Source organism: Xylanimonas ulmi, from assembly GCF_004216535.1.
Taxonomy (GTDB): Bacteria; Actinomycetota; Actinomycetes; order Actinomycetales; family Cellulomonadaceae; genus Xylanimonas; species Xylanimonas ulmi.
On the sequence record NZ_SGWX01000001.1, the window covers coordinates 2689506 to 2803387 of the forward strand.

Sequence of the window (113882 nt, forward strand, 5' to 3'; positions counted from 1 at the left end):
CCCGAGCACGACCAGCTCATCGGCACGGTGCGCAACGTCGGCTACCGCTTCGACCCGCCCAAGGAGCGCCCCAGCCACGAGGAGGGCGGCGTCGCGACCGCCGACGAGACGCCCGCCCCGACCCGAGCGGTCGGCTGATGTCGGAGGCGCGGGAGGTCGCGGACTACTCGTCCGCCCTGGTCGAGGGGCCTTGGCGGCACGAGTTCGTGCCCGCCAACGGGTCGCGGTTCCACGTCGCGCTGGCCGGGCCGGAGCGCACCGCGTCGGCGACCGCGCCGCTGGTCGTGCTGCTGCACAGCTTCGGGCAGTTCTGGTGGACCTGGCGCCACCAGATCACCGCGCTCGCCGAGGCCGGGTACTGCGTCGCCGCGATGGACCTGCGCGGGGTGGCGGCCTCCGACAAGCCTCCGTCCGGCTACGACACCCCGACGCGCACACGCGACGTCGCGGGCGTGGTGCGCTCGCTCGGGCACGACCGCGCGATCGTCGTCGGGCACGGCACGGGCGGATCGGTCGCCTGGTCGATGGCGGCGCTGCAGCCCGCCATGACCGCCGGCGTCGCCGCGCTCTCGTGCCCCCACCCCGCGCACGTGCACCTGTCGCTGGCGCAGCAGATCACGCCGCGCGCGCTGCGGCTGCTCGCGCTCGCGCAGGTGCCCACCCTGCCGGAGCGGCGCCTGCGCGACTCGGACGTGCTGGAGCGCTACTTCGCGCTGGGCGCCGCGCGGCCGCTCGACCCCGAGGCGGTCGAGTTGTACCGCACGGTGCTGCGCATCCCCTTCGCCGCACACTGCGCGGCCGAGTCGCTGCGCTGGATCGTGCGCTCGACGCCGCGCCTGGACGGGCGCCGGTTCACGGCCGCGGTGCGGCGCGTGCTGGGGGTGCCGACGCTCCAGGCCCACGGCGAGCTCGACCGCATCGTGCGCCGCGAGCGCGCCGACGCCGACGGCGCCGCATTCGCGCGCGACTTCCGCTTCGAGGTGGTCGACGGCGCCGGGCACTTCCTGGCGGAGGAGGCCCCCACGCAGGTCACCGACCTGCTGCTCGACTGGCTGCCCCGCGCCGCACGCTGACGGCCCCGCAGGGCTGCGGCGAGTCGCCTGCGCCGTCGTCAGCGCGGCGGCCCCTGCTTGACGAGTTTGGCCGCGGCGTCCGGCGCCGTCTCGCCCACGCCGTACGACGGGCACCACGCCGCGACCGGGCAGGCGCCGCACGCGGGCCGCTTGGCGTGGCAGACGCGCCGCCCGTGCCACACCACGTGGTGGCTGAGCATCGTCCAATCCCGCTTCGGGATCAGCTCGCCCACCTCGTGCTCGACCTTGACCGGGTCGTCCGACGTCGTCCAGCCGAAGCGGCGCGCGAGCCGCCCGAAGTGCGTGTCCACGGTGATGCCCGGCACGCCGAACGCGTTGCCGAGCACCACGTTGGCCGTCTTGCGTCCGACACCCGGCAACGTCACCAGATCATCGAGCCGCGGCGGCACCTCGCCGTCGAACCGCTCGACCAACGCCTGGCCGAGCCCGATCACGGCGCGCGTCTTGGCGCGGAAGAAGCCCAGCGGCTTGAGGATCTCCTCCAGCGCGGCGGGCTCGGCGCCGGCGTAGGCGGCCGCCGTCGGGTAGCGCGCGAACAGCACGGGCGTGGTCGCATTGACGCGCACATCGGTCGTCTGCGCGCTGAGCACCGTGGCGACGAGCAGTTCCAGCGGCGTCGCGAAGTCCAGCTCCGCGCGGGCGTCGGGGTAGGTGACCGCCAGCTCGCGGTCGATCCGGCGCGCGCGGCGCACCAGCGCCAGCCGCGACTCCCCCGTCGGCGTCGGCCCCGGCTCGGAGCCCTGCCCGCTCGCCCGCCGCGTCGTGGGCGGGTGCGCTGCGGGCTGCGTCGTGCGTTGCGTCATCGGCACGTCGGGCAGCGTACCCACACCCTCTGACACCGACCTGCACGGCACCGTCGGTCGCGCCCCGGACGCCACCTGGACCAGCAAAACCGCCGGTGTGAGGCAAACTTGATAACTGGAACACATTTCACCTGCGGGCGGGCTGTGCCACACCCCGCCCCCAAGAACGTGAGGAACCCCACGTGGACGACACCGTCGTGCTCTCCGCCCCCCTCTTCGCCGACATGGACGACGCGGAGTCGCGGACCCTGCTCGAGACCATGGTCCCGGTCGAGCTGTCGCGCAGCGACGTGCTCTTCCGTGAGGGTGAGCCGGGCGACCGGCTGTACGTGATCGCGCAGGGCAAGATCAAGCTGGGGCGCCGCTCCAGCGACGGGCGCGAGAACCTGCTGTCGGTGCTGGGCCCCGGTGAGATGTTCGGCGAGCTGTCCCTGTTCGACCCGGGCCCCCGCACGGCGACGGCGTCCTCGGTCGCCGACTCCGTGGTCTACGAGCTGCGCCACCAGGCGCTGGTCGCCTGGGTCAACCAGCACCCGCAGGTCGCCACGCACCTGCTCGGCGCGTTGGCCCGCCGCCTGCGCCGCACCAACGAGACCCTGGCCGACCTCGTGTTCTCCGACGTGCCCGGCCGCGTCGCCAAGGCGCTGCTCGACCTGTCGACGCGGTTCGGCGAGCCGTCCGAGGAGGGCGTGCGCGTCGCCCACGACCTCACGCAGGAGGAGCTCGCGCAACTCGTCGGCGCCTCGCGCGAGACCGTCAACAAGGCGCTCGCCGACTTCGCGGGGCGCGGGTGGGTGCGCCGCGAGGGCCGCGCCGTCGTCCTGCTCGACATCGACCGCTTGGAGCGGCGGGCGCGCTGAGGTCGGTTGCTCGGCCTCGCTCTGGCCTCTTGGCTGGGGCGCAGACGACAGGGGCCTTCGAGGCCCGGCCGCGTTCACGCGCCCCAGGGGGCGCTCCACTTCGGGAGTGCTACGGCCGGGCCTCGAAGGCCCCTGTCGTCAGCTTCGTTCCGGGCTCACGCGCCCCAAGGGGCGCTCCACGTCGGGAGTGCTACGGCCGGGCCTCGAAGGCCCCTGTCGTCTGCTTCGTTGTTCGGCGCGCCGTGGTCTGGGCGGCGCGGTGGCGCGGTGTCGGTTACTGCTTGAGCTCGATGAGGAGTTCGACCTCGACCGGGGAGTCCAGGGGCAGTACGGCGACGCCGACGGCGCTGCGGGCGTGCACGCCGGCGTCACCGAAGATCTCACCGAGCACCGTCGAGGCGCCGTTGATGACCCCCGGCTGCCCGGCGAACCCCGGGTCGGAGGCGACGAAGCCGACGACCTTGACGACGCGCGCGACGTCGTCGAGCGAGCCCACCAGCGACTTGACCGCGGCGAGGGCGTTGAGCGCGCACTGGCGGGCGTAGCCCGCCGCGTCCTCGGGGCTGACAAGGCCCTCGCCGACGCCGACCTTGCCCGTGGCGGGCAGGACGCCGTCGACGAACGGGAGCTGGCCCGAGGTGTAGACGTAGGCGCCGCTGCGCACGGCCGGGACGTACGCCGCGACGGGCGCGGCGACGTCGGGCAGCGTGACGCCCAACTCGGCGAGCCGGTCCTCGACGCTCATCAGCGCTCACCCGCCGGGCGCTTGAGGTAGGCCACCAGGCCCGTCCCATCCGGTCCAGGAACCACCTGCACCAGCTCCCAACCGTCGGCGCCCCATTGGTCGAGGATCGCCTTGGTGTTGTGGATCAGCAGGGGGATCGTCGCGTATTCCCACGTCGTGGCCATGCGCCCCAAGATAGTCGCGCGGCGGCGTCCCGAGCGCGGCGGGCACGCCGTCCGGCCACCCACCACGCCTTTCCACAGGACCTGCACACGTGATCGAGCGCCTGCGCGACGCCGTCCGGACCCCACCACGTACCCTGGCACGCATGGCAGGTGGAAGAGTCGCGAGCCCGCACGAGCCCCGAAGAATCACCCGGACGGTCCCCGCGACCCAACTGGTCGCGCTCCTGCTGGCCTTCGTGCTCCTGGCCACCGCGGGCGGCGTGCTCGCCGCCGGCCTCACCCTGCCGTTCGCGGCCGCAGCGAACACCGCGACCGACCAGACGATCACCCTGTTCGACGAGGTTCCCGACGAGCTCAAGCCCGGGCCGCTGTCCCAGGCCTCGACCGTCTACTCCGCCAACGGCGCCACGCTGGCCACCTTCTACGCGCAGAACCGCATCGTCGTGCCGCTGGCCGACGTCTCCGAGGTGATGCGCAACGCCGTCGTCGCGATCGAGGACCAGCGCTTCTACGAGCACGGCGGCGTCGACCCCCAGGGCATCCTGCGCGCCGCCGTCAACAACCTGCAGCGCGGCGCCAAGCAGGGCGCCTCGACACTCACGCAGCAGTACGTCAAGAACGTGCTCATCGACCAGGCCGAACAGTCGGGTGACCCGTTCGGCGTCATCGACGCCAACGAGGACACCAACGCGCGCAAGGTGCGCGAGATGAAGTACGCCATCGCGCTCGAGAAGTCGATGACCAAGGACGAGATCCTTCAGGGGTACCTCAACGTCGCGCAGTTCGGCGCCAACAGCATCTACGGCGTCGAGACCGCCGCGCGGTACTTCTTCAACAAGTCGGCCAAGGACCTCACGCTCGTCGAGGCGGCGACCATCGCCGGCATCACCAAGGCGCCGAGCAAGTTCGACCCGACCCGCAACCCCGACCTGGCCGAGGAGCGCCGCAACCTCGTGCTCAACAAGATGTGGCAGCTCGGCTACATCGAGACGCGCGACGAGTGGCAGGACGCCCGCAACACCCCCATCGCCGACACCCTGCACGTCACCCCGGTGCCCGTGGGATGCCAGGCCGCCGAGGGCTCCGCGTTCTTCTGCTCCTACGTGATCGCGACCATCATGAACAGCCCCGAGTTCGGTGAGACGCAGGACGACCGCCGCGAACTGCTCTACCGCGGCGGCCTCAAGATCACCACGACGCTCGACCCCGACAAGCAGGCCGCGGCCGCGCAGCAGGTCAGCGCCCACGTGCCCAACGGCAACACCGCCGGACTGGAGGCCGCGATCGTCTCGGTCGAGCCGGGCACCGGCAAGATCCTCGCGATGGCGCAGAACGTGCCGTACGACCCGAGCACCGACCCCGAGCCCGGCACCACGGCGGTCAACTACGCCGCCGACCCCGCCCATGGCGCGTCCAAGGGGTTCCAGCCCGGATCGAACTTCAAGCCGTTCGTGCTGGCCGAGTGGCTCAAGGAGGGCCACACCCTCAACGAGGTGGTCAGCGCGAACAAGGTCAAGCGCCTGCAGACCACGTGGCACGCGTCGTGCCGCGGCCCGTTCTCCAGCCGCCAGGCGGACGCGTGGGGGCCGGCGAACTCCGACGGCTCCGGCAGCGGCAGCATGTCGGTGCTCAAGGCCACCTACAACTCGGTCAACACCGCTTACGCGACCATGTCGACCCAGCTCGACCTGTGCAGCCTGCGCGACACCGCCTGGAGCATGGGCTTTAGGCCCACGACCAAGCCCGGGTCCGCCCCGGGCGAGGGCGCCAGCACGCTGTACAACCCCACCAAGGACGACATCTTCGTCACGCCGTCGATGATCATCGGCACGCAGACGACGTCGCCGCTCCAGCTCGCCTCCGCGTTCGCGACGCTCGCGAGCAACGGCACCTACTGCTCGCCGATCGCCATCACCGAGGTGGTCTCGCCCGACGGCACGCAACTGCCGGTGCCGTCGGCGAACTGCGACCCCAACGCCCTGCCGAGCAACATCGCCTCGACCGTCGTGTACGCCATGAAGAACGTCCTGACGATGGGCACCGCGCGCGGCAACGGCCTCGCGAACGGCCACATCGCCGCGGGCAAGACCGGCACCAACAACGAGTCCTCGCAGACGTGGTTCACCGGGTTCACGCCTCAGCTCGTCACCTCCGTGTGGGTCGGCGAGGCGACCGGCGAGGTCTCGCACCTCAACATCGACTTCAACGGCCGGCGCATCCGACCGCTGTACGGCAGCACGCTCGCCGCGCCGCTGTGGAAGGACTACATGGACCAGGCGCTCGCGAACGCGCCCGTCGTCGACTTCCCGGCCGCGGACCCCGCGCTGATCGGCACGCCGCCCGCGCCGCCCAAGCCCACCGAGCCGCCCGCCGAACCACAGGACGGCGCCGGTGACGGCGACGGGGCGGGCGCGAGCGCCGAGAGCAACTCGCTGACGAACTGGCTCGACGGGATCGGCGGCGCGAGCCACGGCGCCGGGCACGGCAACGGCAACGGAGGCGGACGCTGAACGCCCCAGCGGCGCGCCGGGCACTGGGCGTCGTCGCAGGAGTCCTCGCCACCGGCGCGGCCGGGCTGACCTACGCGTACGCCGAGACCAAGTTGTTCACGGTGCGGCACGTGAGCGTTCCCGTGCTGCCCGAGGGGCAACCCGACGTGCGTGTGCTGCACATCAGCGACCTGCATGTGACGCCGCGCCAACACCGCAAACTCGACTGGATCCGGTCGCTCGCCGACCTGCGCCCCGACCTCGTCATCGACACCGGCGACAACCTGGCCCACGTCGACGCCGTCGAGCCGCTGCTCGACGCGCTCGGCCCGCTGCTCGCGTCGGCGCCGGGCGCGTTCGTCATGGGCTCCAACGACTACTGGGCGCCCTCCCCCAAGAACCCCGCCCGCTATCTGCGACCCGACTCGCGCGGCCACCGCGGACAGCTCACGCCCCTGCCGTGGAACCGCCTCACCGCCGCCTTCACCGCCGCGGGGTGGAAAGACCTCGACAACCGGCGCGACGCCGTCGAGCTCGCCGACGGGCGCACGCTGACGTTCGTGGGCACCGACGACCCGCACATGGACCTCGACGTCATGCCGCCGCGACCGGCGGGCACCGGGCTGTCGGGCGTGACCGACGGTGTCGCTGTCGGCGCCGACGGCGCCGTGCTGCACGTGGGGGTGACGCACGCCCCCTACAAGCGGGTGCTCGACGACCTCCGCGCCGACGGAGCCGAACTCATCCTGGCCGGCCACACCCACGGCGGGCAGTTGCGCGTGCCCGGCTTCGGCGCGCTCGTGACCAACTGCGACCTCGACCGCCGTCGGGCCTCGGGACTGCACGGCTGGCCCGGGGCGCGCCCCGACTCCCCCGCCGGAGCCGGGTCCGTGTGGCTCCACGTCTCCGCCGGAGCAGGCACCTCGCCGTACACGCCCGTGCGCTTCGCCTGCCGCCCCGAGGCGACACTGCTCACGCTCACGGCCCACTGAGCGAACCGGTTTTCGTCCACGGCCCATGCTCGGCTATGCTGTGCAGGCTCCACCGCGCGGCTCGACCGTGCGGACCATGGAGTAGTCCATCGGGGTGTGGCGCAGCTTGGTAGCGCGCTTCGTTCGGGACGAAGAGGTCGCAGGTTCAAATCCTGTCACCCCGACCAGCCGAAAGGCCCTCTGACCAGCGGAAACGCTGGGTGATGAGGGCCTTTCGCGTTGCCGGGGAAGGTTCCCGGTGGGGGTGCTTCACGAACTGCTTCATTACGGATCCGAACCGACTCCTTCGTTGGGCGCTCCGCCGCCCGGCATGCGGAACAGCGGTTCCATGTGCCAGCCGGGGCCGACCTCGGCGACCGGGGCGAAATCGTTCATGAAGGTTGCTCCGGTCTGGAGTACGGGCCGCAGGTCGTGCCGGTAGATCAGTTCAGTCGTTGACGTGTCGGAGTGGCCCACGAGGTGCGAGATCTGCTCGACCGCTGCGCCGCCGGCGGACATCAGGGACACGAAGGAGTGTCGCAGCTCGCGCGGTGTCCACTCGGCCGGGCTGACGGACGGGACCAGCTTGAGCGCCGAGCGAAACCCTCTCCGGACGTTGGCGGCGTCGAGCGGGGTTCCGAGAGTCGTCGTGAACACGAACCCCGTCTCCTGCCATGCTGCGCCGGCCTTGACGCGGGCTGCCGACTGCTCTATGTGCCGTCGGTGCAGTGCCTCGGCCGCGAGGTCCGGCATCGCGAGGGTGCGACGGGATTTCTTGGTCTTGGTGTCCCCGGACTTGCGGACGGACCGCCAGACTTCGACGGTGACCGGGTTGGCGTCGAGGTTGACTCGGTCCCACGTCAGGGCGCGGATCTCCTCGGTGCGGACGCCCGAGAGCATCGAGACCACGATGTAGGCGTACATCCAGTGGCCCTTGGTGAGTCGCAGGACGTCGAGCGCCTGCTTCTCGGTGAGGGACTTGGACTTGCGCCCCGTTCTGCCGCGCGGCGGCTTCACGAGCTCGACGACATTGCGGTCCACCTGGTCGCGTGCCATCGCCCTCTTCACCGCGTTGTTCAGCGCGCCCTTCACCTCCGCGATGGTCCGCGTCGAATGCGTATCGACGAGCGACGCAAGGAGCTTCTCGACGTGCTTGACCGTCATCTTGCGCAGCAGAACCTGGCCGATGCCTGCCTCAATGTGGGCACTGACGTACTCGAGCTTCTTGACCGTGCTCTCGTCCACCTGGCCCTGGCCGTAGTGCAGCCAGTCCTTGACCGCGTCACCAACGGTGACCTTGTCCGCCCCGGGCGCGAGGCCACGCTCGTACTCACGCGCGAGCCGGCGCACCGCATCGATCGCCGCGGAGCGCGACTTCCCGTAGCCCGTCTTGCGGATCTCCTTGCCGCGATCGTCGTAGCCGACGACCCGGGTTGCGACGAACCGCTGACGCTTCTCGTTCCAGTAGACGCCTCCCTCCCCACGGGATCGGCGAGGAGTGCTCTTCTGGGCGGCGTTCTCCTTCACGCCGCACCGCCGAGCTTCGCGACGTACTCGCGCACCGCCTCGACCGGTACGAGCCGGCGGGTGCCGACCTTGACGGTGCGCAGCGCCCCGCAGCGGATCAGCTCGTAAACGACGGTTCGCCCGATGCGCAGGGCCTGGGCGGCTTCCTCGACCCGGTAGAGCACCGGGGTGATCTCACTCACGGTGAGCGACTCGTGCTTGGTCATTGCTCCTCCACGCTTCACGGCGATGCCCGAGGGAAGGTCCCTCGCCGTGGGAAAGCCCTCGGGGCGGGGGCGGAGTAACAGACCGAGGAACGGAGGCGGACGCGGGCGGCTCCGGGCGCGTCCACGCGGTGTTACTCCGAACCCCCGTCACGGGCTTTCCCCTCGCGAGGGGTCCTCCCTCACGTGCGGCGCAGAAGCGCCCACAGGAACGTCGCGCCGGCTGCGACGCGACCCCGAGAAGGGAAACCGGCCATGCACAAGGCGAACCGGCACACTCGCGCGGTCCCCGATCACCGTTGCGCGTCGTGCGACGACGTCGCCGTCGGCGTCATCACGTTCTTCACCGACGACGGCCCGGTCGCGTTCGTGGCGTGCCACGCCTGCGGCACCGACGCGCTGATCCACTCCCGCACCCGCGTGCGCTTCCGCTCGCACGCCACCCGGGCTGAGGTGTTCCGCGGTCTTCCTGGGAGCGCGGCGTGAACGGGCCAGGGCGGGAGACGGTCCACCGTCGTGACATCGACGGCGTCGAGTACGACGCCCCACTCGACGTTACGTGCCTTGACTGCGGCGACAGAGCCGCGGCCGACTTCGAGCACCACTACTACGGGTTGCCGTCCGGCTGGGAGGCCTACTCGCCCGAGCGCGGGTACCGCGGCGGTGTCGTCTGCGGGCCCTGCGTCGGGCGGGCGATCGACGACGTCCTCGACGCGCTCCGCACCGTGCCTGAGGACTTCATCTGGCAGCCGGGCGCGGGCATGGACGAAGGGATCGGACCGTGACCACCCCTGACGAGAGCATCGGCACCGAGCTGCTCGAGCGCGTCCAGGGGGTGCTCGCCCGCTACTGCGTCCTGCCCAGCCAGCACGCCTACGTCGCCGTGACCCTGTTCGCCGCCTACACGCACGCCGCCAACGCGTTCGACTTCGCCCCACGCCTCGTGCTGACCAGCCCGGAGAAACGGTCGGGCAAGACGCGGTGCATGGAGGTCGTCGCCCTCATGTCCCACAGACCGATGAAGACGGCGAACGCCTCGACCGCGGCCATCTACCGCTCGCTCGACACCCCGATCACGCTCCTGCTCGACGAGGCCGACACGGTGTTCGGCACGAAGATCAAGGCCGAGCAGAACGAGGACCTGCGCGGCATCCTCAACGCCGGCTTCCAGCGTGGCACGCCCGTCATCCGGTACGACGCCGGTCGTCGCGCCGTCGAACACCTGCCGACGTTCTCGCCTGTCGTGCTCGCCGCGATCGGTCGACTGCCGGACACGATCACCGACCGGGCGGTCAATATCCGGCTGCGACGACGCAAGCCCTCCGAGAACGTCGAGCCGTTCCGGCTCTCACGCGACGCCGACCCACTCAAGGCCCTCGGCTACGACGTCGGCACCTGGATCAGCGAGAACATCGACACCCTCAAGCTCGCCCAGCCCGACCTGCCCGTCGAGGATCGCGCCGCAGACCTGTGGGAGCCCCTCGTCGCCATCGCCGACCTCGCTGGCGGCCCGTGGCCCAGGCGGGCTCGCGCGGCCGCCGTCGCGCTGACGAAAGATGCCGCGGTCGTCGACGCCGATCACTCGGTCGGCCACGAACTGCTCACCGACATCCAGGCACTCCTCGACCGGCTGCCATCGGAGTGGATCACCACCGAGTCCCTGCGGACCAGCCTCATGGCCGTTCCGGACTCGCGCTGGCATGACGAGGGCCTCAGCGGTCGCAAGCTCGCCATCCTCCTGCGCAGGTACGGCATCGCCGTCGGGCGCAACCCCTCAACCCAGATGCGCGAGCGCGGCTACCGACGCTCGGACTTCACCGACGCGTTCGACCGCTACCTCCAACCCCCGCAGGAGTAGACCGCCGCCGCGACAGGGGACGACCACCCCCGAGGGTCCTTTCCGTCCGAGCCATCGGGCCTGGCCTGCGCGAACAGCGCCTGGACGCTTCCAGGACTTCGGACGCATTGAACCGTCCGACGAAAGAGCCAGGTCCGGCATCATCGCAGGCCACCCCACCCTCGGACGGTTCGGACACTTCCCCGCGCGACGGAGGCGCGCGGCAGAGACGTGCGACCGCGGGCCGCGCATTGCGGCGTCACGAGCCCATCGCCTCGCCACTTCGCCCGGTGGGGGCGATGTACCTGTCGAGGCACCCCTGAGGTTTCGGGCGAGGGAGGTGAACGATGGCGGCGAGGGCAGGGGCCAGGACAGGGCGCGGTAGGACGGGGCGCCGGGTCATCACGGCTGCCGTCGTCGGCGTCGCGCTCGCCATCGTCGCTCCGATCGCTGGCCTCATCCTCCTGGTCGCGGCTGTGGTGACGAACATCGTGGGTGTCGACTCCGGTGGGATGCAGACGGGCGGCACGGTCGTCTACGCCAACGAGGGGTCGACCTTCGTCGACACCAACCCACTCAGGAACGCCTGGGGCGGCTACCAGAACGGTCAGATCCTCGCCGCGAGCCTGTGCCCGATCGCGACGGCGACGGGCCAGCAGGCCACGTGTGACGCTGTCGCCGCGTTCGCGAACCTGAACGCCGCGTACAGGCAGACCTTCGGCCGCGACATCACGGTCACCGACTCCTACCGCTCCTACGCCGACCAGGTCGCCATCAAGGTGGCCAAGGGCAACCTCGCCGCCACTCCCGGGTACTCGAACCACGGCTGGGGCCTCGCCTTCGACCTCGGCGGCGGCATCGACGACTACGACTCCGAGCAGTACGCGTGGATGAAGGCGAACGGTTCCCGCTTCGCGTTCTTCCACCCGACCTGGGCAGAGCCAGAGTCCCCGGACTTCACGAAGGCCGAGCCCTGGCACTGGCAGTTCGTCCCCGCCGCCGCCCAGCTCGGCCCACCGACGAACAGCGCCGGAACCCCCGACAGCAACCGCGCTTTCGGACGCACGCTCGCCGACCAGAACAAGGGATGGACGGGCGACGAGTGGGCCTGCCTGGAGCAGCTCTGGACCGCCGAGTCCGGTTGGAACCACTACGCCGACAACCCGACGTCATCCGCCTACGGCATCCCGCAGGCCCTGCCCGGCTCGAAGATGGCCACCGCCGGCACCGACTGGGAGACCAACCCGCGCACCCAGATCATCTGGGGCCTCGACTACATCGCCGACCGCTACGGCACACCGTGCGAGGCGTGGGCCTTCTGGAACCGCCACAGCCCGCACTGGTACTGAGGAAGGAACCCAACGATGCACACCCGACGCCGATCCGCGAGGGCCTACGGGGTCGCCGCACTCCTCACGGTGAGCGCCATCCTCGCGGGGGCATTGTGGCTCGCCGCCCGGCCCGACGACGGCCCTGCCATCGCGCGTGCCCGACCGACGACGGGGTCCGCGCCGACGGCGACCACCCCGCCATCGTCGACCCCGGCGCCGTCGGGCATCCACCAGGCGGCGCGGGCTCGTCGGGAGGAGGCCGAGCGCCTCGCGTCCAACGCCGCCGATGCGGGGCGCGCTGACGGCAACGTCGCCACCGCGGCGCCGACGTCGGCGGCCCAGCCCGTCGACGACGCTGAAGTTGCCGCGGCACGCGGCTGGCTCGAGACCGCGCTGACGTGGCGTGAGGACGAGGCGCCGCTGGGGCCATGGGGGCGCGCCGTCGAGCGGGCCCACGCGCAGTGGGCCGCCGACCACGTCGAGCAGACGATCGTGCCGACAACGGCGCTGGAGCACATCGCCTCGAACGCATCCATCCACGCCGCGCTACCGCGCGTCGTGGCGATCACCGACAAGACCAACGCTGAGTGGGACGCACCGAACGTTGTCACGCTCGCCGCGGACGTCGTGTTCGGGACCGGCGTGGGCTGGACCCGCCCCGGCCTGCGGCTGCTCGCGACGTTCGAGGTCGCGGACGGCGAGGTCACCAGCGTGTTCATCGACGACGGGTACGTCATCTCGGACCCAGAGCTCCTGCCATGAGCGGGCGGGTCCTGCGAGGCGAAGACGTCACCGTGCCAGACCTGGACTTCGGGTGGCTCGACGGCGTCGGCACCCCGACCGCGGGCACCGCGCTGCGCGACATCGCCGGGACGGTGCTCGGGGTCGGGATCCTTCTCTGCGCGATCGCGTTCATCATCGGTGTCGCCGGGTGGGTCGCGGCTCACGCCTCGGGCGGGACGTTCGGCGGCAAACGGACATCGCTCTTCGCGGGCGGAGCCGGTGCCGCGCTTCTCGCGATGGTGCTCCTCGGTTCCCTTGCGGGCGCGACGGGCTGGGGCGCCGGTACCGTCGGCGAGTGGACGACGACGTTCCTGCCGCTGGGCGGATGAGCACCACCGCGGCGGCGCGCCGAGCGCGGCAGATCCGAGACGAGGTGCGCCCCCACGTCGTGCCGATCGCGTCGATCGCGGGCGTGACTGTCGCTTGGGCCGTGTGGGTCACCGGGTCGACCTGGGTCACGCCCGCGTTCGCCATCGCGGCCCTCGCTGGCGCCACGCTGGGTGTGATCGACGCGCGAACCCAGCGACTGCCGAACGCCATCGTGCACCCGGCCTTCGCCGCGGTCCTGGTGCTGCTCGGCATCGCGGCCGCCGGGACCGCCAAGTGGGAGAGCCTGGCCCGCGCGGCCCTGAGCGGCCTCGCCCTGAGCCTGGTCTACCTCACGATCAACCTCATCGACCCGTCGGGCCGAGGCCTCGGCCTGGGCGACGTGAAGCTCGCCGCGATCCTCGGACTCCTCGCCGGCTGGGTCTCATGGCAGGCCACGGCGTGGACGGGCGTGCTGCCATTCCTCCTCGGTGCGGTCGCGGCCGTCGCGATGATCGCGACCGGCCGAGGTGGTCGAGGCCGCACGCTCGCGTTCGGGCCGTACATGCTGATCGGCGCCGTCGTCGCGCTGACCTTGGCGATCAGGTAGTCCAGGCCTCAGACAAGTCCGACCCGCGAGTTATTTGCGTTCGGCGTACGCGGCTCCGACGCTACGACGTTCCCGTTCCGGTGAACCGGGTCGGCACGACACACGCCCCTCGCCCGAGGTGTCCGTCAAGCACCGCTCCGTCAAGCGCAGCCGTGTCCGGCGTGGCGAGCGGTGGCGTCGCGGCGTCGCTCTCGTTGCGGGACTCGCGACCGGGGTGACTGTGGCTCTGGTGGGTGTCTCGGGCGTCGCGGCGGCTGCGCAACCGCCGTCTTTGGGTCAGGACGGTGAGGTCGTCCTGGTCGACGAGTGGCACACCTCGTATCTGAATGCCGAAGAGTGGCAGATGCCGATCTCGCCTTATGTCCTGGCGGTCGCCGAGGACGGATCTGTGCTCGCGCACGGCATCGCCTCCGCAGGGGCGCCGGAGTACAGGGTCGTGCGTCTCGACGCGCGGACGGGCGAGACGTTGGCCACGTACGACACCGCAGACGCTGGCGGCGTTGACGCAGAAGGCGTCGTCGGTGGCGCCGTGGCTCTGGGTGGCCCGGTGGATGGTCAGGTGTGGGTGAGCTCGCCCCAGGGGCTGGATCGGTTCGCGTTCGACGGCGCCTTCGTGGAGCGTGTGACACCCCCCGACGGGCTACGGTTCGGCCCCCACTCGCCGGGGCTGGTGGCCGACTCCGGCGGGCGGATCTACGGACGCGGCTTCGGACCTGGGTCGCAGGGTGATGGCGCCATGGGCTTCATTGTCTTCGACCCGCCCACGGGCCAGTTCTCGTTCTTCGAGGATGACGGTTGCTTCGACGACTTACTCAGCCACAACATGATCATGACGCACGACGACACGCTCGCGACGGTCACCCGCTCGTGCGAGGACGGCGCGAGCATAGTGCTGGCGACGATACGGACGGACGGGACCGGGTACTCCGAGTTGCCGTTGGGCGAGCTCCACGACCCGTACGGCACTTTTGATCCCTTCTCGGTGGCGCAGGATGCGGACGGATCCCTGTACACAGTGGGCCGGTGGGACGGCGCCGTGCACCGGATCGAGGATGACGGCGAGCTGACCGAGGTGATCTCGCCCTCTGACTACGGCGTGCCGATCGACGAGGTTGGCAACGTCTTGGGCCTGTACGTGGACTCGGCCGCGGGGCGGATCTACGTCGGCTCACCCGCCCACTGGACGTCCGGGAATGCCGGCCTGGTGAGCGTCTTCCAGCGACTGGCCTCGCCAGACGTCCAGTGGTCGGCGCCGGTGTCGGCCAACACCTGTCAGGAGGTCTCGGTAGGCCCCGAGCGCGTCACGGGCACGCCCGACGTGACGTGGTACCAGCTCACGTCGGGTGTGCTGCCCGCCGGGCTCACGCTGGACCCCCGCACCGGCGTGATCTCTGGGGCGGCGACGCAGACCGGGACGTTCGAGGTGGGGGTGACGGCCTACAACGGGGTGAGCCCAGCGACGGCGACGACGACTTCGGACACCGTGACGGTCACAATCACAGTGACCCAGGCCCAGTTCGAGACGACTGGTGTCGCGCTCGTGGGCGTGCCTGAGGTCGGGCAGAGCCTGAGTGCGGACATCGGCGCCTGGGACCCGGCCCCGCAAGTGGGGGCCTACCAGTGGCTGCGCGACGACGAGCCGATCGAGGGCGCGACAGGCGTGCAGCACATGCTCACTGCCGAGGACCTCGACCATGCGGTGAGCGTGCGGGTGACGGGGACCACGGGCTGCTTGGCCCCGGCCACCGTGACAGCCGACTCGGTCATGGTCACGAGCCCGCCCGTCGAGCCGTCAGACCCGCCCGTCGAGCCGTCAGACCCGCCCGTCGAGCCGTCAGACCCGCCCGTCGAGCCCTCAGACCCGCCCGTCGAGCCGTCAGACCCGCCCGTCGAGCCCTCAGACCCGCCCGTCGAGCCGTCAGACCCGCCCGTCGAGCCGTCAGACCCGCCCGTCGAGCCCTCAGACCCGCCCGTCGAGCCGTCAGACCCGCCCGTCGAGCCCTCAGACCCGCCCGTCGAGCCGTCAGACCCGCCCGTCGAGCCGTCAGACCCGCCTGTCGAGCCGTCCACAGCCACTGCGCCGGTGGTCAGCTCTCTGCCGCTGACCGGGGCGCACACGGCCGCCGTCGGCGGTGCGGCGCTGGCGCTCCTGCTCGTGGGGTCGGGCGTCATCGCCGCCACGCGGGTTCAGCGACGTCACCGATGAGCCCAGCCGTGAGGCGGATGACCGCGCTCGGCAGGTCAGCGGCCGCCCTGGGCGCGCTCACGGCGGCCATCGTGGCCGTCGGCGCAGGCCCGCGCTGGTGGAGGCTGGACGATGGGCGACCTCTCAGGACGCCCATCGTCCAGCCGCGACGGCGCCGGGGCAGGGTCCGCCATCCGCGGACGTGAGCCTTGACCAGCAGATCGTGCGGTCCACCTGCAGAACACCGACGCGGCGCTCGTGCACGGCAATCTCGACAAGCCCGCCAACATGCACGCGGTCTACGCCGTGCACACGACCGAGTCCCCGTCGAACATGCGGGTGGGGTAGGCCTGTTCGTTGAACAGGTATGAAGCCGCAAGCACCCGTGAGGGAGACGACATGAGGCCGAGCCTGCCGCTGCGCCTGCGGATCACGCTGCGCGTGGTGGCCGCAGCCCATCGAACCGGAGAGCTGTTGATCGCCGCCTCCGAGGCCTGGCTGCTGCGGATCAAGGACCGCTACGAGGCGACCCGCGCCCGACAGGTCGTCAGGGCCCGCATCCGCGTCGAGCGGATCCTGCGAGACGCGCACAGACCCCACCCCGCCGCGCCGACGCGGCCAGGACGCTCCTCGCAGACGCACGCCCATCAGGCTGCGCGGCCAGCCGCGACTCGATGACCCCACACCGATCACCCACACCAACGACTGCCGGTAAGGACGTAGACCCCATGAACAGTGTCCTCGCGGAGTTCGACCGCATCGCCCGCGACACCGAGCACACCCGCTACCAGGACGCGGCGTCGCTGTGCGTGTACGCCCACACCTCGCTGACCCTGGCGCGCGAGGCCAGCCGCGCGGCCCGACGCGGCGACCCCGCCGGCCAACGCGTGCGCGTCGAGGGCATGCGCCGCGTGGACACCCAACTCGACATCACGGCACACCAGGCCCACCAGATGGACCCGGCCGCAGCCGCCGGCGTGCGGGCGGCGATCGCCAAGGCCGAGCGCGCCGCAGCCGCCGACAACCTCACCCAGTACGCGGCGTGCGCGCTCGAGGCCGCCGAGGAGATCTGGCGGTACTACGCCCGACGCATCAGCGAGACCCTCGCCACCGAGAACCTCGCGGCCAAACGCCCGACGCACACCGCGCTGGTGGGCGCATGAGCGCCGCCGCCACAGCCGAGCCAGACGTCCAGCTGCGGGTGCGCGTCCCGGCCCGCCTCGACATGCAGCTGCGCCTGTGGGCCGGACGCGAGGACGTGTCGGTGAACCAGTTCGCGCTCGACGCGCTCTACGCCCACATCGCCGACCTCACCTCCGGCGTCAGAGTCCGCGACGACGCCGTCGCGCTCACCCTCGACCGACTCGTCACCGCCGTGGAGAGGCTAGCCAGCCTGATGGCCGACGAAGTCGAGAGCCTCAGTGACGAACGATGAGAAAGACAGACGAATCGCCCACGACGAAGCCGTGACGCGACGTGACAAGGCGTTCGCGGCCGCCGATCGGGCGTGGGACGTGTACATGGCGCTCGGCCGGGACTGTGTGGCAGCAACCGACGCCGCTCATGCGGCGTCAGGCGGCCGCGAGGGGTGGTTGGAGTCCTGGCGAGCCACCGCGCAGTGGGCGCGACAGCTTGAGCAATCGCGCGCCGCACTCTCGACCTACCAAGCAGCGGTCCCCCGCGCCATCACGACCGCTGTCGGCACGCGTGAGGACCGACGAGGCCGCCAGGCTGTGGGGGCGCGGGGGACCTGCTCAGCTCCGTCGGTGACTGCCACAGAACACAGAACGACATTGATGCGCCGGGTCGCGCACGATCCGTATAGCGTCCAGAACCACACACGGTTAAGGGGCGGGTTCATGCGAGGAAGATGGACGGTCGGCGCGTCGGCTTTGGCTCTGGCGGCTCTGTTGGCGGCTGGTTGCGACGGCGTCAGTACGAGCGCCGGGCCCGAGTCCGTGGAAGAGGTGCCCCAGGCCGAGACAACCCAGGACGACGTGGCGCTGGACGCGGCGGCGTGCGGGGCCGTCTCCGACATCCAGACGATCGTGGCGAACGCAGACGTCGCCCTGAGCGAGGGCCGATTCACGGTCCAGGAGCAGCAGGGCTGGTACCAGCTCGCGACACGCGCACTCCACCGCATCCCGACAGGTGGCGACGGTGTCGTCAGCCAGGGGGTCGCCGCACTGCAGGAGGCCGTGCCAGAGATCGCCGCTGGTACCCAGGCCGAGACATTCGACATCACCACAGATGACTGGAACGCCGCCCTCGCCGAGCCCTGCGCAGCCGCAGGATCGGAGTTGTCCATCTCCATGTTCACGGGCGGCTGAGGCTCACGGCGTAAATGAGGCGGTGCCTCCGTATATGCGGGCGAACCGCTCATCGTCTCGAAGCAGTAATCACCACGGGCCCGCCGCCGTCAGGACTGGCGTTGTCACGTGCGGCCAGGTGGGTCTCCTCGCGAAAGCCAACCGTCAGAAGACCTCGGAGACTGTGAGTCTTGACGTGGCTGGTCCGGGACCAGCCACGTCAAGATGGCGCTGGCCGCATCCTCTGCCGTGACTCACATTCAGCGGCGCCCTTGGTCCGAATCACTCGGTGGTTCAGACTTGAGCGGCGCCAGATCGACGTCCTCAAAGGGCACGACCTCTTTGGGGCGCGTCCGTGCGATGAGGACCTCGTCGCACGTGACGCCTGAAATCTCCTTCGGTTGGCGCGGCCCGTCGTCGACCACGATGCGCCAACACGTCCCCAACGAGACGCGTGCTGAGTTGATGCCCGCCTCTGCGTACCCGTTTCCCTGGGAGTAGAAGGTCAGCTCGAGTGCGTTCCCCGTGGCGACCCCTGTGAGGGCGAGTGAGCTGTTGTGGTAGCTCAACCCACGGTCCGCATCCGCCTCACGAATGGCCTCACTGAGGTCCTTGTTCAGGAACATCGTGCTAGCACAGTCGGAGAGCTGCTCGGTCAAGGGTGCAGTGTCCGTGTCGGCTAGCAGCTCGCGGGCAGACTGCGTCACGCACTCAGCCACCGTCGTGATCTTCCTGGGCAGGCTCTTCCTAGCGAAGGCTTCAGCTCGTGGCCCCACTTCATCTAAGCCACAGCCCGCCATCGCGCCACCGAGCGTCACAGCAAGCACGGCTGCCGCGCATCGGCGGCTAGTGGTGAGCGAGAGCATTCTCAAGGGCCTGAGAGTAGAGGTCTGTGCCGATGCCGTTCGGGTGCACGGAGGTGCGCGAGACGAACTGACCGCTGACAAGGAACCCGAAGAATGACAGCAGGGGGTCTTCGCCAGGAGTGACCTTGAACTCGAGACCGTTGATGCCCGACACCCCGTCACCCGTGCAGAGGTTGTGCCCCGTGAATGACTCCTGGGTGTCGACGAAGAGTACCTCGGGTTCGTCCGCTCGGTTCGCTGCCTCGACCGTCTGACGGATCGTCTCGTTCATGGCGTCGGCGAAGTCGTTTAACCAACCTTGGTTCGACGTGTCGATGAGGATGCAGTTGGTGCCGCTCTCGAACAGTTTCGGGTAGCCGGTTACTGCGATGCGAGCGTTCGGAGCTCGTTCACGGACGAACTGGAGGACTGTTGTTAGCCGGTCCGGAAACTCATGCTCCAGGCGATGGTGGCCGGCGTCGATGGATGGCTCGGTATCGCCCGAAAGCACAGCTGTGGAGCAGTCCACGGCGAGTACTGTGAGGTATGCCTTGACGCACGAGCTGACGATGTCCGAGAAGCGCATGTCATTACCCCCGATCGACATCGTGACAAGCGTCGTGTTCTCGTCGAGGTACCCGGCGTCGAGTTGAGACACCATCCCGGCCTGACCGTAGGCACCGGACTGTTCCTCGTCGCTAGATGGGTTGTTGCCCTCGATACTGTGATGTGGGAGCAGGTTCTCGGACACTGCGCCAGAGCAGGCAAGGAAATGGAAATCCATGCCTACGTCGGCACGGTCACTCCTACTACCGATGGTTGCATCGTCCCCTGGCAACGTCGTCTTGCGAATCCAGGCGTTGGCCGATTGGTGGCACGCGTTTTTGCTCACGATGACGCTGCCGTTGTTGTCGCTCCACGGCTCGTATTCGCCTGCGCCTTCGCCGGAGCCGAACGAGTCTCCCAGTGCGACGACGAACTCGTCGGGTTTGCCCGGTAGGGCCTGGAAGCCCACGGCGTCCCAGGCGATGTTGTCCACCCCGTCGATGTCGAAAACTCCAGACTCCTCGTAGCGCTTGGTGGTGTCGTCGTCGACGAGACTGTTGGACAGTGAGACCGAAGGTTCGCCCTTCATCTGGAAGACGCCGAGGCTCACCCATTCGTTTGAGTACCGCCGCTGCGGGAGGTAGCGCGTCTGCGTCGTTCCGTCGCCCAGGTTCACGGTATAACCGGCCTGCTGCGTCCAGCCCGCGTAGTCGGGTAGGTGCACCCAGACACGAGTCCAGGTACCGGTCATGTCGGCTCCTCGGGTCCAGGTACCGGTGACGTGGGTATTGGGTTCCGTCTTGTCCCGCATGTGAGCGAACCAGAAATGACCGTTGAACCCTCCACCCTGCTGATGAAGGTCGACCTTTGCGGGATATCGCCCGTTCGCGTCTGCCTGCGCGAAGCTGAACTCGAACGAGCCCGCGGTTGTGCGGTGAGCGCACTCACCGCTCGTGCGCGCGTTGCGCTGCGTGGTGTCGTCAACCACGACAACACCAGTTGGGGGCGGACTGCAGTTGGCCAGGAAACTAGACCTCAAGGTTAGAGCCGGGAGCGAGTAGGCCATGCTGCTGGCCTCGGTGTCGTAACTGGAGGGGAAGCGTTCGAAGCCATGGCCGCACATATAGTCGCAGTCCACGCCGTCTCGCCACACGACCGGTGCGTTCCACCAGCACTCGTAGTAATGGTCTGTGCTGGTGCTCAACTGGCACGGCTCCGGCACGCCGGGGTCGCAGTCGTTGACCGCGGGGTCGCAGAATATGTGTGCGGGCGGAGTGGCGAGCGAACGGAGATCGTTGCCGTTCCACCAGGCAGTGCGAAAGGAGGACACGCGCTGCGAGACGTAACTGCGGCTTGTTGGGTCGGCGTATTGAGTCTCGACAAGCGAGGTGCCATACGCGGCCCACCCGATGATCTTCTCGGGGTATGGCCAGTATTGCGGGTTTGAAGCATCATTCTGCGTGCCTTCGAGGAACGGCGTCCGCGACACAGGATAGATGGTGTTGATGGGGTTGTTGAACCAACCGACGCCCCACGGCGTTCCGTCCTCGGTTGGCGGGTGGAACCCTGAATTGTAGGCCCAAGTGGTGAAGAACCAGTTCTCGATATAAGCCGAGCGGCCGTCGTTGATCAACATGCCCGCGTTGGCGAGCTCGTTCCACTTCTGTCCGAGCATTCGAACAGCCTTTGCAATGTTCGCCGTGTAGTCCAGGGCGATTGCGCGCTGTTGAGCGTATGGCAACGCCGTCTCGATAGGGCGCCCGGAGTCATCTGTCCGCTCGTACCCGGGCAGACGCATGCCGTCGGTGATCTGTCCGATCCCATACCCGCAGTCGGCCTGGCCGTAGTCGATCTCCCAGATCGACGCGGCATTGCGGTTGCCGTAGTACGAGCCAATCAGAGGATTTCCCGTGTTCCCGGGAGCGGTATATCGCGACGCCTGCCAGAGGTTCGACTCCTGCATCAGGACCCCGAGGACGATCTGCGGCGGGATGGTTCCGCCGCCCACGAGCGGCACCGGCGGGAACATCGCTTGCGGCGAGTACGACGCCATCCCGAGGTTCCGCCAGTTCGCCGGCCTAGTCTCCGTGAGCTCCCCCTTGACAGCACGGTCCACGGCCCACTCCACCTGGCGCGGCTTGGGCTGGTAGGCCTGGTTTACCGGGTCGTTACGCGGGATGGAGCACGAGCGCTCGTCCTCGACAGGATTGTGTGGGTCGCCGACTACCCCACGGCTGAGAGCACCGCTTCCCGGACCGGCTTGGACCTCAACCAGGCCCGCGGCCCGGCTGGATTGGCGAACCTCCCCGAGGTTCGCCTCATCCAGGGAGAAGGTGATCGACTCATCTGTCACTACGGCGGTTGCCACGATCTCTGGCTGAGTGTTGACGCCCACGACTGCGGAGCTCGTGGGATCGCCTGCGGGCTCAACCTCGGTCACTCCGGACGGCTTGATCGAGTCAACGACCAGGGCGCCGGTGGACGAGATCACCGCGTGCGGACCAGCCTGGGGGATCTGGTCGACACCCTCGACTCCGGTGAGGTCAGCGTCCACGTTCCCGCCGGTGAGGTGGAACCCTCCCTCCTGGGCCGACTGCACACGCCGAATACCTGCGCGTCGACGCCGGGCAGTTCGCCCCCCAACTCCTGGGCGTGTTCGACGACGGCGAGCCCAGCCTTGACGCCGTCGCCGAGGAGGCTCACGCCCTCGCGGAGCGCCTACGCGACGCGGCCATGCGCGACGGCGTCAACCTCGTTATCGACACTACCTTCACCGACGCAGACCAGGCTGTCGCCGTCGGCCGCCAGCTTGCCGACGCCGGCTACGTGATCGACGTCGTCGACATCCAGGCAGTAGAGACGACCGCGGCACTAGCCTATGCGCGCGACGCCGCGCAGCGCCTGGCTGCCGATGTCGATGCCGTTACGGGTTACCGGCGCTACGTGGTCAACCCAGAAGGCAATTCGGCGCTCAAGTCCGACCTCGCGCGCGCGACCGTCGGTGGGCCACTCGTCGACGCCGGCGCCGCACGCGCGCTGGCCACGGCACGCACCAACTCGTCTGGCCTCGCCGCGCGGCACGGTAATCGCGGCCTCGGTGACTGACCGCTCGCTTCGTCGATCCCCGGAGTATGCCCGCCTGGCAGATGATGCCCAGCAGTCCGGGTGTCGCGGCTGACGAGGTGGCTGCGCGCACGGTGTGCGCGACGGTTCGGTGCGGTTGATGCTCGGGGCGATTATCACCCGCGACCAGGGACGATTCACCCGCAATCCGGTCAGGTCGGTGCCAGGTCCAACTCTAGTGTCAACGCCCGGGTGCCGGCTTTGTCGCACCTGCGAGACCGACTGAAGTTCGACGACTGGAGCATGAGTGAGCGAGAACGACGCGCCGTCCCCCGGCTGGTATCCGGACCCGGTTGGCGGTGGAAACCAGCGCTGGTGGGATGGTTCGCAGTGGGGACCCGTCGGGCCCAGTGGGGCACCTGCGTCATCGCCCGTTCTGACGGACGCCCCGTCTGCCCCGACGATGGCCCCGCCGCCCTTCGCGCCGACCCCCGGTAGCGGGCCGGAAGGTCAGCCGCAGAAGACCAAAGACTCCGGGACGGCGTACCTGGTCCTTGCGATCCTCGCGCTCCTCCTCGCGCGGGTCCCCTTCATCGGCGTGTTGCTGACCGTGATGATGGTCGTCTTCGGCGTCGTCCTGTTTGTGCGCGGTGAGCGCGGCAAGAAGCTCATGATCGGCTTCGTGTGCGCGCTGCTCGGCGCTGCTCTCGCGTTCGGCGGCGGCAATGACAACCCCAAGGATGAGAGCGCCTCCAAGGCGCCGGCGGCGGCACCTGCCGCGCAGCCTGACACCTCGGCCGCTGCCGCAGAACCGGCCCCTTCCCCGACGCCGACGCCCGCTGCTGAGGCTCCCGCACCCGTCGCCGAAGCGCCCACACCGGCCGAGGACCCCTCCCCGTACGGCACGTACCCGCAGGCGGAAGCCGATTTTGTCGCGACCGTCACCGGGGCCAGCGACCAGTACGGGGCGGTCGAAACCGACCTTCAGCGGTCCGAGGTCGTCCGCAACCGCAACGCGACCGTCTGCTCGGCAACCGGTGGCAACGCCACGGACTGGGTCGGGGTCGTCTCCGACATCGGCGCCAACCGTGAGGGCAAGGCATGGGTGGAGATCGAACTCGCTCCCAACGTGCGCGTCCACACATGGAACAACGCCCTGTCTGACATCTCCGACGAGACGCTGATCGACCCGAGCGAGCCCATGTTCGGTGGCCTCGTCGCGATGACAAAGGATCAGAAGGTCGTGTTCTCCGGCAGCTTCGTGGCAGACGACTCCTCGTGCGTGAAGACGTCGAACATGACCGAGACGTTCGGCGCGCTGGACCCGCAGTTCGTCTTCAAGTTCAGCGACGTGCACGCCCAGTAGTCACTGCGCTCCGAAGACCAGCGCCCCGTACCTCGCGCCGAGGTGCGGGGCGTCCTGCGTCGTCGCGCCAGTGGCGCACACGTGCGGGGCATGAGGACTCAGCCCGACGATGCCGCACGCGCGGCTGCCCACGCCCGCGACGACCAGCGTTCGCCGCGAGCAGCCTTGTAGTCAGCGACACTGAGCGCGCGGAGTGCGGCGGGTCCGACGACCTGCTCATCCCGGAGCTGGGGAGCCGGGCGAACCGGAACGCCGTCGCGTCTACGGACACGGGCGCGGCGCTGGCTACGTCGCGCGTCCCGTGCCGCCTCCCTCGCACGGCTGGTGGGCGGCTGTCGGGGACGCGTTCCGGGCCACAGGCTCCGGCACGACGCGCGAGAGCGCCGCATTGCGCGACTGGGACTCACTCCCGCCCGAGGAGCTCAACCCCGGGAGCGTCCTTGTAGATCCCGTCTCCTGCGAGAACCGGGGCTCCGATCGCAATCGCTGTGGCTGCGATCCATCGATCACCGGTGTTGATCTTCTGACCGAGTGCGTGACCCATTCGTCGACAGTTCGCGGATAGGTCGGCGTACGCGACGATCACGTCCTCGGTCACCGGGACCGTTGTCGTGGCGTTGAGCTGAGCAACGATTCTCGCTCGTCTGGCTGCTCCAACGTCCTTGATCGCGAGTCCCATCAAGACCTCGGCGCGGGTCTGGGTGGCAACAACGATAGAGCGGCCCTGCAACAGGTGTCTCCAGCGTTCGTCGCGCGCGTCTGTTCGACGCGCTCGCGCGTACAGCACACTCCAGACGTCAGTGTCAAGCAGTACCCATCGCGCCTCGACCAAAAGTCACGCTTCCTTAACCGCGGTCAGGAACGACTCCCATTCGTTGTCGTCGAAGTGCGCCCCACCCTCCGGGTCGGGACCACGCTCGTCAGATGGAAGCTCCCACGTCGCGGCGTACGCTGGCAGCCATTCGGTCGGTACGGGGACGAGTTGCAGGCTCGGCGCCTCGATGGAAACGATCCTCCCCGACTTGTCACGGGTGGGTAGGCCCGTGGCAGACGTGCGCTGACCAACCATCTCGCGCGAAACGGCCTCAGCCTCGACGACGTGCTCCAGCGTGACACGGTTCCCCACGTCGTCGGCGATCCGGAGCCTGCTGGCGCGAAGGTCCACCATCTCAAGTCGACCAACGATCGTCGTCTCCTCGGAAGCGGTGGTCCGCGTGGGAACTCGCCAGATGCTCCGGTCGCACTCGGCGGGACGGAACTCGACACGAGCGCCGTCTCCCCGGGTGATCTGTACGAGTGGCGCCGCGCGCTGCAACGCGTCAAGTAGGCCGACGGCGCTCTCGCGTACGGGATCGGGTGAGTCCGCCGGGGGCGCATCGGTGCCCAGCGCCGCGACGATGTCCCAGAACTGGTTGCTGACCTGCTCCTCGAACGGCGTATCGAAGTCCAGGCGGTCGTGCACGCCATGGGTGATAGCGAGGACCGTACTCCCGCTCTTCACGCCCGACAGACGCAGCGCAGCGGCATCCTCCACGACTCTGGGGCCGCGCCCCGCTCCGTCGATGTCGGCGACCCACCGGCTGACCCTCGTTGAGAGGTCTTGCAGTCTTGCCGCGATTGCTGCCACGTCGGCGAGAGTGATCTCGCCCGAAGGCAGCGTCATCTCCCGCAACCTCAGCTCGTACTCCGCTGCCATCGGACCCACCTCCCTCAACGCCGAGAACCCTGAACGAGCGAGCATTCTTCCGCAGTCCTACGACGCAACCGAAACCTGCTGGACGCGATTGAACTCCGATCGCGACCTTCGCGCCCCTCGGAGCATGGGACTGGACACAGACGGGATCTAGGCTCAGCGTTCCATGCATGGCGGGTTCCAGAGCCGGTCTGGCACTTCGCGCATCCGCTCAGTCGCCGGGTGCGCGCCCGTCGGGCCGCCCTTGGGGAACGCCGACGACGACAGCGTGGCCTTCCATCGCAGGTCGGCCTCGTCGAGCGCCGGTTTCGTCTGTGTAGCCAACTCGGCGCGCAGAGCGTGCGGGTTGAGACCGGAGCGCTTGGCGATCGCCACGAGCGCGGTCAGGCGCGCGTTGTCCCCCGCGCGGTCGGCGTGCACGAGGATCGCTTCGGTCTCGACCGACCCTCCCCCGGACAGGAACAGCGCGGTGCCGGCTGCGGTGGCCAGCGCCGGCCGCATCGTCTCGGGCGCGCCCCGGTACACGCGCACGAGCGCGGCAGCGTGCTCAGCGTCGGCGGCCGCCGCGAGCATGACCGCGTCGCGCACCGCCTTGGGCCCTGAGATGGTCAGGTGAGCGAGCACAGCCATCTGGTTCGGGTCGTCGAGAGCGGGGCGGGTCAGTCTGTCGAGCGTGGCGGTGGCGACCTCGGCTCGGAACGACGGCGGGGAGGCCGAGAACAGTGCCCGGTCACGCTCTTTGATGTCCCCGAACGCGGGCGTGGGCGAGGGCTGGTAGCGGGCGACGAGTTCGTCACGGCTTGCGACCGGGGACGGTAGTCCCGCGAGCACGGTTTCGGCGCTCACGTCGGGCAGGTCCTGCGGAGTCGTCCACGCGTCAGCGCGGACCTGGACGCGCCAGGTGTTGTCGACCACGTGGGCGACGAGGGGGTCGGGGAGGGCGGAAGTGGCAAGCAGGGCGTCGCGCAGGAGCGCGGCGCGGTGCGCACCGTCGCGGCCGTACCCGACGAGCAGGAAGACCTTGTGCTCCGGGCTGGCCTTGGCCAGCCGGGCGACGTGCGCAGCGATGTGCTCGGCGAGGTCCTGATCACTGGCCACGGCTTGGTCCCATTCGGCGACGATGCGCGGTCCGGTGCGCCCGTCGCGGGCCATCCCGACGGCGACGACGTGGCGGTCGTTCATGACGTAGCCGAACTGCGCGGGGATCGAAGAGAGGAACTCTCCGATCGGCGAACCTGGCATCTCACTGCCCGGCCTCGACGTCGCCGCGCAGGGTGTCGACGGCATCCATGTCCAAACGAGCAGCGGGTCCGGCGCGCTCGACGTCGATCGGTACCAGGGTGTCCGCTTCGACGTCGGGGGTGACAGATGCGGACCGGAGTGCGGCAACCAAGACCGCTTCGATGGGCGAGGTGTTCGGGTCACTCATGGTGCGCTCCGACCAGGTCGAGTGCGGGCAGGGTCGCGGGCTCGGGCTCAGGTGCCACAGTGGCGACGGCCCTCTCCTGCGGCGGTGGGGCGGGAGTTGGTGGCGGCGTCGCCGCGCCACTGGCGCGTCGACGCCGCACCCGGGCCTTCTTCTCCGCTTCGGCGAAGCCGATGCGGCGCAGTTCGGCGACCTGCCATCCGGCGCGCAACGCCGCCTCCCACGCCTTGACGTCGGCGAGTTCGGCGGCGCTGATGTCCGCGGTGGCTTTCGCCTTGGCTGCCTCGACGTCGTGTGCGGACGACTCGCGCACGTCGGCCACGTTCTGCCTGGCCTCGGCCAGCACGCGCACCGCGTCCAGGCGCGCGTCGTGGGCGCGGCGCGCCGCTTCGAGTGCCTGCTTGGGTGTCGGGTTCTTCGCCATACCGGCCACGCTAGGAGCGCAGACCCGCGCAGCGCCGCGCAGCGCCGCATAGCCCCGGCTATGACCCCGCAGGGCACGTCGCCTGCGGAAACGCGCGGAGCAAGCTAGACGATCAGGTGACCTGATCGAGGCTTGCCCGCCGACGACGTCGGCGGTGGCGGCCACACTGGCCGCAGATCCCCGCACGAGGCGGGGTCGCTGCGCTGGCTTGAGGGGGTGCGACGTGGTCGATGAGGTCAACCTGTGGGCTCCGCCCGAGACCACGTCGTCGTGCAGCGAGCCAGCCTTGGTGAAGGCGGTAAGGGGCGCGCGTCGATAGCGCCTCCTGGGCGGACGACGTAAGCGCTACATCGTGCGCGTCTCCGACGCCGAAGAGGGTTACCTGCGCCGCCTCGCCCTGGCCCACCGGGTCTCGGTTCAACGTCTCCTGGTCGAGTCGACCATGGTCGCCGGGGCCGGGGAGTCACTGGCCGACCGGCGCGCCGTCATCGCGAACCTGTTCGGCCTGTACCGGCTGGCGGCGAACATCGCGAACAACGTCAACCAGATCGCCAAGGCCACCAACGCCACCGGCGAGGTCCAGGCCGAACTGGCCGCGACTCTCGATGCCGTGCGCCGAGTCGCGGTACGCATCGACGCCCAGATCGACGAGCTGAGCCTGTCGCAGCGGGGCGGTGGTTCCCGGTGATGCCCAACGTCACCCGCGGGACGCGCATGGCCGGACTGCTCGCCTACCTCGTGGGCCCGGGGCGAGCCAACGAGCACACCGAACCGCACCTGGTCGCCGGCGACGCGCCGATGCTGTCGTGGCACGACGACAACGAGCTCGACCACGACTCCGCGATGGCGATCGCCGCCTACCTCGACCGCCCCCGCACTGCGTACGACGTCGAGGTCACCGGCGGGCACGTGTGGCACTGCTCGCTGTCGCTACGCGCTGAGGAAGGACTACTGCCTGACGAACAGTGGGCCGCCATCGCGAGCGACTTCACCACCGCGATGGGCTTCGACGACAACGACGGGACCAAGGCGCCGTGCCGGTGGGTCGCGGTGCGGCACGGGGTGTCCAAGGCGGGCAACGACCACATCCACCTCGTGGTCAACCTCGTACGCGAAGACGGCACGAGAGCGTCCGTGCACCGCGACTTCGTGCGCGCCCAGCGTGCCGCCCGGGACCTGGAACAGCGCTACGGACTCGAGGAACTGGAGTCGGTCGTCGCCCAGCGTTCCACCCGCGGGTACAAGCCCGCCGAGCGCGAGGCCCACGTTCGACGCAGCGACGCGGCCGGACGCGGCAGCGCCTCCACCCTCGGGCCGCGCGAACGCCTCGCCCTCAAGGTCCGCGCCGCGGCGACCGCGAGCCTGGACGAGGCAGAGTTCGTCCGCCGCCTACGCCGCGAAGGAGTGCTCGTGCGCGCCCGCTACGCCGACCACGGCACCGACGTCGTAACCGGCTTTTCCGTCGCCCAACGCCCAAGGCGCGGCGAACGGCCCATCTGGTACGGCGGGCTCTCTCTGGCCCGCGACCTCACCCTGCCCCGGCTGCGCGCCGCGCACGGATGGCCCGACACCCCGAGCGCGGCCGACGCCGCCGTGGCCGAGTGGACCGCCGCCCGCCGCGGCAGACGCGTGGTCGCTCCAGGACGCGAGACCGCCACGCCGAGCGCCGCCGAGTGGCAGCGTCGCAGTGCCGACCTGGGCGACGTCGTCGACCAACTCTCCGCCGTCGACGTCGCCGACGCCGACAAGTGGGCGACCGTCGCCCGGTCGACCGCGGGGATGCTGGCGGCATGGTCGAACGCCACCGAGGCCGAGCCCGGCGACCTCGCCGCAGCCGCCGAAGCACTCTCCCGCGCCGCTCAGACGCACCGACCAACCCCGCCTATGCCGAAGGCTGGACGCGTGGGTATCGCCGGTGCCGCGATGGTCTTGGCCGCGGCCGCCCACAGCGGCCAAGGGCGCGTGGCGCAGGCGGTCATGATCCGCCAACTCATCCGCCTCGCCGAGGCGCTCACCCGTGCCGCAGCCGCGCAACAGCAGATGCGGCTGGCCCAGCAGCTGGCCGATGACACACGCGCACGGCTTGCCCGCGTCCACGCCGGACTGCCGACACCGGTCGACGTCGTCGCGACGCGTCGGCTCGACTTCGTCGGGCGCAACGGGACTGGCTGGGCAGCACCGCAGACCTCCCCGATCCCGCGCACGCTCCAACCACACCGCGCGCGCCCACGCGCAAGCGCCGTTCGCGCCGGGGCCGAACGCTGAGAAGGAGACGAAGATGACCGAGTCCGACGGCATGAACGAGGCCCTTGAAGGGCAGTTGCGGATCGCTATCACCGTCGCCGGGCAGATCGGCGAGTACATCGCCCGCGCCCGCGAGAGCGCACTACGCCGAGCACAAGCCGCAGGCGAGCACAACGCCCAGGAGCTCGCCACACGCCTGCACGCCGAACGCGCCGCGGCACGAGCAGAGTTGACCGCTATCGCCCAGGACGGGTGGTGGGAGCACGCCGCCACAGAGCAGGTCGTGCACGCGTGGCAGGTCGCGCGAGCATGGGCCGACGAAGACCCATCCACGCGCATGGCCGCGGAACGAGTCCGGGCCGAGATCTGGTCGCGCTACGGCATCGACGTCGATAGCACCGGGGCCAACCCCGCCGACGTGCGAGCCGCCCTCGAGCAGGCGGAAGCCGACCGCCAGAACGCAGAGGCGGAGCGCGGGCGAGCCGCCGCGGAGGAAACAGAGGCCGCGCTCCTGATGCGGCAGGCAGACGCGGAGGAACGCCGCGCACATGAGGCTGGGCCCGACTTCGAGCAGGCACTCGCCGCGGCTTCTGGGACACGTAATGATGCACACCTCGTCTACGACAGCGCGGAGCGTCGACAGCGCCTCGCCCGCGACCTTGAGGCAAAGGGCGTGGCACCCGACGTCGTCGACACGCACGTGCGCGCCGACATCAGCCAAGCCACCCTGTCTGAAGCCGCCGTGCCGTCTACCAAAGCTGTCAAGGCCAAGCGCTCGCACCGACGCGGACCCCTCGCAGCGCGCCCACCGGAACTCACACGCTAGGAAACTCGGGGCTCGCGGGTTCTGGCTGCGACGGGAACCCGGCCACGTCTGGCCCAGAGCGCCAATGGTTCATCCTCTCCGACAGGCGCGCGCACGCTTCTTGCGGCAGGTGTGTTGATACGTTTGGGGCCGTCTGAATAGATCGTCCAATGAACGGAGCCCCAGGATGACGCGGCCGAAGTCCGTCACCTTCTGGCGCCTCTGGGTGCTCTCGCAGGCGCAGCGACGCCCCCCGGGCGATACCAACTGGACGGCTCGGCTCGAGGCAATCGCGGCCCATACCCTCGACGAGCGCACCGTCGACGGGAAGATCTACGACCCCCGCGTCAGCGACGGCAAGGCGCTCCTCGGTATCCACGCTCCGCTCAAGCCGGACTTCATGACGACGATCGACCTCAAGACCAAGACGGTCTCGGATCTCATGAGCGATGACGATGACAGCGCCCCGTTCGCCAACTCCACTGCAGCGATGTTCCTACCGCCGGGCAACGTCGTTGCGGTGATCACAGGTAATCAGAGCTCGCCCAAGGCCCAGTCGGTCGAGAAGTTCCTGGAAGAACTCGTGCCGCTGCCCACCGGAGATCGATGGAAGATCGAACCTCTGATGGACCATGGCCAGCTCGTCAAGCTGCAGAAGGAGGCACAGGGCGCCGTGGCCTTCTCGTCGCGATTCAGCACGGCAGTGGATCTGCTGTCCCCTGAGTCGGAGGCGCCCGAGGGCATGGTCTCGTTCGCCGACAGGATTGCTTCTCGCGTCGGTGGGGACATCGAGGTAACCATCGAGATCAAGCTCACGCCCGAGAGTCGGAACAGGTCCACCTCGAAGCGCATGCTCGACCTCATCAAGGGTGACGTGCCACGTCTCGTGAGGGACCGTGGCAGCAAGACCAAGGCGACCGCCGTGCTGCCAGGTGGCGTCGAAGAGGAGCTTGAGCTTGTGGCACACCGCCTTGCCGCAACTGTCGACATCGATGAGACGGCGTCGGAGAGTCGAAGGTTCTCCGCCCTACTCGACTACCTCACGCGTGTCGGTGGCGAGATGGAAGGTAAGGTCCGAGAGCTACTCGAGGGGTGAGTCTGGTGCGTAGCCGTCGTCGCGTCGCTAATTTGCTTGCCGCCCACCCGAGCCCGGACCACCTGTTGCCGTCCGGCATCATGGTTGCGTGGTGGTTCGGCACGGGTCAGTACGTGCCCGTGAACCCAGACGCGCGCCTCGCGTTCTTCGCCGGCGTGGCAGTCGTGTCTGGCCTAGTGCTGGCGGCGGCAACGTTCGTCTGCGCGCTGACCTACCAGTCAGCGAACATCCTCATGGCAGGTGTTCGCCGTCGGTACTCGCGGGAGCTCAAGCGGAACTGGTCCTCAATCATCGTCTCAGCGTTCCTGACGGCGGTCGGCCCGATTGGCGCAATGCTCGTGGACGACGTTAGGCCTGCCATCGGCATCGGTGTCGCGCTGTACTGCATCGGATTGCTCGTTGCGCGGGCGGTTCGGTCGGTCTGGTGGCTCAACTACACGCTGTTCATGCAGGACATCGCCGAGAGCACTCCCGAGAAGTACGCGTTGCCGCCTGTCCGGACTGCTCACACGAGGCCGGAAGCGCACTGAAGCGTTCAGCGGGGGTCAACGCGGTGACGTCGGTTGGCACCGACGGATCGAGCACCGTCACGAAATCGAGATTCTCCCCAACGGGATGAGGACGGTCGCGAGTTTGTCCAACAGGGCAGGTTCGGCGGCCTCGAACCCGGGCCGTTGGTGGAGGCCGGCAACGTCCCACCTCAGTGAACCGCCAGTCTCGCGCTCGGTACCGGGCATCGTCGAGCGGATGAACGCAGGTGGCAGGGACGCCGGTCGAGTGCCGAGGCCCTCGACCCGAGCCCGCCGCATTCCCGGACCTGCGAGGTGCTGGGCCGCAAACTCAGGCGCGGCACTGCCTTGTACGCTCCATCGCCCATCACACCACGATCCCGGAGACCCCGACGAGGTGCCCCCAGCGTGCGACCCTCTCGGCGTCGGCCGCTGTGACAAGCGGCTGGTTCCCAACGGTCACGAGAACAAGGACCTCGCCGGTCCTGTGCGCGACTTCGCTCCACGCACCGTCGTCGTTCAACGGCGTCGTACCCGGCAATCGACGACGCGATCTGGCCGGACCGCTCCACCGAGGACAACCTCAACACCCGCAACACCGCGACGTCGAAGCTGCGGCGCTGGCTCGGCCAGGACGACGCCGGCGAGGACTACCTGTCCCGACATCACGCGGGAGCCGGCTACGGCTTAAGCCTCGCAGTGACGTCCGACGTTGATGACTGGCGTCGTCTGCTCGGAGGCGAGCCGCTCAAGGCGCCCACCGAGAACCTCGAAGCGGCCCTCACGCTGGTGCGCGGGACTCCGTTCGAGGGCACCCATCGGCGCCGATACGCGTGGGCGGAACCGATCCGGCAGCGCCTCACGTCCGAGATCGTCGACGCCTCCCATGCGCTCGCCAAGCGTCGCCTCATGGAGGGGCGCTGGCGGACGGCCGAGGGCGCCGTCGTCGTCGGGCTCCGCGTGGACCCGGCGCAGGAGGCGCTGTGGCGCCTCCGCATCCTCGCGTCCTACGAGTCGCGCAACCCTCAGGCAGTCGCCGAGGCCATTGACCGACTCCTCGCCATCACCGAGCGGCTCGAAGTCGACCTCGAGCCCGAGACCGAAGAGCTCTTGGCCGCGATCAAGCGGCCCGACACTGACACAGGCCGAGCGCTTGACCTGCACGCCCTCTAGGAGGAGGCCCCATGACCCGAACGGCACGCGTCAACGCTCTGGTCAGCGTCGTCGCGCTCACGGTGTCGCTCGCGCTGACCGGCTGCCAGTCGGACCTCGAGGGCCCACTCCGTCGCCGACTGCGACGACGCCGACGTGGACTCCCACGCCGAGTCCGACGCCGTCGCCGACCGAGACGGAGGAGACGCCTGAGGACGCGGCCGCAGCAGCGGCCGAGGAGGCCGTGCGCGCCTACTACGCGATGCTCGACGCGTCCCTCCAGAACCCCGAGACGTTCAACCCGGACGACCTCAAGCACGTCGCCATCACGACAGCGCTTGCCAGCGCGCAGAACCGGTTCAACGCCATCTGGGGTCAGCAGGGCCTCCGCCAGACCGGATCGACAGTTCTCACGGAGGTCGCTCTCACGAGCGTCGACTTGGCCCCCGCCGACGACATCCCGATCGTGGAGTTCCGGGTCTGCTGGAACACGAGCGGGCTCGACGTCCTCGACGCCGACGGGAACTCGGCCATCCCCGCCGACCACAACCCGCTGGGCGTCGAACGAGTCGGTGTCGCCAACTACGAGTACCCGACCGGCCCATGGCTGGTCGCGTTCACGGAGTTCAAGGAGGGCGAGACATGCTAAGACGCAGCGCGAGCGCCGTCGTTGTTGGTGGAGTCGTCGTCCTCGCCACCGCGGCACCCGCTTGGGCGGACCCACCGACCTGCGTCGAGGTCGACAACCTCACCGGCATCTGCACGCTCTTCACGAGCGGCGGCGCCCAGAGCGGCGGCGACACCGCGACGCCAGTCAGCGACGACACGCCCAACGGCGGGAGCATTCCAAGTCCCGTCATCGTCATCGACGGCCAGGACTGCATTCCCAGCGGCCTTGCCGACCCGCAGCCGAGCCAGGGCGATCCGGTGTGGAAAGGGCACACCGATGGGGCGATCTACTCCTGCACGACCAGCCCCGGGAGCCTGCTCGGGACTCAGTCGACCGTTCTCTTCTGGGCGGCGTCCCCGCCCGTAGCGCCGCCGCCGCCAGATCCCGAGGTGCTCGCCCAGCAGGCCGTCGCGTCGATGGGCCTCTCCGCGATCGACATCGGCATCGTGCCTGAGCCCGGGGCCGGAAGCGTCGGCGTCATCGGCCTGCCGACATGGATGTGGGCGCAGAACCCCGGGGAGTCGACCACGGGTCCGATCACGCGGACCGCGTCCGCCGGCGGCTTCACCGTCACAGCGACGGCGCGGCTGGACCAGATCGTCTGGACGATGGGCGACGGCGCGATCGTCACCTGCGTCGGCGGCGGCACGCCGTACGCGGACTCCTACGGGAAGTCGTCGTCACCGGACTGCGGCCACACGTACACCAGGCAAGGGCGCTACGCGGTGAGCGCGACCTCGTACTGGACGGTCGCCTGGTCCGGCGTCGGCGAGACGGGCACGATCCCGCTCGACTTCGTCAACACCACGCAGATCGCGATGGGTGAGGCGCAGGTCATCACGCAGTAGTACCGGGATGCCTTCGGGCTCGACGACGGTGGGCCCCGGCTCGGTGGTCTGGCACTGCGAGTGGCGGAGTTCGGCCGCCAGCGCGGTGACGCGCCCCTCAGCGGTGGGCGCAGAGGTCCGAGCCAGCGGCTGGGCACGCAACCCTACGGCGCCCGGTGACCGACAGCGGTTCAAGGGAGGCAGGGAACCCTGGACTGTGAGCACAGTCCCGATGGTTGGTCGCGACGGAGAAACCGTGGCTGGTGCCCAGGCGAGAGAGACACCGCGGCCACGAGGTGTGGCGGCAAGTTCTCGTCCTTGTGTGACCGTGACGGCGCGGCGACGTCCGTCTGCTCTCAGTACGAGATGCTGCACATGGCGAGCAGGATCATGGCGATGCTGGCGAAGCCGAGCACGATCCCCGCTGTCGCCATCCCGTCGCCGCGGTCTCCGGTCCGTCGGATCTCGGACTTCGCGATGAAGCCGAAGACGATGCCGAGGATGCCGCCGAGGATGCCGAAGACAAGCGCCAGGATCGCCCAGACATTCGTGCGGTCTGACTGGGGCGGCACGCGAGTCAACGGGGACTGAGATGGGGAAGGCGAGGCCGCGACTTCGTGCCGTGTCCCGACGTGGACATCGCGGTTGATGGTCCCGCACCGTGGGCACGCGATGTTGCGGCCATGGGGCATCGCGAGGCCAGCCGGGTCCTTGCCCAAGAAGGCTCTGCCTCTGGCAAGCGTTTCACTGCACTTTCCGCAGCGAGCACCGGCGGCGTTGACCCAGGAGTTGGCGAGCGGTTGGGCGAACGCGCGCGTGCCGGCGCCGCAGGCTCCGCACGTCATGCTCCGCCACGTCCCGTGGCCTTGCGGGCACTCGCGGGGCTCGCCGCTCGCGCCCTGCTCCGAGGCGGCGGGCGCCGACGCGCGCGCTTCGGTGACGGTGGTCGACGAGCCGCATTGCGAGCAGAACCGCGCTTCGGCCGCGACTTGGTGTCCGTTGGGGCATGAGCGCGCTCCGACGGCAATACCGCAGCGCGAGCAGAAACCGCCACCTTCGACTGTGAGATGCCCGTCTGTACACGTCATGCCAGCCTCCATGGGCTCAACTCTCACAGGCCGGGCCGATCACCGCGGCGCGCGCGGCGCTCATGGACTGGCGACCGCGCGTTCGAGAACCGCACAAGATGCTCTAGCAGCTGACGACGGCGAACGGCCCTGTCGACGTGTTGGTCGCGACAATCTCTCCGTTCACGAGGATCTCGCACGAGATCGACCCGGCGCCGGCCGAACCGCGCTGCGCGGTGACCGAACCACGCTCATGACGGGCAGGGCGCGAACTCCGCATCCACGTCTGCGACCAGGGAAGCGGCTCGCTCGTCGCCTGCTGGATCGACCACTCGTTCGGAGCGAACCACGTGACCGATCCGCGTGCGGAGTCACCGTGGACCCGGAGTGTGACCTCGTGCCGGACGTCCACTCCCACGTGGAAGCCCGCGGGGAGCCGCTCACCTGGCTCGCGGGACGTCGAGTAGACCACCCCAGACCGGGTGGACGACAGCCCGCTCGTGAACCCGGCTGTCACCATCTTGGCGTGCGCCTCATCTGCGGGCAGGCCGCGCACGTCAGGAACTGTCGCCGCCGGCCACTCAAGGTCGAAGGCGACGGTCGAGCCCTTCTCCACGACCCGCCCCGCGCGAAAACTCGGGTTGCTGACCGTCCACTGGGCCGTCTCGCGCTCCGACGTGTTGCTCGTCGAGAGTTCGAACCCGGAGGGCAGTTCGCCGTCGAACACGAACCGCTGACGGTGCGCGGACAGCCCGGCCGCCTCGATCGCCGCGGTCGCGTTCCGATACGTTGCCTGGCTCACCTCGGGCACGACCGTCACGGGGAGGATCGCTGTCAGGTCCACCTGCGAGCCGGCCGTCAGGGTCCCGGTGGCGACGTCGGAGTCGACCAGCCATGAGCCGTCCGCTCGCTCCGCCGCTATCTCGAAAGCCGCTCCGGTGAGGTCTGCGTCCTCGACGATGCCGAGACCGGCGACGGCTTGTCGAACCTCCTGCTCGTCCTCGAACGAAGCGGGGATCCCCACACCGTCGCCGTCCTCGACCACAGGGATCCGGGCGCCGGCGACGTTGGGGACGAGACCCGCGCCTCGCAGCAGCCCTATCGCGAGGTCGAGCGACCGTCCCTCAAGAACAGGCACCCTCACATCCACCAGCTCGACCTCGAGCACGACGGGAGACCTGCGCAAGAGCCGTGTGCCGGGCGCGGGGTACTGCCCGACCACGCTGGTGAAGTCCGCGAACTCTGCCGCGATTCCCTCCCCGCCCTCGACGTTCGAGATCCCGTGGGTGTACAGCAGCGCCTGGGCTGCGGGGAGCGTTTCATTGAGGAGGTCGGGGACCTCGGTGCGCATCGCGGCGAAAGCCCCGCCAGCTGTCAACGCGACAGCTGTCAACGCGACCCCGCCCTTGACGTACGTCGATCTTGACAGGGGAAGCGCGAAGCAGCGCTGCTTGGTCGGCATGGGTCAGGAGGCTAGGAACGCACGCTCCCAGGACCGGGTGCCTGTCGCCGTGCGCATGGGCCCGGGGCGCGCCGTCGCGCCCGCCGTCCGCGGCGGATCGCCGGCTGGCGTCCGGCGCTCGCCTAATGCCACCACGAGACACAGGGGAACACGGTTCTCCCTGCGCCTCCGCTCAAGGTGCAGATGCCGACCATGCTGTCGCGCTGCAGGCGATCAAGCGGCAATGCGAACCGCGCGATGGTCGTGAGTCCGGCCAACAGGCCGAGCGGTGAGGGTCGACACGCACGACATCGTCGTCGATGGACGGCAGGGCGGGCTCTCCGAAGGAGCGCGGCTCATGCCCGACGGCTGAGGCCCGGGGATCCAGCTTTGAACCTGCCGACGTCAAGGGTGGGCGGACGAAAGCCGCTCGCCGCACACTCCATCCCCCTGTGTCAACGGTCTCTGAAAACTGACCCCCTCCGGGTTCCCGAAAACTGACCCCTCTCGGCTGCGACTCGGGCAGGCTTGGTGCGTGGCTGAGGTCGAGCGTGTGTTCCCGTTCTCGCCTCGATCGTCGCGCAGCCTCCGGGTTGGTGACCTGATCGGGGTTCCCCTGGAAGACGGCTCCTGGGCGTGTCTTCAGGTCACCGTGCTTCTGCCTTCAGGACCGGGGTCTGCGTCGTCGTTCGTCGTCACGCCGTTGCCGTGGCGCGGCCAGTCACCGCCGGTCGAGGCCACGGTCGCCGGGGTGGTGCCCACCGAACACGGACTGACCCACATTGACCTGTTCCGCAAGGCGGGCCTGGCTGTGACGGGCTGGGCGCCGGTCGAAGGCGACTCAGCACCGCGCTACGACCAGGACGCACCGGTCGGAACTCGGCATCTCGTGTGGGGCTATCGAACCGCGATCCAGCGCGCCATGGATGCGGCTGGGAGCTCACCTGAGCGCTGAGAAAGCTTCCGCTCATTTCTCGCGGTCCTTGGCGAGGAGTTCGCGGCGGGCTCGGGTGCGGTAGGACTCGCCGGCGAGGGTGAGGACCTCGGCGTGGTGAACGAGGCGATCGATCATGGCGGCGGCGACGACTTCGTCGCCGAAGACCTCGCCCCACCGGCCGAACGGCAGGTTCGAGGTGACCATGATCGAGCCCTGTTCGTAGCGGGAGGCGACGAGCTGGAAGAACAGGTTCGCCGCGTCGGTATCGAACGGGATGTAGCCGACCTCGTCGACGATGATCAGCTTGTAGCGGCGGATCTTCTTCAGCTCGGCCTCCAGGTGCCCGGCGTGGTGGGCACGGGCGAGGCGGTCGATCCAGTTCGTCGCGGTATCGAACAGGACCGAGTAGCCAGACTGGGCGGCCTTGATGCCCAGGCCCACCGCGAGGTGCGTCTTCCCGATGCCGGGCGGGCCGAGCAGGATCACGTTCCCCGCCTTGGGCACGAACGTCGCGGTGGCCAGGTGCGCGAGGACGTCCTTGCGCAAGGACGGCAGGTGGTCGAGGTTGAAGTCCTCGAGTGTCTTGATCGCCGGGAAGTGCGCGGTGCGGATCCGCATGGTCGCCCCGGAGGCTTCCCGGTCGGCGACTTGCCGTTCGAGGACCGCGGCGAGGTACTCCTCGTGGGACCAGTTCGCCTCCCGTGCCTGGTCAGCCAGCGTTTCCCAGGTGCGTGAGATCGTGGGCGTCTTCAGGACCCTCGTCAGGTAGGCCAGCTTCGAGGCCAGCCCGTCAGGTCTCGTGGTCGTGGTGGTGGTCATCTCGTCCCTTCAGCGGTAGAACCCGCCCCGGAGTCGGGGCGGGGGTCGAAGTCCACGCCGAACAGGGCGTCGTACTCGGGCAGCGCCCGGATCGCCACGACGTGCCCGTCGGCGTGGGTGCGGGTCGCCCGGGACGCCTTACGGCGTTCGGCGAGGTCGTGGCGCAGCGCCTTGGCGATCTCCCGGTGCTCCGGGTCGGTGATCGTCAGCTCGCGCGCCCAGGAGCGGGTGTGGTCGGCCACGACCTGCCCGTCACACGTGACGATCACCTGGTCGGCGGTGGCGCGGATGTCGACGAACCTGCCGATCGCGCGCGGGTCCACGGAGTAGTCGTTGGAGTCGATCCGCACGTAGTAGTCCCGCCCGAGCCGAACCCGGTGCGTGAGCCCGATCATCGGCGCGATCGGCGGCAGGTCGACCATGGCGGCGAGGTCCTGCTGGAACAGGTCGATGGGGCGGGCGCGGATCACGCGCATGCGGCGCACGTTCGCTGTGGTCTCAAGCCAGTGGGCGAACTGGGTGTTGAAGTCCTGCGGGCTGGTGAACGTGCGCCCCGGCAGGAACGAGGTCTCGAAGTACTTGTTGCGCCGCTCGATCCCGCCCTTGAACTCCGGATCCACCGCCGGGGCCAGCGTGATGCTCACCCCGAGGGTCCCGGCGAACGAGGCCGCCTCCACGGTCGGCTTGCCGCGCCCGCCGATCGCGGCCTCCCGGTCCCAGACCAGCTGCCGGGGAGCCTTGCCCCACCCCCTGATCAGGTTCCACATCCCGGCCAGGATGTCTCCGCCCTTGCGGGTCGGGATCATCACGGCGGCGGTCATCTTCGAGAACCCGAGCGTCATCGCGAGCACGGGCAGGATCTCCTCCTGGCCGGGGCCGACGGGGATCTTGTAGTCCGGGAACCACAGGTCGCACTGGGCGATGTCCCCGGCCTCGTACTCGGTGCGGTCCGACGGATCCAACCCGACGTACTGCGGCCGCAACGTCGTCAACCGCTTCTTGAGCGGAGACATCGAGTGCGGCCAGTTGATCCGCGACGCGATCTCCGGTGCACTCATCCGCGGCGCATTCAGCAGCAGCGACCGGATCGCCGGCTCGTACGCGTCGACGACCGACCCGGTCTTGGCCCGCTCGTACTGCGGCGGACGATCAGAGGCCAACGCCGCGCGCACCGTGTTGCGTGCGATCCCGAGCCGGCGCGCGATCTCCTTGATCGCCACGCCCTCCGACCTGTGCAACCGGCGGATCTCCGCCCAGTTCTCCACGCTGATCACCCCCGAAGCATCAACCAGGGGGTCAGACTTCCCAGCCCCTCAAGGGGTCAGTTTTCGCGAGGCGTCAACACCCTGGAACCTTTGTGCCTATCGAGTTTCCCCGCCGTGTCGGCGGGGACCTCACGGCCGCAGGCCCGGCACGTCCTCGTTGCTCCGCGAAACCGCCGCTCTCGTTGTGCGCGGAGACGGGCTGCTTCTCGCTGAAGAAGCTCAGCGCAACGGTGTTCGCTAGCAAGCTCTCGATCGAAGACGGCACCACAGATGCAGCGACGCCGCACGGCGGACGTCGATGGGACTTCCGCAGGAACGGTGGGTGAGCCCAGCGGTTTCTAGTTGTTCGCCGGCTCGAGTCGGCCAGCGAAGGTGATGGCGAACGCGTTCAGTGCGGGCTTCCACCTGATCATCCAGCGTGCCCTGCCGCCCCCGGTCGGGTCCAGGGACCGGGTGACCAGGTAGAGGCACCGTAGCGCGGACGCCTCGTTGGGGAAGTGCCCGCGGGCGCGCACGGCCCGTCGGTACCGGGCGTTGATCGACTCGATCGCGTTCGTCGTGCAGATCACGCGGCGGATCTCCACGTCGTAGGCGAGGAAGGGCACGAACTCAGCCCACGCGTTCTCCCAGAGCTTCACGATGGCCGGGTAGCGCCCGCCCCACTCTTGTGTGAACTCCGCGAACCGCTCCCGAGCGGCGGCCTCCGTGGGCGCGGTGTAGACCGGCTTGAGCGCCTTGACGATGCCGTCGCGGTGTTGCCGGCCGGCGTAGCGGAACGAGTTGCGGATCAGGTGCACGACGCACTGCTGGACGATCGTGCGCTCCCACACGGTGGTGATCGCGTCGGGCAGGCCCTTGAGCCCGTCGCACACAGCGATCAGGACGTCGTCCACGCCGCGGTTCTTGATCTCGGTGAGGACCTGGAGCCAGAACCGTGCCCCTTCGGCGCCGTCACCGGCCCAGATCCCCAGGATGTCCCGCTCACCGTCCGTGGTGACGCCCATGACGACGTAGAAGGAGGTGTTACGCACCTGCCCGTCACGGACCTTGACGACGATCGCGTCGACGAAGATCACCGGGAAGACGCGGTCGAGCGGCCGGTTGGCCCACTCGGCCATCTCCCCAGACACCTTCTCCGCGATGCGGCCGATGGTGTCCTGGGAGACCTTCGCGCCGTACACATCGTCGAAATGCGCGGCGATCTCTCCGGTCGTCAGCCCACGCGCGGACAAAGACAAGACGAGCGCGTCGATACCGTCCAAACGGCGCTTGCGCTTGGGCACGACGACCGGCTCGAATGTGCCCTCCCGGTCCCGCGGGACCTCGATCTCGACCGGGCCGATCTCCGTGAGCACGGTCTTGGCGCGGGTGCCGTTGCGCATGTTCGTCCCCGCCGGGACGCCGCCGTGCTCGTGACCGAGGTGCTCGGTCATCTCGGCCTCCAACGCCGTCTGAAGCACCTGCCTGGTCAGCGAGGCGAGCAGCCCGCCGGGCCCAACCAGAGAGACTCCCTGGGACTTGGCCTGCGCGAGCAACTGCTGCGCGAGCTCGCGCTCATCGATGATCTCTCCGGTCACCTGATCGATCATCAGATCCGGGTCCTGCTCGACCGCCGCAGCGGTCATGGTCGTGTCTGTCACAGCCCTACCTCTCGGTCAGGCTGAGCCACCCACCGTTCCTGCGGAAGTCCCACGTCGATCGCGCGGGCGATCGTGGGGCCGAAAGCGCACGAACCGAGGAATCCTGTTGGGCGGGAGGCATTGCGCGCCTCTTCTCGGCCACCTTCTTCGTGCCGCTTTGAGACGGCCTAGTGGTGCCGCGAGAAGGCTTGGGAAACGCCCGGTCACGGTTGCGTGCGGGTGCGGGTGCGGGTGCGGAGCCACTCGTTGGCTCAGGATCCCGTTCGGGGGATGCGTCGATGATGAGAAGCGGTCCGGCGATGCGTCGTTCGGCATCGACGACGTCGCGCACGTCGTCGAGCGTTGCCGATGGTACGAACGCGGTCACCTTGGCGTGGAGCCACATGATCGTGCAGCCCGCGCCGACCAGCGCCCGCAATGCGCTGCTGCCATCATCGCGCCCGGATGCGACGCCAATCTCCGTCCGCAGGCGCAGTGTCGCTGCGAACCGCGCCTTGGCCGCTTCGCTCGGCAGGGTCGTTGGCTGAGGCATCGTCACTCCAGTCGTCGCTCCGTCTACAGCCAATCGTGAGCGCCTTAGGCCCTGCCGTAGCCCGTGTGGCGCTCATCCGCGGCGCAATGTGCGCACTCCGAGATCTGGTGACGTCATCCGCAGGGTGTTCGTTGGGACCAGGCTGGGCGTCAGCCCGGCGGGCAGGTCCGATTGCGACTACCTCTCGTGGCGCGCGGGTGGATCGTCATGTGGTGGTGCTCGAGGTGCCCGGCAATCAGACGCGACCTTTCAGTATTCGATGAGGCGTTGCGCCGACCGCGCGCTGCGGGACAGTGCTCGCGCTCTTTGCGATGGACTTGACACGCCCGGGATCACGGATTTGCGGCGGCGTGTCAGCGCGATTGTGCTGCACGTCTGCAACTCGGTCGTCGTCGAGGACTCAGGCAAGCGGGTCGCCGTCGTTCACGCCATTGTGGTTTCCGTACGCCATGCTTCGGCGAGCCTTGCGACCGCGCGTGAGCAGCGCATCTTGACCGCTGAGCGCGAGGCTCCAAGGCGTGTACTGGCCTCATCGAAGCCCCAACGCCGTTCGATCCCTGGTTGGTAGACGGTCGCGAGCATCTGACCGTCCTCGCGAGTGATGGTGCGTTGCTTAACGCCCCAGGCGATGACGGTGAGGAGGTCCGAGTCTGGGCTGATGGCGTCGATGCTGAGATGCTCGCCGTCGTCGACTATTTGGCGGCGGGCTTCGCGGTAGGTCGCGAAGTCGCCGGGCGGAGTGGCGTCGGCGTAGAGCGGCGTCGGGTCGAAAGGTACCGGCACATGTTCCGCGAGGTGCCGCGTGACGCGCTTGAGTGTCGAGGATGAGGTTCGCGGCGACACGCTCGAGACGCCGCTGGATGGGGTAGGCCGCCGCGACCTCGAGGAACTCTTCGAGGACGAGTTGGCGGGTCGACGCGGCCGAGTCGGGGTCACCGTTCGGGTGCTTGGCCTCGGTTCTCGCCGCGAGACGTGAGGGCCCCGGGAGCATTGCTTGGAGGAGTGTGCGGCTCGCGAGTGGTTCGTCGGCGGCGGCGAGCCGCAGGAGGGCGAGCAGGATGGCGTTCTTGTCGGCGTCGGCCGCTGCGTCGATGGCGTCGACGATGTCGCCCGGCCGCGAGAAGCCGGCGAGGGTTGGTTCGGCCTCGCCCCAGAGTTCCACGGTCTTCGAGGTCGCGGAGCGTCTGTGGAGGTGCACCCATTCCAGGGTGAGTTGCCGGTAGAGCGCGGAGGACGTCCCGGTGGGCGCCTCGTCGTGCTGCCGGAAGATCTTCTCGGCCTGGCTCATGGGCACCACCGAAACGACGATGTCTTGCCCGATGTCTTGCCCGAACGGGTTCTGTGGACGACTTCGCTTCGGGCGGCAGCCTGTGGACACGCACGGGTGCGGACGACTACAGCGAGAGCGCGCCGGCGGCGTCCATGCCCACGCGCGGTGGGTTGAGGTTCGACGGGTCGAGATCGGCAGGGTCGATCCGCGGCGTGGCTTCGACAGGCTCAACAACCGGGGGCTCCGTAAGCGCCTCCACGAACGTGTGGGCGCAGCGCAGCACCCGTGAGGCCGTGTCCTTGATGACTTGGGGGTCGCAGTCTGACCAGCCGGCGATGTACCCGATCGAGTAGGTCGAGGTATCAAGACCCAGCAAGCCCGCCGAGACGTAGGCAACGCTCTCCGCTTCGGTCTCCTTGATGCCGCGGTGGCGGACGTACTCGCCGTCGGCATCGTCGGCATGGAGAGCACTATGGGCTGCCTCGTGCAGACCCACCTGGCGAGCATGCCCGGCGCCAGGCGGTCGCCGATGACGATGCGCTTGCTGCCGTCCATCATCGTGTAGCCGTTGGTCTCGCCGGGGATCGGGTCGAGCGTCACGGTCCAGCCCTGGTCGGTGAGGTAGTCGACGACGGCGTCGAAGATGCCCTCGGGGTCCTCGCCCGTGAGCCGCTCAGCGATCACAGCCGTTGCCGCCTTCTCCGGGTCGACGATGTCGCATTGGCTGATGTCGAAGACCGGCACGGGGAAGTAGAGCATACGTCGCGTCTCGGCCTCTTCACCGAGCGCTGGGTCCTCGGCGACATCGGTGACGGCGCGCCCACCGAAGATCCGGATCGCGTGCTCGCCACGTCGAACCTGGTAGCCGCAGGCCTGCCACGTCCGGTAGCTGGCCACTGCGGTCGCATCCGGGCGTTGTGCCAGTATCGCCAAGACGTTCCCGATCGAGTACTTGTGCATGTGTTGCGAGAACTCGAGGAACCGTGTCCAGTTGGTCGAGTCGCGGAGCTTCTCGACCTCGGCTGCGATCGTCTCGTGGAGCGCCTCGGCCTCCGCGCGACGCTCCTCGGGCGACTTGGTGGTGCGAACCTTGCGAGCCACGGGTCACATCCCCATGTCGCGGGCGGCATGCGAAGCGTCGAGAAGAGTCAGTGGGTCGACGTCGTCGACGACGGGATCCTCCGCGAGCTCGAACGTCCATCCGAGGCGCCCGAGGTCGTAGGTGCCATCCGGAAGCGGGCTGACGTCATCGAACATGCCGGGACGGCCTCGACCGTCGAAGTACTCAACGCGGAGCACGTCTTCGCCGTCGACCCAGCCGCGGACGTAGTTGTCATCGAGGACGTCAAGCAGCTCCTCAAGCGTGGCGCGGTCGACGATGGGCGTGGCGAACCCGTTCCAAGTGTCGCCATAGCGGACGGCGTCGAACGTGGTGCTGTGGAACGCGGGGTGCGTGAACCTCGGGACCATTGCTCTCTCCTTGCCAGCGCGCGCGGTTGGGGTGTCGGACGGTGGGTCGGCTCATGCCGCCGGGCCCGACGGGTGAGGGGGCTCGGGGCCCCGGTCCGCGACGATGAGCTGGGCCACGTCGGCCGGGCTCTGCTCGCGCGTCTCGGCGATGGGGAGCCCGGTCGCGGCCGCGAGGTCGCGCCAGAGGCTGCCGCGGTGGTGATCGTCGAGGAACGCGCGGACATTGGGGTCGCCGTAGAGGTGGTCGCCGACCCCGAGCGCGGGCGTGGACGCGGGCACACCAGTGACGGTTATGCGCACCTGCGCCGCCTGGCCGTCGACGGGTGAGGGCAGCCAGCGGGCTTTGTTGCGCCGTTCCATGTGGGCGTGCAGCGCCTCATGGTTGTCGGCGATCCAGGTAGGGGCGAAGTCGACATCGAGCCCGCACGCGGCGGTGAGCAGCTCGTTGAGTCGCTCAGCGGTGAACTGCACGAGGGTGTCCACCGTGAACGCGTTCTCGGACGCTTTGGTCAGCGTCACTCGCGTGAACCCGGGGAGTTCGGGCAGGTCGAGGTCACGAAGGGTGGTCCTGTCCCCGACGTGCAGGTCGCGCGTGATCTCAGCCAGGCTGGGGCTCGCCGGCACGGCAGGCGGAAGCGTTGACGGAATGGCGATGCCGCGCGCGGAGAGATCCGTCAGAACGTCCGCCGACGGCGTCGGGGCGTCCGTGGCGACTCGCGCAAGCACCGGGTCGAGCGTCGCTGAACGGCGTGGTCGACGACGTTGTCCATCGCGTCGGTGAGGCGCACCCACACGGCCTGCGTCCACGCCTCTACCTGGTCCCTCTCGGTCAGGGTCAGGTAGTCCGCGTACCAGGAGTACTCCTCGCTGTACCGCTCTCCGTTCCAGGTTCCGCGCACGCTCAGTAGCGGGGAACTGCCCATCGACACGGTGAGATGAGTGACGCCGTCGCTCGTGCGACCGCCGGCAACGCTCGGCTTGCCGCGGTCGACGGGCCACGCCGGCAGCGGGACGTGGTGCCGGGCGCCGGTGTCGATGAGGGCCGCGGGCACGACGACGGCGTCGATCGCGAGTGCCGCGATCTCCTCCCCCGTGAGCTGTCGACGGCCGGGAAGGTGACGGGGCAGGTCGGGCAGGGCCGCCGTCGGGAATGCTTCTGCGACGGCCTCGTTGAGGTCGATCTCGGCTGCCACACGGAGGTCGAGACGGCCGATGCGCCCACCACGGTCGTTCTCCACGGTGACGAGCCATGGGTATGGCGGGACGGCCTCGCGCTTCTCGTAGTCGTACTCGAACTCGTCGGGTAGATCGGTGAGCGGGCCGTAGTGGAGGTCCATGAGGTTGTTCCACCGCACGGCCGTGTCGGCGGCACTTCCGAAGGAGTCGGCGGCGATGACCGCACCGTCGGCGCTGAGGATCGCACCGGGCGAATAGTCGCTGCCGTCCTGGTCGGACTCGTCCAGTTCGAGGAACACGGCCTCGGGGAACTCCGCGAGTATCGCGAGGGCCGCGGCCTTGGCGGTCGCCTGGTGGTAAAGCGCTTCGCCGATCGTCGTCGTGCGACGAAGCCGGTGCTGGGCCGCGTCCCGCAGCGTGCGGGTCACGTCGAAGGTCTCGACGCCGTCGTCGGTCGTTGTCACGACTCCTCCTGAGGGGACGGGAGCGGCGCGGGCCGCGCTGCTCGCTCACCTCTCTCATCGCCGTCACGGATCGAACTGCCTGGGCGATCGCCGCCCGGGTTCGCACGTCGAGCGCGATGTACCAGGTGGAGGAGGACGACGATGACCACGAAAACGCCCGACGACGGCGCTCGTTTGGAACGGGCCGTCGGCCGCAACGCCGAGGTCTATCGCGACGACCCAGGGCTTCGTGTCCTCGCGAACCAGTCGTCGTTGCGCGTCATCGCGGGGCAGGACACGCTCGGCGACGCCGGGGCCGGGTACAGCGATGCCGCCACACGGCTCGCACACGCCGAGGCGCGGCTCGTCGGAGCGCTCGCCGCGTTCGACGGGACGCTCCAGTCCCTCGCCGACGCGACCGGGCTCACCGTCGATGCCGTCTCCGGGGTGCTCCACCGCGACAAGCTCACCGTGCTGTCCAAGCCCGGTTGCGTGCAGTGCGACGCCACCGCCCGAGCGCTCACGAAGAAGGGCGTCGCGCTCGTCAAGGTCGACGTCTCCGACGACGCCGAAGCGCTCGAACTCGCCCGCGGGCTCGGGTACCTCCAAGTTCCCGTCGTCGTGACGCCCGACGGCGAGCACTGGTCAGGCTTCCGACCCGACCGCATCGCCGACCTCCCCGATCCGGAGCCGCCGTCGGCGTTGACCGCCGTCGTCGGGCCACGCCTGTGAACGACGCGGCTCTGTCCGCAGATCGCGAACCGCCATCCCCGAGCGACTCCGCCCGGTGCTTGCGTGACGCAGAACTCCCCCCGAGTCAAAGGACCCGCAATGATCGACGACCAGCACTTCCGCCTCTACGGCAAGGCCCGCTCGCACCTCGCGGCGCTCGAAGCGCTCGGCGCGCCCGAGGCCTACGGCTGGATCCTGCTCGCGCTCGACGAGATGTACGAGCCGGACGATCTCGCGCCCGCGGTGCCGCTCGCCACGACCGACCGGCGCGAGATCTTCAGCGGCGCCGTCGACGCGCTCACCGCGATCGCACGCCTCGACAACGTCGATCACCTCACGCTCATGCTCCTGGTCGCTGACCTCGAAGACGCGTGGGCCCTTGAGTCAGGCCGACGATGACGTACGGCGCCGTGACGAGAGACCTGCGCCACGCGCTCGCCGAGGTCATGCAGGTCCGACGACCGGAGACGGTCATCGGCGACTACCGGCGGCACGGGAACGAGGACGGGCCCGCCGGGCTGGAACCGCTACTTCGTCACGAGGCGTTGGTCGACGACATCCAGCGGTTCCGTGCCGTCGTGTTCCGCGCCACCGTGACGCTCGCACGGCATGCCGTGGCGAACGCCGACCACGCGCCCGGGCTCCGCCCGATGCTCAACCTGACCAGCCTGCTCGAGCGGTTCGAGTCAGTGGCCGCGATCCGCGAGGTCCCACGCACCGGGCAGACGCGCCTGACGCGGCCGCACAAGATCCCGCTCGTTGAGGCGTGGCGGCAGGCGGCGCTCGCCAGCGTCGCACTGGTGGAGCGCGAACTGCCCACTTTGCGCAACCTTGTCGGCATGCCCGGCATGGTCGCGTCACGCGACGCGGCCCAAATCGCGGTGGCGCTACTCCGGCTCGACGGACGCTACGAGAACCTCAAGGGCTGGAAGTCGTTCGGCGAGAAGCCGGGAGTCGACGAGGTCGTGGCGCTCTGGACGGCTGCTGACCTCGCGCGCGGGTGGCCCTACGGCGATCCCGCCCGCGAGAGCTACGGCACGGTGATCGACCAGATGGGCTACCGCCATCCGCTCTCGCTCTCGCCATCGCCCGCGGCGACGGTGCTGAACGAGATGCGGGCGAGCAACGCCCACCTCGATGGTCGACTGCCATCGGTGATGCTGCTGAGGTACGTGGCGAAGGGCCACCTCGCGATCAGCGAGCGTCTTCGCCGACTCGCGTTCGAGGCCGGTCAGATGACGAAGTCCGAGGAACTCCTCCAACGAGCCGGTGCCTACGGGATGATCGGCAAGGAGCTACTCAACGTCAACAGCGGCATCATGACCGACGACCTGCCTGCGGACGACCTCGCGCGCAACCACCTCCTGGCGTCAGCGAACGCGCTCCGCGACATCGGCGCCGTCACGAAAGCCGAGATGGCGGCGCTCACCGATGCCATGCTCGACGCCGACCGCATCGTGTCCGACATCTTGATCAAGGCGCTCCGCACCTCCTGGTTCTTCGAGGAGACGGACGAGCTCGGTTGGTACAACATCGGCGTGATCAAGAAGGGCTTCCGCCGATGGGAACCCATGACGCCGGCTGGGCACCCGGACCTGGTTGAGGTCGCGCGGTCGCTGGGACGAGATCAGCTGCCACTCGCCGCAGAGCCGTCCGGCGCCCGGGATCGGGCCTGGTTCGCTGGCGAGATCGAGCGCACCGAGATCGTGCCGCCGTCGGACGACGTCGCCCTCGACTCTCAGCACCCGCGACAACTCCTCCGCGACCTGCAAAGGCAGATCTACGAGCCTGGGTACGCCGAGGCCATGGCGGAACATGAGGCCATGTGGGCGGCGGAGCGTAGTAGTGGCGGGCACGAGTACGAGCCGCCCACTGCGGCGACCGGCACGGTAGGGCCAGGGCTGTGAACCTCGACGTGGTGACCAAGGCCGCGCGGACCGCGCTGGTGGTTTGCGGCGGCCTGTGGCTCGTCGGCCTGGGCGCGGGCGGAACCGTCATCGAGCGACTGGCCGCGTACCTGTTCATCTTCGTAGGTACGCCCGCGGCCCTGATCCTCATCGGGCGTGTGCCGGTTCACAAGGCACAGCCGACGGACTGGCACGAGAACGTGCCGCGCGTGATCGTCCTTTCGACCGCGGCGGTGGTGGCACTCCTCCTTGCGGGGCGGTCCGTTGGTGGCGCCCTGGGGGTGGTTGTCGTGAATTTTGCTGGCGTCGCACTCCTCGTTCTGGCGGTCGTTGGCTTCGTCGCCGCGGCCGGGTGGCTGGCGAAGACGAGGACGCGCTGACCGACGTCTCGGGCGTGCAAGAACGCCACTGGTCCAGCGGGTTCGTGCCTAGACGAGCGGGGTTGAGGCGCTGGCGGCGAGAAGCCGGTCAGCCTCACCGGCGATCCGCTCCAGCGCGTCGGCCCCTGACATCCGGTCTCGTTGAGATGCGAGGCCTTCGGCTCGTGCGGAAGCAATGTCGGCGAGGATCGCATCCAAGACAGGATCGACCGCACTCCAGAGCTGTTGACGTGCCTTGCTGACGATCTCGTCCGCGTTCGCCATTACCTCGGTCACGAGACGAGCGTGCAGCCGCTCGCTCGCTCGCTGCGCATCCAGGGCCGCTCGCTCCTCCTTGACGATGGCGAACGTGTCGACTGCGATGGGGATGACGAAGCCTGCCACACCGGCGGCTTTGCCGATCTTGTCGGCGATCTTGAGTGCCTGCCAGGGTTTGAACTTGTGGTCGAAGAAGTGTCCGACCTTGAGCACGATCTCGTGGCCTGGCGATCCCTTCAGACCTCTAAGGCCACCGCCCACGTTCTGAGCGCCCCCGACCCACCACTCCTTGCCCTTCTTGAGGAGGTCGGTGGCTTGGTTCCAGTTGAACGCGGGCCGGCTTGGCTGGGCACTCCGTCGGGGGCCGAAGGCGCCGATGCGGAGTCTTCCCGATCTGGCGTCAAAGGGCGTGGCGGCGTCGACGAGCGCGGCGGCGGCGGCCGTCTCGCCGGCCTCTTCGAGTTGCTGCTCGAGGATCACCATCTGCTGCTCGATGAGGCTCCGAACGGTTGCGGCCAAGGTGTCCGCGTGGCGATCGAGCGCTGCGACGCATGCCTGCTCGGCCTCGGGGAGGTCGCGATCCGCCTCAGCTTGTGTCTCGTAGTTCGTGACGCGGTCGACGAAGGCCGTGACGTCGGTGAGGCAGTCGGCCCGGAACCGCGTCGCTGCGCCCTCGAATGCCGATGTGATGCCGCCCTTCCGCTCGAGGATTGCCTTGCGGAGATCAGCCAGGACATGCAGGGCGTCGGCGTCGAGGCCGCTGTCCGCGAAGAGTGGCATCGCCTCGTCGCAGAGGGTGCGGACGAGGATGAGCGGTTGGCGGAGCCGGGCCAGGTCGCCTCGCTCGTAGGCGAGACCGTTGATGAGGCGGCGCAGTTCGTCAATGCCTGACTGTTGGCGTCGTAGATCTGCCGACGCGCCACCCTCCCGGCTCCGCAGATAGTCGACCGAGTCCACCTCGGCGAACGGGAGCGTGAACCCGACGGGGCCGAGAGCCTGCTCGACGAGCCGCGCCCGGCCGCCGGGCGGGCGCGGGACGGTGTTGACCTTCGTCATCACGACGATCATCTGCGCGTACTGGGCGCGGTCGATCGCGAGGAACCGGAGGTACTCGGCCGCCGCGTCGTCAAGCATCTCCGGCGGAACGACGAATAGAATGAGGTCCGAACCAGAGACGCCATCCGACGCACGCTCGTCATGCTCCTTCACGCCGGCCTGAACCCCGGGCGTGTCGACGAGGGTGACGACGTCATCCCACGGGTACTCGGACACCGTGTCCGTTTCCCGGTCGGGCGAGTCCTTCGGCGCGTGCACACCGTCGGTAAGCGCGGCGATTAGCTTGGACTTGCCAGCCGAGAACTGGCCCGTGAGGACGAGTTTGGTTGTCTCGCGAGGCTTGAGCACGGCTCGCGTCAGGATGCGGGCGGCTTCGCCTGCAGATGCCTCAGGCGCCGCCGACACTACGTCCCGAAACTGCCCCAGGAGTGTCGGCGCGGCGACGGCGAGATCGTGGACGTGGATTCCGGTCATGATGCGATCTCCTCTGCGGCATCTTGGGTGAGGCGCACGGCGTCGGCGCCGGAGTGCAGTTGGGCAAGGTCGCGCCACGTCGACAGCACCCCGTCCGGGACGGGTGAGCCGAGGTGGAGGTGGACGTTGTCCCGGGTGAGACTCGCCACCGTGATCTTGCCGTCGGTGGCGCCCCGTAGCACGTGGAAGGCAGTGATGCCGCGGCTCGACGACGACGGGACGGGCGTGAGCGTCTCGACGAGCCGCTCCGGCGGGTAGAGGATGGCTTCCGTCAGGTCATCGCCCGCGAGGTCGACGGCAATGCCGGCGCCCCGCAACCGGGTCGCGCGGGTCACGGCCCCGGCGAGGCGGCCACGACCCGCTTCGGCGAGTAGACCGCGCGTGAGGCGGAGGTCGAGCTCCGCGACGGTCTCCGAGAGGCTCGTCTGGATCCCGTAGACGACGCGCGTTGCCGCCTCGAACGCCTCGACCGACGCGGCTGCACGCTTGTCCTCGTCGGCGATGGCCCCGCGCCACGCCTCGATCTCGTTTGCCAGTTGTGTGTCGAGGCTGGCTTCGACGTCATCGAGGAGCGGGCCGAACTGGTCGGTTAGTTGACGTCGCCGCCTCGCGTGCACGTCCTTCTTGCTGCGGAACCAACTGTCCGCGATCTTGTTGATCCCGGATCTGAGCGCCTTGGCGCCGGACGCGAACCCGCCTACGAGTACACCGACGGCACCACCGATAGCGGCGCCGATCGCCGTGCCCGGTGGGCCGCCGATGAGGGTCCCGACTACTCCGCCGAGGGCGGCGCCGCCCTTCGCCCCGCCGAGCAGCGCGGCGACAGTGAGGCCTCCGTGGCCGATGATCTTCGCGGCAAGGTTCCACCGCGCACTACCGCCACCGTCCAGGCCTTCAAACTCGCGTGCTGCCGTTCGAGCCCACTCGGCGTCCGCGTCGGCGACGATCGACGAGAGGCTGGTACGCAGCCGATCGCGTGCTTGGGAGACGGTCGCCCGGACTTCGGCGTTGAGCGACGTGACCTCGTCGCGCCACAGGTCGTTGATCGTCGAGTCCTTGAGGTCGACGTCGAGTTGCGCGACCCACCGGCGTCGGGCCTCGACCGATCGTCGGATCGCGGTCTTCATCACGAGCGCTGCATCGTCGACCGCACGACCGGACTTCCTGCCGACGGCGACCCGCCGCCGCTCTGCAGCGACCTCCTGGGAAGCGGTCGTTGTCGCGAGTTGGTCAGCCAGTCCATGGGCGACGCTCAGCGGTACCCGGACGATGTCCGCGACGCGCACCAGACGCCGCTGGGTCGCTGTGGCGTCCTGCTCGGCGCGGATGAGGTCGACAAGGTCGACGACGCGGCTCGCCGACCTGAGCTGTTCAGCCTCCGTCGGGTCGTCGACCGCGAACTGTGCCTGGCAGGCGGCCTGGGCGTGGATCTTCGCGAGCCCGGCGTAGCGGCCCGCCGCGCGAGCTAGATAGCGCTCGATGGGTCGCATGTACTCCTCAACGTCGCCGCCGAAGATGCGCTCGGGCTCTTGGAGGAGGTCGATCCGGTTCAGCGGGTTGGTGACGTCGCTGCGGCAGTTGAGTGCGACAACTAGCGGCTTACCCAGGTCCGCGAGGCGCTCAAGCGCACGTCCCGTCTCTTCCTGGGCGGCCGTGGTGCTCTGGGTCCACAGCACCAGGTCCGCGTACTGCGCCTGGCGGAAAGCCTCCTCGCGGTCCTCGGGGGCGTCGAACGCAGCAACCCCCGGGACGTCGACGAGGACGACTGACTCGAGGCCTTCGACCGTAATCGGCCGCTCCATGCTGTCTCTGGAGAAGCGCGGCGCCCCGTCGCCGACGCGGGCGCCGTCGCCACCCGTGAGGTACTCGAACAGGCTCGACTTCCCGGCCATCGTGGAGCCCATCAGAACGACGCGAAACGGCTCAGCGACGTCGTCATGCGCGGCCTGCCGGGCACCGTCGTCAACGGCTGCGGCAGCAGCGATCAGCGCGTCGACGACAGGCGTGAGCGACTCGTTCGAGTCAATCCGTGCGGCAGCACCCGTCAGCAGGTCGGCCACCGACCGACCGGTGGAGACGACGTGCGCGCGCAGGTCGCTCGGTGACGACCTCTGGACGACCGGCTCAACGCCGCACAAGACCTCGCGTGCCCACTGCGGGCCGGGAGCGCGAGAGATCCCGTACAGCGCATTTGCCATGGACTGCCTCTCCCGCGAGCGTCGGATGTTCGTGCGGCCATTCAACACGGGCAGGATGTTCGGGTCAGGACGAGGCGCGGATTGCCTCGTTCCCTGCTTGCACAGCACGACACCGGAGTTGAGCTACCACGGTTCACCGCCACGTGCGGTGGGGTCATGTCGACGAGGGGCCTGCAGCGGCCGGCTACGCGCGCCGACTCACAGCGAAGGCCACGACAGCCTTCTAGGGCCTGTTTCGGAATGGGCTATCGGGCACATCACGATCCAGGGTGTAGTCCGGTTTGGGAGCTGCCGGTCTCTCGCGGGAGGCCGTCCTCGCCCGCTGGCGGCGGACGTCAGCGCCACGCGAGGTAATCGCGTCGACGGCGCACGTTGCTGCCCGAGGGACTCGGAGCCGTGATAGCGACCGGCCCAGCCCTCGCACCGTTCCCCGTGTTCACTACGCTGGTGTTCTGGGACGACGACCACATCTCTGCGCAGATGCTCGCCGCCCATCTCGCCCCGGACGTGGAAGCGGCCTCCCGGACACACGAGGTCATCGACCGGTCGGCACGGTGGATCGTCGAGGTCCTCGGGCTGGGGCACGGTGACCGGGTCCTGGACCTCGGCTGCGGCCCAGGTCTCTACGCCTGCCGGCTCGCGCACGGTGGTGTCGCGGTGCACGGGGTGGACGTCTCACGCCGGTCGGTGGCGCACGCTCGCCAGGTCGCGCGCGCCGAGGGCGGGTCTGTACGGTCTGCGGCTCTGGCGCACTTTAGGTGGTGGCTGCGGGCGGTTGAGGGTGGTTCGCCTGGTCTGTCATGATCTGCCGTGTTCGACGCGTCGGTGCTGGTCAGAGCGGTGTTCGCAGGGTTGGACGGGCTGGTCGTCCAAGACGTCGAGGAGGGTGACGACGGGCTCGTCGTCGCCGCGGTGACGTGTGGCGGGCCGGTCGCCTGCCCGGTCTGCGGGCGGCCATCGACGCGGTTGCATGCGTGGCATGAGCGCGCTCCGGCTGACCTGCCCGTCGCTGGGGTGCGGGTCGAGTTGAGGGTCCGAGTACGGCGCCTGGTCTGCCAGTCGCCGCACTGCCCGCGCAGGACGTTCCGTGAGCAGGTCCCGGGCGTGCTCGAGCGCTACCAACGGCGCACGGCCCGGCTGACCGTGGCCCTGGAGGCGGTGGTGACTGAGCTCGCCGGGCGGGCCTCGGCCCGGCTCGCGCCCGCGCTCGGCATGGGCCTGCGCCGAGACACCGCGCTGCGGGTCCTGCGCGCGATCGCGCTCCCCGCGCTGGTGGTGCCGCGGGTGCTGGGGATCGACGACTTCGCGCTGCGACGCGGGCAGGTCTACGCGACCGTCTTGATCGACGCGGACACCGGCCGCCGGATCGATGTCCTGCCCGGCCGCGACGCCGAGGTCGTCAAGGCGTGGCTGACCGACCATCGCGGGGTGCAGGTCGTCACCCGCGACGGGTCGACCACCTATGCCCAGGCCGTGCGCGACGTCCTGCCGGACGCGACACAGGTCGCCGACCGGTGGCACCTGTGGCACGGCCTGGGCGACGCCGTCGGCAAGGAGGTCGCCGCCCACTCGGCCTGCTGGGCCGCGACCACTGCGACAGGCATGCGCACGGGCCGTATCGCTGAGACCACCGCCCAGCGCTGGGCGCAGGTGCGTGACCTACGTGACGCCGGGGTCGGCCTGCTGGACTGCTCGCGGCGTCTGGGGATCGCGCTGAACACCGTCAAGCGGTACGACCGGGCCGCCAAACCCGAGCAGATCGCCCGCCCACCCCGGTACCGGGCCACCCTCGTCGACCCCTACCGCGACCACCTGCGCAGGCGGCGGCAAGCCGAGCCCGGAGTGAGCGTGCAGCAGCTCCTCGCCGAGATCCGTGCCCTGGGTTACACGGGCAGCCAGAACCTGCTCTACCGGTATCTGGGCCAGCACCGCCACCTCGACGAGCACTCCCACCTGTCCCCGCGGCGCGCGACCCGGCTCCTGCTGACTCGCCCCAGTACCTTGACCGAGCGGCAGACCGAACGCCTTCGGCAGCTCGTAGGCGCGTGCCCGGAGATGACCGCCCTGCACGACCTCGTCGGCGCGTTCGCCAGGCTGCTCGTCCCCGACGAGGCGAACAGCGACGCCCTGACCGCCTGGATCGACCAGGCCCGCGCGGCGCCGCTACCGCACGCCCACTCCTTCGTCCGCGGCCTGGAGCAAGACCGCGACGCCGTAGTCGCCGCGGTCACCCTGCCCCACCACAACGGACGTACCGAGGGCGTCAACACCCGCACCAAGATGCTCAAACGCCAGACGTACGGACGCGCCGGGTTCGACCTCCTCCGCCACCGCATCCTCCTGACAGCCTGAGCGTCACCACAGGCCACACCACCGAAAGTGCGCCAGCGCCGCTGGCTTTACAGACCCTCGCCTACAAGGGACGCAACGTCGTCGAGCGCTCCTTCGCCAGCTCAAGCAGTGGCTCGCACTGGCCACCCACGGCGGTGATCGTGTTGCAGACGTTGCACAACCTCTCGGACCGCGAGGCGGTGGACGCGCTCACGTTCGACCTGCGGTGGACGCGCGGCACCGAACGTGCGCAGACGCCGACTATGACCGCGCGGCCGACATACCCGTAGGCCGTACGCGTCGTCACCATTGAGGGGACGGTGACGTCCTCTCGCATGTCCTGGCGTCGGCGTAAGCGTCGGCGCGGCAGTCTCAACAAGGGGGCGTCTTGAACCTGAGAACTCGCACAACTTCCGGTCTCGCCGCGGTGGCGCTGCTGGCGTCGCTTTCGTCGTTGACTGCGTGCGCACAGCCGACGACACCAGCGCCGGTGGCGCCGCCGGCCGTCAAACCCACGAACACCGTCGAAGACGAGCCAGACCCCAGCGTTCAGGCGACACCCGAGCAGGACGACCCCGGCGTGCAGGACCTCGTCGTGGTCGAGTCCGCCTTCGGAGAACGCCTGGGGTACTGGTGGTCGTATGTAGTCGTGGAGAACCCGAACAACGGGATCTCGCTCGACGCGGGGCCTGACTCACCGATCGTCGTCGAGGCGCTGGACGAGACAGGGGGTGTTCTCGACTCGATCGTGGGATGGGACTCTTTCGCCCCCGGGCGCAAGGAGCTGGTCGCCCTGTTTCCCGACGTCGGCGAGGCGCAGGTCGCCTCGCTGAGGATCGACATTCCCGCGACATCACAGTTCAACGCCAGACCACCCTCGGAAGGTGAGGGCCGCGCCCAGGTGACGGCTGGCGAGGTGACTGAAGGCGTGTCGCCGGACGGCATGAAGACGCTGACCGCCCCCTTGCACAACGTCGCGGAAGAGGACCTGCCATTCGTCCTGGTGGCCCTGATCATCCGGACTTCCGACGGCAAGGTCACGCAAGTGTTCACGGACATGGTCGAAGAACTACCTGCCGGAGGCGTCACTACGTTCGACGTCGCCCTTCTCCCGGATGAGCAGGCTCCAGAGGGCTCGACGTTCGAGGTCGCGTTCCCCTAGATTCCAGTGACGGACACCCATGCGCAGCCCCGCCGGTTAGGGCTGGGACTCTGCGGCGGCAGCGTGGAACTCGGCTTTGTCTCAACGCCTCACTCACACGGCCCGTGCCTGCTCGACTCGCTCAGAGCCCGCGCGGATCGACTAGTCGTGCGAGGCCGCTGAGCCTCGCCAACGCCTCAGGGGTCTGAGGAACGTGGGCGAGCAGGTGCGGAGAGTGGACGATATAGGCCGCCCACTTGGCACGGGAGATCGCGACGTTGAGGCGGTTGCGATCGATAAGGAAGTCCATGCCACGTGGCACCTCACGCGCGTCAGAAGCGGCCATCGACACGATAGCGATGACGGCTTCCTGCCCCTGAAACTTGTCGACAGTTCCCACGGGGACGCCTCCGAGCCCCGCCGCCCGCAGGGCTTCCCGGACCGTGACACGCTGGGCGTTGTAGGGGGTGACGACGATGAAGTCGGACTCGACCAGCGGTCGGCCCGTATCGTCGCCATTGCTCCAGGTCGCGCCCAAGAGGCCGCGGATGATCCTCACGACGGCGGCGGCCTCCTCGGTCGAGGCCTGGATGTTCCCCCTGTGAGGCACCGGCACCGGGTGGCAGCCCGGAGCGTGCCCCGCAAGGTGCCGTGTGCTTGTGATGGTGTGCGCTTCGAGTTCGCCGTCGTAGGACAGGTGGGAGTCCACCTCGGTGAGCGCGGGTGACATGCGTCTGGTGAGGGCCAGGAAGTACCCGAGGTTGTTGGGGAGCACGGCTTCGCCGTCTGCGATCCATCCGAGGGCGGACTCGTCGATCGGCTCCGGATGTGACGCCTGGGAGACTTGCGGAAGCTGCTGCGGGTCGCCGAGGAACAGGATCCGCCTGGCCTCGCCCTGGGCGGCTGCGGTCATGGCAAGGCTGAACTGGCCAGCCTCATCGACGACGAGCAGATCCCATGGGGTGCCGCTGATGCTCCAAGCGGTCGCCCCATAGACGTAGCCGCGGCCCTCGTTCGCTGCGAGGAAGTCCTCTTCCGTGAATCCCTTCCATGTGTGGACGACGGTGTAGGGAAACTCGGGCTCGATCTCTCGGAACGCCTTCGCGTCGAGTTTCTCGCCGGTTCTCGGGTGCCGTGGCAAGTTCCCGGAGTTGTACTTCTTGCCGACACGGGCCTTGTCGAGGCCAGCGTCCAAGGTGACGGCCTCTAGGGCGTTCTCGATGACCTTATGGGACTGGGCGACGACCCCGACCCTCCAGCCGTAGTCCTCAACGAGGTGCTTGATGACGTGGGCGGCGGTGTAGGTCTTGCCGGTTCCAGGTGGGCCCTGGACCGCGAGATATGAGCCGTCAAGCTCCAGCAGGGACGTGACGATCGCCGCGACCGCGTCTGGCTCGCCGTTGTCGCGAACGACGACCTCTGCAAGCGTCCCTTCGGCGGAGCGAGGGGGGATGCGGCGCAGCACGTCGAGGATCGGATCGCTCTGCTCGTCGCTGAAGGCGCCGTCGTTGGCGTCAAGGTCGTCCAGGACGCGCGCAGCCCACTCCGAGATCGCGGCCTGGAGCGGGGCGGTCGACGGCGGCGGTCCTGGGACCACCGAGGCGGGCACATCGTCGTGGGGAGTCTGGCCCTCGGGCAGACTCTCGCGCACGATGATGCTGCCGTCGTCCTCGAGGCTCGAGACACTCCCGGAGAACGCTGGCGCGAGAAGCACGCTCGGGGACTTGCCGACCAGATGCTCAGACTCGGCCGGATAGAGAAGGAAGATCGCCTTGACGCCTGACGGGTCGCTTCCCCCGGCCCACGAGCCGGTCAGGCGCAGCTTCCGTCCTGTGCGGCCGCGGCTGTCGGTCTGCCACGGCTGTTCGACGGCGCCAGACTCGACTGTGAAGACGTTGCGGGCGGTGGCGAGCTCGTCGGGGACCAGGCTGCGCTTGGTAAAGAAGTCGCCCCACCAGATCCTGTTCTCGCGGTCGTGGAACTGGACCGCGCCAGCCACTAAGCCGGCTGCTCGCTGGTCGGCGGTGCGGTCGGGGTCGTTGAGATCGCCTGCCCACTTCCGCAGACTCTCAGCGAGGAGGGTCCGCTCGGCGGCTTCTGGGGTTGGCTCCTTGGCTGCGGCGTTCTCGGGGTCGTCCGTGATCTCGTCGATCGTCGTGGAACGTCGGCTTGAGCCGGCAGACACGCCGTGCTGCGCGGCGACCTCGAGCAGCCAGTCACGCAGGCGCAAAGTGGAGCGACAGTCGTACTCGTTGTAGTCGGCAATCTTGTCGAGCTCTGCCTGCCATCCGGCTGCGTCGCCGTCGTCGCGCCTCTCGGTCGCCGCCACGTATGCGTCCACAGACCCCAGGGCGTTGGTCACGCCCTCGTCGTCGCGGTAGTCGTCGCCCATGTACAGCGGCTCGAGCTTCTTGATGCTGTACGAGCGCGAGCCGACGCGCAGAGCACGCCGAACGATCGGGTACAGGTCAACGAGCACCTCCTGACGAAGGAGTTCGTTGACTTCGTCCTCGCCGGTCTCGTGGCGGACAGCCAACGACAGCAGGTGGGTCTTCTCGTACGCCGCGTAGTGGTAGATCCGCATGTCCGGGTGGGTGCGACGGCGTTCGGCGACGTGGTCGAGGAAGGCTCGCAGAGCGTCTCGCTCCTCGCGGAAGTTGTGCGCCCACAAGGCGTCGAACTTCGCGTTGTTGTCGACCCAACCGAACAGGTAGTCAAGACCCCACCTGCCGCCACCGCCCTCGTTGTAGAGCGGGTCGCCCTCGAAGTCGAAGAAGATATCGCCCTCGTCCGGCGTCGGGATCTTCCCGAGCACCTCGGGGGCGATAGCCTCGTACGGCGGGATCTGGGGTGAACCCGCCTGCGCCTCGAGTGACTCGGCGGCGATCTGGAGTCGGGCCTGCAGGCGGAGGTTCTCCAGGGTCGCCGCGCCAATGCCGGGCACGGCGCCTGCGGAGATCGCGAGATCGTCAATCGTCACGATGCCGGTGGCATGCAGGACGCGTCTCTGGTTGACGTTGAGATTCGCGACGAGCAGCACGTCCCGGGATGCCTGGATCTGCTCTTCGCACACTGGGCACCGGCCACACGCGGTGTACCGCCCATCGCCCCACTCAACCGACTCGGTCGCGGCCGAGACCTCGGCCCGTAGCTCCTCGATACGACGACGCCGAACCGCGTAGACCGGCTCAATGTCCAACAAGGCGTGAGTTGTCGTTGCGCCATCGCCCAGAACGAGATCGACGCTGTCGTCCACGGGGACGCCGAGTTCGCGCAGATGATCGGCGTAGGCGGCGACCTGCAGCAACGCACTGACTTTCGCGTGGCGGGCGAGTTTCGTGTCCTGGATGCGGTACCGACCGTCGGGTTGCCGCACAAGGAAGTCGGCGTACCCCGTGAACCCGTCGGTCAGGCACGCCGCTTGGACGATCACCGGAGCCTGGGCCGCGACCGCATCCAGTGTCGCGGCTCGTGCGTCCATCCGCGTGATGTTGGCCTTGGCACTAGGCCGGAGGATCTCTACGAGTCGGCGCCCGTGCTCGGCTCGGTACGCTTCCAGGACGCGCTCCTCGTGGGCGCTGCCGAGCGCTGAGGTCCGCTCCAGCATGGCGTCTGCGTCAACGTCAGGTTGAGATCCCTCCAACGCTCGAACATACGCGTACTCGCAATTGGCGGCGGCCACAAGTTGGCTCGCGCTCCATCGCTGGGGGATCTTCATTGAACCGGTCTCCTGCAGGGTTGGCTTCTCTACGCCCAACGGCGGGCGGCATGTCGCGACGGGTTGGGAATTATGCAATCTGGCCCCAGTCTCCTCGGAAATCGCGTTGAGTCCAGCGCATGGCGTGCGCGCACCTCAACTTTGGCGTGACGAATCGTCCTCCGCAATCGCGAGACACCCGCGAGTCGACGCCAGAACTCGGGTTGGCCGCATCCGACACTTGGCCCCATCCCGGCACCCGAAGAGCGTTAGCACACGTCACCGCGGCAACTACCACTCACGAATCCGCTCTCATAAATCGTTCTCTTCGCCGAGAAGACCACCCCCACCTGAAACGGGGGCGCGCGCGGGCAGACATAGCTCACGTCAACCACCGACCCAACCCCGCCCGCAAAGCGCACGCGCCAACGCGGTGATCAATCCGACCAACACTGCGCATCCTGGTGCCCCGGCGTGCGACAACATGACACGAGTTGGCCCAAAACCACTTGCGCCCGGACGGGATACTCGTTTCTGCGCGCGGCATCCAAATGATGGATCGGGGCCGTGGCGAGTGATGGTGACCAGATCGGCGGCGGTCGAGGCCGCCGAGGGCGCATGCGAGGCCGAGCCGAGAACGGGCGACTCTCCATGGCCGTCGGTGGCGTCTGGCAACCTCGCGCCTCCGACGGGAAGGACGCACGGTGACGAGAGCACCAGGCACGACGGCTCCGGGCATGGATGCCTGCGCGGAGCCCGCGGCGGCGTGCCGCGCGACTGGGACGGTGACACCACGAGCGCCGCGTTCGCGCGGTGGCGTGCCACTGAGGTCGCCCGGTTGGAGCGCGAACGGCGCGATCAGGTGCGGTTCCAGGCCGAGTTGCGCGCCCGACAGGCGGCGGAGCGGGCCGGGGCGATCACGCGTTGCGTAGACCTGCTGGTCGAGCCGCTCGCCGGCACGGTGTCCGACGACGTCGCGCAGACGCTCGCCCGCCGCCCCGTCGAGCGCCTGTTCACATGGGCCGACCGCGACGGCGACGCGTGCCGGGGCTGCCTCGGGTATGGCGACAGCCCGCGCGAGCGGGCGCATTTCGTCATCGGGCTCCTGCGCCAGCACACCGCCCCCGAGAGCCTTCAGTGAGGCAACCGCGACGGGACCTTTGCCCGGCCTCGGGACTGTGCCTGCCTCCCGCGTCGGGGCGGAGCCGCCACGCCCCCTCGGGTTGAACGGCGTGGGCGTGAGGCGAGCGGGCCAGTCGCCGCTTGCGCCGGCGAGCGCTTCGCACGTCGCGGCCTCGCGCTTGAGCTCACGCCGCGGTCCACGCACCAGGCACGCGCGACGTTGACGCGCCATCACTCCCCTTCGCCACGGCTCGAGTCTCGCGGGCTGCGAACGCCGCGACAGCGCCGCACCCCGGGCGGGACGACGCCGTCCCCCGGCGTGCCGGCGCCACGCGCCCGAGCACAGCGGTGAGAGCCGCCTGCCCGCGGCGACGCGCACGCGAGTGCGAGGCGGGCATCTCGGCGCGGTGCGGCGCCGCGCGCGCGTCCCTGGGGTGACCGCCCGCCTCTGAGCGCTGCGTGAGAGCGCCACGAGCTCACCCAACGTGCTGCGGCCTCCCCTGTGCGGCCCCGTGATCCCGCGGAGCGGTCGACGGCTCGCCATGCGCGCCCACATAGGGGGTAAGGCCACAGCACGTCGCGCGGTCTTGGCCCGTGTCAGGCACCGCGCACGGGCTCCGGTCCCCAGGACGGGCGAGTGCCCGCCTGGGCTGCCGGACCGACCTGATGAGGGAGCACGAGATGACCACGACACCCCTGGACCAGCCCGCCACTGTGACCGCGGCCCGGGCCGCTGACCTGCGACGAGACCTCCACCGACATGCCGACCGGTCGCCGGTCCCCTATGTCGATGGGTCGCCCGCCGACTGGCCGACACCTGTCGCTGGACGTGGCGGGCGCCCCATCCCACCAAGGGAGCACGACCAGACGACAGGAGCCACGATGCGCCGCCCCCGTTCCAACACCCCGACCGCCACAGGCCTCCCGGCCGCGCCTGCCGCGCCGGCGGGGGGTCTGGACCTCGAGGCGCTGTCCCTGCCTGGGTGTGAGGCCGACGCCGCCGCTCGCCCCGCCGCCCGCCCCGACCCGTTCGGGCTCATCTATCGGTTCTGGAGCGCGGACCAGCCGAGCAAGCCGGTGCGCTCCTGGGCGCACCTGCTGCAGTTGCTGGGGCTGCTCGGCCGCGACGGGGCGCACGCGTTCCTCGTCGTGGACCAGGTCGACGGGCCGCTTGCCGCGCAGGCTGTCGGGGACGCGGGCGCCGACCGGCTGCTGTGCGAGGTGCTGTTCCAGGCGGACTCAGTCGACCAGTACACGGCCGCCTACACCGACCGCGCCCCCGACGACGTCTTTGTGAGCACCGGGTTCGACCCCGGCCGAGGCCTGGCCCGCGGCGGGGTGGAGATGACGTCCGTGGACCGACTCGGCGTGCTGCGCCTGACCGCGGACCGCGCCCTGAGCGTCCTGGACACCGCCCGCACCTTCCGCGCCTGGTTCCAGGACGGGCAGGCGCCCGAGGGCATCCGCCTGGACAACGAGCTCGTCACCTGACGAGCCGCCGAGGGGCGGGGTCGGAGCAGACGCCGGTCACCACCCCACATACAGGGCAAGACCCCGACCGAGAGGCAGAGACCGATGACCCGCTCCACCGAAAACACCCGCTCCCCGCGTCGTCCGCAGCCGGGCGCTGACGGCCACGCCCCCGACGGCGGCTCTCTTGACGGCCACGGCCCAGCGGGCACACCTCGGGCGTCGTCCGCCGCGAACCCGGCGTCGGAACCGTCCGCGGGACGCCCGACGCCGGTCCTGCCCGCGGTGTGCCCCTCGACCTGGACGGGCATCGCCGCGATCGAGATGGCCGGCGCGCTGGAGGCGCTCGGAACGGTGTCCGTCCGCACCTGTGGGGAGGCGAACTACCGCGTCTACGCCCACGTCACCGCCGACGACGTGGTGCGGGTGGCAGTCATCGCCGACTCGCCCGTGGACGAGCACGGCTGCCACCTGCCTGTCAGCGCCGAACCGCCCATCCGGTACAAGGTCACGCACCTGCACGCCGGACGTCACGGCCGCCGCCGCGTGACGGCCTCACCCGACGAGGCCATGGCGGTGGCGCGCGCCTACGCCATCGCAGCGTGGGACCACGAGGCGTCGGACGGCACGGCAAGGGACACGCCACGATGAGCGGCGTCCCCGCAGGTGGGAGCGCCCCCAACGACGCCGGTCATCGGCGTCCTCGGAGCACCCGCGCATCCCCCCACAAGGGAAGGACGCACAGCGAGAGGGCGTGCTCCGAGAGCACGCAGCGAGCACCATCGCCCGCCCGCCGCTCCGCTGACCCGCAAGCCCGACCGACACCACTGACGCATCCGCCCGACACATCTGACTGACACGCCCGCCGTGCGGGCCCGACCGGCCAAGGAGGCCACCGTGACCGTCCACCCCCACACTCCCACCACCGCGTCTGTGACCAACGCCCGCCCCGTGGTGGTGCTGCGCGCGCTCGGCGACGTCGTCGAGGTTGACCTCGACGCACGCCGCGCCACCCAGGCCTTCCACCCCGCCTTGGCCCGCGTCGCACGCGTCCTGGCCACGCTCGACCCGGCCTGGTCCGACGACACCCCGCCCACCTGGCGCCACCCCGACGAGCACGGCGACCGCATCGACCCGCGCGTGCCGGGGACCCGCCGCTGCCGCCACCGCCTGCACCTGAACGCCACCCACGCCGCGACGGCGCGCGACACGCTCGAACAGGCCGGTTACGCCGTCGACATCCCCTCCCCGCTCGGGTCGCTGGCCACCGAGCCCCGCGACCCCGAGGAGCCGCACGTGACGCCCGGTGCCGCGCCAGGCGAGGTCGACCCGTTCGCACGCTGCGACGCGCCCATGCCCGCCCGCTACCACGACGAGGCCGGACGCTGCTGCGGCCAACGCGCCTACGTCGTGACCGCCCACCGCGTCACCGCCCCCCACGCAGGCGCCGACGACGCAGGGACCCTGGCGTGGTGCGCCCACCACTACCGCGAGATCGCCGCGCCGACCGCCCCCTACGTCGTCGCCGACTCCCGCCACCTGCTCACCCCGACCACCCCCTGACCGGCGTTACGCGGGGCTCCCACCCCACCGCGCCACGCGGGCAAGCGCCACACCCGACGAGCGACACACGAGAGGAAGCCCGATGAACGAGCACGAGCACCGGCACGAGTTCGGATACGACGACGGCCACCCCTACGAGTACGAATACGAGTACGAGGACGTCTACGGGCGCCAGGAAGCCCGCGAGGACGACCCGGCGGTCGCGCACGGCGCCCACCACGTCGTCGTCCCGCTGACCTCCGCCGAACGCGCGCTCCTGGAGGAGATCGCGGCCGGCTGGGGCGTGGACGTGCCCCTTGCGGCCGAGCGACTGCTGCTCCTGGCCGCCAACGTCTGCGACATCTCACCTGACGAGTTCTGACAGGAGACCCCATGCGCCACCGCGCCAACCCGCACGACCTCGACCCGTACGACCTCGACGACCACGACGGACTCGACTGGTCCGACATGGCCGACCTCGCCGACTGGAACCCAGAGCCCGAGACCACCTCCGAACTGACCGGCGACCCGCTCGACATGTGGCGCGAGCGGATGCGCGTGCGCCGCTGGGCGCCGTGAGAGCCACCCGCCGCGGCCCGACCCACCCTGACAGTGAGGACCCGATGAACGAGGACCCGATGAACCACCGAGACACCGTCGTCGTCGCCGGCGACTGGCACGGCAACACCTTGTGGGCCATGCGCGCCGTGGCCGCGACCGCCAAGGCCGGCTGCGACGTGCTGCTGCACCTGGGCGACTTCGGCATCTGGCCCGGCCCGTCCGGCGCCTCCTACCTGCGCAAGGTCGAGCGCGCGTGCGCCCAGCACGGGGTGACCATCCTCGTCACCCCCGGCAACCACGAGAACTGGGACCGCATCGACCGCACTGAGGCCACCGACCGCCACGACGGCTGGGGCGCCGTCAAGTGGCTCACCGACCACATCGCCGTCCTGCCACGCGGACACCGCCTCACCCTGGCCGGGACAGGCGGCGTCGAGCGCACCCTCGTCTCACTCGGCGGGGCGCCGTCCATCGACCTCCGCGACCGCACCCTCGGCAAGACCTGGTGGCTGCAGGAGGCCATCACCCCCGTCGACGTCGAGTCGGTGATCGCCGGCGGGACCGCCGACATCATGCTCACCCACGACACTCCCGAGCCAGCCACCCGCCGCGTCCAGCAGATCATCCGCGCCAACCCCGGCGGCTGGCCCGCCGACGTGCGCGAGTACTGCGCCGAGGGACGACGCCGCCTGACCCGCGCGTTCAACGCCGTCCGCCCCCGAGTCCTCCTGCACGGCCACTACCACCTACGCGACACGGACACCGTTATCGGTGACACCGACGGCGACCCGTTCACCTGCCGCATCGAGTCCCTCGGCATGGACGGGACCCCGCACCGCGCCTTCGACGGCCATCCCACCGACCACCAGGAGGGCGACGCCGTCCTGCTCGACGTCGCCACCGCCGCTGTGACCGACCTGCTCCTCTGAGCCCACCTCAACGAGACCACCGCCCCACTCCGAGACAGGACCACCCATGACCCACACCACGCTCCACCTGGTCACCGCTGAGCCAGGCGTGTACGCCGTCCACTCCACCTCACCCACGGTCTACCTGATCGACACCCGCCCTGGCCGCCCGTATGTGATGCGCGCCCGCGGCGGCGCCGGGGCGACGCGCTTCGTCGGCGACGGCGAGTGGTGGCCGCTGGTCGAGCTGATCAGCTACCCGGACCTGAGCGACCCGACCGCGATCGACCGCGAGGACTTCGTGCCCGACGTGGTGCGCGTCGGACGCCGCCACCGCTACACCTGGGACCCCGGCCTCCTGTTCGACGACCAGTGGCGGCTGGCCCGCGCCGCCGAACACGTCGACGGCCCGCTGTCCGCCGAGGACCTCGCCGCGCTGACGCCCACCGACTCGCCAACCGACCCGCCCGCGTCAGACCCGGAGGGTTCGATCACCCCATGAGCGCCACCCCCGCCCCGCCGCAGTCCCCGCACCCCACCGACGAGGCCCGCGCCCTGCTCGAGCTCGCCGTCGGAGCCCAGCAGGTCCACACCGAGGCACAGACCCACCTCGACCAGGCCGTCAAGGCCGCGGTCAAGGCCGGGGCCACCTGGGAGCAGGTCACACGCTGGCTCGGCGACATGACCGCCGACCACGCACGCGAGCGGTTCGAGCACACCGACGCCGCCGTCTACCTCGACGAGCACACCGTGATCCTCCTAGGCGCCTTCGCCGCACGACGCGGCATCCGCACCCTCAAAGAGGCGCTGACCGCTCTCCTCGACGAGGCCCCACCCGCCACGCCCGCCGTCGACGACACACGCGAGCCCGACGCCGTCGACCCCGACCGGACCGGCGACGACGAACACGACGCGTGAGCTCGAGCACCCCGAAAGGCACGACCATGCGACTGACCCACATCTGCGAGTCCTGCGGCCGCACGGAGGTCCTCGACGAGGAGCAGGCCCACAGCGACGGATGGGACTACCCACCCCGCATGGGCACCTTCGGCGTGATCTCCCCGCGCACCTGCCCGAACTGCGCCATCGACACCACCGTGTGGTGGGCGATCGCGGTCGAGCACACCACGGCCGCCAACCTCACCGACCATCAGCGCGCCGTCGTCGAACGCATCCTCTGCGAGCCCGCGACAATCCTCGCCGGCGACGCGCGGACTGACGATGCAGGGGCTTGAGACTCACCGGCCCTGCGTGCCGTGCGCTGCTCAGCGCCTATCGAGCGAGTTGCGCCTCAAGGAAGACGAGCATGCCCATGGCTGCGTCGAGCCGGCTCACGACAGCCTCCCTGGGAACCTCGTACTGGGGCGAATTCGCCGCCGCCTCGTACAGGTCGTCTGGGACGGCGCCGGTCGGCACACTCCACATCTCCCCCGTGGGCCCGGCGCTCAGAACGTAGGACGAGCGGGACAGGCCGCGATCCTCGCCGAGGAGAGCGACCTCGGCGGCGAGCAGGTCGTGGCGGCCGCTGCCGATCGCTTGCGCGTAGAAGCTCCCGTGCGCGCCGTCGACGATGAGGAAGGTGTGGCCCTCGTCGGTTCCGACGAGCTCGAGCAGTTCGTACAGGTGGGGCCAGTCGCGCAGGGGATGACGACCGTCACCGTCCTGCGTGAACGCGTACACGAGGCGGCCGGACACGTGCTCCATGCCGACGTCAGCCGTTCGGCCATCCGTCAAAGCGACCCGTGCGGCCCCATGCAACGCGCCCGCAGCGCGCGCCCTGCGGAGGTCGCCGAGTTCGTCAAGGCGGAACTGCACCTCATCGCCCTGGACCTGACCTACGCTCTCGCTTCCCACGCCGTACCTCCATCGCTCGGCTCCGCGGGGTCGTCGCCCGTCACGTCGGGGCGGCGGCCTCAACCCACCCCGAGGTGTGCCGACACTGACCGCGCCGCACGCATCAGCGTGGCGGAAGAACCGGTCCCAGGCGAGTGGACGCGTCAGCATGCGTCACTCGATGGCGCTCCCACGCGGGCCAGCGGCCGACGGCCGTGTGGGCGACCACGAGGCGGCGAGTTCAACCGGATTGCCCGCGCTTTGTGCCCTCGCGGTGGCGAGTCGCCGTCCGCGGAGCACCCGACGACCCCACCCCACACAAGCCGATGACCGCCCAGCACCCGCTGGACCCTTCAACCGAAAGGCGGTTCCCATGAACCCCTCCTCCCCACTGCTCGCCAGCCTCCTGCGCGGCGACGAGGTCGCGATCGCCCTCGGCGCCGTGATGGGCCTGGGCGCCCCGACCGACATCGCGACCGGCGAAGCCGTCGAGGTCCCCGATCAGCGCACCGACGACGGCCACTCGCCGTTCGTCTACCAGTTCACCGCCGACGGCGACAGGTACCACCGCCTGGGCGGCTGGGACGAGATCTGGGATCTGCTCGACCAGGTCGGTCGCGACGAGGACCACCGCTGGCTGATCGTGGCCCACGAGTCCCACAGCCACTTCGCCCAAGTCACCGGGTCGGGCCGACACGGTCTGCTCGGCATCGAGATCGGCCAAGCGCGCAACGGCGGCCCCGCCGACGTGTGGCACATGCTCCACCACGGGGACACCGGCGAGACGGCCTACGTCCCGGTCGGCGCCGTCCCCGACGACATCCTCACCAACGAGCAGTCGATGTGCGCCACCGCCCGCATGGAGTTCCCCGCGGGCTCGACCGGCCACGACCTCGACATCGCGATCGGCATGCATGTGTGGCTCACCAACGGCCCTGTCACCGAGGCGCTCATCACGGCCCACGGCCTGCGGTGATGAGCCGTCCGTCGGGGCCGGCGCGGCCGAAGACCCCAAAGACTCCTGTGGAGGCCTTGATGACCAAGACGAGCCTGGCGCTGCCCGACACGCGCGTGGCCGTGGCCGGTGACTGGCACGGCGACACATGGTGGGCCAAGCGCGCGCTCGACCGTCTCGACGACGCCGCGCCCGACGTGCGCACGGTCCTGCACGTCGGCGACCTCGGCGTCGGCCCCTGGCCCGGCGAGACGGCCCGTTCGGGGCACCGGTTCGGCGGGTTCGTCGCCGACCTCGACCGGGCGCTCGACCGGCGGGGCATGACGCTCTACCTCACCGCGGGAAACCACGACAACTGGGACGCCCTTGAGGCGGCCGCGACCGACGACCGCGGATTGCGCGCCCTCGGCGAACGCATCCGCTGCTTCCCGCGCCCGTATCGGCTCTCGATCGCCGGCAGGTCGTTCCTGTCGCTCGGCGGGGCCGCGTCGGTCGACCTGATGCGCCGCCGCCCGGGCAGGGACTGGTGGTTCGGCGAGCAGGTGACCGAGGCCCACGCACAGGCGGTCGAGGACGACGTCGCCGCCCGCGGCGTCGTCGACTACTGGCTCTCGCACGAGACGCCGGGGCCGGTCCCCGGCGGGCGCCTCAACCACCACGTGCGCGGGCTCGCGCCCGACATCGTCGCGTACAGCGACCACGTGCGATCCCAGGTCACACGCGGTTGGCTCGCCGCCCGCCCGAGCGTCGTCTTCCACGGCCACCACCACGCGCGCTACACGCTCGAGGTCACCGGCCAACCCAGTGCCGAGGACGCACCCACCGGTGAGCCGTTCACGTGCCGTATCGAGGGCCTGGGCAAGGAGGGCTCGGAGTACGCGACCAGCACCCCCGGCTACGACCACCCCGGCAACGTCGTCGTGCTCGACGTCGAGACCGCCGAGGTCACCGCGATCCACGGCGCATGACCGAGCGCCCCACCCCACCGGGACGCACGGGGCGGCCCGCTGACCGTGTCATGGGGCGCGCGACACGCGCCCGTCAGATCACGGCGCGGACCGCGCCACCTGACGCTCACGCCCCAGGGCGGGCGTGACAGTCAGTTCCGCACCGCGAGGCCTACTCAGAGAAGAGCAGCACATGTCCTTGTCCTCCCCCGTCGAGCTCCACCGGATCGACGAGCGGTTCAAAGCGATCGCCTTCGGCGCCCTCCACGGAGCGACCGAGCTCACGTCGCCCGACGGCGAGCGGATCCCGATCGACCAGACCGTGCTGGACCCGACGCCGGAGACCTTCCCCTTTTGCTTCGCGTTCCAGGGCGACGGCGACGACCGGTGGCACCTGCCAGGTTGGGGTCACCTGCTGTCGCTCGTGAGACGGGTGGGCGCCGACCAGCATCACGCGAGCCTGGTGGTGGAGTCGACGGTGAGCGACACCTACGCCGAGTTCACAGGCAGCGCTGAGCACGACGCCGTCGTCGTGCGCATCGGACAGGCCGCGCAGGACGGTGACGGCTTCCTGGAGTGGGACGTCCTGGCGACCAGCCCCGACGGCGGCGCGTTCCGACTGCCTGTCGGCGCGGTCGGCGATGACGTCCAGGCCGCTGTGCAGGGAGGCGACGTCGACTTCGTCTCTGTTCCGCGCGCGGCTGTCCTGCACGCCCTTGACGCCGCGGTCGGAGCGCACCTGTACCTGATCGCCGCGCCCCTCGCCGAGGACACGCTCGACACCATGGGACTCCTCTGAGATGGCCACATTCCTCTGGCACGACTACGAGACCTTCGGCACTGACGCGCGGTACGACCGTCCGGCGCAGTTCGCGGCCATCCGCACCGACCTCGACCTGAACGTCATCGGCGAGCCGATCGTCTGGTACTGCCACCCTCCAACAGACCGCCTCCCGCACCCGAAGGCGAGCCTCATCACCGGGCTCACGCCTCAGATGTGCCTGGACCGCGGCGTCCCGGAGTGCGAGTTCGCCGAGCGCATCCACGCGCTGATGTCCGAGCCTGACCAGATCGTCGTCGGGTACAACTCGCTGGACTTCGACGACGAGGTGTCACGGTTCCTGTTCTGGCGGAACCTACTCGACCCGTACCGGCGCGAGTGGGCCAACGGCAACAGCCGATGGGACCTGCTGCCCGTCCTCCAACTCGCCCACGCGCTGCGGACCGGCGGCGTTCAGTGGCCCGCCCGAGAGGACGGCCACACCTCGTTCCGGCTGGAAGACCTCGCACACGCGAACGGGCTTGAGCACGACGCGCATGACGCGCTCAGCGACGTCATGGCGACGATCGGCCTGGCACGACTGGCGCGGCAGGCTCACCCGGACCTGTGGGCGCACGCGCTGGGCCAGCGCACCAAGCAGACGGTCAGGCGCCAACTGGACCGGGCGTTGGTCGACCGTGCCCCGCTGCTGTACATCAACCCGTTCGCAGGAGCCGCACGCGGCTTCCTGTCCGCGATGGTTCCGCTCGCGTGGCACCCCACAGACGCAAACTGCCTCGTCGCCTGGGACCTGCGGACTGACCCGTCGGAGTTGGCGGACCGGTCGACCGACGAGATTCGCACCAGGCTCTTCACCAAGAGCGCGGACCTGCCCGAAGGGGTGACCCGCCCGGGCCTGGTGACGATCAAGGTCAACCGGTGTCCGATCATCCTGCCCCTGACCGGCGACGAGCGGTGGGCCGCCGCCCAGCGATGGGGCATGGATCCGGCTGCGATCGAACGCCATCGCGCACGCCTTCCCGTCGGCGGCGGGCGACTGGATGAGAGGCTCCGCGCGATCTACGCAAGGCGCACCGACGCGAGCGACGCCACCGCGCCCGACGTCGACACGACGCTGTACGGCACCTTCGTCGAGAGTGCCGACCGCAGGCGGCTGGACGTGGTCCGCGCCGACCCGGGGCGGCAGGCGTCGGGGTTCGACCATCCGGACCTTTCTGACCTCGTCCGGCGGTACCGGGCGCGCCACGCGCCCGCGACTCTCACCGCGCACGACCTGTCGCAGTGGGAACAGACGCGCCGTCGGCACATCGTCGACGGCACGCCCGCGACACCCTCGTACTCCGAGTACCTAGCCACGATCGACGATCTCGCCGCAGAGCATGACGACGAGCGCAGCGCCGCGATCCTCCACGACCTGCGCGACTGGGGAGGCGAGCTCGCCGCCTCGGCGGCGCCAGCCAACGCCTGAGTCGGCACCCGACCTCACGCCGACGGCGGCGGCCCGCCGCGTCGCCGGTATGACCCGAGGTCCGCGAATCGGACCCGCGGCTGGGGCGGCCGTTCGCCGATGAGCGCGTCCGTCTCCGCGGCGACACCGGCGGGCAGGATGTCCACCGGTGCGGGCGCGTCCGCCCGTTCACAGCCCTCGTCGTCGAACACGGCGTCCACGGCGAGGGCCAGGCGGCGCACCGCCTCCTCGAAGGTCGGCGCGGACACGTCCAGGCGCGGGTCGTAGTAGTGCTGCCGGTACGCGCCCTCGACCGTGTAGGCGCCGTCGTTGTCGTAGCGGTGCTGGTCGGGCACGTGCCCGCCCGTCTCAAGCTCGACCACGACCGTCCCGTCGGCCGACAGGCGCGGCTGGACCTCGACATGGCGCATGTGCCCGCCGGTGCGCCACCGCCAGAACTGCGCGTCGGTCCAGTCCTCACGTCCGGGGTCGCTCGCGGTGTCCCGCACCCAGAACGCCGGGTGGGAGTCGACCCACGCGAACGCGTTGAGGAACGACGGTTCCGCCCGCCACCGCGCGTCGCGCTCGGCGAACTGCCGCCAGGCGTCAGCCAGAACGGCGACACGATCCGCATCAGTGATGCCGAACAGCAGACGTGTGCCCCCACCCTGGGACGGCACGAACGCCATCGGGGAACGCCGGCCCACGCCCAGCCCGCCGTAGCGTCGGGCGACCTCGTCGGAGAGCATCACATCGACGTCCTCGACCGCGTCGTACGACGCCTCCAACTCCGCACCGAGCAGACGGCGCGCGCCGTCGGGCGCGACGCCCCAGAACTCCTCCCCGTCCGCGCCGTCGACGACGTCGAGCAGCAGCGGCGCCACGACGTCGGGCAGCAACGGCTCCAACCACCGCGGGACCGGAAACCGCCCCGGCCACGTCTCCTCACTCATGCGCGCATCCTTCCCGCACCCGACTTGACCACCGACCACACACCCACCGACGCCGCACCCGGCTGCGCCCAGCGTCTCAGTACCACTCGACGCTCTGCGCGTACCCGCCGACCGACCCGGGCTCCTGGCAGTGGGCGACCATGACCGCGATCGCCTCCGCCCGCGAGAGCAGGCTCTGGTCGCCGTGGGCCAGGTCCGACAGCGGGATCCGCCCGTCCGGATGGGCCTGGGTGACCTGCACCGCGTACTCGCGGCCCAGGCACATCGCCTGGGCGTAGAAGTAGCCCGGACCGGGTGGCCGGTCCAGTGTGCCGACCGTCAGCCACCCATCCACCGAGAACGGCAGCAGGTCCGCAATCTGCGTCAACGACTCCAGGCGCCCCTCGACCACCTCCTCACCCGCGAGCCCACGCGCCCAACGCAATGGCCGCACCAGGTCTGGCAAGGGCTCATCGAGCGCTGCCACGAGGGCGAGGAACTCCGCTGCGGTTGGAGTCAGGGTGCTCGGGGTGGTCGTGCTGGGGGTGAGGGTGCTGGGCATCGTGAGCCTTCCGGATCTCGGTGGGGCGAAGCTGCCCCATGCCCCCTGTGTGGGAAGGGCCCCGCATCTGCTCCGAGACGCCGAAACCTCGGCGCGAGACCACCAATCGCGCCTCGTCGCTGGATCACACGCGCACCCCTTCCCACCCATGCCTTGGAGGCACTGGCCGCACCAGGGCCCTCGGGCGTGGAACAGGCCGCCTCCGCACCCCCACATGGAGAGCGAGGTCCACTGACCCCGACCCACGACGAGAGGAACCAGACCATGACCGACCGACACACCGACGACGGCTCCGGGAGCCTCCCCGCGCCCGGCCCCTTCCCGCGCCAGCAGGTGCGCGTGCTGTTCGTCACCACCGACGCGGTCATTCCGCCGCAGGCGGCCACCGCCGATGTCGACCGCCTCCACCATGAGGCCATCGCCTCGGCCGGCGGGTGGGAGCCCCTCGGACACCACCGGGCGCGGCGCGGCTGGCGGCAGCGCCTGGGCTCGCACGTCGTCTGCTACGACGTCGCCGCCGTCATCGGCATGAGCCCCGACGACGAGCGTGTCGAGGCGATCCGCGCCACCATCTGCGCGTACAACGACAAGCGCGGCTACCACTACCTCGACATGAGCGACGGGGAGCGGTTGGGTGACGCGCTCGCCTTCGCCGTGTCCGACGACGTCGCCAGGATCGCCGACGGCGGCTACGACACTGCCGCGGTCACCGTCATCACCCAGGGCGACCGCGACGTCGTCGACGACGTCCACGCCCGCCTGACGTACCTGCGCCCCCACATCACCGTCACCGCCCTACTCACCGATCCCATCCTCGGCCTGGCCGACCGCGGCATGCCCATGCCGCCGCAGTTCGCCGCCCTGGACACCGAACTCGACAACCGCATCGGCCCCATCGACCCCCGAGCCCCCCGCTGGCGTCGACCCTGGCGACGAGGCGGCGAGGCCACACCTCCCCCAGGCCTGCTCGGCGACCACAGCCCCCACGACTGACAGGACGACCACCATCCCCACGATCTACGCCATCCCCGACCTGCACGGATGCCTGACCGCGCTCCACGCCGCGCTCAATCGTGTCAATCTCGACGGCGACCCCGGCGCGCGGGTCGTGTTCCTCGGCGACTACATCGACCGAGGCCCCGACAGCCTCGGCGTCCTGACCACCGTCCGGGGCCTCGCCCTGCGACACCCCGAGCGCGTCGTCGCGCTTCTGGGCAACCATGAGACCGACTTCCTTGAGTGGATCGACGGTGACGACGATGACCTCGACTGGCTCCTGGCGGACCTCGACGTCGGGCTGCGCACCGTCCACTCGTTCCTCGGCGCCGCACCGGGCGATGACACGGCACGCGCACTCGAGAGCGACCGTCACGACGTCGATGCGCTGGCGTCGCTGAACGCCGCCGTCAAGGCGGCCCTCACCGCGCGGCATGGCGCCGTGATCGCGTGGCTGCGCGGGCGCCCGCTCGTCCACGAGACCGACGACCAGATCTTCGTCCACGCCGGGATCGACGAGGCCGCCGGCGAGAGCTGGCGCCTGTCCACGCCTGAGCATGTCCTTGTCTCGAAGTTCCCCGCCACCACAGGGCGGTTCGTCAAGACGATCGTCGCCGGGCACATCGCGACCTCGACCCTGAACCTGGACGGCGGGCACGCCGTCCACTTCGATGGCGCGAGCCACTACTACCTCGACGGCGGCGTCGAGCACACCGGACGCCTCAACATGCTCCGGTTCGACACGACGACCAAGACCTACAGCGCCTTTCATGTCTGACGCGAGGGCGTGCTCGACGGATGGTGGTCGGCCAGCCGCGCGCTACACCGTCTGCCCTCCACGGTGCGCCGTGTCGAGCGACGACATCACGGCGGTCCACCTCGTCGATCTCATCGATCCGGTGTGGGCGGTTGGGCCGTCGACCCACCAGCTCGACGGGGTGGAACCTGCCGGTCCCGTAGCTCGGAGCACATGGCGACCCCACCACACAGGGGTACCGCACCCCCGACCGGAGGGAACCAGCATGGACACCATCAACGACTTCTCCCCCAACCCGTGGCTGGTCTCGCGCGTCGACGTCACCACGAGCGACGGCGGCCAGTGGGCCTTCGTCCGCACCGGCCCCACGGACGGCGACGACCCTGGCCTCGTCGAGGTCACCGGCGGCGGCAACACCTACCTGCTGACGAAGGTGGAGACCGACTGGTCCCACGACACCAGGGCCCGCGGCCTGGTCAGGCCGCTGCTCGGCGCAGGACGAACCTCCGTCCTGTCCGTCGAGCCCGCCGCTGCGGGCCACGGCGCGGACGACGGCACGCGCGTCGGAGGCACACAGACGCTCGTCCTGGAGGTCGCGTCTGTGGCGACGACGTTCGCGGACGGCCTGGTCGGTGTCACAGGCCGCATCGACGCCGCGGATGGCTGGTGGCCCGGCGACCGGCCCGGTCCTCGACGTGATCGGCCCGTGCGGCGGCGCCACCGTGCGTGCGGATCTTCGGGAGGACCGGTTCTGCGCCGCCATCAGGGCCGCCGCAGCCGAGGCGGACGGCACCTGCGAGACCTGCGGAACCAACGAGGCCGTGGCGCTGCGCGACACCGGGTGGTGGCAGACGCTCTGCGACGCCTGCGATGCCGCCCCCACCAGGGCGCGCAAGGCCCGCTGAGCACGCCCGCGCTGAGGCCCTGGACCAGATCACAACCCCACCCCACATCAGTCACGACAGCACGACCCGCCTCTACCCCGCATTGGAGACAGACCCATGAACGAACCGCACCAGCCAGCCCGCCCGGACGTCGAGCCCACGTTCGGGCGCGGCCCGAACCGCGTGTCGGTCCCCCTGACCGACGTCGAACGCGGCGTCCTCGAGGAGATCGCCGCAACCTGGGGCGTGTCCGTCCCCGTCGCAGCCCGACGGCTGCTCCTCCTGGCCGCCAACGTCTGCGTACCGTCGCCCGGACGCTGACCCCGCCGCCGTCATCCACTGTCAGCACCGAGAGGAATCCTGCGCCCATGACCACCAAACCCGTCCCACGCGCTCCCGAGCCGTTCCCCGACGAGTCCGCCCGCGCGCTGCTCGAACTCGCCGTCGGCGCCCAACAGGTCCACCAAGAGGCCGAAATCCACCTCGCCCAGGTGGTCAAGGCCGCCGTCAAGGCTGGGGCGACATGGGAGCACGTCGCCCACTGGCTCGGCGCCATGACCGCCGACCAGGCACGCGAGAGGTTCGAGAACGCCGACTGCGCGGTATGCCTGGACGACCAGGCGGTGATCGCCCTGTCCGGCGTCGCACAACGCCACGGCCTCACCACCCTGGGCGAGGCGGCCACCCTCGTCCTTCATTGGGCCGTCGAGAACCTCGACAGGACGACGGCGCACGACGGCGGCGAGACCACTCCAGCGTCGGCCGTCGAGGCCGCCGCGGATGACGACGGCGAGGAAACCGATGACCACTGACGACGCGCACGCCCGCTGGCGTGCCGCAGAGATCGCCCGACGCGAGGCATGGCGCCTCGCGTCCGACCGCACTCTCGAGAGACTCCGCCGGGAGCGCGACGCGAAGCAGGCGGCGGCGCGCGCCCGGTACACCGACGACCTCGCCGCAGCCTTCGCCGACCACCTCACGGGCGACGCCGGCGCGGACGCGCACACGCTCGCACACCTCGCGGTCGAGCGGCTCTTCCTGCCCGCCGACGAGAGCGGAGCGCCCTGCGACTGCTCCTGCCACCCCCGCCTGCCCGAAGGGCTCCACGACTTCGGCTTCGCGTGCCGATGCCGAGGCGCCTCGGCGACGACGCCTGCCCGCACCCTGGGCGGCGCCCGCGCCACGTGGCCGACGCTGCCCGTGGACGAGGCCGCCCGCGCGCGAGCGGCAGATGAGGCGCAGGACCTGGCGGCATGGCTCGCCACGCAACCCGACGTCGTCGTGACCGAGCACGGCGGCGCCGCGCCCGAGCAATGGACCGGCGCCATCGCGGGCCGCCGCTTCTACTTCCGGGAACGGTGGGAGCACTGGACGCTCGACCTCGACGTCCACCCCGTGCCCTCCCTCGCCTTCCGCGGGGTGGACCCCGACGGCGTCGGCATCTACGAGGACGACACGATCGACGAGGGCACCGAGATCGCCGGCGGCTCCGCCGGCTGCCCCGGCTACGGCCAAACCCCACGCGAACGCGCCGAGTTCATCGTCGGCCTCCTCCGCCGACACATCACCGGCGAGGACGCCGAGGACACCATCAACCAGCCGACCCCCGAGGAGAGCCAGTGACAACCTTCTACACCGCCGACCTGCACCTCGGGCACGCCAACCTCCTGACGCTCTCCGCTGCCCGCGGCGCCCAGTTCGCCGCCGTCGAGCAGATGGACGCCGCGCTCATCGAACGCTGGAACGAGACCGTCGCCCCGGACGACACCGTGTGGGTGCTCGGCGACGTCGACATGCACGGCAAGCCCACCAACCTCGCGAAGGTCACGCAGCTGCACGGCACCAAGATCCTCATCGCCGGCAACCACGACGCCTGCTGGGCCGGGATGCGCGGCGGCTGGGCCCACCGCAAGGCGTACCTCGACGCGGGGTTCGACGCCGTGCTCGACTTCGCCGTCACCACCCTGCCGTCGACGAAGAAGAACGCACAGCACCCCCGCGTGATGCTGTCCCACTTCCCCTACGACGGCGACCACGCCGACACCGACCGGTACGAGGCGTTCCGCCTGCGCGACCGCGGGATCCCCTTGCTGCACGGCCACGTCCACGAGGCGTACCGCGAGCGCAAGTCCAGGCGCGGCACCTGGGGCGTCAACGTCGGCGTCGACTGGTGGGACTACCGCCCAGTCCACGAGCGCACCCTCGCCGCGCACCTCGACGACCTGCGCCGCGGTCCAGCAAGCCGCTGAGAGTTCGGGCGTCCACACGAGCGCGTCAGGACCGCGGCTCGGTGTGCACCACTCAGGCAGGTACTGCCAGGACCTGCCTCGGGGGCGTGGGAGCGCCTAGCGTGGAGGACCATGAGCCACGACGATCACCGGGCCGAGGTCCGCGAGTTCCTCAGCTCGCGGCGGGCACGCGTCGCGCCCGAGCAGGCGGGGCTGGCGGCCTACGGCGGCAACCGGCGCGTCAAGGGACTGCGGCGCGAGGAGGTCGCGATGCTGGCCGGCGTCTCGGTCGACTACTACGTGCGCCTGGAGCGCGGGAACCTCTCGGGCGCCTCCGACGGCGTGCTCGACTCGCTGGCCGGCGCGCTGCAGCTCGACGAGGCCGAGCGGGAGCATCTCTTCAGCCTGGCGCGAGCCGCCGGGCCGGCGCGTCGGCGGACGCACGCGAGGACGGGCGCGGTGCGTCCCGCGGTCCAGCAGATGCTCGACGCCATCGGCGACGCGCCCGCCTGGGTGTGCAACGGCCGGCACGACATCCTCGCGAGCAACCGCATGGGCCGGGCGCTGTACGCGCCGGTGTTCGCGGACCCGCGGCGCCCGGCGAACACGACCCGGTTCATCTACCTGGACCCGGCGGCGCGGGACTTCTTCGTCGACTGGGAGCGGGTCGCGAACGACGCCGCGGCGATGCTGCGCCTTGAGGCCGGCCGCAACCCGCACGACCGGGAGCTGATCCAGCTCGTGGGCGAGCTGTCGACGCGCAGCGAGCTCTTCCGCGGGCGCTGGGCGTCGCACGACGTGGTGTTCCACCGCAGTGGCCGCAAGCGGCTGCGGCACCCGGTCGTGGGGCAGCTCGACCTGAGTTTCGAGTCCATGAAGCTGCCGTCGGAGCCCGTGCTGTACCTCAACGTCTACACCGCGCCCGCGGGGTCGCCCACCGCTGACGCCCTGAGGCTCCTGAGCTCCTGGGCAGCGACCCAGGACGCCGAACAGCTGCCCGAGCCAGACCGTGCCGGCGCCGAGAGCCGAGGAGAGGCATGAGCACCTGGACCCCGGACGAGCTCGACCGCATCGGGCGAGCGACAGAGCTGGAGGTCGCGCCGCGCCGTCCGGGCGGGAGCCAGCGCCCGTACACCACAATCTGGCACGTGACCCTCGGCGGCGACCTCTACATCCGCTCGGCGCGCGGCCCGGCCAACGGCTGGTTCCGGCGCGCGCGGACGGCCGGCAGGCCGAGACCGCGCAGCCAGTCGGTGACGGAAGGCTCAACCTCACGGGCCTCTTCGCCCCGGACGGCCAGCCCGTCGGTGACCGCGGAGGCGGGACACATCTCGACGTACTCGTCCCGCACCCTGCCCATGCCACTGCCGGCGTGGGTGACGAACGGGTGGACCGTCGTACCGTTCAGGCCGGCGCCCTCGACGAAGGTGCGCATGATCATCGGCGCACGCACGTTCCACACCGGGCCGCCGAGCAGCACGGCGTCGTAGCCGGCGAGGTCGGGCAGCGGGTTCGCGATGGCGGGGCGGGCGTCGTCCTGCTGCTCGCGCACGTTGCGGTCGACGGTCTGCTCGTAGTCCTCGGGGTAGGGGTTGGCGGCCTCGATCTCGTAGACGTCGAGGTCCGCACCGTCGACGATCCGCTCGATCGTCGCGGCGACCACCTTGGTGTTGCCCACGTCGAGCATCGTCCGGTCGCCGTGGTGGTAGTTCTCCCCAGCCCGCGAGAAGTAGGCCAGGAGCACGCGCGACGACGTCGGCTCAGCGGGCCGCGGCGACGTCGTCGGGCCGGGTGAGGCGGGCCCCGACGACGAGGGCGCCGTCGAGGTCGCGGTGTCGGGCCCAGGTGGGGAGCAGGCCGCCGCCAGCAACACCCCGCCGATGGCCAGGCCTGCCCGCAGTACGGTGCGGCGGTCGACCGCCACGGCCGGCTCCGCCAGCCCGCGCATCACGCCTCGGGGATCTCGCGGCCGAAGGTCCCCAGCGTGATGGCATCCGGTTCCGGCCCGCGGCGCACACCGGTGTCCAGCGCGTCGATCGCCGCCAGCTCGTCGCCGGTGAGCTCGAAGTCGAAGACGTCGAAGTTCTCGGCGATGCGGGCCGGCTTGGTGGACTTGGGGATGGCCGAACGACCCTGCTGCAGGTGCCAGCGCAGCATGACCTGCGCGGCGCTCTTGTCGTGCTCCTTCGCGATGGCGACGATCGTCGGGTCGTCGAAGGTGCGCGAGCCGGCCCCGCGGTAGGCGGTGATGCCACCGATGGGCGACCACGCCTGGGAGAGGACCTGGTGGGCGGCGTTCGCCGCCAGCACGTCGGACTGGCGGAAGTAGGGGTGGACCTCGATCTGGTTGACGGCCGGCACCACGCTCGTCTCGGCCAGCAGGCGCTCCAGGTGGGTGCGCATGAAGTTGGAGACGCCGATGGCCCGGACCTTGCCGTCGGCCTGCAGTTGCTCCAGCGCCCGGTAGGCCTCGACCGTGAGGTCGAACCGGGACGGCAGGGCCTGGTGCAGGATCAGCAGGTCGATCTGCTCCAGGCCCAGCTTGCCGGCGGACTTGTCGAACGCGTGCAGCGTGGCGTCGTAGCCGTAGTCGCTGATCCAGACCTTGGTCTCGACGAAGACGTCGGACCGGTCCACGCCCGAGCGGCGGATCGCCTCGCCGACCTCACGCTCGTTGCCGTAGGCGGCGGCGGTGTCGATGTGCCGGTAGCCGACGCGCAGCGCCTCGGTGACCGCGTCGAGCGTCTCCTCGGGCGTGGTCTGGAAGACGCCGAAGCCCAGGGCGGGCAGCTCGACGCCGATGTTCAGGGTCCGGGTGGGAACGGTCATGCCTTCACCGTACGAACCACCGGGCCCGCGAGGCAGGCACTGTCGGTACCCCCTGCGTCAAGGGGGTACTGACAGTGACTCCCGCCGACGGGGCACAGCCCGCAACCTGGTCAGATGCGAGCAACGTTCATGTACGGCGCCGGTGACGTCCGTGTCGAGGAGACCGCCGAACCGAAGATCCTGCAGCCCACCGACGCGATCGTGCGGATCGTGCTGTCCTGCGTCTGCGGGTCCGACCTGCACGCCTACCACGGGTCGGGCACCCGCTCCGGGGTCGCGGCGATGGGGCACGAGTTTCTGGGCGTGGTCGAGGAGACGGGAGCCGACGTCGCCGCCGTCCGCAAGGGCGACCTCGTCGTCGCCCCCTTCGTGTGGGCGGACAACACGTGCGACTTCTGCCGCGAGGGCCTGCACACCTCCTGCCGCCACGGCGGGTCCTGGGGCGTGGGCGACGTCGGTGGCGGGCAGGCTGAGGCCGTGCGTGTCCCGCAGGCCGACGGCACCCTGGTCAAGCTGCCCGTCGGGCTGGACTCCGAGCTGCTGCCGGACCTGCTGACCCTGTCGGACGTGATGTGCACCGGCTACCACGCCGCGACCAAGGGGCGCGTGAGCACGGACACGACGGTCACGGTGATCGGCGACGGCGCGGTCGGCCTGTCCGCCGTCCTGTCGGCGAAGCTGCTCGGCGCCCGGCGCATCATCCTCATGGGCCGCCACACCGCACGCACCGACCTGGGCGTCGAGTTCGGCGCGACCGACGTCGTGCCCGAGCGCGGCGAGGAGGGCGTCGAGCGGGTCAAGGAGCTCACGGGCGGGGACGGCACCCACGTCGTCCTGGAGTGCGTGGGCCTGACCCCCGCCTACGACCAGGCATTCGGCGTCGTGCGCGCCGGCGGCGTCGTCTCCCGCGTGGGCGTGCCGCAGTACCAGGACGCGAACGTGGGGTTCGGGCGCATGTTCTTCCGCAACGTCACCCTCACCGGCGGCGTCGCGCCCGCCCGGGCGTACATCGAGGAGCTCCTGCCCAAGGTCCTGGACGGGACCATCCACCCGGGCAAGGTCTTCGACCGCACCGTCTCCCTCGATGACGTGCCCGCCGGCTACCAGGCGATGAACGACCGCGAGGCGCTGAAGGTGCTGGTGCGGCCCTGAACGAGCGGACGCACGAGGACAGGCACCGCATCACCAGCACGAAGGAGAACCGCATGACCACCTGGCTGGTCACCGGGGCGTCAAGGCCCTGACGAGAGCGCGCTTCCAGGCCACGGGCACTGCTTGCGCCAGCCTCGCCGAACGCCGCTGCCCTCTTGCCGCGTGGGCCGACCCTGCGGGACCCTCAGGGCTGGCGCCAGTACGTCGTGGCGCGTCCCGGACCGCCGATCTGCTCGACCCGGCCGGCGTCGCGTAGGGCGCGCAGGGTCTTGCGGAGCGCGGGAGCGGCTTTCCCTGTGCGTTCAGCGAGGTCGTTGATCGTCGCCGGCGTGGCGCCCAGCGCGTCGAGAATTGCCTGCGCGGCGGGCGTGACGGTCGCGTCCGGTCCTGTTGTGACAGCCGTGTCCGTCGAGCTCGTCGCTGCGTGCAGGATGGCGGTGAAGGCGATGCCTTCGTCGATGAACTGGGGTGCGACGACGCGTGCGTCCGTGGGCGTGCGGGCGTAGCGGCAGATCTCGACGAGTCGGCCGTTGCGCGCCGAAGTCGCATCGGGCTGACCTAGCTGGCGCTGCTCGGTCGAGCCGCACCTGCAGGGCGAGCCGTGGGCGGGGCCCAGGTCAGATCAGGTGGCCCATGAACAGCGCCACGAAGGAGAAGTAGATCGCCAGCCCGGAGATGTCCTTGATCGACGTGACGATCGGGGCCGCACCCGAGGCGTGATCGGTGCCGATCTTGATGAGGAACCACGGCACCAGGAAGCCGAGCATCGCGGAGAGCGTCATCGTGGTGATGAGCGCACCGCCGACGGCCAGGCCGAGGTACAGGTCCTGCTGCCAGACGCCGGCCACGAGGCCGCCGGCGAGGCCCACGAGCGTGCCGAGGGTGACGCCCACGGCGGCCTCCTTGAGGAACGGCCTCCGGAACGTCTTGATATCGATGTGGCCGAGCGCGACCGCCCGGGCGAAGACGGTCGAGGACTGCGTGCCGACCGACCCTCCCATGTCCATGATCAGCGGGATGAAGAACGCGACCACGATGACCGACTCGAGCGTCTCCTCGAATCCCTCCACGATGCCGCCGGCGACCATGCCCCCCACCAGCGTGATGGCGAGGAACGGAAGGCGGGACCTCATGATCGACCAGAGACTGCCGTGCGTCATCTGCTCGGAGCGCGACACCTCCGTCTGGCTGGTCCTGACGTCGGCCAGGCCGGCCGCCTTGTACATATCCTCAGTGGTCTCGTCGTCTATGACGTCGATCGCGTCGTCCACCGTCACGATGCCGACGAGCCGGGTGTCCGCGTCAACGACCGGGATCGCGATGAGGTCCAGGTCGGCCATCTGACGGGCGACCCGCTCCTGGTCGGCGTCGGTGCGCACGAAGATCGGGGGCTGGGACATGATCGTCGACACCAGGGAAGTCGGCGCCGCGACGAGCAGCTCGCGCAGCGAGATCGCCCCTTCAAGCCGGCCCGAGTGCCCGACGACGTACAGGGTGTAGATCGTCTCGGCGTCGTGAGCCTGGGCCCGGACGGCGTCGATGGCCTCGGCGGCGGTCAGGCTGCGCTCGAGGGCGATGTAGGCGGTCGTCATGATGCGACCGGCGGTGTCCTTCTCGAAGGCGGCCGCGTCGAAGGCTGCGGCGTCGGTGGCGGGCGCGACCGGCTGGACGGTGGTGACGGCGAGGGACATGGGAGTCTCCTGGTCTGTGCGTGAGGAGGAGGCGTCTGGGGCAGCTCCGGGTACGCCAAGTCCTTCTCAGAAAGGCATGACACGGCGGTACGGGAATGCGCCTCAAAAATGGCGGGAGTCGGCGCCGAATCACGAAGGAATGCGCGAGATCGCGATGCTTCGCACATCCTGGGAGGCGAGACCGGCACAGGGTCTGAAGGCGGGGTAGATAGGCGCCCCGTCAGTTCACAGGACCCGGGGCGGGAAAGGGCGGCACACCCCGCAACGGCGCGCGGGGGTTAGTGCGCGCGCGAGAGGAGGGGCGAGCTCTTGCGACTATGACCGCAACTCATGGCTGCCCACCTCCTCAGGTTTCGGCGCTCCTTCGCGGAGGCCCGTGCTCATTCCGCAAGAACCGTACTATGGCGCGGCGAAACACGATGTCGCATCGACGGAGCGCGCCACCCCGCGGTGCGCGGGGGCGACACGTTCGGGCCTCTCGCTCAGCGCGGCAGGGCGGGCAGTGAGCGTGGCCGCGAGGCGCCTCGCGCCGACGACGCGCGACTCACGCGCAGGGATCGGACCGTGGGGGCCATGCGAGTCGTCACCATCGACGCCACCGGGAACGCAGGGACCGCGCCCCTGGCGCGCTCGCCGAAGAGCCGCATCCCCGGGACGATCGACCGGACCACGTTCGGCCTCTACCTCGCGGACCTCCTCGCGGGTGAGACGGCGGGGCTCGAGGGCGTCGCCCCGCGTGCCGGCAGTTCCGGAGCTCACGGTGCGGCGCTTGCGGAGCTTCTGCCTTGTGCGGCTCCTCGCCGATCCAGACACTGGGGCCGCGTTCGCCGCGGGTACCGACTCGATGACACGTTGCGAGGACGACGCCGTCCGGGTCGCGCTCGGCGGCTTCCCTTTGGCGCTCGCGGCGCCCACCGACCGCGCCCACGGGCGCTGGATCGACGACGACGTACGCCTCACTCTTAAACGAGACGTCCAAGAGCTGTCGACGGTACGGCAGGCCCACACGCTGCCACTCATTGAAGCGCGCGGGCGTCTCGTCCCGCCTCCTACGCCTGACTCCTGAGAGACTCGCTCGCCGCGAGCCCGCTGCGCTGACCGAGTTCGGTCACGCCTTGGAGACCTTCGTCGTCGGGGAGCACCTCAAGGAAGCCCGTTGGACCGACGGCGTCGTCGGCCGCGAGCGCGGGCCTCGACAAACCCCGACACAACGCTGTCGCCCCGGCTTGCGATCGTGGGGCCATGACCACCACGCGACTGTCCGCGCACGATTTGATCGACGGCTGGGGCCGGCTCTGGAACGGCGAACTCGGCCTCGCCCCCTGGCTTGTCACCGACGACTTCACGATCCGATTCGGCAACCCCGCCCTCGCCGCCGACGCCGACGCGCTACGCGGCCCCGAGGCGCTGGCCGAGTTCATCGGCGCCTTCCGCGCGGGGCGGGACGGCCTGCGCTACGCCACCACGGTCGAGCGCTCTGGGCCGGGCCACGCCGTGTGCGTCTGGCGGGCCGACGACGACGCCGCGGGCGTGCGCGTCGGCGGCATCGACGTCTTCGACCTGGGCGACGACGGGCGGGCGGCCCACGTCTGGTCGGTCACCGCGGGCCGGCCGCTGGCCTGACCGTGGCCGCCTGTCACCGGCCGCTGGCAGCCTGGTGCGGGTGAAGCGGTCCGAGCGACTCCACGCCGTCGTCGACCACCTGCGCGCCCGAGCGCCGCGGCCGGTGTCCGCCGAGCGGCTCGCGGGCGAGTTCGGCGTCTCGCGCAGGACGATCGAGCGGGACCTGGCCGCACTTCGCGCGGCCGGTGTTCCGCTCTACGCGGTCGACGGTCGGTCCGGCGGGCACTGCGTGGTCGCGGACTACTCGCTGCCGCCGCTCAACTTCCGCGCCGACGAGGCGCTGGCCGCCGCCGTCGCGCTCGACCTGCTCACCGGGTCGCCGTTCGAGGCGGCCGCCCGCCGCGCACGCGACCGCATCCTCGCGGCGGCGCCGGACGCGGTTCGCGCGGAGGTGTCCGCGGGCGTGGTCCCGGTCGACGCCGTCTTGCGGCCACGACGAGTCCCACCAACCCCTGGCGTGGCCTTGCTGCCAGGCGCGATCGCCAGACGCGAGGTCGTGCGTCTTCGGTACCGCGCGGCCGTGCGCGACGTCGAACCGCTGCGGCTCCTGCACGGTGACGGGTTCTGGTACCTGGTGGCGTGGTCCCGGCCGGGCGGAGGCGTGCGCGGGTTCCGGACCGACCGGATCGAGGCCGTCGAGCTCACGGGTGAGCGGTTCGTCGCCCTGCACCACGACGACGTCGACGCCGACCTGTCCAGATGGGACCGCGTCCCCGTCGGCCGGTGAGGGCGGCTGGCTGCGGGGAGACGGCCCGCAGTCCCGGTCGACCGGAGTTGCGGCGGCACGAGAGAGCACCGGGGCGATGATCACGCGCGTCGCGGCCGTGACTCAGTGGGCCTCGTCGCGAGCGGCGATGGTCGCCGCCAGGCCGTCGAGGATGCATCGCAGGCCGAAGGCGAACCCGTCGTTGTCATGTGGGCCGAAGGCGCCGTCCGCGGCGGCCTCGGCCAGGGCCGGGAAGTCGGTCGCGTGCTCACGGAGCGTCTCGTGGAGCCCTGCGGCCAGGCGGGCGCCGTCGTCGGCTGCGATGCCGGCCTCGGCCTGCACCGCGGTGCGCAGGTGCCCGACGATCACCAGGGCGGCGTCCACCTGCTCCGGACCGGTGAGCCCGGTGCCGCGCAGCGTGGCCACGGCTCGCTCTATCCAGCTCAGTTCGTGGGGCCCGAGGGGTCGCGCCTGCAGGGTGGCCGACGCCAGCCAGGGGTGACGGCGGAAGACGGTGTGCAGGTCGATCGCCCAGGCGTGCAGCGCCAGCCGCCACTCCTCGGGCCTGTCGCCGGCCGGCGCCGCGCCCATCGCGGCGTCGATCATGAGTGTGACCAGCTCCGGGCGCCCTGGGACGTACCGATACAGCGACATCGCGGTGAACCCGAAGCGGTCTGCCAGGCGCTGCATCGTGACCGTCGCCAGCCCGTCGGCGTCGGCGATCTCGACTGCCGCGCCCACGATCTGCTCCACCGTGAGCTGGGGCCGCGGGCCGCGACCGCGCGGCGCCTTGCGCCCCCAGAGCACATCCATCAAGGTCGCCCTTTCCGTTGCTCGACGCTCCCACCGTGTGTAGCGTCCACCTTACTGATTATCTGACAAACAGTAAGGGGATGCGTCATGGGCACGCTGACAGGCAACGTGGCGCTGGTCACCGGCGGCTCGCGGGGAATCGGCCGTGCGATCTGTCTCGGCCTGGCCGCCGAGGGCGCGCTGGTCGCCGTGCACTACGCCGAGGACGACGCCGCCGCCAAGGAGGTGGTCACCGACATCGAGCAGGCGGGCGGGTCCGCCCTCCCCGTTCGCGGCAGGTTCGGCGACGACGGCGACGTCGACACGGTGATCTCCGCCTTGGAGGCGGGGCTGCGCGAACGCCTGGGTCGACCCCGCCTCGACATCCTCGTCAACAACGCGGCCATCAGCGAGTCCGCTGGCGGCATCGACGGCGAGACCCCCGAGGCGTTCGACCGGCTGTTCGCCGTGAACGTTCGGGCGCCGTTCTTCCTGATCCAACGGGCGCTGCCGCTCATGAGCGCCGGTGGGCGCATCATCAACATCGGCTCGGGCGCCACCCGCATCGCCCTGCCCGGCGAGCTGGCCTACGCGATGACCAAGGCGGCGATGGAGAACCTGACCCGTAACGCCGCCAACGACCTAGGAGCGCGCGGCATCACCATCAACATGGTCTCCCCCGGTCCCACGCGCACCGAACGCATGGCCGCCTTCCTCGACCATCCCCAGGCCCAGGCCGCGGTGGCCGCGAACCAGGCGATCGAGCGGGTCGGCACACCGCAGGACGTCGCCGACGTCGTCACGTTCCTGGCCTCTGACGCCAGTGGGTGGTTGACGGCGAACGTCCTCGACGCAACCGGCGGCAGCTACCTCGGCCCCAAGCGACTCGGCTGAGGCCACAGCCCAGAGACACGGACCCGAGCCGGGTCAGACGCGCGCCGCGTGCGGGTCGCTGGCGTTGAGGCGCGCGAGGGTCGCGTCGTAGACACCGCGCTCCCGCGCGAACCGGAGGAAGCCCACACCCTCGACCAGGATCTCGTGCGCGTCCGGCTGGGCCTCGAGCAGGTCCATCACCTCGTCGGCGAACGCGTCGAGCGGCTGCGCGATGGGGCTGTCCTCCTGTCCCGGCATGAGCGTGGTGCGCACCGCCGGCGGCACCAGTTCGATCACCTGCACCCCGGCCGGCTCGAGTTGGAGCCGAATGCCCTCCGAGAGCTGGTGGATCGCGGCCTTGGTCGCGTTGTAGGTCGGCGTGACGCGCAGCGGCACGTGCGCCAGTCCGCTCGAGACGGTCACGAACACGGCTCCGGGGCGCGTGCGCAGGTGCTCGACGAATGCCGCGACGAGGCGGATCGGGCCGTGCAGGTTGGTGGTCACGGTGCGCTCGGCGGTGGCCAGGAAGTCGGGGCCGGTCCAGTCCTCGGCCTGCATGATGCCCGCCATGGCGACGACGACGTTCAGATCGGGGTGGTCGGCCAGCACCTGCGTGGCGGCGGTCTGGATCGAGTCCCCGTCCGCGGTGTCGATCCGGACGGCGTCGAGTCCGGAGTGCTCGGCGACGATGCGCTCGAGCCGCTCGGTGCGCCGCCCGCCGACGATCACGGTGTTGCCCCTCGCCTGCAGCCGCAGGGCCAAAGCCAGCCCGATGCCGCTGGTGGCGCCGGGGATGAAGACGGTGTTGCCGGTGATGTTCATGCCTCCACCCTGCGGCCGCCCCGCCGCGCGCGGGAGAGGACCCCTCATCGGGGGACCGGCGATCCCTGCCTGGGCGCTCGCGGCGGGCGTCGTCGGCGGCGGACCATGGGGGCATGGAGCGGATGGACAGGGCAGGCCTCGCGGACTTCCTGCGGCGGCGGCGTGAGGCGGTGCGACCCGCCGACGTCGGGCTGCCGGTCGGCGCCCGACGACGCACCGCGGGGCTGCGGCGCGAGGAGGTCGCGGCGCTGGCCGCGATGAGCGCCGACTACTACACGCGCCTTGAGCAGCGACGCGGGCCGCAGCCCAGCGAGCAGATGCTCGGCTCGCTCGCACGGGCGCTGCGCCTGTCCGACGACGAACGCGACCACCTGTTCCGGCTCGCGGGCCGCGCGGCGCCCGACCGCACGGTGGTGAGCGGCCACGTGTCGGCGGCTCTGCTGCGCGTGCTCGACCGGCTCGGCGACACCCCGGCGCTGATCCTGTCGGCGCTCGGGGAGACGCTCGTGGCCAACGAGCCCGCGACGGCGCTGTTCGGCGACAGGACGGCGTACACGGGGCTGATGCGCAGCGAGGTCTACCGCTGGTTCGTGCGGCCCGGCGAGCAGGAGCTCTACCCGGCCCGCGACCGCGAGCGCCAGGGGCGCGCCCAGGTCGCGAACCTGCGGGTGGCCTTCGACCTGTACGGGCCCGACTCGCGTGCGGGCGAGCTGGTGCGGGCGCTGCGGCGCGAGAGCCCCGACTTCGCCGCGCTGTGGGACCGGCACGAGGTCGCGCGCCGGTTCGAGGACCACAAGGTGCTCGTGCACCCGGAGCTGGGCGAGCTTGAGGTCGACTGCACGGTGCTGTTCACCGAGGACCAGTCGCAGTGCCTGCTGGTGCTGACCGCGCCGCCGCGCACCGAGGCCGCGGACAAGCTCGCGCTGCTGCGCGTGATCGGCACACAGGCGCTGGCGCCCGAGCGAGCCGCTGGTTCGTAACGCCCAGGAAACCGGGTGGCGGCTTGCGGGAGACATGCCGTCCCTACCGTGGCCACGACCTCGCAGCCCGCGACGGGCTCCGAGGAAGTGCGAGCGAAGGGATCGAGATTGCCGCAACGGCTTCGTCGCCACCGAGGCGTCCTGGGAGTCCTGGGCTGTGTCGCGCTCGTCGCCGGGCTCGTGGGGTGCACCAGCCACGACGATCCCTTCGCCTCGGCTCAGGCCGTCATCCGTGTGGGCGCATTGCCGACCGCCGCGCCGACGCATCTGGGCGAGACCTTCGACCCCCTGTCCGACGCCGAGTACGGCTACGTCCGATCCCTCGCCTCCTCCGCGTCGGGCGTCCCTGGCACGGCTCGCGACGTGACCGGTGGCCAGGGGCCGGAGGTCATCACGATCGACCCCGATCTGAGCGCGACCGAGGGTAGGCACGCGACAGCCCTGCTCTACGACTACGCCGCCGACGTCCTGTACACCGTCCACGTCGATCTCCGGACGGGCAGCGCGCGGGTCGAGACCTCCGAGGGCTCCCAGCCCCCACCGAACGCTCGCGAGACCCGGCGCGCCACCGAGATCCTCCTCGCCTCGCCGGTCGGCCAACCCTGGCGAGACGCGTACGCCGCCGGCACGGGAGAGGAGCTGACCTCCGCCGACCAGCTCGAGGTGCTCGGCGGTGCACACGTGCCCCCGGCCCCCGGCGGCGCCGACGACGCCTGCTCCACGCACCGGTGCGCGCGCCTGCAGATCACCACGGACGACGGCCTGCGCCTGACCGCGACCAACCCGGTGGTGGACCTCTCCGCCGGCGCCGCCATCGAGCAAGACTGACAAAGGAGGGCCATGACCCATCAAGCGACCCCGCGCCGGGCTCGGCGCATCGGAGCGATCATCGGCGCGGCTGTGACGGCGTCGCTCGTCGTCGCCGGTTTGGCTGTGTGCGCGCAAGGCGCGCAGGGCGCGGGCGCCGCGGCGTCGGCCGTGGGCGTGCCCGACCTCGGCTGCTCCGACCCGCAGGCCATCGTCAAGACGTTCGAGTCCGGCTCCTCGTGGGCATTCTGCGCCGTCAGCGAGTCCCAGCGCGGCACGGTGCTCAAGAACGTCTGGTTCAAGGCCGCGCAGGACGCCGCCTTCATCAAGGTGCTCGACGAGCTCGCCCTCGGCCAGCTCAACGTCCCCTACGACCACGGTGGCGAGGTCTGGAACGACGTGACCACCTACGGATTCGGCAAGCTCTTCCTGCAGTCGCTGTCCGCGCAGGACTGCCCCGCGACGCGGCAGACCGTCAAGGACGGGTCGCTCTACACCATCCCGGTCGAGCAGACCTGGGAGGCCGACGACGAGACGTGGACCGCGGCGGGAAGCCGCACGATCCCCGGCATCTGCGTCACCGACGTCTCCTCGCCGCTCGGCGCGCGCTCACACGAGCAGACCTGGGGCGACTGGTCGGACAACGCGCTGTACTCCGAGCCGACCCAAGGCCTGCAGGTGTACTCGGTCTCGAAGGTCGACTGGTACGAGTACGTCCAGAAGTTCACGCTCTCCGACAACGGCTCGATCGAGGTGTCCCTGGGCGCCACCGGTGACATCTCCCCGAACGACTTCGTCTCGGCGGCGGGCGACCGCTACGAGGCGCCGGAGTGCGACGACACAGAGGTCTACGACTTGCCCGACACGGACGCGTCCGAGGATCTGGCCTGCACCTCACCGGACGCGATGGGCAGTGGCGCCGCCGCGGGGTGGCCGCTGGGCACGGGCGCGTCGGACTTCGCCGCGAACCACTGGCACAACGCCATCTGGAAGGTCGACTTCGGCATCGACGGCTCCACCAGCGGCCAGGTCGCCACCCGCTACACGTCGCAGTTCGTCGGTGACAACACCCTGGTGCCCGGCGAGTACGGCGAGCCGAACGTCGAGTCGAAGGTCATGGAGCTGGCCGGGACGCCGATCACGACCGAGGCCTCCTTCGGCGGAGGGTCACACGCCCCGGACGCCGCGACGACGTACTACACGGTCAGCAACCCGGACAGCCTGAACGCCGACGGGCACGCCCGCGGCTACGACTTCGTCTTCGGCAACATCCAGACGTACGACGCCAACCCGGTCACCTCTCCGCTGATCACGTTCTCCCAGGCCAACCCCTGCGAGGTCTACGCCAGCTACAACGTCGCCACTGGCGACTGCGCGGCGTCGGCGGGCAAGTCGCTGGTTGACTACGTGTCCGACGCGCAACCCCTGACCGACCCGGTCGCGTGGGTCAACGTCGGGTTCCACCACGTCGTCCGCGACGAGGACCAGTCCCCGATGCCCACGCACTGGCAGGCGTTCACGCTCTACCCGCGTGACTTCACCGCGACCGCGCCGGTCCACCCGGACAACCGTGCGTGCGTCAACGGCGACGTCGGCGCCACCATGCACGCGGTGTGCGTGACCCCGCAGGCCACGAGCAAGCCGCGCCTCTCGCAGGCCGGCAGCACGATCACGGCGTCGCCGGGCACGTGGGCGCCCGAGATCATGACGTCGACCATCGACGACGCCGACTCGCTCGTCGACGCCGACCCGGACACCGAGGGCGACCAGCCGTTCGTGCCCGAGCAGGTGAGCGCCTACCGCTTCACCTACCAGTGGCTCGTCAACGGCAAACCGCACGGCGAGCCCACCGAGGAGAACACCCTCAAGGTCACCAAGGCGCTCGCGGGCGCCAAGGTCAGCGTCACGGTGACGGCCCAGCCCGACACCGCCCCCGGGCAGCAACTGCCCGGAGGCTCGATCGGGACGGCGACCTCGACGCCGATCCGAGCGAAGTGACCCTGGCGCCTGGCCCGCGGGGCGCTCGCCCCGCGGGCCAGGCGCCGTCGTGCCCGACCATCTGGAGGATCTTGACCGTGCGGACCGGAGCCGTAGCCTCTCTCGCAATCGTGTGCGCGTTGGCCCTCAGCGCCTGTGGGCTTCCGATGGAGCACACCGCGGGGATGGACCATGCCACGCACTCCATGGCCTCGCCGTCGGGCCCGACGGCGACGCCGAGCCCCGCTGCGACGGGCGGCGGCTTCGGGTTCCAGGCGTTCGACCCGGGCTCCGTGCGCAGCGGGCCAGCCGACGTGCTGCCCACCGACGTCGACCTCGCGTTCGCCGTGCGGATGATCCCCCACCATCGGGCCGCTGTGGAGATGGCCCAGATGCTGCTCACGGTGGACGGGCTCGACCCGCAGATCCGTGAGCTCGGGGAGTGGGTCGAGCGCGACCAGCAGCGCGAGATCGACCTGATGACCGAGTGGCTGGACGCGTGGGACACGGCGTACCCCGAGCTCGACGCCTGGCGCCCCGCGGACGAGGCGATGGCGGCGGTCGGCGACGGCATGGGGCCCATGCCGCACGACGACGGCCCTATGGACATGAGTCCCGGGGCCGCGACGCACGACTTTCTCGTGGGGATGATCCCCCACCACCAAGGGGCGATCGCGATGGCGCGGGTCGCCGTCGACCAGGGGGACAACGCCTTCGTCGACGCGCTCGCCCACCACGTCATCACCGAGCAGGGCGTCGAGATCGACGCGATGCGCGCCCTGCTGACGCGGTTCGGCTGAACGGGCCACCCGGGCAGTGCGCGCGCGGCCGCGCTCCGCTCAGCGCTCGGACCATCGCCGCAGCGCCGATCAGATCGGCCGCCTCAGCGGATGCGCAGCTCGTAGAGGCGGGCGGTCGTGGCCAGGCCCGCGTCGAACGCCTTGGTCTGCCCCGTGGCGCGGAACCCGAACGACTCCCAGAACGGAACGGCGCCCGGAGCGTTGGTGTCCACGATGGCGAGCCGCAGCGTGCGAACCTCGGGCCAGGCACGACGCACGTGGTCTTCGGCCAGCAGGTAGGCCGCGCGCCCGTACCCGCGGCCCTGTCGACGGCCGTCGACCATGAGCAGCCCGATGAAGGCGACGTCGGGCGCCGGATACCCGCGCACCAGGTCGACCAGCGCGACAAGCCCTTGCCCGTCGCGCGGGCTCGCATCGTCGAAGAACCCCAGCACGGCCTTCGCGTCAGCTCCGACGCCCGGGGGCCGCGCGGCGAACAGGCGCTCGCCGTCGGATGGTGCGGGCGCGGCGCCGGTGACCCGTTCGCTGTAGCCCGGGTCCCAAACGAGCAGCGCCTGCGCGAGCGGAGCGTCCTGGGCGCTCAGCTCTCTGACGCGCAGGGGCGCCGGGGTGCGGTGGCGCCGAGTGACCGTCTCAAGGTTGCGCTGTGCCAGGAGTCTGTGTCCGGTGTCCGTCATTGCGGACGAGCGGACCCGCATCGCCTCCAGGTTCCGCGCCACGGCGTCGCGCGTGGCGTCGGGCGCCGTCGCGTCGGGACGCGAGGTGACGGCTGGGGCCCGCTCGCCGACGGCGCTGGGAGCACTCCTCAGGGCGCCGCGGGCCGTCACGGCGGGCCAGGTCCGCGACGCCCCTCTCGCCGTGCGCGAGCCGACGGCGACCGGCCGCGCCGGCTGCGGTTCGGCCTGGGGCCAGGCGACGACGAGATACTCCTCAACCGGATCCTCGACGACGTGGTCATAGCGCCGGTCCCTGCCCCGGGCGTGGACACGCAGCCGGTACCAGCCCGGGCCGAAGGCGTCGAGCCGCTCCTGCCCGGCTGCGGCCCGCCCGCCGGGGTCGGCGACGGTGACAGGCCCAGGCCGGAGAACTGACCTGCTGCCCGCGAGCACACTCACCTCGGCCACGTCCTCCCACCCGGGATCGGGGTCCTCGGCAGGGTGGGGGCGCGCGCTGAGGGCAACCCGAACGGGCCCGCACGCCACCCCGGTCAGAATCCGCAGCGGACCGCGCACCAGGCCGGCGACGAGGCCGCCCACCACGTCCGACGTCGCCCCGGGCGCCGCTGAGGCGCCGACGACCTCCACGCAGTGCTCGTCGGCCCGCACCACCCCGTCGTCCGTCATGGCCCTCACCCTGCCGCGCCAAGGCGACCTGGACAACACTCACCCACCCCGGCGCCCTGCCGCTGCACGCATGCGACCGCGTGGGGACGCGCGTCATGCCCCGCGCCGGAGCGGCAAGGCCGGACCGGGCAGCGCTCACGCGCGGGTAGGCTCGGTGGGTGACTGGAGCCGAATTACGACCGAGCATCTACCGCGTCTCTGACGGCTTGTCGATGACCTGGGGTGACGCCATGCGGGCCTGGGCTCCGGTCGCCGCCGAGGCTCTGGAGGCGGCCGCGGCCGCGAACACACGCCTCACGCAGGACGACCTGGTGCGCACCGTGCAGGAGCGCTCGGGGGTCGTCACCGGTCAGCCGCACGGCACCTGGCTGCCCCGCCTCCTGGCCAAGGTCGACACCACCGCCGGGGAGCAGTTGTCGCGGTTCTGCCTGGGGGCGTCGGGATCGTCGGGCACGCGCGCGGCCGGGACGTCGAGCACGCGGTCCCCCCGCGCCCGGGCCACCAGCCCCCGACCAGCGGCCACGCGGGCCACGAGCACGCGGACGTCGCGCTCCACGCGCGAGGAGCCCACCCCCGTTTTCTGCCCCTCGTGCTTCACCCAGCTCCCGGCGACGGGCGTGTGCGACTGCCAGTAGGGCTCAGCGCAGCACGCGGTACACCACGGACTCGTACGGGCGCAGCCACGCCAGCGGCGTCCCGTGCGAGCCGACGACGGGCTCCAGCCTCGCGTGTCGCCGCGGCGTCGGCTGCGGGCGGTCGGTGAGGTTGCACTCCACGAGGTACGCCTCGCCGTCCAGCGCGCGCACGTACCCGAGATAGCCCCGCCGCCGGGCCTCGACGAAGCGGACGTCGCCGTAGACCAGCGCCGGGGTGGCGCGGCGCAGCGCGATCAACCGTCGATGGAACGCGAGCACCGAGTCGTCGTCGGCGGCCTGGTCGCGCACGTTGCAGAACCGGTGGTCGCCGTCGCCCTCGATCCAGGGGACGGCGCCCTCGACCCCGCAGAAGCCGCCGTGCTCGTCCGGCGTCCACTGCATCGGGGTGCGCGCGTGGTCGCGCGTGCCGGCGAGCACGGTCGCGAACGCGGCCTGCGGCGTCTGCCCGTCGGCGAGCAGCGAGTCGTAGAGGTTCAGGCTCTCGACGTCGCGCACCTGCGAGATGTCGGTGAAGCGCTGGTTCACCATGCCGATCTCCTGGCCCTGGAACAGGAACGGCGTGCCGCGGCTGGTGAGCTGGATGGTCGCCAGGAGCTTGGCCAGCGCCTCGCGGTGGGCCGGGTCGGGGTTGACCTTCGAGATCATGCGCGGGTTGTCGTGGTTGTCGTAGAACAGCGACATCCAGCACGACGACGGGTAGTCCCGCGTCCAGCGCATCAGGTACGCCTTGAGGTAGTTCAGGTCGTACCGGTAGTCGTCGAACCGTGTGTGGCCGGGCGTCTCCAGGTGGTCGAAGGAGAACACCATGTCGAGCTCGCGGCGGTAGGCGGCCGTCAGCAACGTGGCCTGCTCCAGCCCGACGCCGGGCGTCTCCCCCACGCTGAACGCGTCGAACGGCTCGAACGCCGCGGCACGCAGCTCGCGCAGGAACTCGTGCAGGCGGGGGCCGTAGACGTAGTTCTCCACACCGGTGAACCCCATCAGGGCGCCGATGGTGGGGTCGCCCGGCGGCAGGCCGGGCTGCTTGGAGATGTAGTTGATGACGTCGAGGCGGAAGCCGTCGACGCCCTTGGCCAGCCACCAGCGGACCATCTGCGCGATGTCGGCGCGCAGGTCCGGGTTCTCCCAGTTGAGGTCCATCTGCTTGCCGGAGAACAGGTGCAGGGCGTACTGCCCGTCCGGGACCCGCCTCCACGCCGAGCCGGAGAAGAACGAGGTCCAGTTGTTGGGCGGCCCGCCGTCGACGCCGTCGCGGAAGACGTAGTAGTCGCGGTACGGCGACGTCGGGTCCGCGAGCGCCGCCTGGAACCAGGGGTGCTCGTCGGAGGTGTGGTTGACCACCAGGTCCATGATCAGGCGCATGCCGCGCGCGTGGACCTGCGCCAGGAGCTCGTCGAAGTCCGCCATGTCACCGAACTCGGCCATGATCGCGCGGTAGTCGCGGATGTCGTAGCCGTTGTCGTCGTTCGGGGAGTCGTAGATGGGCGAGAGCCACAGGGCGTCGACGCCGAGGTCGCGCAGGTGGTCGAGCCGCTGGATGACGCCGCGCAGGTCGCCGACGCCGTCGCCGTCGGAGTCCTGGAAGCTGCGCGGGTACACCTGGTAGAAGACGGCCTCCTTCCACCATGCGCGGGGCCCGGGCCCGTGGTCCTCGTAGCGGGACGGCTCGGAGTTCAGCAGTCGCAGCAACGCCTCGAAGAACGACGGCGGCGCCACGCGCCGGGCGAGGGTGGCGAGGGTCGAGAGCCGCAGGCGCGAGACCACGGGATTGGTCAGCCACCGCGGCGACCGCCCGACCTGGAGGAGGACCTTGTCGAGCGCGTCGTGGCCGACGGGGTGGGCGTAGACCTCGCCGAGCGTGCTGCGCATGGTGAGGGTCACGGCGCCACCGGCGCCGAGCGCTGGCCCTCGCGCGCGGCCAGGTCGGCGCGGACGGCGGCGTAGGCCGTCTCGTCGATGCGGTACCAACGGTGGAACACCAGGTAGCCGCCGACGACGCACACCAGCGGCAGCGCGAGCATCGCGCCCTTGAAGCCGAGGAGGGGCGCACCCTCGAGCAGGTCGCCCACCGCGCGGTCATTGAGGCCGGTGAGGATCGCGGTCAGCCCGACGACGCCGGTCGCGGCGGCCCCGCCGGCCTTGTAGATGAAGGGCTGCAGCGAGAACGTCACCGAGTCGTTGCGCTTGCCGAGCTTCCAGTGGCCGTAGTCCACCGTGTCGGCCAGGAACAGCAGCATGAGGAGTTGGATGGCGGCCTGCCCCACGAAGATGAGCACGCCGGCCACCCCGATGACGGCCATGGTGCCGGTCGGGGCGACGAAGAACAGCACATACCCGGCCACGACGAGGACCGTCGCCCACAGGTACAGCCGTTTGCGGCGCATGCGCGCCGAGACCTTGGGGAACAGCAGGAGCGAGGCGATCTGCGAGACGCCCAGCACGATCGCGAAGATCGAGAACATCGCCTCGTCGCCGTAGACGAACTGGAAGTAGAACAGGCCGAACGACGTCGTGGTCGTGTACCCGATCATGAACAGGCCCATCGCCACGGCGACGCACAGGAGCTGGTCGTTGCGGCCGATGGCGCGGACGAAGTCCCGGAAAGACGTCCGCTCGCGCTGGTGCTCGGGCCCCTGCGGCTCGCGGACGCCGAGCAGCGTGACGGCCTGCCCGGCCCACAGCACGGCGACGACGAGGACCGCGAACAGGAGCCAGCCGCGTCGCTCGTCGTCGCCGCCCAGCGCGGAGGTGATCGGCACGATCCCGGCGACCACGAAGAACACGCCCACGAGGGAGAAGATGCGGGCCTTGGCGCCGATGCTCTCCCGCTCCCTGAGGTCGGTGGAGAGCTCGGGGACGTACGACCAGTAGGCGATGTCGTTGAGCGAGTAGCTGACCGACCACAGGAAGAACAGCGCCGCGAACGCCGCGACCCGGGCGGCGCCGTGGAGGCCGGGGTCGACGAAGATCAGGACGGTCAGCAGGCCGCTGAGCAGCGCTCCGCCGAGGATCCACGGCTTGTGCTTGCCCCACCGGGTGCGCGTGTTGTCGACCACCACGCCCATGAGCGGGTCGGTGACGGCATCGAGCACGCGCAGGCCGACGACGACGCCCGTGGTCCAGGCCAGCTCCCGGGTGGTCAGGCCGGCGACGTTCGTCAGGTACACGATCAGGAACATGCTGATGAGCGTGTACAGCATGTCCCGCCCGATCGTGCCGACGCCGAACGTCCAGCGGTTGCGGCGGTAGTCACTCATCGATGAGCTCCACGACGTAGAGGTTTGAGCCGAAGTCGCCCAGCAGGCGGGTCTGCTCGTTGTAGTGGCTGCCGACGAACTGGTTGTGCAGCAACACGCCGGAGGCGAGCATCGCGCCACTCGCGTCGTACCGTTCGACGTCGTCGGGCACGTTGCGGACCTTCCCGGCGGTGCGCATGACCAGGCCGTCCGGGTTGAGCTCGACGGGCAGGATGTGCTTGACGAGCTCGCCGAACCGGCGCAGGGGCAGGTACTGGGGCCGTGTCTCGATCCGGTACCGCTCGGTGGGCGCCAGCCCGATGACGCGGAGGCGGTCGAAGCCCTCGGACGCCTGGGCCAGGGTCTGGAAGTACCCGGTCACGGCGCTCGCGCCGTCGCGCGCCACGACCTGCCACTGGACCTTGTTGCCCTTGGGCACGCGCACCCGCGAGAACCGCCCGAACTGCAGGGTGCGGCGGTGGCGCCGGTAGAAGTCGACCTGCTCGCGCAACTCCTTGAGCTCCAGGCGTCCCAGGTATTTCAGGTCCAGCTCGTAGCCGAGCACCCCGAACGCGGCGACGTTGAAGCGGGTGCTCAGCGGCGTCGCGCGCAGCGTCTGCTGGTGCGGGGCGCCGGAGACGTGGGCTGCCCAGGTGGACGGCGGGTACAGGTAGGACAGGCCTTCTTGGATCTTGAGGCGCTCGACGGGGTCGGTGTCGTCGGACGCCCAGATCTGCGGGGAGAAGCACAGCATCCCCAGGTCGAACCGGTTGCCTCCCGAGGAGCACGACTCGAGCAGGATGTGCGGGCGCGGCTCGAAGATCTCCCGCAGCACCCGGTACAGGCCGCGCACGTACCGGTGGTGGAACTCGCCCTGGTGGGTCAGCGTCGGCGAGTACGCGTCGCTGACGTGCCGGTTCATGTCCCACTTGACGTAGGTGATGTCGGCCGAGTCGAGCACGCGGCCCACGGACTCGATGATGTGGTCCTGCACCTTCGGGTTGCACAGGTCCAGCACGAGCTGGTTGCGCCCGCGTGTGGTGCGCCGCCCCGGGGTCCGCACCGCCCAGTCGGGGTGCTCGCGGAACAGGTCGGAGTCCTCATTGACCATCTCGGGCTCGAACCAGAGCCCGAAGTCCAGGCCGAGGCGCTTGAGCCTGGTCGCGAACCGGTCGAGTCCACCGGGCAGCTTGCGGCGGTTGACCTCGTAGTCGCCGAGTCCGGCGCTGTCGCTGTCACGCGCCCCGAACCAGCCGTCGTCGAGCACGAACAGCTCGACGCCGATCGCCTTCGCGCGCTTGGCCAGATCGAGCAGCGTCGACTCGGTGAACGAGAAGAAGTGCGCCTCCCAGTTGTTGAGGAGGACGGGCCGCTCCCGGTCCCGCCAGGGTCCGCGCACCACGTGACGGCCCACGAAGTCGTGGAAGTGGTGACTGGCCCCGTTGAGCCCGCGGTCGCTGACCGTGAGCACCATCTCGGGGGTCTCGAACGCCTCCCCCGGCTCCAGCACCCACTCAAAGCGGTCGGGGTGGATGCCGACGCCCACGCGCGCGAGGTCGTGGTTGCTCAGCTCGACGACGCCGAGGTGGTTGCCGCTGTAGATCAGGTTGACCCCGAACACCCAACCGTCGTCCTGCGTCGCGGTCGACTCGGCCAGCAGGAACCCCGGGTTGTGCCGGTTCGAGCTCGCCCCGGTCGTCGAGCCGTTGAGGTGCGTCCCATACGTCAGTGGCCGCACATGCCGGTGGGCCTCCTTGATCCAGCCGCCGTCGAAGGTGTGCAGCTCCAGGTCGCGGTTCGGCAGGTCGACCATGCCGCTGAGCAGCCGACGCAGCGTCAGCCGGTCCGATCCGGCGTTGCGCAGCACCGCCCGCCTGGTCACGACGTCGGCCGCCTCGAAGACGGTCCAGTACAGGTCCAACTCGACGCCGGTGGCCTCGTCGGCCAGGGTGACGCGCAGCGTCTGGTCGCCGTCGTACGCCGAGGGCAGCGTGTCGATCGGGACGCAGCCGGCCACCACCTCGTGGCCCACATAGGTGAAATCGGAGGCGAAGACGCCGTCCGGCATACGCGCCTCGACGGGGCTGAAGCGGTAGTCGCCATACCCCTGGCCGGACCACTCCAACGGCAGGGTGTCGAGCGAGTACAGCGGGTCGCCCGGGTCGTAGTCGACCGAGGCGCCCAGCACGGCGGTGCGCTTGAGCGCGACCGGCTCGGCGTCTCCCGCCGGCAGCCGCGGGCCGTAGTACAGGTGCTCCAGGTGCCCGAACGGCGTGCGCCGGAGCCAATAGCTCGTCGTGGCCGTGTCGAGCCGAAAGTCGTCCCCGGTGACGGCGATGGGCATCCTGACCTCCGCGCGAGCTGCTGGTCGGCCCGCGCGCGGGCCACGTCTGCGCATTCTCGACGCCGCCGGGGGCACCTGCCCAGCAGCGACACCCTCCTGCTCGCTCGGCGGGCGCGGCACGCGCCACGGCGGCGCCTGGCAGGCGGCGCGGCGACCGGGCCTCCGATGGCCCGACTCACTCGGGGGCCCAGGGGTGAGGCCTCACGTGTGCGGCCTCAACCCCGAATGACGACGGGCGTCCCGAGCGGCAACCCGTCCAGTACGGCGAAGTCCTCCGGCCGGAGGCGGACACAGCCGTCGGAGAGCGCGCGACCGACCGTCGCCCCGTGATGCGGGTCGGCGTGCAGGGCCGTCGCCGCGAACCCCGAGCCGGCGTACGAGTCGATCACCTCCGACTGGAGGCTGGTTAGGTACGTGTGCCCGGCGTCGGACGTGACGATCTCGCTGATCTGACCGAGGCCGGAGGGGGTCGGCGCGCCTTGTCGCCCGACGCCGACCGGAATCGTGGTCGTCACTCCGTCCCGGGTGAGGGTGAGCTCGCGGTCGGCAAGGCTGACGACGACGCGGGCGGGCGCCTCGGCGAGGCTCACCTGCGAGGCGCGGACCCACGTGGCGTACCCGTTGACACGTGCCGGGTTCTGCGACGGCAGCGCGCCGCGGCCGTATGGCGTCAGCACCTGGACCCACCCGGTCTCGAGGTCCGTGACGTACCACCCGGCCACGTCGAGACCCGCCGTCGCCGAGAGGGCGACGACGACGTCGCCGCCCGGCGCCGTGTGGCCGGCCGTGAGCGCGGCGATCGGGGTGGCGATGAGGCGACGCCCCTCCCCCTCCACGCGAGGGAGGCCGGCGGGCAGGATGACGTCCACGTCCGGACGGGGCAGGGTCGTGAGATCAGCGTCGACCTCGGCCGACGGCGGGGCCGACCCGTCGGGGAGGCGGACTCCCGGCTCAGGGACGGCGCAGGCGACCGAGGCGGCGGCCAGCGCGACCGCCACGAGCATTCCGCGCACGCGCGCACGAGCGGTGCTCAACGGCATCTCCTTCGGGAGCGGGACGGGCCATGCGTCACCCCGTGACAGGGACGAATCGCGGCGCCCTCGGACTGGTGGACCGCTCCGCCGCCGTCGCAGCGTCCGGTGGCGTCGGGGGCGCGGGCGCCGCGAACGCCACCGGAGGGCCTGACGGCGCCCGAGCTCCGGAGGCTCCGGGCGTCGACGACGGCGCGGGGCTCGCGTCCGGACGCGGCGTCGGGAGCGCGGACATCGAGTCCCCGCCCGATGCGGGGCGGGTGTTCTTCGGAAAGGCACGCACGGTGTGGAGCCAGGCGGCCCCTGCGGGGTCCGTCATGGGAAGCGCCACGAGGAACCCCTCCGCCCGGGCCCCCCTGGGCGCCCCCGTCTCGGCGACGAAGTACAGCCCCGTGCTCAGATGGGCGAAGGTCACGGCGCCGGCCGAGCCGGTGGTCCGCACGACCGGCACGCCGAGGCTCAACCGCGGCACGTCGGCCACGGTGACGTCCTCGGCCGCGAGCCAGCCCGCCGTCGTGGCCAGGTCGATCGCCCGGCCGACGTCGTCGGCGAGCACCTGTCGGACCGTGAACGTGGCACCGGCAGCGGTGGTCACCCCCGCCCTCGACTTGGTGACGACCAGCGTGCTCGTCGCACCAGGGTCCGGCAGAGCCGGGGGCGCAGCGACGGCGGGCAGCGACACGACCACGGCGAGCGCCGCGGCCATCAGGCTGGCTATCGCTGCGCGCATGCGGGGGCGGATCATCGACGGTCTCCCTCGTGATGTGGGCCGCGCGGCCCGCGGGGCGGCACAACGCGCAGGAGGCCGAGCCACCCCACCGCCGCGGCCGCGGCGATCGCCGCGGCCCATGTGACGGCCCACCAGGGGAAGCCCAGGTGGGTCGGAACGACCGCCGCGTGAGGCGCGCCCACCGCCGGCGCGTCGGTCCGGGATCCGCGCACGAGCAGGCGGTGGGAGTTGACGCCGATCGGCGTGCAGGTCAGCAGAGTGACGTAGTCCTCGCCATGCACGATCGGGTACTGAGAGTTGTCACTCGGCGCGACGACATCGATGCGGTCCACGTCATAGGTCAGCGTCTGCCCGGCCGCGGTAACGGTGAATCGGTCCCCGATCTCGACCTGGAGCAGGTCGTCGAACATGCGCGCGGAGCGTAGCCCGGAGTGCGCGGCGAGAACGGCGTGCGTCGTCGGACCACCCACAGGCAGCGACGTGCCGTACAGGTGCCCGGCGCCGCGGCTCATCGCGGCGTCGTCGGTTCCGGGGTAGATCGGCAGGGTGACCGCGATCGCGGGGATGGACACCTGCCCGACGACGTCCCCCGACGCGGTGCGCAGCAGCGCCAGGTACGCGGCGTCGGGATGGTCACCCACGTCCGCCCGCCCGGCGGCCAGCCTCCGGTTGTACTCACGGGCAGCGGTGAGCATGGCGGTCTGCTCGCCGGAGCTCAGGCTCGTCATCGCCTGCGCGTACGCCAGCGTCTGCGCGGTCTGGGCACGCCGGGCGAGCCAGTCTCCCGCAGCCGGGTACAGGATGAGGCCGGAGCCGACCGCGACGATCACCACGAGGGAGACGAACCGGAGCCGCATCGGGCTGAACCTCCGCGAGTTGGGAGACGACGGGGACGTCCGGGTGGGCGCGGACCGCACCGCGCCCACCCGGAGACGCTCAGGCCTGAGCGGACTGGCGGCGCCTGCGGGCCAGGACACCCCCGGACGAGACGAGCACCACGACTCCCGCGACTGTCAGGGCGACGGCGCCCGCGCCGCCCGTGAGCGGGAGGTGCGGCTTGAGCACGTTGACGACCTCAATCGGGGCCCCGTCGCCGACCTGACCGGTGACCTTGACCGGCACGGGCTCCGCGAGCAGCGAGTACCCCGAGGGCGCGGTGGTCTCCACCAACCAGTACAGACGCTCCACGGGCGCCGCTGACTCCGTGGGCTCAGACGTGGGCTCCGTGGGCGCGGCGCCGAGCGGCACACCATTCCCGTAGTCCGAGTAGCGCAGCCCGTCGATGGACGCGCTGCCGTCCTCATCGGTCGTGACCGCGCTTCCCAGCAGGAAGACACCGTTCAGCGCATCCTCCTGGGTGGCGGCGACATTGAACTGCGCGCCCTTGAGCAGGTTGCCATTCTGATCGCTCTTGACCAGGAGGAAGCCGCCCCACTTGGTCTCGACCTCGCCCGAGTCGACATGCGCACCCCGCGTCGTGGTGGCGGTGACGATGTCCAACCCGGCGGAGTTGCCGATCTCGCCTGACCTCTCGACGCGGGTGGTGATCTTCACCGTCACCTGGAGGTCGCTCGTCCCCTCATTGAGCTTGTCGGTATTGAGCTTGTCGATGCCCGACGGCGTGAACGCGACCGTCACCTTGCCCGTGTCCTCGTCATGGGACACTTCGCAATCGTTCTGACCCAACGTTTGCGTTCCCAGCTGGACTTCGGCCGTCACGTAGGCGAGGTTCTCGCTGAGCACATCGGTGATTGTGTAGCCATCGTCGAGCAGACCACTCTTCGGGATGTCCGCGGTGATCGTCCAGACGACTTCGTCGCCCAGCACGAAGGCGCGGGAGTCGTCGACGGTCTTCGTGACCAGGACCGTGTCGTTCTTGGGGTAGGCGTGGACCTCGTAGAGCCAGCCGGTGCCCTCCGGGTTCGTCATCGGAAGGAAGACGAGGAAGGGGTCCGCCGCGACAACGCCCAGCGGCGTCGTGGTCTCTTGCACGACGTACACGCCCAGATCGAGGTCGTCGAAGGTGGCGGCCCTCCCGTTCCGAGTAGACGAGGCGACCGGAGCGCCGCTGGCCTGCTGCGACTGAACGCGGTTGAGAGCCTCTTCGATCGTGAGCTTCGCGCCAGCCTCCCAGCCCGCCGTGGTGGTCAGGACGATGCCGGGGACCGGTGCGACGGTGAACTCGACCCCGTCGATCGCCGTCGACTCGTCGAGGCCAGGCGTCAGCTCTGCGCCGTCGCCGGGCGTGTCCGACACGAGGGGCGAGGCGTGCTTGTGGATGACCAACGTGCCCCGTCTGCCTGCGTCGGGCAGGGGTAGAGACGCGGGGTCGGGCGAGGTGTCACGGGGCGCGGACCTGCTGAGGCGGTGGCCGGCGTCACTCGTGGCGGCCCCAGCAGGCGACGCCAGTGCCGCCCCCGCGAGGGTGACTGCCAGCGCGGCCAAGGCGGCGGCGAGGCGGCGGAGGTCGCCGTGGGTCGTGGTGGTCATGACGGTGCTCTCTCTGTCGGGTGGAACGTGTGGGTGTGGCGGGTCTCAGTCCGGGCGACTGACGTTGCGCTGGGGCGTCCTCGCAGCGGGCAGGCGACGGCGCCGGCCGCACAGGGCCCCGGCGGACAGGAGCAGCGCGATGACCGCCGCCCCGTTGAGGGCCTCGGCCCCGGGGCCCCCGGCCGCCGGCAACGCAGGAGGCTCCGGTGGCGCGATGGCGGGCGCGTAGACATAGGTGATGACGCCGTCGACCGTCGCGACACCCTGCTCGGGCAGTGATCCGTCAGCGACCCGCACGACGACGTGTTCGGGCACCTCGATCGGGGAGGCCGAGTACGTCTCACCGGTGACGCCGTCGTAGATGGTCGCCGTACTCGCGACGGGGCCGCCCTCGCGGTCGACGTAGCGGGCGATGATCGTCGCGTACGCGGGGATGCTCACACTCGACTTGTCGCTGACGCGCCCCTGCTCGTCGTGCGACGCGTAGTCCCCGGTGGCGACGGCCGTGTTGTCCACCGAGCCGTCGCCGACCTCGCTCGCGGGAACCACACGGCTCCCGATGAAGGTGACCTCCTCCCCCGGCGCGAGTGTGACGGGGTCGGCCTCCAGGTGAACGCCGACGACGACGTCGCTCACCGTCACGTTCGTGAGCGGCACCGTGCCGGAGTTCGTCACCCGGAACTCGTACGGGATCGTCTCTCCGACACGGGCCCCCGCCGCCGCGGTCGACTTCTCCAACCGCAGGGCCGGCCCTGCCACGTCGATGGTCGGCTCGGTGGAGCCCAGGACCAGCCCGAACCGGTCCAGCCCGGCAAGCGGGTCCGGCCACGCGCCGACCTCGACCCCGACGACGTCGACCGTGACCGTGCACGAGCCCATGCCGGCGCCGAGCGCTCCACGCACGGCGACGTGGCCGTCGGTGGTCTCGGCCTGCGCCGACACGCAGGTGGAGCGAACCTCGGCGCCCGGCGCGAGCCTGACGCCGGCGGGCAGCGCGTCGGCGAACGACCACCCCGTCTTGGCCTGGAGGTCCGAGGTGTTCGTGATCGTGAAGGTGAGGGTGCTCGTCTCGCCGAGCACGATCTCGTCGTGACCGAACTGCGCGTCGATGCGCGGGGTGACGTCGAGAATGGTCGGCAGGTCGAAGGCGCCGTCGTTTCCCGAGCTGTAGGCGGTCGCGTTGGCGATCCTCAGTCCGACGATCGTCCGTCCCGAGGCCAGGAGCTGGGGCTCCGGGGCGACGACCCTGGAGATGTAGACCCTCCCGACCGTTGGGTTGTCGGCGAAGGCCGGATGAGGCCCGTTGTGGGGGACGAAACCGGGGACACCGCCGGAGACGACGCCCTGCGTCGGGCAGGGCCTGAGGTTCTCGCCGACGACCAGCGGCGTGCCGTCGTCGAGGATCAGCGTGAATGACTGCAGCGGGTCGTACCAGTTGTTGGTGGAGTCGGCCGAGCAGTGCATCGCGGCGAAATACGCCGAGGCCGTGTAGAAGTGACCCGCCTCGGTGACCGGCCGCCCCGTGAAGTCAGCGGAGAACTGGACGCCCGCGGCTTGCGATCCGCCATTCGTCTCGCTGGCCACCGCGTTATTGAGTGCCGCGGACGCCTTGGTCTGGCCCTGGGCCTGGCCGAGGACGTACGCCATGTACCGCAGGAAGTACCAGGCCGGGCGCGGCGTGCCGCCCTGGTCCACGCCACCGGTGTCGCCGCAAGCGTCGGTCCCTGGCGACCGGGACTTGCTGTTGAGGATGTAGCCGTTGCACTTGCCCGCCCCCGGCAGCCACGCGGGTTCGGCCGTGTACGCCTTCTCAAGGCCCGACCCGGTGTAGGAGGCCAGCGAGGTCCACGCGAGGCCCTCCCCGTCGACGAGCGGAGCCCCCGAGGAGAAGTCCTCCTGGTAGACCAGCACGGGGTCGGCCGGGACGCCCGGAGCCAGGTCGGCGGCGACCGCCTCCGTGACCGACAGCCCGGCGGCCGCGACTCCCAGTGCCATCAGCACCGTCGCCGCGCAGACCGCCGCCGGACGGCACACGCCGGCGCGTGCCTCCGTCGCTCGGGTCATGCTGGCCATCGACCCCTCCTGGTGGGTGGTGCGTGCGCGAGCCTCCAGGGCTCACCTCGGTGGCGCCGACGGCCCATGTCCGTCGGCGCGGGCCGTCGGCGCCCTCCCCGCGAGTGGGGAGAGCGCCGACGGGTCGGGTGAGGTCAGCCGCGCCGCCGGCGTCGGCTACCGACGACGAGCCAGGTCCCGCACCCGACGAGGGCGACCAGCGCGCCGAGGCTTGCCGCGACCTCTGCGCCCGTGCGCGGCAGCGCGCGGATCACACGCGTCACGACGTCCGGCGCCTCAGGCGGGACGGTCACCGGGTGCTCGGTCCGGGCGGACGCGCCCGGCACCTCGCCGCCCGTGGGCAGCGTGCCCGTCAGGGCCGCGACGTTCTCCAGCGTCGCGTCTGCGCCGCCGTCGACCACCGTGACCTGGTAGGTCACCCTCACCACCTGGCCAGGCTCCAGCGGACCCGTCCAGGTCAGCGTGCCACCGTCGATCGTGGGCTCCGGGATGTCATCGACTCCGTCGATGGACGCGTCGAGCGAGCCCGAGACGAGCCGCGCGTGGCGCAGGACCCCCGACAGGTCGTCGGTGATGGTCGCCGGGAGGAGCGCCACCGGACCCGTGTTCGACCCCGTGAGCGTGAAGGTCACCGTGGCGCCCACCGGCACCGCGGTCCCCGACGCCGGGTCGGCGGTCTTCGCGAACTCGTACCCCGGAGTCGGATGCTCGGTGACGACGTCAGGTGACGGCGCCGGGGAGCCGGACGGCGGCGTCGAACTCGACGTCGCATGGTTGGTGAGCGTCACGCCCCAGGCGTCGTCGTGGACGCGCACCTGGTAGGCCACCCGCACGACCTGCCCGGGCTCGAGCGCCCCGGACCAGGTCAGGTTGGCGCCGTCGACCCGCGGCGCGGGAACGGAGCCCACACCCTCGATGGTGGCCACAGGCGCGCCGACCAGGTCGGCGTACGCGAGCACCTTCGACAGGTCGTCGGCGATCCGCACCGGGTCCAGGGTCACCGCGCCCGTGTTCGTCCCCGTGAGCGTGTAGTCGACCGTCTGCCCGGGCATGACTGCCGTGCCGGACGCCGGCTGCGCCTCCTTCGTGAACAGGTAGCCGCGCACCTCGTGGGTGGTCTCCTCCTCCGGCGTCCCGATCGGCGTTTCGGAGTCGGGCGGGGTGACCTCGCTGAAGGCGACGTTCCGCAGGACCTCACCCTCGCTTCCGTCCGCGACGACCACCGTGTAGCTCACCTCGACGATCTGGCCGGCTTGAAGGCTTCCGGTCCAGGTCAACGACGTTCCGGACAGCACCGGAGCGGACGCGGCCGTCGCCCCGTCGATGGCGGCGGTCAGCGACCCGTCCACCAGCGTCGCGTACGCCAACACCTGCGTGAGGTCGTCGGTGATGGTCACCGGGTCCAGGGCCGTCTGCCCGAAGTTGGCTCCGGTGAGGGTGTAGGTGACGCGATCGCCCACCTGGACGGTGTCGCCCGTGCCCGGGCTCGCGGTCTTCTCGAAGGCGTAGCCGGGCGTCGCGTGATCGGTCGACACCTCGTCCGTGGACATCGGGTCACCGCGCGACGGTGTAGTCGTCGCCGACGCGAGGTTCACCAGCGTCACGCCCCAGGCGTCGGCCTTGACGGTCACCTCGTAGGTGATGACCACCGTCTGCTCCGGGCCGACCGATCCGGTCCAGGTCAGGACGTCGGCGACCAGCGTCGGCGCCGCGACCGGGACCCCACTGACGGTCGCCGTGATCGAGCCGACGAGATCCGCGTGAGCGAGCAGGCCAGACAGGTCGTCAGTGACCGTCACCGAGCTGGTCACGCCGCCGGCGTTGGTCCCCGTCAGCGTGTAGGCCACCGTGTCCCCCGGCAGCACGACGCTGCCAGAGGCCGGGCTCGCCTCCTTGGCGAGGTCGAAGGCCGGCCCCGCGGGAGTGACGTGCCGAGTCTCCTCTCGGGGCGCCGTGATCCGGTCGCCCTCCTCGGGGGTCGCCGTGGAGTCGGCGGTGTTGGTGAGCTCCACGCCCCAGGCGCCGTCGTCGACGCGCACCTGGTAGGTGATCGTCACGGACTCGCCCGCGGGGACCGTACCGGTCCACGCGACGGTCGCGTCGCTCACGGCGAACCTGCCCACCTCGACCTGGGACCCATCGGGCCCGAGCGTCACGACGACCATGCCCGCGGCGCTGGCGTGCGCGAGCACACCAGACAGGTCGTCGTCGACCGTCACCAACAGCGGCACGTCGCCCGTGTTGGCCCCGGTGAGCGTGTACGTCACGAGGTCGCCGGGCAGGACCTCGGCGCCCGTCGGCGGCTCGGCCTCCTTGGTGAACACATATCCCGCTGACATGTACCCGGGGACCCGCGTGTACACGTAGGTGATGACGCCGTCAGACTCGGCGACGCCCTCCTGTGGCAGCGATCCGTCCTTGACCTTCGAGAAGGTGTAGCCGGGCACGTCGAGCGGCGACGACGCGTAGTCCTCGCCCATCTTGTCGTCGTAGACCAGCGTGGGATCGTGGACCGGCCTGCCGTACTCGTCGACGTACTCCGCGGTGATGGTGACGTACGCCGGGATCGAGACGGCCGACTCGTCCGTCACCGTGTGCTCCTGGTAGACGCCGGTGGCGGTGGCTGAGTTGTCGACCGAGTAGTCGCTCACCTCGTCCCCGGGGATCACCCAGGTCCCGGTGAACGTGTGCTTCTCCCCGGGCGCCAGGGTGACCGGGTCCCCCTGCACCTGCACGTCGCCGTTGTCGTCGACCACGGTGACGTCGGTGAGCTCCACCGTGCCGGTGTTGGTCACCTCGAACGCGTAGGTGATCTCCTCACCGACGCGCGCCTGGGTCGCCTCGGTCGACTTCACCAGAGTCAGCGCGGGCCGCACCACGTCGATGCTCGGATCGGTGTTGCCTTTGACCAGGCCGTGCCGGTCGAGCCCGTCGAGCGGGTCCGGCCACGTTCCGACCTCGGTCCCGACGACGTCCACAGTGACCGTGCAGAAGGCCTCTCCCTGGGGCAGGTCGCCCGTGACCGTCAGCGTCCCGGAGTTCCCGGACTCCAGGTCGACGGCCTCGCACGTGGTCCGCATGTTCGGGTCGCCCGCCAACCGGACGCCGTCGGGCAGACCGTCGGTGAACGACCACCGCTCCTTGGCGTCCAGATCGGAGGTGTTGGTGATCGTGAAGGTGAGGGTGCTCTCCTCGTCCAACACGATCTCGGCGTCGCCAAACTCGGCGTCGATGCGCGGGGTCACGTCGAAGATGGTCGGAAGGTCGAACGCGAGGTCGTTGCCGAGGCTCTTGTTCGTCGCGTTGGCGATCTCCAGCCCGACGATCGTGTTGCCCTCGGTCAGCAGCACCGGCTTCGGGGCGACGACCTTGGAGACGTAGACGCTTCCCACGTTGTTGTTCGCTGCGACCGTGGGGTGCTTCGCGTTGTACGGGTTGAAGCCGGCGATGCCGAACGCGGAGTCGCACGGGTTGAGGTCCACTCCGACGAGCTTCCGCGACCCGTCTTCGAGGATCAGTGTGAACGACTGCTTCGGGTCGTTCCAGCCGAGAGCGGAGTCAGCACGGCAGTGCATCGCGGCGAAGTACGCCGAGGCGGTGTAGTAGTGCCCCGCCTGCGTCGTCAGCCCGCCGCCGAAGTCTGCGGCCAACTGCACGCCCGCGGGCTGCGGGTCTCCACCGTTGGTCTCGCTGGCCACCGCGTTGTTCGCCAGCGCGCCCTCATGCGCCTGCCCCTGGGCGAGCCCGAGGGCGTAGGCCATGTACCGGAGGTAGAACCATGCGGCGTGCTGCACCGCGCCGCTTCCGCCGTTCTTGTCCAGGCCGCCGTTCGCAACGCAGCCCGGGTCCGAAGGCTGGGCTGACTCGGCGTTGAGGATGTGCCCGTTGCAGGCTTTCCATCCAGGCAGCCACGCCTCAGCCGCCGTGTACGGCGCCGCGAGGCCCAGACCGGTGTAGGCCGCCAGCGAGACCGAGTTGACGTCCGGGCCGACCTTCGGCGTCCCGGAGGAGAAGTCCTCCTGATAGATGAGCGCTGGGTCGTGAGGAACCCCGGGCCGCAGGTCTGGCGGGACCTGCGGAACGGAGTCCGCCATCGGCGCCTGCGCCGTCGCCGCGATCGCCGACCCGACCGCTGGAGCGACCAGCGACGCGACCGCGACGGCGAGGGCGCTGACCCAGGCGGCTAGTCTGCGCTGGACCTCGGCTCTGCGACGCGCAGGCGGGCTTCCGTGCCCCGACCTGAGACTCCGGCGTGTTCCGGGCGATGAGTTGGAGGACATGGCGCGACTCCCCGTGCCTGCCCGGTCGTCGAGCACTCGCTGACGCCGGGGTACCGACATTTGCCTCGCTGGACACCACGACGACCCGTCCATGACGGGCCATGGCGCTATGTGCTGCGTCACACGGCCCAGCGACCACGGTGACGCCCGAGACTCATTGGCCTCGCGAGCAGGTCGCGGCGGCTCTCTCCTGGTCTGCCGCGGCTGATTGCCACGCGTCGGCGAAGGCGCTGCTCGCCCGGTGTCGCAGCGCGCTCACGGCGTTCGGCGAGATGCCCAGGATCGGGGCGACATCGCGCGGTGTGAGCCCCTCGACCCCGGTGAGCCACAGCACCTCGCGCCACTGCGGCCGCAGCGACGCGAATATGGTCCTGACCTGGAGCCGGTCGGCGCACTCGTCGTCGAGCGCCACCTCGGAGCCCACGACCTCGGCCAAGTCCTCCACAGGATCGCGGATGACCGCCAGACGGTCCCGATCCCGGTGCCAGTTCATGCTGACGCAGCGCACGGTGGCGTACAGATACGGCCCGAACCCCTCGCTGGGCCCGGCGCCTGCGCAGATCGCGTGGAGGATGCGGACGAATGCCTCGGCGGCGAGGTCCTCAGCCTCGAAACGGTCGGTGATGTGGTGGGCCATGCAGACCGCAGCGTGCGACCACCGCCTCCACAGTTCGCCCATCGCCTCGTCGTCGCCCCGCCGGACACGCTCCACGAGTTCGACGTCCGTCAGGGCCACCCCGGGCGGGGGGTCGTCGACGGGGACCAGCCCAGAGTCCACCAACATGAGTGACTCGCCTTCTGCCTCCAGGGCCGGGCAGCCCGAGATGTGTGCGCGCAGCACCGTGTCGCCCATGACACGGTCACGATGCGTCGAACCCGCGCGACTCTGCGACGGGTGTGCGTGACGCGTATGAGGGGGCCGGGCCGACTGCTGGTCGCGCCCCACCCTGTTCTGTGACGGTTGCGGCGGGTGTTCGCCTGAGACCCAGCATCGGGCGGCGTCACGCGCGACGCGGCGCATGGCGCGCGCTGCCCTAGGGACTTCCCCAGGGGCGCGCGGGCTCTCGGTGCGTCGGCAGGAGGTGTCGAGGGCGCGACGCCAGATCGCCCGCGCTCTCAGGGGGACGGGCGCACTCGGCCGTCAGGAGATCACCAAGCGCGCGATCCGCCCGGCGGCGTCGGTCTCGTACGCGAAGTCGAGGTCGGCGACGCCGCCCGGGAAGTCGCCCTCCAGTCGCGCGTACACGTGGCCGACGACGTGTCCCGTCACCGTGATGGTGTAGGTGTACGCCGTCGACGTGCCCCGCAGCCACGCCTCGATCGCGTCACGGCCCGTCATGGTGCGCCCCTCGTCGCGGACCACGGCGCCCTCGGCGAACGCGTCCAGCAGCTGCGGCGTCGGCGAGCCGGTGTGACGGTCGAGGAAGACGCGCATGCTCGCCGGGACGTCGGGGTGCGGGCGGGTCGTGTCGTGGCTCATGGGCGCTCCTTGAGTAACTTCTACTATCGCAGTCACTGTATGCTCGACCGCAGACCCGCGCAACGAGCGAGACCATCGACCCGGGCGCGATCGGGGCCCGGGCGGTCAAGGAAGGAGCGGGGCGA

General features: G+C 70.3%; 114 protein-coding genes, 1 tRNA gene and 2 pseudogenes (2 of these 117 cut by a window edge). 69 read left to right on the forward strand and 48 right to left on the reverse strand.

Going from position 1 to position 113882, the window contains the following annotated elements:
* A protein-coding gene (locus EV386_RS12450) for a response regulator transcription factor (protein ID WP_242607951.1) crosses the window boundary here: on the forward strand, window positions 1-138 show its end. The gene continues 609 nt to the left of window position 1, outside the view; 138 of the gene's 747 nt are visible here — the last part of the coding sequence; its start codon lies beyond the left edge, outside the window; it ends in the stop codon at window positions 136-138.
* A complete protein-coding gene (locus EV386_RS12455) occupies window positions 138-1073 on the forward strand; it encodes an alpha/beta fold hydrolase (protein ID WP_130415436.1) in 936 nt (311 codons plus the stop codon). Before EV386_RS12450 ends, EV386_RS12455 begins: the two co-directional genes overlap by 1 nt.
* A gap of 38 nt (window positions 1074-1111) precedes the next feature.
* Here EV386_RS12455 and nth read toward each other — a convergent pair whose 3' ends face one another.
* Entirely contained in the window at window positions 1112-1897 is a 786-nt protein-coding gene (gene nth / locus EV386_RS12460) for an endonuclease III (protein WP_130416922.1), read from the reverse strand.
* Between the two features lie 182 nt (window positions 1898-2079).
* Here nth and EV386_RS12465 point away from each other — a divergent pair, with 182 nt between their 5' ends.
* Complete coding sequence (locus EV386_RS12465) at window positions 2080-2757, forward strand: Crp/Fnr family transcriptional regulator (protein ID WP_130415438.1); 678 nt, start codon at window positions 2080-2082, stop codon at window positions 2755-2757.
* Window positions 2758-3031: 274 nt separating this feature from the next.
* On the opposite strand, the gene EV386_RS12470 is transcribed toward EV386_RS12465, so the two are convergent.
* Together EV386_RS12470 and sp36 are read right to left on the reverse strand one after the other, a co-directional pair.
* Window positions 3032-3502 carry a RidA family protein gene (locus EV386_RS12470; protein WP_207216532.1) on the reverse strand — a complete coding sequence of 157 codons (471 nt, stop codon included), beginning with the start codon at window positions 3500-3502 and terminating at the stop codon, window positions 3032-3034.
* Window positions 3502-3666, reverse strand: coding sequence for a Sp36 family protein (gene sp36 / locus EV386_RS12475; RefSeq protein WP_130415442.1), 165 nt, complete (start codon window positions 3664-3666; stop codon window positions 3502-3504). The genes EV386_RS12470 and sp36 overlap by 1 nt, the downstream gene beginning before the upstream one ends.
* A 143-nt stretch (window positions 3667-3809) precedes the next feature.
* Between sp36 and EV386_RS12480 the strand changes: the two genes are divergently transcribed.
* The 3 genes from EV386_RS12480 (at window position 3810) to EV386_RS12490 (ending at window position 7314) form a co-directional block, all read left to right on the forward strand.
* Window positions 3810-6176 (forward strand): transglycosylase domain-containing protein, encoded by a 2367-nt coding sequence (locus EV386_RS12480; protein ID WP_130415444.1) that lies wholly within the window; start codon window positions 3810-3812, stop codon window positions 6174-6176.
* On the forward strand, window positions 6173-7147 hold the full coding sequence (locus tag EV386_RS12485; RefSeq protein WP_130415446.1) for a metallophosphoesterase: 975 nt from the start codon (window positions 6173-6175) through the stop codon (window positions 7145-7147). Before EV386_RS12480 ends, EV386_RS12485 begins: the two co-directional genes overlap by 4 nt.
* A gap of 90 nt (window positions 7148-7237) precedes the next feature.
* Window positions 7238-7314 (forward strand) — tRNA-Pro (locus EV386_RS12490).
* Between the two features lie 97 nt (window positions 7315-7411).
* Here EV386_RS12490 and EV386_RS12495 read toward each other — a convergent pair.
* Window positions 7412-8653 carry a site-specific integrase gene (locus EV386_RS12495; RefSeq protein ID WP_130415448.1) on the reverse strand — a complete coding sequence of 414 codons (1242 nt, stop codon included), beginning with the start codon at window positions 8651-8653 and terminating at the stop codon, window positions 7412-7414.
* Entirely contained in the window at window positions 8650-8859 is a 210-nt protein-coding gene (locus EV386_RS12500) for a helix-turn-helix domain-containing protein (protein WP_130415450.1), read from the reverse strand. The genes EV386_RS12495 and EV386_RS12500 overlap by 4 nt, the downstream gene beginning before the upstream one ends.
* Before the next feature lie 252 nt (window positions 8860-9111).
* Between EV386_RS12500 and EV386_RS12505 the strand changes: the two genes are divergently transcribed.
* From EV386_RS12505 to EV386_RS12560, 12 genes are all read left to right on the forward strand, one after another.
* Entirely contained in the window at window positions 9112-9342 is a 231-nt protein-coding gene (locus EV386_RS12505; RefSeq protein WP_130415452.1) for a hypothetical protein, read from the forward strand.
* Complete coding sequence (locus EV386_RS12510) at window positions 9339-9641, forward strand: hypothetical protein (RefSeq protein ID WP_130415454.1); 303 nt, start codon at window positions 9339-9341, stop codon at window positions 9639-9641. The genes EV386_RS12505 and EV386_RS12510 overlap by 4 nt, the downstream gene beginning before the upstream one ends.
* A complete protein-coding gene (locus tag EV386_RS12515; RefSeq protein WP_130415456.1) occupies window positions 9638-10714 on the forward strand; it encodes a DUF3631 domain-containing protein in 1077 nt (358 codons plus the stop codon). The genes EV386_RS12510 and EV386_RS12515 overlap by 4 nt, the downstream gene beginning before the upstream one ends.
* Before the next feature lie 326 nt (window positions 10715-11040).
* Window positions 11041-12042: a M15 family metallopeptidase gene (locus EV386_RS12520; RefSeq protein WP_130415458.1), complete on the forward strand. Its 1002-nt coding sequence runs from the start codon at window positions 11041-11043 to the stop codon at window positions 12040-12042.
* Window positions 12043-12057: 15 nt separating this feature from the next.
* Window positions 12058-12786 carry a hypothetical protein gene (locus EV386_RS12525; protein WP_130415460.1) on the forward strand — a complete coding sequence of 243 codons (729 nt, stop codon included), beginning with the start codon at window positions 12058-12060 and terminating at the stop codon, window positions 12784-12786.
* Window positions 12787-12818: 32 nt separating this feature from the next.
* Complete coding sequence (locus EV386_RS12530; RefSeq protein ID WP_165399923.1) at window positions 12819-13136, forward strand: hypothetical protein; 318 nt, start codon at window positions 12819-12821, stop codon at window positions 13134-13136.
* Window positions 13133-13723: a prepilin peptidase gene (locus tag EV386_RS12535; protein WP_130415464.1), complete on the forward strand. Its 591-nt coding sequence runs from the start codon at window positions 13133-13135 to the stop codon at window positions 13721-13723. Before EV386_RS12530 ends, EV386_RS12535 begins: the two co-directional genes overlap by 4 nt.
* 343 nt (window positions 13724-14066) lie before the next feature.
* Window positions 14067-15929 (forward strand): putative Ig domain-containing protein, encoded by a 1863-nt coding sequence (locus EV386_RS12540; RefSeq protein ID WP_130415466.1) that lies wholly within the window; start codon window positions 14067-14069, stop codon window positions 15927-15929.
* 378 nt (window positions 15930-16307) lie between these two features.
* On the forward strand, window positions 16308-16586 hold the full coding sequence (locus EV386_RS12545; RefSeq protein WP_130415468.1) for a hypothetical protein: 279 nt from the start codon (window positions 16308-16310) through the stop codon (window positions 16584-16586).
* 50 nt (window positions 16587-16636) lie between these two features.
* Entirely contained in the window at window positions 16637-17071 is a 435-nt protein-coding gene (locus tag EV386_RS12550; RefSeq protein ID WP_130415470.1) for a hypothetical protein, read from the forward strand.
* Complete coding sequence (locus EV386_RS12555) at window positions 17068-17343, forward strand: hypothetical protein (RefSeq protein ID WP_130415472.1); 276 nt, start codon at window positions 17068-17070, stop codon at window positions 17341-17343. Before EV386_RS12550 ends, EV386_RS12555 begins: the two co-directional genes overlap by 4 nt.
* A gap of 523 nt (window positions 17344-17866) precedes the next feature.
* The gene (locus EV386_RS12560) at window positions 17867-18238 is read left to right on the forward strand and encodes a hypothetical protein (protein WP_165399924.1); all 372 of its coding nucleotides are present in this window, start codon (window positions 17867-17869) and stop codon (window positions 18236-18238) included.
* 239 nt (window positions 18239-18477) lie between these two features.
* Here EV386_RS12560 and EV386_RS12565 read toward each other — a convergent pair whose 3' ends face one another.
* Window positions 18478-18876, reverse strand: a complete 399-nt coding sequence (locus EV386_RS12565) for a hypothetical protein (protein WP_130415476.1) — start codon at window positions 18874-18876, stop codon at window positions 18478-18480.
* Window positions 18877-19063: 187 nt separating this feature from the next.
* Window positions 19064-22207, reverse strand: a complete 3144-nt coding sequence (locus tag EV386_RS12570; protein WP_130415478.1) for a GDSL-type esterase/lipase family protein — start codon at window positions 22205-22207, stop codon at window positions 19064-19066.
* Between the two features lie 53 nt (window positions 22208-22260).
* Between EV386_RS12570 and EV386_RS12575 the strand changes: the two genes are divergently transcribed.
* Together EV386_RS12575 and EV386_RS12580 are read left to right on the forward strand one after the other, a co-directional pair.
* Window positions 22261-22713 carry a zeta toxin family protein gene (locus tag EV386_RS12575; protein ID WP_165399925.1) on the forward strand — a complete coding sequence of 151 codons (453 nt, stop codon included), beginning with the start codon at window positions 22261-22263 and terminating at the stop codon, window positions 22711-22713.
* 265 nt (window positions 22714-22978) lie between these two features.
* A complete protein-coding gene (locus EV386_RS12580; protein ID WP_130415482.1) occupies window positions 22979-24037 on the forward strand; it encodes a DUF2510 domain-containing protein in 1059 nt (352 codons plus the stop codon).
* A 403-nt stretch (window positions 24038-24440) separates the two neighbouring features.
* Here the strand turns inward: EV386_RS12580 and EV386_RS12585 are convergent, their stop codons facing one another.
* The 5 genes from EV386_RS12585 to EV386_RS12605 form a co-directional block, all read right to left on the reverse strand.
* A complete protein-coding gene (locus tag EV386_RS12585; protein WP_130415484.1) occupies window positions 24441-24869 on the reverse strand; it encodes a PIN domain-containing protein in 429 nt (142 codons plus the stop codon).
* 3 nt (window positions 24870-24872) lie between these two features.
* Window positions 24873-25733 (reverse strand): hypothetical protein, encoded by an 861-nt coding sequence (locus tag EV386_RS12590; protein WP_130415486.1) that lies wholly within the window; start codon window positions 25731-25733, stop codon window positions 24873-24875.
* Window positions 25734-25886: 153 nt separating this feature from the next.
* Complete coding sequence (locus EV386_RS12595) at window positions 25887-26972, reverse strand: hypothetical protein (RefSeq protein ID WP_130415488.1); 1086 nt, start codon at window positions 26970-26972, stop codon at window positions 25887-25889.
* A 1-nt stretch (window position 26973) separates the two neighbouring features.
* Entirely contained in the window at window positions 26974-27159 is a 186-nt protein-coding gene (locus EV386_RS12600) for a hypothetical protein (RefSeq protein ID WP_130415490.1), read from the reverse strand.
* The gene (locus EV386_RS12605; protein ID WP_130415492.1) at window positions 27152-27580 is read right to left on the reverse strand and encodes a hypothetical protein; all 429 of its coding nucleotides are present in this window, start codon (window positions 27578-27580) and stop codon (window positions 27152-27154) included. Before EV386_RS12605 ends, EV386_RS12600 begins: the two co-directional genes overlap by 8 nt.
* 352 nt (window positions 27581-27932) lie before the next feature.
* Between EV386_RS12605 and mobC the strand changes: the two genes are divergently transcribed.
* The 8 genes from mobC to EV386_RS12645 all read left to right on the forward strand — a co-directional run bounded on the left by mobC (window position 27933) and on the right by EV386_RS12645 (window position 34904).
* A complete protein-coding gene (gene mobC / locus EV386_RS12610) occupies window positions 27933-28268 on the forward strand; it encodes a plasmid mobilization relaxosome protein MobC (protein ID WP_242607952.1) in 336 nt (111 codons plus the stop codon).
* Window positions 28268-29845: a relaxase/mobilization nuclease domain-containing protein gene (locus EV386_RS12615; RefSeq protein ID WP_242607953.1), complete on the forward strand. Its 1578-nt coding sequence runs from the start codon at window positions 28268-28270 to the stop codon at window positions 29843-29845. Before mobC ends, EV386_RS12615 begins: the two co-directional genes overlap by 1 nt.
* A 13-nt stretch (window positions 29846-29858) precedes the next feature.
* Complete coding sequence (locus EV386_RS12620; RefSeq protein WP_130415496.1) at window positions 29859-30650, forward strand: hypothetical protein; 792 nt, start codon at window positions 29859-29861, stop codon at window positions 30648-30650.
* Window positions 30651-30816: 166 nt separating this feature from the next.
* Window positions 30817-31725 carry a hypothetical protein gene (locus EV386_RS12625; protein WP_130415498.1) on the forward strand — a complete coding sequence of 303 codons (909 nt, stop codon included), beginning with the start codon at window positions 30817-30819 and terminating at the stop codon, window positions 31723-31725.
* Between the two features lie 32 nt (window positions 31726-31757).
* Window positions 31758-32255: a hypothetical protein gene (locus EV386_RS12630; RefSeq protein WP_130415500.1), complete on the forward strand. Its 498-nt coding sequence runs from the start codon at window positions 31758-31760 to the stop codon at window positions 32253-32255.
* Between the two features lie 678 nt (window positions 32256-32933).
* The gene (locus tag EV386_RS12635) at window positions 32934-33407 is read left to right on the forward strand and encodes a bacterial transcriptional activator domain-containing protein (protein ID WP_242607954.1); all 474 of its coding nucleotides are present in this window, start codon (window positions 32934-32936) and stop codon (window positions 33405-33407) included.
* Window positions 33408-33630: 223 nt separating this feature from the next.
* Window positions 33631-34035 carry a hypothetical protein gene (locus EV386_RS12640; protein WP_130415504.1) on the forward strand — a complete coding sequence of 135 codons (405 nt, stop codon included), beginning with the start codon at window positions 33631-33633 and terminating at the stop codon, window positions 34033-34035.
* Window positions 34029-34904: a hypothetical protein gene (locus EV386_RS12645; RefSeq protein WP_130415506.1), complete on the forward strand. Its 876-nt coding sequence runs from the start codon at window positions 34029-34031 to the stop codon at window positions 34902-34904. Before EV386_RS12640 ends, EV386_RS12645 begins: the two co-directional genes overlap by 7 nt.
* 335 nt (window positions 34905-35239) lie before the next feature.
* Here EV386_RS12645 and EV386_RS18525 read toward each other — a convergent pair whose 3' ends face one another.
* Together EV386_RS18525 and EV386_RS12655 are read right to left on the reverse strand one after the other, a co-directional pair.
* Entirely contained in the window at window positions 35240-35983 is a 744-nt protein-coding gene (locus tag EV386_RS18525; RefSeq protein ID WP_207216533.1) for a DUF4190 domain-containing protein, read from the reverse strand.
* 91 nt (window positions 35984-36074) lie between these two features.
* Window positions 36075-37301, reverse strand: coding sequence for a PASTA domain-containing protein (locus EV386_RS12655; protein ID WP_165399927.1), 1227 nt, complete (start codon window positions 37299-37301; stop codon window positions 36075-36077).
* Between the two features lie 625 nt (window positions 37302-37926).
* On the opposite strand from EV386_RS12655, the gene EV386_RS12660 reads away from it, so the two are divergent.
* Window positions 37927-38346 carry a hypothetical protein gene (locus EV386_RS12660; protein ID WP_130413730.1) on the forward strand — a complete coding sequence of 140 codons (420 nt, stop codon included), beginning with the start codon at window positions 37927-37929 and terminating at the stop codon, window positions 38344-38346.
* Between the two features lie 12 nt (window positions 38347-38358).
* On the opposite strand, the gene istB is transcribed toward EV386_RS12660, so the two are convergent.
* From istB to EV386_RS12705, 10 genes and pseudogenes are all read right to left on the reverse strand, one after another.
* On the reverse strand, window positions 38359-39147 hold the full coding sequence (istB, locus tag EV386_RS12665; protein WP_130413728.1) for an IS21-like element helper ATPase IstB: 789 nt from the start codon (window positions 39145-39147) through the stop codon (window positions 38359-38361).
* Complete coding sequence (gene istA, locus EV386_RS12670; RefSeq protein WP_130413726.1) at window positions 39144-40421, reverse strand: IS21 family transposase; 1278 nt, start codon at window positions 40419-40421, stop codon at window positions 39144-39146. Before istA ends, istB begins: the two co-directional genes overlap by 4 nt.
* 329 nt (window positions 40422-40750) lie before the next feature.
* Complete coding sequence (locus tag EV386_RS12675; protein WP_130416687.1) at window positions 40751-42001, reverse strand: IS256 family transposase; 1251 nt, start codon at window positions 41999-42001, stop codon at window positions 40751-40753.
* Between the two features lie 55 nt (window positions 42002-42056).
* On the reverse strand, window positions 42057-42584 hold the full coding sequence (locus EV386_RS12680; protein ID WP_130415510.1) for an NADH-quinone oxidoreductase subunit E: 528 nt from the start codon (window positions 42582-42584) through the stop codon (window positions 42057-42059).
* A 423-nt stretch (window positions 42585-43007) separates the two neighbouring features.
* Entirely contained in the window at window positions 43008-43427 is a 420-nt protein-coding gene (locus tag EV386_RS12685) for a hypothetical protein (protein ID WP_130415512.1), read from the reverse strand.
* 551 nt (window positions 43428-43978) lie between these two features.
* Window positions 43979-44350 (reverse strand): hypothetical protein, encoded by a 372-nt coding sequence (locus EV386_RS18530; RefSeq protein ID WP_207216534.1) that lies wholly within the window; start codon window positions 44348-44350, stop codon window positions 43979-43981.
* Window positions 44351-44682: 332 nt separating this feature from the next.
* A pseudogene (locus EV386_RS18730) lies at window positions 44683-44955 on the reverse strand (ArdC family protein); the annotation flags it as partial.
* A 3-nt stretch (window positions 44956-44958) separates the two neighbouring features.
* Entirely contained in the window at window positions 44959-45324 is a 366-nt protein-coding gene (locus tag EV386_RS12695) for a hypothetical protein (protein ID WP_130415514.1), read from the reverse strand.
* Window positions 45325-45375: 51 nt separating this feature from the next.
* On the reverse strand, window positions 45376-45948 hold the full coding sequence (locus EV386_RS12700) for a hypothetical protein (protein ID WP_130415516.1): 573 nt from the start codon (window positions 45946-45948) through the stop codon (window positions 45376-45378).
* A gap of 50 nt (window positions 45949-45998) precedes the next feature.
* Complete coding sequence (locus EV386_RS12705) at window positions 45999-46964, reverse strand: hypothetical protein (protein WP_130415518.1); 966 nt, start codon at window positions 46962-46964, stop codon at window positions 45999-46001.
* A 426-nt stretch (window positions 46965-47390) separates the two neighbouring features.
* Between EV386_RS12705 and EV386_RS18735 the strand changes: the two genes are divergently transcribed.
* The 4 genes from EV386_RS18735 to EV386_RS12725 all read left to right on the forward strand — a co-directional run bounded on the left by EV386_RS18735 (window position 47391) and on the right by EV386_RS12725 (window position 49962).
* Window positions 47391-47675 (forward strand): glutaredoxin domain-containing protein, encoded by a 285-nt coding sequence (locus EV386_RS18735; protein WP_242608099.1) that lies wholly within the window; start codon window positions 47391-47393, stop codon window positions 47673-47675.
* 99 nt (window positions 47676-47774) lie between these two features.
* Window positions 47775-48074 carry a hypothetical protein gene (locus tag EV386_RS12715; protein WP_130415522.1) on the forward strand — a complete coding sequence of 100 codons (300 nt, stop codon included), beginning with the start codon at window positions 47775-47777 and terminating at the stop codon, window positions 48072-48074.
* Window positions 48075-48289: 215 nt separating this feature from the next.
* Complete coding sequence (locus EV386_RS12720) at window positions 48290-49582, forward strand: hypothetical protein (protein ID WP_130415524.1); 1293 nt, start codon at window positions 48290-48292, stop codon at window positions 49580-49582.
* A complete protein-coding gene (locus EV386_RS12725; RefSeq protein WP_130415526.1) occupies window positions 49579-49962 on the forward strand; it encodes a hypothetical protein in 384 nt (127 codons plus the stop codon). The genes EV386_RS12720 and EV386_RS12725 overlap by 4 nt, the downstream gene beginning before the upstream one ends.
* Window positions 49963-50010: 48 nt before the next feature.
* On the opposite strand, the gene EV386_RS12730 is transcribed toward EV386_RS12725, so the two are convergent.
* Window positions 50011-51750 (reverse strand): GTPase domain-containing protein, encoded by a 1740-nt coding sequence (locus EV386_RS12730; RefSeq protein ID WP_130415528.1) that lies wholly within the window; start codon window positions 51748-51750, stop codon window positions 50011-50013.
* On the reverse strand, window positions 51747-53810 hold the full coding sequence (locus EV386_RS12735) for a GTPase (RefSeq protein WP_165399928.1): 2064 nt from the start codon (window positions 53808-53810) through the stop codon (window positions 51747-51749). Before EV386_RS12735 ends, EV386_RS12730 begins: the two co-directional genes overlap by 4 nt.
* A 570-nt stretch (window positions 53811-54380) precedes the next feature.
* On the opposite strand from EV386_RS12735, the gene EV386_RS12740 reads away from it, so the two are divergent.
* The 3 genes from EV386_RS12740 to EV386_RS12750 all read left to right on the forward strand — a co-directional run bounded on the left by EV386_RS12740 (window position 54381) and on the right by EV386_RS12750 (window position 57441).
* Window positions 54381-54752: an SAM-dependent methyltransferase gene (locus EV386_RS12740; RefSeq protein WP_242607955.1), complete on the forward strand. Its 372-nt coding sequence runs from the start codon at window positions 54381-54383 to the stop codon at window positions 54750-54752.
* Between the two features lie 6 nt (window positions 54753-54758).
* The gene (locus EV386_RS12745) at window positions 54759-56300 is read left to right on the forward strand and encodes an ISL3 family transposase (protein ID WP_130415532.1); all 1542 of its coding nucleotides are present in this window, start codon (window positions 54759-54761) and stop codon (window positions 56298-56300) included.
* Window positions 56301-56667: 367 nt separating this feature from the next.
* The gene (locus EV386_RS12750; RefSeq protein ID WP_130415534.1) at window positions 56668-57441 is read left to right on the forward strand and encodes a hypothetical protein; all 774 of its coding nucleotides are present in this window, start codon (window positions 56668-56670) and stop codon (window positions 57439-57441) included.
* A gap of 121 nt (window positions 57442-57562) precedes the next feature.
* On the opposite strand, the gene EV386_RS12755 is transcribed toward EV386_RS12750, so the two are convergent.
* The gene (locus EV386_RS12755; RefSeq protein ID WP_130415535.1) at window positions 57563-61138 is read right to left on the reverse strand and encodes a TM0106 family RecB-like putative nuclease; all 3576 of its coding nucleotides are present in this window, start codon (window positions 61136-61138) and stop codon (window positions 57563-57565) included.
* A 745-nt stretch (window positions 61139-61883) separates the two neighbouring features.
* Between EV386_RS12755 and EV386_RS12760 the strand changes: the two genes are divergently transcribed.
* The 10 genes from EV386_RS12760 to EV386_RS12800 all read left to right on the forward strand — a co-directional run bounded on the left by EV386_RS12760 (window position 61884) and on the right by EV386_RS12800 (window position 67955).
* Window positions 61884-62258, forward strand: a complete 375-nt coding sequence (locus EV386_RS12760; protein WP_130415537.1) for a hypothetical protein — start codon at window positions 61884-61886, stop codon at window positions 62256-62258.
* An 863-nt stretch (window positions 62259-63121) separates the two neighbouring features.
* Window positions 63122-63730, forward strand: coding sequence for a hypothetical protein (locus EV386_RS12765; protein ID WP_130415539.1), 609 nt, complete (start codon window positions 63122-63124; stop codon window positions 63728-63730).
* Window positions 63731-63814: 84 nt separating this feature from the next.
* A complete protein-coding gene (locus EV386_RS12770; protein ID WP_130415541.1) occupies window positions 63815-64360 on the forward strand; it encodes a hypothetical protein in 546 nt (181 codons plus the stop codon).
* Between the two features lie 246 nt (window positions 64361-64606).
* A complete protein-coding gene (locus EV386_RS12775) occupies window positions 64607-65272 on the forward strand; it encodes a hypothetical protein (RefSeq protein WP_130415543.1) in 666 nt (221 codons plus the stop codon).
* 82 nt (window positions 65273-65354) lie between these two features.
* Entirely contained in the window at window positions 65355-65633 is a 279-nt protein-coding gene (locus EV386_RS12780) for a hypothetical protein (protein ID WP_130415545.1), read from the forward strand.
* Window positions 65634-65644: 11 nt separating this feature from the next.
* Window positions 65645-65830 carry a hypothetical protein gene (locus tag EV386_RS18340; RefSeq protein ID WP_165399929.1) on the forward strand — a complete coding sequence of 62 codons (186 nt, stop codon included), beginning with the start codon at window positions 65645-65647 and terminating at the stop codon, window positions 65828-65830.
* A 59-nt stretch (window positions 65831-65889) separates the two neighbouring features.
* Window positions 65890-66741 (forward strand): metallophosphoesterase family protein, encoded by an 852-nt coding sequence (locus EV386_RS12785; RefSeq protein WP_165399930.1) that lies wholly within the window; start codon window positions 65890-65892, stop codon window positions 66739-66741.
* A 46-nt stretch (window positions 66742-66787) separates the two neighbouring features.
* On the forward strand, window positions 66788-67222 hold the full coding sequence (locus EV386_RS12790; RefSeq protein WP_130415549.1) for a hypothetical protein: 435 nt from the start codon (window positions 66788-66790) through the stop codon (window positions 67220-67222).
* A complete protein-coding gene (locus EV386_RS12795) occupies window positions 67219-67638 on the forward strand; it encodes a hypothetical protein (RefSeq protein ID WP_130415551.1) in 420 nt (139 codons plus the stop codon). The genes EV386_RS12790 and EV386_RS12795 overlap by 4 nt, the downstream gene beginning before the upstream one ends.
* 26 nt (window positions 67639-67664) lie before the next feature.
* A complete protein-coding gene (locus EV386_RS12800) occupies window positions 67665-67955 on the forward strand; it encodes a hypothetical protein (RefSeq protein ID WP_130415553.1) in 291 nt (96 codons plus the stop codon).
* A gap of 37 nt (window positions 67956-67992) precedes the next feature.
* Here the strand turns inward: EV386_RS12800 and EV386_RS12805 are convergent, their stop codons facing one another.
* On the reverse strand, window positions 67993-68424 hold the full coding sequence (locus EV386_RS12805) for a hypothetical protein (RefSeq protein WP_130415555.1): 432 nt from the start codon (window positions 68422-68424) through the stop codon (window positions 67993-67995).
* 502 nt (window positions 68425-68926) lie between these two features.
* Here EV386_RS12805 and EV386_RS12810 point away from each other — a divergent pair.
* From EV386_RS12810 to sbcB, 4 genes are all read left to right on the forward strand, one after another.
* The gene (locus tag EV386_RS12810; protein WP_130415557.1) at window positions 68927-69529 is read left to right on the forward strand and encodes a hypothetical protein; all 603 of its coding nucleotides are present in this window, start codon (window positions 68927-68929) and stop codon (window positions 69527-69529) included.
* 59 nt (window positions 69530-69588) lie between these two features.
* Window positions 69589-70476, forward strand: coding sequence for a metallophosphoesterase family protein (locus EV386_RS12815; RefSeq protein ID WP_165399931.1), 888 nt, complete (start codon window positions 69589-69591; stop codon window positions 70474-70476).
* 172 nt (window positions 70477-70648) lie between these two features.
* Complete coding sequence (locus tag EV386_RS12820; RefSeq protein ID WP_130415561.1) at window positions 70649-71254, forward strand: hypothetical protein; 606 nt, start codon at window positions 70649-70651, stop codon at window positions 71252-71254.
* Between the two features lies 1 nt (window position 71255).
* Window positions 71256-72704: an exodeoxyribonuclease I gene (gene sbcB, locus EV386_RS12825; RefSeq protein ID WP_130415563.1), complete on the forward strand. Its 1449-nt coding sequence runs from the start codon at window positions 71256-71258 to the stop codon at window positions 72702-72704.
* Window positions 72705-72718: 14 nt separating this feature from the next.
* Here sbcB and EV386_RS12830 read toward each other — a convergent pair whose 3' ends face one another.
* On the reverse strand, window positions 72719-73636 hold the full coding sequence (locus tag EV386_RS12830) for a hypothetical protein (protein WP_130415565.1): 918 nt from the start codon (window positions 73634-73636) through the stop codon (window positions 72719-72721).
* Window positions 73637-73712: 76 nt separating this feature from the next.
* A complete protein-coding gene (locus EV386_RS12835) occupies window positions 73713-74177 on the reverse strand; it encodes a hypothetical protein (RefSeq protein WP_130415566.1) in 465 nt (154 codons plus the stop codon).
* A 264-nt stretch (window positions 74178-74441) separates the two neighbouring features.
* On the opposite strand from EV386_RS12835, the gene EV386_RS18740 reads away from it, so the two are divergent.
* The 9 genes and pseudogenes from EV386_RS18740 to EV386_RS12870 all read left to right on the forward strand — a co-directional run.
* Window positions 74442-75170 (forward strand): hypothetical protein, encoded by a 729-nt coding sequence (locus tag EV386_RS18740; protein ID WP_242607956.1) that lies wholly within the window; start codon window positions 74442-74444, stop codon window positions 75168-75170.
* Between the two features lie 31 nt (window positions 75171-75201).
* The gene (locus EV386_RS12840) at window positions 75202-75951 is read left to right on the forward strand and encodes a metallophosphoesterase (protein ID WP_278025483.1); all 750 of its coding nucleotides are present in this window, start codon (window positions 75202-75204) and stop codon (window positions 75949-75951) included.
* A gap of 611 nt (window positions 75952-76562) precedes the next feature.
* Entirely contained in the window at window positions 76563-76835 is a 273-nt protein-coding gene (locus EV386_RS12845; protein ID WP_130415570.1) for a hypothetical protein, read from the forward strand.
* A 96-nt stretch (window positions 76836-76931) separates the two neighbouring features.
* Window positions 76932-77135, forward strand: a complete 204-nt coding sequence (locus tag EV386_RS12850; RefSeq protein WP_130415572.1) for a hypothetical protein — start codon at window positions 76932-76934, stop codon at window positions 77133-77135.
* Window positions 77136-77182: 47 nt separating this feature from the next.
* Window positions 77183-77626, forward strand: coding sequence for a hypothetical protein (locus EV386_RS12855; RefSeq protein ID WP_130415574.1), 444 nt, complete (start codon window positions 77183-77185; stop codon window positions 77624-77626).
* A complete protein-coding gene (locus tag EV386_RS18345; RefSeq protein ID WP_165399932.1) occupies window positions 77616-78437 on the forward strand; it encodes a hypothetical protein in 822 nt (273 codons plus the stop codon). Before EV386_RS12855 ends, EV386_RS18345 begins: the two co-directional genes overlap by 11 nt.
* Window positions 78434-79063: a metallophosphoesterase family protein gene (locus EV386_RS18350; protein ID WP_165399933.1), complete on the forward strand. Its 630-nt coding sequence runs from the start codon at window positions 78434-78436 to the stop codon at window positions 79061-79063. Before EV386_RS18345 ends, EV386_RS18350 begins: the two co-directional genes overlap by 4 nt.
* 111 nt (window positions 79064-79174) lie before the next feature.
* On the forward strand, window positions 79175-80083 hold the full coding sequence (locus EV386_RS12865) for a helix-turn-helix transcriptional regulator (protein ID WP_130415578.1): 909 nt from the start codon (window positions 79175-79177) through the stop codon (window positions 80081-80083).
* A pseudogene (locus EV386_RS12870) lies at window positions 80080-80238 on the forward strand (DUF2255 family protein); the annotation flags it as partial. The gene EV386_RS12865 and the pseudogene EV386_RS12870, both read left to right, overlap by 4 nt.
* Here the strand turns inward: EV386_RS12870 and EV386_RS12875 are convergent.
* Both EV386_RS12875 and EV386_RS12880 read right to left on the reverse strand, forming a co-directional pair.
* Window positions 80211-80966 carry a flavodoxin gene (locus tag EV386_RS12875; protein WP_242607957.1) on the reverse strand — a complete coding sequence of 252 codons (756 nt, stop codon included), beginning with the start codon at window positions 80964-80966 and terminating at the stop codon, window positions 80211-80213. The pseudogene EV386_RS12870 and the gene EV386_RS12875 sit on opposite strands and share 28 nt — an antisense overlap.
* 23 nt (window positions 80967-80989) lie before the next feature.
* Window positions 80990-81871: an aldo/keto reductase gene (locus EV386_RS12880; protein WP_130415582.1), complete on the reverse strand. Its 882-nt coding sequence runs from the start codon at window positions 81869-81871 to the stop codon at window positions 80990-80992.
* Window positions 81872-81985: 114 nt separating this feature from the next.
* Here EV386_RS12880 and EV386_RS12885 point away from each other — a divergent pair, with 114 nt between their 5' ends.
* Complete coding sequence (locus EV386_RS12885; RefSeq protein ID WP_130415584.1) at window positions 81986-83023, forward strand: zinc-binding dehydrogenase; 1038 nt, start codon at window positions 81986-81988, stop codon at window positions 83021-83023.
* Window positions 83024-83207: 184 nt separating this feature from the next.
* On the opposite strand, the gene EV386_RS19010 is transcribed toward EV386_RS12885, so the two are convergent.
* Together EV386_RS19010 and mgtE are read right to left on the reverse strand one after the other, a co-directional pair.
* Entirely contained in the window at window positions 83208-83639 is a 432-nt protein-coding gene (locus tag EV386_RS19010) for a DprA-like winged helix domain-containing protein (RefSeq protein ID WP_130416925.1), read from the reverse strand.
* Window position 83640: 1 nt separating this feature from the next.
* Window positions 83641-84714 (reverse strand): magnesium transporter, encoded by a 1074-nt coding sequence (gene mgtE / locus EV386_RS12895; RefSeq protein ID WP_130415586.1) that lies wholly within the window; start codon window positions 84712-84714, stop codon window positions 83641-83643.
* A 1242-nt stretch (window positions 84715-85956) separates the two neighbouring features.
* Between mgtE and EV386_RS12900 the strand changes: the two genes are divergently transcribed.
* Together EV386_RS12900 and EV386_RS12905 are read left to right on the forward strand one after the other, a co-directional pair.
* A complete protein-coding gene (locus tag EV386_RS12900) occupies window positions 85957-86337 on the forward strand; it encodes a hypothetical protein (RefSeq protein WP_130415588.1) in 381 nt (126 codons plus the stop codon).
* Window positions 86338-86377: 40 nt separating this feature from the next.
* On the forward strand, window positions 86378-87064 hold the full coding sequence (locus EV386_RS12905; protein WP_130415590.1) for a helix-turn-helix transcriptional regulator: 687 nt from the start codon (window positions 86378-86380) through the stop codon (window positions 87062-87064).
* Window positions 87065-87166: 102 nt separating this feature from the next.
* On the opposite strand, the gene EV386_RS12910 is transcribed toward EV386_RS12905, so the two are convergent.
* Complete coding sequence (locus EV386_RS12910; protein ID WP_130415592.1) at window positions 87167-87856, reverse strand: TetR/AcrR family transcriptional regulator; 690 nt, start codon at window positions 87854-87856, stop codon at window positions 87167-87169.
* A gap of 87 nt (window positions 87857-87943) precedes the next feature.
* Between EV386_RS12910 and EV386_RS12915 the strand changes: the two genes are divergently transcribed.
* Window positions 87944-88729, forward strand: a complete 786-nt coding sequence (locus EV386_RS12915) for an SDR family NAD(P)-dependent oxidoreductase (RefSeq protein WP_130415594.1) — start codon at window positions 87944-87946, stop codon at window positions 88727-88729.
* A gap of 33 nt (window positions 88730-88762) precedes the next feature.
* Here the strand turns inward: EV386_RS12915 and EV386_RS12920 are convergent, their stop codons facing one another.
* Window positions 88763-89530, reverse strand: a complete 768-nt coding sequence (locus tag EV386_RS12920) for an SDR family oxidoreductase (RefSeq protein ID WP_130415596.1) — start codon at window positions 89528-89530, stop codon at window positions 88763-88765.
* A gap of 122 nt (window positions 89531-89652) precedes the next feature.
* Between EV386_RS12920 and EV386_RS12925 the strand changes: the two genes are divergently transcribed.
* The 4 genes from EV386_RS12925 (at window position 89653) to EV386_RS12940 (ending at window position 94094) form a co-directional block, all read left to right on the forward strand.
* Complete coding sequence (locus EV386_RS12925; protein ID WP_130416926.1) at window positions 89653-90510, forward strand: helix-turn-helix transcriptional regulator; 858 nt, start codon at window positions 89653-89655, stop codon at window positions 90508-90510.
* 108 nt (window positions 90511-90618) lie between these two features.
* Window positions 90619-91338 carry a hypothetical protein gene (locus EV386_RS12930; protein WP_130415598.1) on the forward strand — a complete coding sequence of 240 codons (720 nt, stop codon included), beginning with the start codon at window positions 90619-90621 and terminating at the stop codon, window positions 91336-91338.
* Between the two features lie 12 nt (window positions 91339-91350).
* Window positions 91351-93315, forward strand: coding sequence for a copper amine oxidase (locus EV386_RS12935; protein ID WP_130415600.1), 1965 nt, complete (start codon window positions 91351-91353; stop codon window positions 93313-93315).
* 164 nt (window positions 93316-93479) lie between these two features.
* A complete protein-coding gene (locus EV386_RS12940; protein ID WP_165399934.1) occupies window positions 93480-94094 on the forward strand; it encodes a DUF305 domain-containing protein in 615 nt (204 codons plus the stop codon).
* A gap of 83 nt (window positions 94095-94177) precedes the next feature.
* Here the strand turns inward: EV386_RS12940 and EV386_RS12945 are convergent, their stop codons facing one another.
* Window positions 94178-95437 carry a GNAT family N-acetyltransferase gene (locus EV386_RS12945; protein WP_130415604.1) on the reverse strand — a complete coding sequence of 420 codons (1260 nt, stop codon included), beginning with the start codon at window positions 95435-95437 and terminating at the stop codon, window positions 94178-94180.
* A gap of 158 nt (window positions 95438-95595) precedes the next feature.
* Between EV386_RS12945 and EV386_RS12950 the strand changes: the two genes are divergently transcribed.
* Window positions 95596-96072, forward strand: coding sequence for a hypothetical protein (locus EV386_RS12950; RefSeq protein ID WP_130415606.1), 477 nt, complete (start codon window positions 95596-95598; stop codon window positions 96070-96072).
* A 3-nt stretch (window positions 96073-96075) separates the two neighbouring features.
* Here the strand turns inward: EV386_RS12950 and EV386_RS12955 are convergent, their stop codons facing one another.
* The 11 genes from EV386_RS12955 to EV386_RS13005 all read right to left on the reverse strand — a co-directional run bounded on the left by EV386_RS12955 (window position 96076) and on the right by EV386_RS13005 (window position 113757).
* A complete protein-coding gene (locus EV386_RS12955) occupies window positions 96076-97974 on the reverse strand; it encodes a glycoside hydrolase family 13 protein (RefSeq protein ID WP_207216535.1) in 1899 nt (632 codons plus the stop codon).
* Entirely contained in the window at window positions 97971-99350 is a 1380-nt protein-coding gene (locus EV386_RS12960) for a glycoside-pentoside-hexuronide (GPH):cation symporter (RefSeq protein WP_130415607.1), read from the reverse strand. The genes EV386_RS12955 and EV386_RS12960 overlap by 4 nt, the downstream gene beginning before the upstream one ends.
* Window positions 99343-101673: an alpha-galactosidase gene (locus tag EV386_RS12965; RefSeq protein WP_130415609.1), complete on the reverse strand. Its 2331-nt coding sequence runs from the start codon at window positions 101671-101673 to the stop codon at window positions 99343-99345. Before EV386_RS12965 ends, EV386_RS12960 begins: the two co-directional genes overlap by 8 nt.
* Window positions 101674-101888: 215 nt before the next feature.
* Window positions 101889-102707: a L,D-transpeptidase gene (locus tag EV386_RS12970; protein WP_165399935.1), complete on the reverse strand. Its 819-nt coding sequence runs from the start codon at window positions 102705-102707 to the stop codon at window positions 101889-101891.
* Window positions 102708-102741: 34 nt separating this feature from the next.
* On the reverse strand, window positions 102742-103449 hold the full coding sequence (locus EV386_RS12975) for a pilin N-terminal domain-containing protein (RefSeq protein ID WP_130415613.1): 708 nt from the start codon (window positions 103447-103449) through the stop codon (window positions 102742-102744).
* Window positions 103446-104291: a class C sortase gene (locus EV386_RS12980; protein WP_130415615.1), complete on the reverse strand. Its 846-nt coding sequence runs from the start codon at window positions 104289-104291 to the stop codon at window positions 103446-103448. Before EV386_RS12980 ends, EV386_RS12975 begins: the two co-directional genes overlap by 4 nt.
* Window positions 104292-104370: 79 nt before the next feature.
* Window positions 104371-105924, reverse strand: a complete 1554-nt coding sequence (locus EV386_RS12985) for a SpaH/EbpB family LPXTG-anchored major pilin (protein ID WP_130416928.1) — start codon at window positions 105922-105924, stop codon at window positions 104371-104373.
* 45 nt (window positions 105925-105969) lie between these two features.
* Entirely contained in the window at window positions 105970-107997 is a 2028-nt protein-coding gene (locus tag EV386_RS12990; RefSeq protein ID WP_130415617.1) for a DUF7507 domain-containing protein, read from the reverse strand.
* 134 nt (window positions 107998-108131) lie between these two features.
* On the reverse strand, window positions 108132-112091 hold the full coding sequence (locus EV386_RS12995) for a DUF7927 domain-containing protein (RefSeq protein WP_165399936.1): 3960 nt from the start codon (window positions 112089-112091) through the stop codon (window positions 108132-108134).
* Window positions 112092-112431: 340 nt separating this feature from the next.
* A complete protein-coding gene (locus tag EV386_RS13000) occupies window positions 112432-113130 on the reverse strand; it encodes an RNA polymerase sigma factor (protein WP_165399937.1) in 699 nt (232 codons plus the stop codon).
* 288 nt (window positions 113131-113418) lie between these two features.
* Window positions 113419-113757 carry a nuclear transport factor 2 family protein gene (locus EV386_RS13005; protein ID WP_130415624.1) on the reverse strand — a complete coding sequence of 113 codons (339 nt, stop codon included), beginning with the start codon at window positions 113755-113757 and terminating at the stop codon, window positions 113419-113421.
* 124 nt (window positions 113758-113881) lie between these two features.
* On the opposite strand from EV386_RS13005, the gene EV386_RS13010 reads away from it, so the two are divergent.
* Window position 113882, forward strand: partial view of a winged helix-turn-helix transcriptional regulator gene (locus tag EV386_RS13010; RefSeq protein ID WP_130415626.1) — a 1-nt sliver only. 515 nt of this gene lie beyond the right edge of the window; only 1 of the gene's 516 nt is visible here; only part of the start codon is in view: it crosses the right edge, with 1 base visible at window position 113882; the stop codon falls past the right edge of the window.

Bases quoted from the DNA above. Each gene is read 5' to 3' on its own strand.
- EV386_RS12790 (WP_130415549.1), top strand. From the start codon at position 66,788: ATGACCCACACCACGCTCCACCTGGTCACCGCTGAGCCAGGCGTGTAC.
- EV386_RS12865 (WP_130415578.1), top strand. From the start codon at position 79,175: ATGAGCCACGACGATCACCGGGCCGAGGTCCGCGAGTTCCTCAGCTCG.
- EV386_RS18340 (WP_165399929.1), top strand. From the start codon at position 65,645: ATGCGCCACCGCGCCAACCCGCACGACCTCGACCCGTACGACCTCGAC.
- EV386_RS12505 (WP_130415452.1), top strand. From the start codon at position 9,112: ATGCACAAGGCGAACCGGCACACTCGCGCGGTCCCCGATCACCGTTGC.
- EV386_RS12595 (WP_130415488.1), bottom strand. From the start codon at position 26,972: ATGCCAGGTTCGCCGATCGGAGAGTTCCTCTCTTCGATCCCCGCGCAG.
- EV386_RS13000 (WP_165399937.1), bottom strand. From the start codon at position 113,130: ATGGGCGACACGGTGCTGCGCGCACACATCTCGGGCTGCCCGGCCCTG.
- EV386_RS12620 (WP_130415496.1), top strand. From the start codon at position 29,859: ATGACCGAGTCCGACGGCATGAACGAGGCCCTTGAAGGGCAGTTGCGG.
- EV386_RS12480 (WP_130415444.1), top strand. From the start codon at position 3,810: ATGGCAGGTGGAAGAGTCGCGAGCCCGCACGAGCCCCGAAGAATCACC.
- EV386_RS12470 (WP_207216532.1), bottom strand. From the start codon at position 3,502: ATGAGCGTCGAGGACCGGCTCGCCGAGTTGGGCGTCACGCTGCCCGAC.
- EV386_RS12550 (WP_130415470.1), top strand. From the start codon at position 16,637: ATGAACAGTGTCCTCGCGGAGTTCGACCGCATCGCCCGCGACACCGAG.
- EV386_RS12525 (WP_130415460.1), top strand. From the start codon at position 12,058: ATGCACACCCGACGCCGATCCGCGAGGGCCTACGGGGTCGCCGCACTC.
- EV386_RS12855 (WP_130415574.1), top strand. From the start codon at position 77,183: ATGACCACCAAACCCGTCCCACGCGCTCCCGAGCCGTTCCCCGACGAG.
- EV386_RS12455 (WP_130415436.1), top strand. From the start codon at position 138: ATGTCGGAGGCGCGGGAGGTCGCGGACTACTCGTCCGCCCTGGTCGAG.
- EV386_RS12985 (WP_130416928.1), bottom strand. From the start codon at position 105,924: ATGACCACCACGACCCACGGCGACCTCCGCCGCCTCGCCGCCGCCTTG.
- EV386_RS12535 (WP_130415464.1), top strand. From the start codon at position 13,133: ATGAGCACCACCGCGGCGGCGCGCCGAGCGCGGCAGATCCGAGACGAG.
- EV386_RS12925 (WP_130416926.1), top strand. From the start codon at position 89,653: ATGGACAGGGCAGGCCTCGCGGACTTCCTGCGGCGGCGGCGTGAGGCG.
- EV386_RS12835 (WP_130415566.1), bottom strand. From the start codon at position 74,177: ATGCCCAGCACCCTCACCCCCAGCACGACCACCCCGAGCACCCTGACT.
- EV386_RS12780 (WP_130415545.1), top strand. From the start codon at position 65,355: ATGAACGAGCACGAGCACCGGCACGAGTTCGGATACGACGACGGCCAC.
- EV386_RS12715 (WP_130415522.1), top strand. From the start codon at position 47,775: ATGATCGACGACCAGCACTTCCGCCTCTACGGCAAGGCCCGCTCGCAC.
- EV386_RS12980 (WP_130415615.1), bottom strand. From the start codon at position 104,291: ATGCGGCTCCGGTTCGTCTCCCTCGTGGTGATCGTCGCGGTCGGCTCC.
- EV386_RS12960 (WP_130415607.1), bottom strand. From the start codon at position 99,350: ATGAGTGACTACCGCCGCAACCGCTGGACGTTCGGCGTCGGCACGATC.
- EV386_RS12910 (WP_130415592.1), bottom strand. From the start codon at position 87,856: ATGGATGTGCTCTGGGGGCGCAAGGCGCCGCGCGGTCGCGGCCCGCGG.
- EV386_RS12625 (WP_130415498.1), top strand. From the start codon at position 30,817: ATGACGCGGCCGAAGTCCGTCACCTTCTGGCGCCTCTGGGTGCTCTCG.
- EV386_RS12900 (WP_130415588.1), top strand. From the start codon at position 85,957: ATGACCACCACGCGACTGTCCGCGCACGATTTGATCGACGGCTGGGGC.
- EV386_RS12810 (WP_130415557.1), top strand. From the start codon at position 68,927: ATGAACCCCTCCTCCCCACTGCTCGCCAGCCTCCTGCGCGGCGACGAG.
- EV386_RS12645 (WP_130415506.1), top strand. From the start codon at position 34,029: ATGCTAAGACGCAGCGCGAGCGCCGTCGTTGTTGGTGGAGTCGTCGTC.
- EV386_RS12540 (WP_130415466.1), top strand. From the start codon at position 14,067: ATGCCGATCTCGCCTTATGTCCTGGCGGTCGCCGAGGACGGATCTGTG.
- EV386_RS12800 (WP_130415553.1), top strand. From the start codon at position 67,665: ATGCGACTGACCCACATCTGCGAGTCCTGCGGCCGCACGGAGGTCCTC.
- EV386_RS12830 (WP_130415565.1), bottom strand. From the start codon at position 73,636: ATGAGTGAGGAGACGTGGCCGGGGCGGTTTCCGGTCCCGCGGTGGTTG.
- EV386_RS12785 (WP_165399930.1), top strand. From the start codon at position 65,890: ATGAACCACCGAGACACCGTCGTCGTCGCCGGCGACTGGCACGGCAAC.
- EV386_RS12655 (WP_165399927.1), bottom strand. From the start codon at position 37,301: ATGCGCACCGAGGTCCCCGACCTCCTCAATGAAACGCTCCCCGCAGCC.
- EV386_RS12605 (WP_130415492.1), bottom strand. From the start codon at position 27,580: ATGGCGAAGAACCCGACACCCAAGCAGGCACTCGAAGCGGCGCGCCGC.
- EV386_RS12990 (WP_130415617.1), bottom strand. From the start codon at position 107,997: ATGGCCAGCATGACCCGAGCGACGGAGGCACGCGCCGGCGTGTGCCGT.
- EV386_RS18740 (WP_242607956.1), top strand. From the start codon at position 74,442: ATGACCGACCGACACACCGACGACGGCTCCGGGAGCCTCCCCGCGCCC.
- EV386_RS12795 (WP_130415551.1), top strand. From the start codon at position 67,219: ATGAGCGCCACCCCCGCCCCGCCGCAGTCCCCGCACCCCACCGACGAG.
- EV386_RS12500 (WP_130415450.1), bottom strand. From the start codon at position 8,859: ATGACCAAGCACGAGTCGCTCACCGTGAGTGAGATCACCCCGGTGCTC.
- EV386_RS12820 (WP_130415561.1), top strand. From the start codon at position 70,649: ATGTCCTTGTCCTCCCCCGTCGAGCTCCACCGGATCGACGAGCGGTTC.
- EV386_RS12805 (WP_130415555.1), bottom strand. From the start codon at position 68,424: ATGGAGCACGTGTCCGGCCGCCTCGTGTACGCGTTCACGCAGGACGGT.
- EV386_RS12695 (WP_130415514.1), bottom strand. From the start codon at position 45,324: ATGGTCCCGAGGTTCACGCACCCCGCGTTCCACAGCACCACGTTCGAC.
- EV386_RS12885 (WP_130415584.1), top strand. From the start codon at position 81,986: ATGCGAGCAACGTTCATGTACGGCGCCGGTGACGTCCGTGTCGAGGAG.
- EV386_RS12850 (WP_130415572.1), top strand. From the start codon at position 76,932: ATGAACGAACCGCACCAGCCAGCCCGCCCGGACGTCGAGCCCACGTTC.
- EV386_RS12770 (WP_130415541.1), top strand. From the start codon at position 63,815: ATGACCCGCTCCACCGAAAACACCCGCTCCCCGCGTCGTCCGCAGCCG.
- EV386_RS12915 (WP_130415594.1), top strand. From the start codon at position 87,944: ATGGGCACGCTGACAGGCAACGTGGCGCTGGTCACCGGCGGCTCGCGG.
- EV386_RS12975 (WP_130415613.1), bottom strand. From the start codon at position 103,449: ATGATCCGCCCCCGCATGCGCGCAGCGATAGCCAGCCTGATGGCCGCG.
- EV386_RS12545 (WP_130415468.1), top strand. From the start codon at position 16,308: ATGAGGCCGAGCCTGCCGCTGCGCCTGCGGATCACGCTGCGCGTGGTG.
- EV386_RS12755 (WP_130415535.1), bottom strand. From the start codon at position 61,138: ATGAAGATCCCCCAGCGATGGAGCGCGAGCCAACTTGTGGCCGCCGCC.
- EV386_RS12945 (WP_130415604.1), bottom strand. From the start codon at position 95,437: ATGACGGACGACGGGGTGGTGCGGGCCGACGAGCACTGCGTGGAGGTC.
- sp36 (WP_130415442.1), bottom strand. From the start codon at position 3,666: ATGGCCACGACGTGGGAATACGCGACGATCCCCCTGCTGATCCACAAC.
- EV386_RS13005 (WP_130415624.1), bottom strand. From the start codon at position 113,757: ATGAGCCACGACACGACCCGCCCGCACCCCGACGTCCCGGCGAGCATG.
- EV386_RS12765 (WP_130415539.1), top strand. From the start codon at position 63,122: ATGCGCCGCCCCCGTTCCAACACCCCGACCGCCACAGGCCTCCCGGCC.
- EV386_RS12920 (WP_130415596.1), bottom strand. From the start codon at position 89,530: ATGAACATCACCGGCAACACCGTCTTCATCCCCGGCGCCACCAGCGGC.
- EV386_RS12940 (WP_165399934.1), top strand. From the start codon at position 93,480: ATGGACCATGCCACGCACTCCATGGCCTCGCCGTCGGGCCCGACGGCG.
- EV386_RS12675 (WP_130416687.1), bottom strand. From the start codon at position 42,001: ATGATCGATCAGGTGACCGGAGAGATCATCGATGAGCGCGAGCTCGCG.
- EV386_RS12935 (WP_130415600.1), top strand. From the start codon at position 91,351: ATGACCCATCAAGCGACCCCGCGCCGGGCTCGGCGCATCGGAGCGATC.
- EV386_RS18525 (WP_207216533.1), bottom strand. From the start codon at position 35,983: ATGGAGGCTGGCATGACGTGTACAGACGGGCATCTCACAGTCGAAGGT.
- mgtE (WP_130415586.1), bottom strand. From the start codon at position 84,714: ATGTCCCTCGCCGTCACCACCGTCCAGCCGGTCGCGCCCGCCACCGAC.
- EV386_RS12995 (WP_165399936.1), bottom strand. From the start codon at position 112,091: ATGGCGGACTCCGTTCCGCAGGTCCCGCCAGACCTGCGGCCCGGGGTT.
- EV386_RS12520 (WP_130415458.1), top strand. From the start codon at position 11,041: ATGGCGGCGAGGGCAGGGGCCAGGACAGGGCGCGGTAGGACGGGGCGC.
- EV386_RS18345 (WP_165399932.1), top strand. From the start codon at position 77,616: ATGACCACTGACGACGCGCACGCCCGCTGGCGTGCCGCAGAGATCGCC.
- EV386_RS12880 (WP_130415582.1), bottom strand. From the start codon at position 81,871: ATGACCGTTCCCACCCGGACCCTGAACATCGGCGTCGAGCTGCCCGCC.
- EV386_RS12590 (WP_130415486.1), bottom strand. From the start codon at position 25,733: ATGGCAGCGGAGTACGAGCTGAGGTTGCGGGAGATGACGCTGCCTTCG.
- sbcB (WP_130415563.1), top strand. From the start codon at position 71,256: ATGGCCACATTCCTCTGGCACGACTACGAGACCTTCGGCACTGACGCG.
- EV386_RS12600 (WP_130415490.1), bottom strand. From the start codon at position 27,159: ATGAGTGACCCGAACACCTCGCCCATCGAAGCGGTCTTGGTTGCCGCA.
- EV386_RS12730 (WP_130415528.1), bottom strand. From the start codon at position 51,750: ATGACCGGAATCCACGTCCACGATCTCGCCGTCGCCGCGCCGACACTC.
- istB (WP_130413728.1), bottom strand. From the start codon at position 39,147: ATGACCACCACCACGACCACGAGACCTGACGGGCTGGCCTCGAAGCTG.
- EV386_RS12680 (WP_130415510.1), bottom strand. From the start codon at position 42,584: ATGCCTCAGCCAACGACCCTGCCGAGCGAAGCGGCCAAGGCGCGGTTC.
- EV386_RS12615 (WP_242607953.1), top strand. From the start codon at position 28,268: ATGCCCAACGTCACCCGCGGGACGCGCATGGCCGGACTGCTCGCCTAC.
- EV386_RS12965 (WP_130415609.1), bottom strand. From the start codon at position 101,673: ATGCCCATCGCCGTCACCGGGGACGACTTTCGGCTCGACACGGCCACG.
- EV386_RS12555 (WP_130415472.1), top strand. From the start codon at position 17,068: ATGAGCGCCGCCGCCACAGCCGAGCCAGACGTCCAGCTGCGGGTGCGC.
- EV386_RS12815 (WP_165399931.1), top strand. From the start codon at position 69,589: ATGACCAAGACGAGCCTGGCGCTGCCCGACACGCGCGTGGCCGTGGCC.
- nth (WP_130416922.1), bottom strand. From the start codon at position 1,897: ATGACGCAACGCACGACGCAGCCCGCAGCGCACCCGCCCACGACGCGG.